98 protein-coding genes and 4 tRNA genes (2 of these 102 running past the window's edge) are annotated in these 115,027 nt (G+C 67.7%); 42 read left to right on the top strand and 60 right to left on the bottom strand.

Going from position 1 to position 115,027, the window contains the following annotated elements; translation table 11 throughout:
* The 9 genes from N4261_RS08605 to N4261_RS08565 form a co-directional block, all read right to left on the bottom strand.
* Window positions 1-27, bottom strand: partial view of a TetR/AcrR family transcriptional regulator gene (locus N4261_RS08605; RefSeq protein WP_261759744.1) — the 5' end (the start) only. The gene continues 624 nt to the left of window position 1, outside the view; only the first 27 of its 651 coding nucleotides appear in the window; it begins with the start codon at window positions 25-27; the stop codon falls past the left edge of the window.
* A gap of 135 nt (window positions 28-162) precedes the next feature.
* The gene (paaE, locus tag N4261_RS08600) at window positions 163-1,242 is read right to left on the bottom strand and encodes a 1,2-phenylacetyl-CoA epoxidase subunit PaaE (protein ID WP_261759743.1); all 1,080 of its coding nucleotides are present in this window, start codon (window positions 1,240-1,242) and stop codon (window positions 163-165) included.
* Between the two features lie 40 nt (window positions 1,243-1,282).
* Window positions 1,283-1,798: a 1,2-phenylacetyl-CoA epoxidase subunit PaaD gene (paaD, locus tag N4261_RS08595; RefSeq protein WP_261759742.1), complete on the bottom strand. Its 516-nt coding sequence runs from the start codon at window positions 1,796-1,798 to the stop codon at window positions 1,283-1,285.
* Between the two features lie 2 nt (window positions 1,799-1,800).
* A complete protein-coding gene (paaC, locus tag N4261_RS08590; protein WP_261759741.1) occupies window positions 1,801-2,574 on the bottom strand; it encodes a 1,2-phenylacetyl-CoA epoxidase subunit PaaC in 774 nt (257 codons plus the stop codon).
* A gap of 126 nt (window positions 2,575-2,700) precedes the next feature.
* Window positions 2,701-3,006: a 1,2-phenylacetyl-CoA epoxidase subunit PaaB gene (paaB, locus tag N4261_RS08585; protein WP_261759740.1), complete on the bottom strand. Its 306-nt coding sequence runs from the start codon at window positions 3,004-3,006 to the stop codon at window positions 2,701-2,703.
* Window positions 3,007-3,119: 113 nt separating this feature from the next.
* Window positions 3,120-4,121: a 1,2-phenylacetyl-CoA epoxidase subunit PaaA gene (gene paaA, locus N4261_RS08580; RefSeq protein WP_261759739.1), complete on the bottom strand. Its 1,002-nt coding sequence runs from the start codon at window positions 4,119-4,121 to the stop codon at window positions 3,120-3,122.
* Window positions 4,122-4,251: 130 nt separating this feature from the next.
* A complete protein-coding gene (gene paaK / locus N4261_RS08575) occupies window positions 4,252-5,559 on the bottom strand; it encodes a phenylacetate--CoA ligase PaaK (protein ID WP_261759738.1) in 1,308 nt (435 codons plus the stop codon).
* A gap of 12 nt (window positions 5,560-5,571) precedes the next feature.
* A complete protein-coding gene (gene paaI / locus N4261_RS08570) occupies window positions 5,572-6,018 on the bottom strand; it encodes a hydroxyphenylacetyl-CoA thioesterase PaaI (protein WP_261760656.1) in 447 nt (148 codons plus the stop codon).
* Between the two features lie 71 nt (window positions 6,019-6,089).
* A complete protein-coding gene (locus N4261_RS08565) occupies window positions 6,090-6,959 on the bottom strand; it encodes an enoyl-CoA hydratase-related protein (protein WP_261759737.1) in 870 nt (289 codons plus the stop codon).
* A gap of 151 nt (window positions 6,960-7,110) precedes the next feature.
* Here N4261_RS08565 and N4261_RS08560 point away from each other — a divergent pair, with 151 nt between their 5' ends.
* A complete protein-coding gene (locus N4261_RS08560) occupies window positions 7,111-7,713 on the top strand; it encodes a phenylacetic acid degradation protein PaaY (protein ID WP_261759736.1) in 603 nt (200 codons plus the stop codon).
* A gap of 142 nt (window positions 7,714-7,855) precedes the next feature.
* On the opposite strand, the gene N4261_RS08555 is transcribed toward N4261_RS08560, so the two are convergent.
* Window positions 7,856-8,818: a carbohydrate kinase family protein gene (locus N4261_RS08555; RefSeq protein WP_261759735.1), complete on the bottom strand. Its 963-nt coding sequence runs from the start codon at window positions 8,816-8,818 to the stop codon at window positions 7,856-7,858.
* 217 nt (window positions 8,819-9,035) lie between these two features.
* On the opposite strand from N4261_RS08555, the gene moaA reads away from it, so the two are divergent.
* The 3 genes from moaA (at window position 9,036) to N4261_RS08540 (ending at window position 11,648) form a co-directional block, all read left to right on the top strand.
* Entirely contained in the window at window positions 9,036-10,166 is a 1,131-nt protein-coding gene (gene moaA / locus N4261_RS08550; RefSeq protein ID WP_261759734.1) for a GTP 3',8-cyclase MoaA, read from the top strand.
* 62 nt (window positions 10,167-10,228) lie between these two features.
* Complete coding sequence (gene mobA, locus N4261_RS08545) at window positions 10,229-10,942, top strand: molybdenum cofactor guanylyltransferase MobA (RefSeq protein WP_261759733.1); 714 nt, start codon at window positions 10,229-10,231, stop codon at window positions 10,940-10,942.
* Window positions 10,911-11,648: a GNAT family N-acetyltransferase gene (locus N4261_RS08540; RefSeq protein WP_261759732.1), complete on the top strand. Its 738-nt coding sequence runs from the start codon at window positions 10,911-10,913 to the stop codon at window positions 11,646-11,648. Before mobA ends, N4261_RS08540 begins: the two co-directional genes overlap by 32 nt.
* A gap of 61 nt (window positions 11,649-11,709) precedes the next feature.
* Here the strand turns inward: N4261_RS08540 and N4261_RS08535 are convergent, their stop codons facing one another.
* A complete protein-coding gene (locus tag N4261_RS08535) occupies window positions 11,710-12,810 on the bottom strand; it encodes a hypothetical protein (RefSeq protein WP_261759731.1) in 1,101 nt (366 codons plus the stop codon).
* Window positions 12,811-12,909: 99 nt separating this feature from the next.
* Here N4261_RS08535 and N4261_RS08530 point away from each other — a divergent pair, with 99 nt between their 5' ends.
* Entirely contained in the window at window positions 12,910-13,440 is a 531-nt protein-coding gene (locus N4261_RS08530) for an Mpo1 family 2-hydroxy fatty acid dioxygenase (RefSeq protein ID WP_261759730.1), read from the top strand.
* 304 nt (window positions 13,441-13,744) lie between these two features.
* The gene (locus N4261_RS08525) at window positions 13,745-14,173 is read left to right on the top strand and encodes a CBS domain-containing protein (RefSeq protein ID WP_261759729.1); all 429 of its coding nucleotides are present in this window, start codon (window positions 13,745-13,747) and stop codon (window positions 14,171-14,173) included.
* Window positions 14,174-14,185: 12 nt separating this feature from the next.
* Here N4261_RS08525 and N4261_RS08520 read toward each other — a convergent pair whose 3' ends face one another.
* From N4261_RS08520 to apbC, 12 genes are all read right to left on the bottom strand, one after another.
* Window positions 14,186-14,755 (bottom strand): nitroreductase family protein, encoded by a 570-nt coding sequence (locus N4261_RS08520; RefSeq protein ID WP_261759728.1) that lies wholly within the window; start codon window positions 14,753-14,755, stop codon window positions 14,186-14,188.
* Window positions 14,756-14,774: 19 nt separating this feature from the next.
* Complete coding sequence (phnE, locus tag N4261_RS08515) at window positions 14,775-16,406, bottom strand: phosphonate ABC transporter, permease protein PhnE (protein WP_261759727.1); 1,632 nt, start codon at window positions 16,404-16,406, stop codon at window positions 14,775-14,777.
* Window positions 16,407-16,432: 26 nt separating this feature from the next.
* A complete protein-coding gene (locus tag N4261_RS08510; protein WP_261759726.1) occupies window positions 16,433-17,272 on the bottom strand; it encodes a phosphonate ABC transporter ATP-binding protein in 840 nt (279 codons plus the stop codon).
* Between the two features lie 7 nt (window positions 17,273-17,279).
* Window positions 17,280-18,161: a putative selenate ABC transporter substrate-binding protein gene (locus N4261_RS08505; RefSeq protein ID WP_261759725.1), complete on the bottom strand. Its 882-nt coding sequence runs from the start codon at window positions 18,159-18,161 to the stop codon at window positions 17,280-17,282.
* Between the two features lie 314 nt (window positions 18,162-18,475).
* Window positions 18,476-18,568 (bottom strand) — tRNA-Sec (locus tag N4261_RS08500).
* A 181-nt stretch (window positions 18,569-18,749) separates the two neighbouring features.
* Window positions 18,750-20,825 (bottom strand): selenocysteine-specific translation elongation factor, encoded by a 2,076-nt coding sequence (gene selB, locus N4261_RS08495; RefSeq protein ID WP_261759724.1) that lies wholly within the window; start codon window positions 20,823-20,825, stop codon window positions 18,750-18,752.
* A 16-nt stretch (window positions 20,826-20,841) separates the two neighbouring features.
* Window positions 20,842-22,296, bottom strand: coding sequence for an L-seryl-tRNA(Sec) selenium transferase (gene selA, locus N4261_RS08490; protein ID WP_261759723.1), 1,455 nt, complete (start codon window positions 22,294-22,296; stop codon window positions 20,842-20,844).
* 20 nt (window positions 22,297-22,316) lie between these two features.
* A complete protein-coding gene (gene fdhE / locus N4261_RS08485; RefSeq protein WP_261759722.1) occupies window positions 22,317-23,351 on the bottom strand; it encodes a formate dehydrogenase accessory protein FdhE in 1,035 nt (344 codons plus the stop codon).
* Window positions 23,348-23,971 carry a formate dehydrogenase subunit gamma gene (locus tag N4261_RS08480; protein ID WP_261759721.1) on the bottom strand — a complete coding sequence of 208 codons (624 nt, stop codon included), beginning with the start codon at window positions 23,969-23,971 and terminating at the stop codon, window positions 23,348-23,350. The genes fdhE and N4261_RS08480 overlap by 4 nt, the downstream gene beginning before the upstream one ends.
* Window positions 23,972-23,986: 15 nt before the next feature.
* On the bottom strand, window positions 23,987-24,955 hold the full coding sequence (fdxH, locus tag N4261_RS08475; RefSeq protein WP_261759720.1) for a formate dehydrogenase subunit beta: 969 nt from the start codon (window positions 24,953-24,955) through the stop codon (window positions 23,987-23,989).
* Window positions 24,956-24,958: 3 nt separating this feature from the next.
* Window positions 24,959-28,030, bottom strand: coding sequence for a formate dehydrogenase-N subunit alpha (gene fdnG / locus N4261_RS08470; RefSeq protein ID WP_261759719.1), 3,072 nt, complete (start codon window positions 28,028-28,030; stop codon window positions 24,959-24,961).
* Window positions 28,031-28,439: 409 nt separating this feature from the next.
* Window positions 28,440-29,534 (bottom strand): iron-sulfur cluster carrier protein ApbC, encoded by a 1,095-nt coding sequence (apbC, locus tag N4261_RS08465; RefSeq protein ID WP_261759718.1) that lies wholly within the window; start codon window positions 29,532-29,534, stop codon window positions 28,440-28,442.
* 280 nt (window positions 29,535-29,814) lie between these two features.
* Here apbC and N4261_RS08460 point away from each other — a divergent pair, with 280 nt between their 5' ends.
* Window positions 29,815-30,801, top strand: coding sequence for a glycosyltransferase family 32 protein (locus N4261_RS08460; protein WP_261759717.1), 987 nt, complete (start codon window positions 29,815-29,817; stop codon window positions 30,799-30,801).
* 177 nt (window positions 30,802-30,978) lie between these two features.
* Here the strand turns inward: N4261_RS08460 and N4261_RS08455 are convergent.
* The 16 genes from N4261_RS08455 to N4261_RS08380 all read right to left on the bottom strand — a co-directional run bounded on the left by N4261_RS08455 (window position 30,979) and on the right by N4261_RS08380 (window position 44,514).
* Window positions 30,979-31,054: transfer RNA gene (locus N4261_RS08455), tRNA-Lys, on the bottom strand.
* A 149-nt stretch (window positions 31,055-31,203) separates the two neighbouring features.
* Window positions 31,204-31,279 (bottom strand) — tRNA-Lys (locus tag N4261_RS08450).
* Between the two features lie 98 nt (window positions 31,280-31,377).
* Window positions 31,378-31,453 (bottom strand) — tRNA-Lys (locus N4261_RS08445).
* Between the two features lie 71 nt (window positions 31,454-31,524).
* The gene (locus tag N4261_RS08440) at window positions 31,525-32,319 is read right to left on the bottom strand and encodes a tRNA threonylcarbamoyladenosine dehydratase (protein ID WP_261760655.1); all 795 of its coding nucleotides are present in this window, start codon (window positions 32,317-32,319) and stop codon (window positions 31,525-31,527) included.
* A gap of 108 nt (window positions 32,320-32,427) precedes the next feature.
* Entirely contained in the window at window positions 32,428-33,210 is a 783-nt protein-coding gene (ybgF, locus tag N4261_RS08435; protein WP_261759716.1) for a tol-pal system protein YbgF, read from the bottom strand.
* A 1-nt stretch (window position 33,211) separates the two neighbouring features.
* Window positions 33,212-33,742, bottom strand: a complete 531-nt coding sequence (gene pal / locus N4261_RS08430; protein ID WP_261759715.1) for a peptidoglycan-associated lipoprotein Pal — start codon at window positions 33,740-33,742, stop codon at window positions 33,212-33,214.
* Window positions 33,743-33,970: 228 nt separating this feature from the next.
* On the bottom strand, window positions 33,971-35,266 hold the full coding sequence (tolB, locus tag N4261_RS08425) for a Tol-Pal system beta propeller repeat protein TolB (protein WP_261759714.1): 1,296 nt from the start codon (window positions 35,264-35,266) through the stop codon (window positions 33,971-33,973).
* A gap of 308 nt (window positions 35,267-35,574) precedes the next feature.
* The gene (gene rng, locus N4261_RS08420; protein WP_261759713.1) at window positions 35,575-37,059 is read right to left on the bottom strand and encodes a ribonuclease G; all 1,485 of its coding nucleotides are present in this window, start codon (window positions 37,057-37,059) and stop codon (window positions 35,575-35,577) included.
* A gap of 71 nt (window positions 37,060-37,130) precedes the next feature.
* A complete protein-coding gene (locus tag N4261_RS08415) occupies window positions 37,131-37,736 on the bottom strand; it encodes a Maf family protein (protein WP_261759712.1) in 606 nt (201 codons plus the stop codon).
* A gap of 178 nt (window positions 37,737-37,914) precedes the next feature.
* A complete protein-coding gene (gene rlmH / locus N4261_RS08410) occupies window positions 37,915-38,385 on the bottom strand; it encodes a 23S rRNA (pseudouridine(1915)-N(3))-methyltransferase RlmH (protein ID WP_261759711.1) in 471 nt (156 codons plus the stop codon).
* 4 nt (window positions 38,386-38,389) lie between these two features.
* The gene (gene rsfS / locus N4261_RS08405; RefSeq protein WP_261759710.1) at window positions 38,390-39,259 is read right to left on the bottom strand and encodes a ribosome silencing factor; all 870 of its coding nucleotides are present in this window, start codon (window positions 39,257-39,259) and stop codon (window positions 38,390-38,392) included.
* Entirely contained in the window at window positions 39,260-39,985 is a 726-nt protein-coding gene (gene nadD / locus N4261_RS08400; RefSeq protein ID WP_261759709.1) for a nicotinate-nucleotide adenylyltransferase, read from the bottom strand.
* A gap of 49 nt (window positions 39,986-40,034) precedes the next feature.
* Window positions 40,035-40,970 (bottom strand): oxygen-dependent coproporphyrinogen oxidase, encoded by a 936-nt coding sequence (gene hemF / locus N4261_RS08395; RefSeq protein WP_261759708.1) that lies wholly within the window; start codon window positions 40,968-40,970, stop codon window positions 40,035-40,037.
* A 450-nt stretch (window positions 40,971-41,420) separates the two neighbouring features.
* Window positions 41,421-42,197: a 1-acyl-sn-glycerol-3-phosphate acyltransferase gene (locus tag N4261_RS08390; protein ID WP_261759707.1), complete on the bottom strand. Its 777-nt coding sequence runs from the start codon at window positions 42,195-42,197 to the stop codon at window positions 41,421-41,423.
* A gap of 119 nt (window positions 42,198-42,316) precedes the next feature.
* Window positions 42,317-43,600, bottom strand: a complete 1,284-nt coding sequence (purD, locus tag N4261_RS08385; RefSeq protein ID WP_261759706.1) for a phosphoribosylamine--glycine ligase — start codon at window positions 43,598-43,600, stop codon at window positions 42,317-42,319.
* 188 nt (window positions 43,601-43,788) lie between these two features.
* A complete protein-coding gene (locus tag N4261_RS08380; RefSeq protein ID WP_261759705.1) occupies window positions 43,789-44,514 on the bottom strand; it encodes a YebC/PmpR family DNA-binding transcriptional regulator in 726 nt (241 codons plus the stop codon).
* 103 nt (window positions 44,515-44,617) lie between these two features.
* On the opposite strand from N4261_RS08380, the gene N4261_RS08375 reads away from it, so the two are divergent.
* From N4261_RS08375 to N4261_RS08355, 5 genes are all read left to right on the top strand, one after another.
* The gene (locus N4261_RS08375) at window positions 44,618-46,219 is read left to right on the top strand and encodes a helicase HerA-like C-terminal domain-containing protein (protein ID WP_261759704.1); all 1,602 of its coding nucleotides are present in this window, start codon (window positions 44,618-44,620) and stop codon (window positions 46,217-46,219) included.
* Between the two features lie 215 nt (window positions 46,220-46,434).
* On the top strand, window positions 46,435-46,962 hold the full coding sequence (locus N4261_RS08370) for a DUF6622 family protein (protein ID WP_261759703.1): 528 nt from the start codon (window positions 46,435-46,437) through the stop codon (window positions 46,960-46,962).
* Between the two features lie 181 nt (window positions 46,963-47,143).
* Window positions 47,144-48,304 (top strand): sensor histidine kinase, encoded by a 1,161-nt coding sequence (locus N4261_RS08365; RefSeq protein WP_261759702.1) that lies wholly within the window; start codon window positions 47,144-47,146, stop codon window positions 48,302-48,304.
* A 139-nt stretch (window positions 48,305-48,443) separates the two neighbouring features.
* Window positions 48,444-49,304 carry a LytR/AlgR family response regulator transcription factor gene (locus tag N4261_RS08360; protein ID WP_261759701.1) on the top strand — a complete coding sequence of 287 codons (861 nt, stop codon included), beginning with the start codon at window positions 48,444-48,446 and terminating at the stop codon, window positions 49,302-49,304.
* 99 nt (window positions 49,305-49,403) lie between these two features.
* Complete coding sequence (locus N4261_RS08355; protein WP_261759700.1) at window positions 49,404-51,254, top strand: glutamine--tRNA ligase/YqeY domain fusion protein; 1,851 nt, start codon at window positions 49,404-49,406, stop codon at window positions 51,252-51,254.
* Window positions 51,255-51,416: 162 nt separating this feature from the next.
* On the opposite strand, the gene N4261_RS08350 is transcribed toward N4261_RS08355, so the two are convergent.
* From N4261_RS08350 to N4261_RS08340, 3 genes are all read right to left on the bottom strand, one after another.
* The gene (locus N4261_RS08350; protein ID WP_261759699.1) at window positions 51,417-52,388 is read right to left on the bottom strand and encodes a nucleotidyl transferase AbiEii/AbiGii toxin family protein; all 972 of its coding nucleotides are present in this window, start codon (window positions 52,386-52,388) and stop codon (window positions 51,417-51,419) included.
* On the bottom strand, window positions 52,385-52,786 hold the full coding sequence (locus N4261_RS08345) for a DUF6088 family protein (RefSeq protein ID WP_261759698.1): 402 nt from the start codon (window positions 52,784-52,786) through the stop codon (window positions 52,385-52,387). Before N4261_RS08345 ends, N4261_RS08350 begins: the two co-directional genes overlap by 4 nt.
* Before the next feature lie 337 nt (window positions 52,787-53,123).
* Entirely contained in the window at window positions 53,124-55,505 is a 2,382-nt protein-coding gene (locus tag N4261_RS08340; protein WP_261759697.1) for an Ig-like domain-containing protein, read from the bottom strand.
* 408 nt (window positions 55,506-55,913) lie between these two features.
* Between N4261_RS08340 and N4261_RS08335 the strand changes: the two genes are divergently transcribed.
* The 7 genes from N4261_RS08335 (at window position 55,914) to N4261_RS08305 (ending at window position 64,665) form a co-directional block, all read left to right on the top strand.
* Window positions 55,914-57,197, top strand: a complete 1,284-nt coding sequence (locus N4261_RS08335) for an efflux RND transporter periplasmic adaptor subunit (RefSeq protein ID WP_261759696.1) — start codon at window positions 55,914-55,916, stop codon at window positions 57,195-57,197.
* A gap of 109 nt (window positions 57,198-57,306) precedes the next feature.
* Entirely contained in the window at window positions 57,307-58,023 is a 717-nt protein-coding gene (locus N4261_RS08330) for an ABC transporter ATP-binding protein (protein WP_261759695.1), read from the top strand.
* Window positions 58,024-58,085: 62 nt separating this feature from the next.
* The gene (locus N4261_RS08325; protein WP_261759694.1) at window positions 58,086-59,384 is read left to right on the top strand and encodes a TolC family outer membrane protein; all 1,299 of its coding nucleotides are present in this window, start codon (window positions 58,086-58,088) and stop codon (window positions 59,382-59,384) included.
* 1 nt (window position 59,385) lies between these two features.
* Entirely contained in the window at window positions 59,386-60,696 is a 1,311-nt protein-coding gene (locus tag N4261_RS08320; RefSeq protein WP_261759693.1) for an ABC transporter permease, read from the top strand.
* Window positions 60,697-60,705: 9 nt separating this feature from the next.
* A complete protein-coding gene (locus N4261_RS08315) occupies window positions 60,706-61,935 on the top strand; it encodes an ABC transporter permease (RefSeq protein WP_261759692.1) in 1,230 nt (409 codons plus the stop codon).
* A gap of 22 nt (window positions 61,936-61,957) precedes the next feature.
* Window positions 61,958-63,292, top strand: a complete 1,335-nt coding sequence (locus tag N4261_RS08310; RefSeq protein ID WP_261759691.1) for a sigma-54-dependent transcriptional regulator — start codon at window positions 61,958-61,960, stop codon at window positions 63,290-63,292.
* Complete coding sequence (locus N4261_RS08305; protein ID WP_261759690.1) at window positions 63,292-64,665, top strand: sensor histidine kinase; 1,374 nt, start codon at window positions 63,292-63,294, stop codon at window positions 64,663-64,665. Before N4261_RS08310 ends, N4261_RS08305 begins: the two co-directional genes overlap by 1 nt.
* 453 nt (window positions 64,666-65,118) lie before the next feature.
* On the opposite strand, the gene N4261_RS08300 is transcribed toward N4261_RS08305, so the two are convergent.
* Both N4261_RS08300 and N4261_RS08295 read right to left on the bottom strand, forming a co-directional pair.
* Entirely contained in the window at window positions 65,119-65,364 is a 246-nt protein-coding gene (locus tag N4261_RS08300; protein WP_261759689.1) for a DUF3297 family protein, read from the bottom strand.
* 117 nt (window positions 65,365-65,481) lie between these two features.
* Window positions 65,482-65,769 (bottom strand): hypothetical protein, encoded by a 288-nt coding sequence (locus N4261_RS08295; protein ID WP_435532024.1) that lies wholly within the window; start codon window positions 65,767-65,769, stop codon window positions 65,482-65,484.
* A 253-nt stretch (window positions 65,770-66,022) separates the two neighbouring features.
* On the opposite strand from N4261_RS08295, the gene N4261_RS08290 reads away from it, so the two are divergent.
* Entirely contained in the window at window positions 66,023-66,337 is a 315-nt protein-coding gene (locus N4261_RS08290) for a hypothetical protein (protein WP_261759688.1), read from the top strand.
* A 50-nt stretch (window positions 66,338-66,387) separates the two neighbouring features.
* Here the strand turns inward: N4261_RS08290 and N4261_RS08285 are convergent, their stop codons facing one another.
* The gene (locus N4261_RS08285) at window positions 66,388-69,363 is read right to left on the bottom strand and encodes an ATP-binding protein (RefSeq protein ID WP_261759687.1); all 2,976 of its coding nucleotides are present in this window, start codon (window positions 69,361-69,363) and stop codon (window positions 66,388-66,390) included.
* A 143-nt stretch (window positions 69,364-69,506) separates the two neighbouring features.
* Between N4261_RS08285 and N4261_RS08280 the strand changes: the two genes are divergently transcribed.
* Window positions 69,507-69,782 carry a DUF4242 domain-containing protein gene (locus N4261_RS08280; protein WP_261759686.1) on the top strand — a complete coding sequence of 92 codons (276 nt, stop codon included), beginning with the start codon at window positions 69,507-69,509 and terminating at the stop codon, window positions 69,780-69,782.
* A 24-nt stretch (window positions 69,783-69,806) separates the two neighbouring features.
* On the opposite strand, the gene N4261_RS08275 is transcribed toward N4261_RS08280, so the two are convergent.
* The 5 genes from N4261_RS08275 to N4261_RS08255 all read right to left on the bottom strand — a co-directional run bounded on the left by N4261_RS08275 (window position 69,807) and on the right by N4261_RS08255 (window position 82,865).
* Entirely contained in the window at window positions 69,807-70,151 is a 345-nt protein-coding gene (locus N4261_RS08275) for a translation initiation factor Sui1 (RefSeq protein WP_261759685.1), read from the bottom strand.
* A 168-nt stretch (window positions 70,152-70,319) separates the two neighbouring features.
* Entirely contained in the window at window positions 70,320-72,779 is a 2,460-nt protein-coding gene (locus N4261_RS08270; protein ID WP_261759684.1) for an alpha/beta fold hydrolase, read from the bottom strand.
* Window positions 72,776-73,879 (bottom strand): tRNA-dihydrouridine synthase, encoded by a 1,104-nt coding sequence (locus N4261_RS08265; RefSeq protein ID WP_261759683.1) that lies wholly within the window; start codon window positions 73,877-73,879, stop codon window positions 72,776-72,778. Before N4261_RS08265 ends, N4261_RS08270 begins: the two co-directional genes overlap by 4 nt.
* Before the next feature lie 286 nt (window positions 73,880-74,165).
* Complete coding sequence (locus N4261_RS08260) at window positions 74,166-81,008, bottom strand: YDG domain-containing protein (RefSeq protein ID WP_261759682.1); 6,843 nt, start codon at window positions 81,006-81,008, stop codon at window positions 74,166-74,168.
* 129 nt (window positions 81,009-81,137) lie between these two features.
* On the bottom strand, window positions 81,138-82,865 hold the full coding sequence (locus N4261_RS08255; protein ID WP_261759681.1) for a ShlB/FhaC/HecB family hemolysin secretion/activation protein: 1,728 nt from the start codon (window positions 82,863-82,865) through the stop codon (window positions 81,138-81,140).
* Window positions 82,866-83,089: 224 nt separating this feature from the next.
* Here N4261_RS08255 and N4261_RS08250 point away from each other — a divergent pair, with 224 nt between their 5' ends.
* A complete protein-coding gene (locus N4261_RS08250; protein WP_261759680.1) occupies window positions 83,090-83,959 on the top strand; it encodes a response regulator transcription factor in 870 nt (289 codons plus the stop codon).
* A 5-nt stretch (window positions 83,960-83,964) separates the two neighbouring features.
* The gene (locus N4261_RS08245; RefSeq protein WP_261760653.1) at window positions 83,965-86,613 is read left to right on the top strand and encodes a hybrid sensor histidine kinase/response regulator; all 2,649 of its coding nucleotides are present in this window, start codon (window positions 83,965-83,967) and stop codon (window positions 86,611-86,613) included.
* Here the strand turns inward: N4261_RS08245 and N4261_RS08240 are convergent.
* On the bottom strand, window positions 86,576-87,112 hold the full coding sequence (locus tag N4261_RS08240) for a M48 metallopeptidase family protein (protein WP_261760652.1): 537 nt from the start codon (window positions 87,110-87,112) through the stop codon (window positions 86,576-86,578). The two genes, N4261_RS08245 and N4261_RS08240, sit on opposite strands and share 38 nt — an antisense overlap.
* A gap of 272 nt (window positions 87,113-87,384) precedes the next feature.
* On the opposite strand from N4261_RS08240, the gene N4261_RS08235 reads away from it, so the two are divergent.
* A complete protein-coding gene (locus N4261_RS08235) occupies window positions 87,385-87,744 on the top strand; it encodes a 2Fe-2S iron-sulfur cluster-binding protein (RefSeq protein ID WP_261760651.1) in 360 nt (119 codons plus the stop codon).
* 334 nt (window positions 87,745-88,078) lie between these two features.
* Window positions 88,079-89,620, top strand: coding sequence for a methyl-accepting chemotaxis protein (locus N4261_RS26040; RefSeq protein WP_290428855.1), 1,542 nt, complete (start codon window positions 88,079-88,081; stop codon window positions 89,618-89,620).
* A 1,717-nt stretch (window positions 89,621-91,337) separates the two neighbouring features.
* Here the strand turns inward: N4261_RS26040 and minE are convergent.
* The 3 genes from minE to minC form a co-directional block, all read right to left on the bottom strand.
* Window positions 91,338-91,601 carry a cell division topological specificity factor MinE gene (gene minE, locus N4261_RS08220; protein WP_261759679.1) on the bottom strand — a complete coding sequence of 88 codons (264 nt, stop codon included), beginning with the start codon at window positions 91,599-91,601 and terminating at the stop codon, window positions 91,338-91,340.
* 18 nt (window positions 91,602-91,619) lie between these two features.
* Window positions 91,620-92,432: a septum site-determining protein MinD gene (minD, locus tag N4261_RS08215; protein WP_261759678.1), complete on the bottom strand. Its 813-nt coding sequence runs from the start codon at window positions 92,430-92,432 to the stop codon at window positions 91,620-91,622.
* A 106-nt stretch (window positions 92,433-92,538) separates the two neighbouring features.
* On the bottom strand, window positions 92,539-93,450 hold the full coding sequence (minC, locus tag N4261_RS08210; protein ID WP_261759677.1) for a septum site-determining protein MinC: 912 nt from the start codon (window positions 93,448-93,450) through the stop codon (window positions 92,539-92,541).
* A gap of 908 nt (window positions 93,451-94,358) precedes the next feature.
* Between minC and N4261_RS08205 the strand changes: the two genes are divergently transcribed.
* The 4 genes from N4261_RS08205 (at window position 94,359) to N4261_RS08190 (ending at window position 99,104) form a co-directional block, all read left to right on the top strand.
* Entirely contained in the window at window positions 94,359-95,393 is a 1,035-nt protein-coding gene (locus N4261_RS08205) for a bile acid:sodium symporter family protein (RefSeq protein ID WP_261759676.1), read from the top strand.
* Window positions 95,394-95,478: 85 nt separating this feature from the next.
* Complete coding sequence (gene metG, locus N4261_RS08200) at window positions 95,479-97,524, top strand: methionine--tRNA ligase (protein WP_261759675.1); 2,046 nt, start codon at window positions 95,479-95,481, stop codon at window positions 97,522-97,524.
* Window positions 97,525-97,975: 451 nt separating this feature from the next.
* Complete coding sequence (locus tag N4261_RS08195; RefSeq protein WP_261759674.1) at window positions 97,976-98,179, top strand: DUF3460 family protein; 204 nt, start codon at window positions 97,976-97,978, stop codon at window positions 98,177-98,179.
* An 82-nt stretch (window positions 98,180-98,261) separates the two neighbouring features.
* Window positions 98,262-99,104: a segregation and condensation protein A gene (locus tag N4261_RS08190; protein ID WP_261760650.1), complete on the top strand. Its 843-nt coding sequence runs from the start codon at window positions 98,262-98,264 to the stop codon at window positions 99,102-99,104.
* Window positions 99,105-99,308: 204 nt separating this feature from the next.
* On the opposite strand, the gene N4261_RS08185 is transcribed toward N4261_RS08190, so the two are convergent.
* From N4261_RS08185 to N4261_RS08175, 3 genes are all read right to left on the bottom strand, one after another.
* Window positions 99,309-100,052: a response regulator gene (locus N4261_RS08185; protein ID WP_261759673.1), complete on the bottom strand. Its 744-nt coding sequence runs from the start codon at window positions 100,050-100,052 to the stop codon at window positions 99,309-99,311.
* A gap of 201 nt (window positions 100,053-100,253) precedes the next feature.
* Window positions 100,254-100,718: a MaoC family dehydratase gene (locus tag N4261_RS08180; RefSeq protein WP_261759672.1), complete on the bottom strand. Its 465-nt coding sequence runs from the start codon at window positions 100,716-100,718 to the stop codon at window positions 100,254-100,256.
* A 46-nt stretch (window positions 100,719-100,764) separates the two neighbouring features.
* Window positions 100,765-101,403 carry a ParA family protein gene (locus tag N4261_RS08175; protein ID WP_261759671.1) on the bottom strand — a complete coding sequence of 213 codons (639 nt, stop codon included), beginning with the start codon at window positions 101,401-101,403 and terminating at the stop codon, window positions 100,765-100,767.
* A gap of 288 nt (window positions 101,404-101,691) precedes the next feature.
* On the opposite strand from N4261_RS08175, the gene kefF reads away from it, so the two are divergent.
* The 3 genes from kefF to N4261_RS08160 are packed head-to-tail and all read left to right on the top strand — an operon-like array spanning window position 101,692 to window position 104,645.
* Window positions 101,692-102,357, top strand: coding sequence for a glutathione-regulated potassium-efflux system oxidoreductase KefF (gene kefF, locus N4261_RS08170; protein ID WP_261760649.1), 666 nt, complete (start codon window positions 101,692-101,694; stop codon window positions 102,355-102,357).
* Window positions 102,357-104,189 carry a glutathione-regulated potassium-efflux system protein KefC gene (gene kefC, locus N4261_RS08165; protein WP_261759670.1) on the top strand — a complete coding sequence of 611 codons (1,833 nt, stop codon included), beginning with the start codon at window positions 102,357-102,359 and terminating at the stop codon, window positions 104,187-104,189. Before kefF ends, kefC begins: the two co-directional genes overlap by 1 nt.
* A gap of 24 nt (window positions 104,190-104,213) precedes the next feature.
* Complete coding sequence (locus tag N4261_RS08160; protein ID WP_261759669.1) at window positions 104,214-104,645, top strand: DUF1841 family protein; 432 nt, start codon at window positions 104,214-104,216, stop codon at window positions 104,643-104,645.
* Window positions 104,646-104,855: 210 nt separating this feature from the next.
* Here the strand turns inward: N4261_RS08160 and N4261_RS08155 are convergent, their stop codons facing one another.
* The 3 genes from N4261_RS08155 to flgA all read right to left on the bottom strand — a co-directional run bounded on the left by N4261_RS08155 (window position 104,856) and on the right by flgA (window position 106,713).
* Entirely contained in the window at window positions 104,856-105,254 is a 399-nt protein-coding gene (locus N4261_RS08155; protein WP_261759668.1) for a hypothetical protein, read from the bottom strand.
* A 60-nt stretch (window positions 105,255-105,314) separates the two neighbouring features.
* Window positions 105,315-105,626, bottom strand: a complete 312-nt coding sequence (gene flgM / locus N4261_RS08150) for a flagellar biosynthesis anti-sigma factor FlgM (protein ID WP_261759667.1) — start codon at window positions 105,624-105,626, stop codon at window positions 105,315-105,317.
* A 166-nt stretch (window positions 105,627-105,792) separates the two neighbouring features.
* The gene (gene flgA, locus N4261_RS08145) at window positions 105,793-106,713 is read right to left on the bottom strand and encodes a flagellar basal body P-ring formation chaperone FlgA (RefSeq protein ID WP_261759666.1); all 921 of its coding nucleotides are present in this window, start codon (window positions 106,711-106,713) and stop codon (window positions 105,793-105,795) included.
* Window positions 106,714-106,891: 178 nt separating this feature from the next.
* Between flgA and flgB the strand changes: the two genes are divergently transcribed.
* From flgB to flgK, 10 genes are all read left to right on the top strand, one after another.
* A complete protein-coding gene (flgB, locus tag N4261_RS08140; RefSeq protein ID WP_261759665.1) occupies window positions 106,892-107,284 on the top strand; it encodes a flagellar basal body rod protein FlgB in 393 nt (130 codons plus the stop codon).
* 31 nt (window positions 107,285-107,315) lie between these two features.
* Window positions 107,316-107,732: a flagellar basal body rod protein FlgC gene (gene flgC / locus N4261_RS08135; protein WP_261759664.1), complete on the top strand. Its 417-nt coding sequence runs from the start codon at window positions 107,316-107,318 to the stop codon at window positions 107,730-107,732.
* Between the two features lie 38 nt (window positions 107,733-107,770).
* A complete protein-coding gene (locus N4261_RS08130; protein WP_261759663.1) occupies window positions 107,771-108,421 on the top strand; it encodes a flagellar hook assembly protein FlgD in 651 nt (216 codons plus the stop codon).
* A 55-nt stretch (window positions 108,422-108,476) separates the two neighbouring features.
* Window positions 108,477-109,880, top strand: coding sequence for a flagellar hook protein FlgE (gene flgE, locus N4261_RS08125; protein WP_261759662.1), 1,404 nt, complete (start codon window positions 108,477-108,479; stop codon window positions 109,878-109,880).
* A gap of 25 nt (window positions 109,881-109,905) precedes the next feature.
* Window positions 109,906-110,634 carry a flagellar basal-body rod protein FlgF gene (gene flgF / locus N4261_RS08120; RefSeq protein WP_261759661.1) on the top strand — a complete coding sequence of 243 codons (729 nt, stop codon included), beginning with the start codon at window positions 109,906-109,908 and terminating at the stop codon, window positions 110,632-110,634.
* A gap of 31 nt (window positions 110,635-110,665) precedes the next feature.
* Window positions 110,666-111,448 carry a flagellar basal-body rod protein FlgG gene (flgG, locus tag N4261_RS08115; protein WP_261759660.1) on the top strand — a complete coding sequence of 261 codons (783 nt, stop codon included), beginning with the start codon at window positions 110,666-110,668 and terminating at the stop codon, window positions 111,446-111,448.
* Window positions 111,449-111,605: 157 nt separating this feature from the next.
* A complete protein-coding gene (locus N4261_RS08110; RefSeq protein ID WP_261759659.1) occupies window positions 111,606-112,427 on the top strand; it encodes a flagellar basal body L-ring protein FlgH in 822 nt (273 codons plus the stop codon).
* Between the two features lie 46 nt (window positions 112,428-112,473).
* Window positions 112,474-113,628 carry a flagellar basal body P-ring protein FlgI gene (locus tag N4261_RS08105; RefSeq protein ID WP_261760648.1) on the top strand — a complete coding sequence of 385 codons (1,155 nt, stop codon included), beginning with the start codon at window positions 112,474-112,476 and terminating at the stop codon, window positions 113,626-113,628.
* Between the two features lies 1 nt (window position 113,629).
* Window positions 113,630-114,511 (top strand): flagellar assembly peptidoglycan hydrolase FlgJ, encoded by an 882-nt coding sequence (gene flgJ, locus N4261_RS08100; protein WP_261759658.1) that lies wholly within the window; start codon window positions 113,630-113,632, stop codon window positions 114,509-114,511.
* Window positions 114,512-114,546: 35 nt separating this feature from the next.
* Window positions 114,547-115,027, top strand: the start of a protein-coding gene (flgK, locus tag N4261_RS08095; RefSeq protein ID WP_261759657.1) for a flagellar hook-associated protein FlgK. 1,499 nt of this gene lie beyond the right edge of the window; only the first 481 of its 1,980 coding nucleotides appear in the window; its start codon is at window positions 114,547-114,549; the stop codon falls past the right edge of the window.

Here is a 115,027-nt window from a genome sequence, read left to right as displayed (position 1 = left end):
GAATCCGGGGGCTCTGCCTCTGGCCATGGGGTCGGTAGGGTCTCGTGAAAGGGAAAAGGAGAACGGAAGACGGAAAGCGCGCTCGGGGTCAGGCTCGGGCTCGGGCTCGGGCTCGGGTCACACAGGCTCCGTTGGCGCGGATGACCTGCTCGATCCGTGCGCTCAGCGCTCGTCGAACGAGATCACCAGGCGCGGGGTCAGCGCATGTGCCTGGCAGCTGAGGATAAAGCCCGCCGCGACCTCATGTTTCTCCAGCGCGAAATTCTTGTCCATGCGGACCTCCCCTTCCAGCAACTTGCAGCGGCAGGTGGAACAGACGCCGGACTTGCAGGAAAACGGCACATCCATGCCGGCCCGCGCGGCGGCGTCCAGCAGGCTCGGATCGCTTTTGCGGAACTCGATCTCGCGCGAGACGCCGTCGCGGATCACCAGCACCTTGGCGGCCTCCGCATCCTCGTCATGGACCTCGTGAGGCGCCGGGCGACCGGTCTGCATTTCCGGCGTGCCGAATCGCTCGATGTGGATCCGGTCTTCCGGCACGCCCGCCTGGCGCAGCGCCGCCTCGGCGTGCTCATTCATCTCGAACGGACCGCACACGAAGACCTGATCGATCCCCGCCGCCGGCACCGGACCCGCCAGGAACGTCGCCAGCTTGGCCTGGTCCAGCCGGCCGGCCATCAGCGGCGAATCGACCTGCTCGCGGGAGAACACGTGATGCAGCGACAGGCGCGTCAGATAGCGGTTCTTCAGATCTTCCAGCTCTTCCTTGAACATCGTCGTCGCAGGACGGCGATTCCCGTAGATCAGGGTGAAGCGGCTCAGCGGTTCGCGGGCGAGCACCGTCTTCATGATCGACAGGATGGGCGTGATGCCCGACCCGGCCGCGATGCCCAGGTAATGCCGGGCGGCCGACGGGTCCAGCGGCACATGGAAGCGGCCTTGCGGCGGAAAGACCTGGATCTCGTCGCCCGGACGCAGGCGCTCATGCACCCAGCTGGAGAACGCGCCACCGGTGACGTGGCGCACACCGACCCGCAGTTCGTTGTCGTCAACGCCGGCGCAGATGGAATAGGACCGGCGCAGGTCCTGGCCGTCGACCTCGCCGCGCAGCGTCAGGTACTGGCCCTGGGTGAAGCGGAAGGTGTCGCGCAGGCCTTCGGGCACGTCGAAGCAGAGCACGACCGCATCGTCGGTGTCCTGGTGCTTGGCGCGCAGGCGCAGCGGGTGAAAGTGCAGGCTCATGGCTGGACTCGGGTTGGGACCGTCGGCCCGGTGGTGCCGGTCAGATCGGTTTGAAATGTTCGAAGGGTTCGCGGCAGTCCAGGCACCGATGCAGCGCCTTGCAGGCGGTCGAGCCGAAGGCGGACAGCCGCTCGGTGTGGGTGCTGCCGCAGCGCGGACAGGCCAGCGGCGGCGCGCGTCGCACCAGCCGGATCGGCACGCCCTGCCCCGGATCGACCGGTCCGGGCGGCGCGATGCCGTAGCGGCGCAGCTTCTCGCGGCCTTCCTCGGTGATCCAGTCGGTGGTCCAGGCCGGCGCACGTCGCATCGTGACGGTGACAGTGCCGAACCGCGCCAGCGCCTCGCGCACCTGCTGCTCGATCACCTCGGTGGCGGGGCAGCCGGAATAGGTGGGCGTGAGCACGACCTCGAAGCCCTCCGCCGTCTCGATCAGGTCGCGCACGATGCCCAACTCCACCAGCGACACCGCCGGCACTTCGGGATCGGGCACCTGCGCGAGCACCTCCCAGGCGGCGGCGCGTCGTCCGCAGCCGTGGTCGAGGGCGACCGGGCTCATGCTCACCACACCCCGCCCGGATAGGCGCGCGGCAGCGACTGCATCGTGGCCAGCAGGTGGCCCATGTGCTCGCTGTGTACGCCGAGCCGGCCAGCGTAGACATGCGGCGTGTCGGCGGGTCGGGCCAGCCGGGCCTCGGCCAGGACCTCGTCCATCGCCGCATCCCATTCCGGTTTCAGCGTGGACCAGGCCGGGCCGAGGCCGCTGCGTTCGGCGGCGGCATCGGTCTCGTCGGTCGCGAACAGCTCGTTCACATAAGGCCAGAGCTGCGCCAGCGCGGTCGTCATCCGACGGGTGGATTCCTCCGAGCCATCGCCCAGCCGCACCACCCATTCCGCGGCGTGCTGCTGGTGATAGCGCACCTCCTTGACCGCCTTGGCCGCAATCGCCGCCACCTCGGCATCGGACGAAGCCTGCAGACGGGTCCACAGCGGCAGCAGCCAGCAGGCGGCCATCAGGTTGCGCGCCTGGGTGAAGGCGAAATCGCCGCGGGGCAACTCCATCATCACCGGGTTGAGGTAGTGGCGCTCGTCGCGCAGGAAGGCGAGCTGGTCTTCGTCGAAGGACTGGCCATCGAGCTGACCGGCGCGGGTGAGCACCGCGCGCGCCTGGCCCAGCAGGTCCAGCGCGATGTTGCCCAGCGCCAGATCCTCTTCCAGGATCGGCGAATGGCCGCACCATTCGGACAGCCGATGCGACAGCACCAGGCAGGCGTCGCCGAGCGGGAGCAGATAGCGCACGTCGTCGCGTGTGCTGGGTTGGATGGAGGCAGTCATGGGGCAGGTCCCGTCAATGTCGCAAGGTCGTGGGCGTCGCCTGGGGCGCGCATCGGCGCATCGGCGCATTGATGCAGCAGCACATCAGCGCATCAGCGCATCAGCCGCGACATCGGCGCGCAGGGCTCACATGTGATCGACCGACGCGGGCAGTTCGTAGAAGGTCGGATGGCGGTAGACCTTGTCCTCCATCGGATCGAAATACATCGACTTCTCGCCGGGGTCGGAGGCCACGATGGCGGACGACGGCACCACCCAGATGCTCACGCCTTCCTGGCGCCGGGTGTAGACATCGCGCGCCATCTGCAGCGCCATCTTCGGGTCGGGCGCATGCAGGCTGCCGCAATGCTTGTGGTCCAGGCCCGCCTTGCTGCGGACAAAGACTTCCCACAAGGGCCATTCATGGCCGCCAGTTTGTTGATTGATGCTCATGGTGCGAGGGCTCGGTAATCGGGTCGATGGGAGGCAGGTCGTGGGGAGAGCGGATCGACGACAAGCCGGCGGATGGAACACCCCGCCGCTGTCGGACCACGCCTGCCAGGGTCTCAGGCGGCCTTGGCCTCGGTGGCGCGTTTGCGGGCATGGGACAGTGCGGCCTCGCGCACCCAGGCGCCGTCGTCCCAGGCCTTGACCCGGGTCTGCAGCCGCTCGGTGTTGCACGGGCCGTTGCCGCCCACGACGCGCCAGAATTCGTTCCAGTCGATGGCGCCGAAGTCGTAGTGATCGCGCTCGGCGTTCCACTTCAGGTCCGCATCGGGCAGCGAAATCCCCAGCAGTTCCGCCTGCGGCACCGTGGCATCGACGAACTTCTGGCGCAGCTCGTCGTTGGTCAGCCGCTTGATGCCCCAGCGCATCGACTGCTCGGAGTTCGGCGAATCCTTGTCCGCCGGGCCGAACATCATCAGCGAGGGCCACCACCAGCGGTTCACCGCGTCCTGCACCAGGGCCTTCTGGGCCTCGGTGCCGTCGCGCATCATCGTCAGCAGGCTCTCGTAGCCCTGGCGTTGATGGAAGCTCTCCTCGCGGCAGATGCGGATCATCGCGCGGGCATACGGCCCGTAGGAGCAGCGGCACAGCGGCACCTGGTTCATGATGGCCGCGCCGTCCACCAGCCAGCCGATCACGCCGATGTCCGCCCAGGTCAGGGTCGGGTAGTTGAAGATGGAGCTGTACTTGGCCCGGCCGCTGTGCAGCGCGTCCAGCATCTGGTCGCGGCTGGTGCCCAGGGTTTCGGCGGCGGAGTAGAGGTACAGGCCGTGGCCGCCCTCGTCCTGCACCTTGGCCAGCAGGATGGCCTTGCGCTTGAGCGACGGGGCGCGGGTGATCCAGTTGCCCTCGGGCAACATGCCGACGATCTCGGAATGCGCATGCTGGCTGATCTGCCGCACCAGCGTCTTGCGGTAGTGCTCCGGCATCCAGTCCTTGGCCTCGATGAAGTCGCCCGCCTCGATGCGGGCCTCGAAGGCGTCATTGCGCTGCTGCTCTTCGGCGGTCTGCAGCTTGGCCGCCTGGTCCTGGGGACCGACGCTCATGGCTTGGGTGTACATCACTTCTCCTTGAAGCGGGTCCTTGTGAGACCCGACCTGTCCTCGGTGGGACGCCATGGCCGGAGGCTGTCCGACCATCGGTCCCGCTCCCCGCCGCTCATCGCCTGAGGGGACGCTTCATTTCAGGCCCTCATTTCGGGCGCTTGTCCACCACGCGGCGGGCCTTGCCCACCAACGTGCGTTCGATCGAATCCGGCGCGCCGACGGTGACGCGTGTCGAGACGCCGATCAAGGTCTTGATGCGATGCTGCAGCGAGGTCGACACGCTCGCCGCGTCCACGCCCTGCCCCACCGCCGACAGCTCGCAGCGCACCTCGACCTCATCCAGATGGCGGTCGCGGCTGACCACGATCTGGTACTGGCCCGACAGTCCCGGCTCCGCCAGCACCAGTTCTTCGATCTGGGTCGGAAAGAGATTCACGCCGCGGATGATCAGCATGTCGTCGCTGCGGCCGACGATCTTGCCCATGCGCCGCATGCTGCGCGCCGTGGGCGGCAGCAACCGGGTGAGGTCGCGGGTGCGGTAGCGGATCACCGGCAGCGCCTGCTTGGTCAGCGAGGTGAATACCAGCTCGCCCTCAGCGCCCTCCGGCAGCACCTCGCCGGTGTCGGGGTCGACGATCTCGGGATAGAAATGGTCCTCCCAGATCACCGGACCATCCTTGGTCTCGATGCATTCGCTGGCCACGCCGGGGCCCATCACCTCGGACAGGCCATAGATGTCGACCGCATCGATGCCGGCCTTGTGTTCGATCTCGCGGCGCATCGCCTCGGTCCAGGGCTCCGCACCAAAGACGCCGACCTTCAGCGAGCTGTCCCGCGCATCCAGGCCCTGGCGTGCGAATTCCTCGACGATCACCTGCATGTAGCTGGGCGTGACCATGATCACGTCGGGACGGAAGTCCTGGATCAGCTGGACCTGCTTTTCGGTCTGACCGCCCGACACCGGAATCACGGTGCAGCCCAGCCGTTCCGCGCCGTAATGCGCGCCCAGGCCGCCAGTGAACAGGCCGTAGCCGTAGGCCACATGGACGATGTCCCCGGGCCGCGTGCCCGCCGCGCGCAGCGAGCGGGCGACCAGGTCGGCCCAGTGGTCGATGTCCTGCCGGGTGTAGCCCACCACCGTCGGCTTGCCGGTCGTGCCCGAAGAGGCATGCACCCGCACCACCTGCTCGCGAGGCACGGCGAACATGCCGAAGGGATAGTGCTCCCGCAGATGCTGCTTGGTGGTGAAGGGAAACAGGCGCAGGTCGCTCAGGTCCTTGAGATCGGACGGATGAACCCCCTTCGCATCGAAGGCGGCCCGATAGTGCGGCACATGGTCGTAGGCCTGCTGGAGCGTGTGGCGCAGGCGCTGCAGCTGCAGCGAGCGGAGTTCGTCCTGGCTCGCACGTTCGATGGGTTCCAGGTCGCCTGGGGCGGGGCGCTTCACCGGCATGGGATCGGTCTCCTAGGTCTTGGCGATCGGTTCCGACACCACGGGCTTGCCCTTGAGGCGATAGGAACGGCCGCGAAAGACAGCGATCAGCTCGTCGCGTTGATTGGTGACAGTGATGTCGTAGACACCGGTGCGACCGGCCAGCGACACCTCGGTCGCCACTGCGGTCAGCACATCGCCTTCCCGGGATGGCGCGACGATGTCGATCGCGAATCCGGAAGCCACCGTCATCTCGTTGTGCGAGTTGCAGGCGAAAGCAAAACAGGAATCCGCCAGCGTGGTCACGATGCCGCCGTGGCAGATGTCGAAGCCGTTGAGCATGTCCGGGCGCACCGTCATGCGCAAGGTGGCCGTGCCGGGGGCAATCGCCAGGACGCCGATGCCCAGGCCCTTGGACGCACGGTCATTGGCGAACATCGTGTCGCGTACCTGCTCGGCGATGCGTTGAGGCGATGTCATCGCCGTCGACGCGACAGACGGCTCATCCACAGGGATCGGGCAGGAGGCGCTGGCGTCGGGCTGCGCGGACATCAGCGGTCCTTGAACTGCGGTGGGCGCTTGGTCAGGAAGGCGGCGGCGCCCTCGAGATAGTCGTGCGCATAACCGAGCTGGCTTTGCAGACGGGCTTCCAGCCGCAGCGATTCCTCGAACTCCAGCTCCATCGACGCATCCAGCGCCTCGCGGGTCTGGACCAGCGCCCGGGTGGGCATCTTCGCCAGCCGCTGGGCCAGGGCCATCGCTTCGGAAGCCAGCTCGGCATCCGGGACGCAGCGGGCGATCAGGCCCCATTGCTGCGCCTCGGCTGCGGGGAGCTTGTCGCCCAGCAGGGTGAGCTGCAGCGCGCGGGCGCGGCCCACCAGACGGGTCAGCAGCCAGGTGCCGCCGCAGTCGGGCACCAGGCCGATCTTCGAGAAGGCCTGGATGAACGAGGCCGACTGGGCCGCGATCACCAGGTCGCAGCCCAGCGCGAAGTTGGCCCCAGCGCCAGCCGCCACGCCATTGACCGCGCAGACGGTCGGTACCGGCATGCTGCGCAGGCGCAGCGCGAGCGGAATGTAGTAGTGATCGAGCAGATTGCCGATGTCCTTGGCCTTGGGCCGGCGATGGGGATCGACCTCACCGCTGGTGGCTTCGAACTCGGGCTTGATATGAGGGTCCGACAGGTCCTGGCCGGCGCAGAACGCGCGACCGGAACCGGTGATGAGCACCGCCCGCACCCCCGCGTCCTTGGCGGCATCGTCCAGGGCGATGCGCACCTGACCGAGCAGTCCGGTCGTGAACGCATTCAAGGCCTGCGGCCGGTTCAGTGTCAGGACGCGCACGGCGCCTTCCTGACTGACCAACAACGGGCTGTCCGGACTGTCCGACCGCGTAGCAGGTTCGTGCGGGGCGGTGCTCATTCGGCTTGTCTCCTCAGCCTTCGTGGATTCAGCTTTTTCAGCTTTTTTGGATCGATATTCAATTTACCGACCGGTCGGTAGATACTACGAGGCCTCAGGCCGCAAAACAAGATCGAAAACATAGGGTTACCACCTACCAAGGAGCGATTTCATGCCCTGCTACGCCATTGACGGCCTGTCGCCGGTTGTTCATCCGCAGGCCTATGTGCATCCGACCGCGGTGCTGATCGGCGATGTCATCGTCGGGCCGGGCTGCTATGTCGGCCCCTGTGCGTCACTGCGGGGTGACTTCGGGCGGATTCGGTTGATGGCGGGCGCCAATCTGCAGGACACCTGCGTGATCCACGGCTTTCCGGACTCCGACACCGTGGTCGAGACCAACGGCCACATCGGCCACGGCGCCGTGCTGCATGGCTGCGTGGTGCGGCACGATGCGCTGGTCGGCATGAATGCGGTGGTGATGGATGAAGCGGAGGTGGGCGCGTTCAGCATCGTGGCGGCCTGCGCCTTCGTGCGGGCCGGCTTGAAGCTGCCGGAGAAGTCGCTCATCGCCGGACTGCCCGCGAAGGTCCTGCGGCCGCTGACCGAGGACGAGATCCGCTGGAAGCGAGAAGGCACCGAGGCCTATCACGCCCTGGCGCAGCGCAGCCGTGCGAGCTTGGTGGAAGTCGAGCCCTTGACCGAAGAGGAACCGGACCGCGCTCGTCTGCAGGTCGGCGCGCTCAAATCCCTCGTGGCCACTAAACGGGACTGAGCCCCGCCGCTGCCGAAGCACCACGGCATCGGCACGGCATCGGCACGGCATCAGAACGGCATCAGAAGGGCATCAGCACGACATCGCCCCGACATCGCCCCGGAAGCGGCATCGACGCCCGCCGAGGTCACGGCGATGGCCCTCAGACCACCTCGACCGGCTGCACCCGCACCAGACCCAGGAACGCCGACACCCGACCGGACGACAGCCCATGCACCCCCGCGCCGGTGCAGGCCGCGGCGGCGGCGGCCACGGCCCAGCGCAGGTGCTCTTCCGGATCCTCCTGCGGGTCCTGCATCAGGCTGAACAGGAGTCCGCCCATCGCGGCATCGCCGGCACCGACGGTGTCGAGCGCACCTTCGAGCACCGGCGGGCTGGCGCTCAGGTCCCCCTTGGGATGGAACAGCTGCGCGCCGCGCTCGCCCAGCGTCAGCATCACGATTGCCCGAGGATTCCAGGCCGCGATCTGGGCCAGGCCCAGGTGATGGTCGCGGCTGCGGAACAGGCCGCGCAGGTCGTCGTCGGAGACCTTGATCACATCGGCGATGCGGCACATGCGCTCCAGCGTGCGGTCATAGCGCGAGTCCATCGTGATGCGGTAGTTGGGGTCGTAGCTGATCCGCACGCCGTCATCCTTGAGCGACTCGGCCAGCGCCACCAGCCGCGCGGCCAGCGGCTCGCGCGTCAGGCTGATCGATCCGAAATGCGCCCACCGCAACGCACGCCGCCATCCGGCGGGCAAGGCATGCGGGCGGAAGTGCAGATCCGCGCTGTCGTCGCCGACGAAGCAATACTCCGGCGGATCGACCTCATGCACATAGGCCATCAACGGTGACTTGGCGAACTGCTGGATGAAACGCAGGTCCAGGCTGGCATCCGCACTGGCCTGCCACAGCGCCTGGCCGAAGCGGTCCTTGCTGATGCCGCCGGCAAAGGCGCTCAGCTGACCCAGCCGCGACATCGCAATCGCCACATTCCACGGCGAGCCGCCGGTGCGGCTGCGCCAGAGATCAGGGCCCTCACGCACCATGTCGGTCAGCGCTTCGCCAAACGACACGAAACTCGCCAGATCGGCATGGAGGACAGTGCTGGGGGTCAAAGTCATGGACCGCATTCAATCGATTGCAGGCCCGTCGCGCAAGTGACAAGTCCTACAGGGTAGCGACACGGCCGACCCGGTCGGCCCCGCCCCACCTCGCCCCCAACGCGCCACCGTACGGCGCATGAAGGCCCGCCGCCGGCGGCCGTTCTGCACAAGGGACGGGATTCGCATCAGACCTTTGCCCGGCGCGGACATCGACGCGGCGGCACAATCGCGCCCTATGACCGATGGCGTGATTCCCCTGTTCGACCTTCGCCAGGTCGGGCGCATTCCCCCCGTCCCCGCCCCGTTGCCGGACCTTTCAGGCCCCTGGCTGGATGCGCGCGGGCGGCCGCTGCGCGACCTGCGCATCTCGGTCACCGATCGCTGCAACTTCCGCTGCAGCTATTGCATGCCCAAGGAAGTCTTCGACAAGGACTACCAATTCCTGCCGCATCGCGACCTGTTGAGCTTCGAGGAGATCACCCGGCTGGCCGGCGTGTTCGCCGGGCTCGGCGTGCAGAAGCTGCGGCTCACCGGTGGCGAACCGCTGCTGCGCCGCAACATTGAAGCACTGATCGCCCAGTTGGCCGAACTGCGCACGCCCGACGATCAGCCGCTGGATCTCACGCTGACCACCAACGGCTCGCTGCTCGCCCGCAAGGCGCAGGCGCTCAAGGACGCCGGCCTGAAGCGGGTGACCGTCAGCCTCGATGCACTGGACGACGCGGTGTTCCGCCGCATGAACGATGTGGACTTCCCGGTGGCCGAGGTGCTGCACGGCATCGAGACCGCGCAGTCGGTCGGGCTGGCGCCGATCAAGGTCAACATGGTGGTCAAGCGGGGCACCAACGACCATCAGATCCTGCCGATGGCGCGTCACTTCCGCGGGACCGGCGTGGTGCTGCGCTTCATCGAGTACATGGACGTCGGCATGAGCAACGGCTGGCGGATGGACGAGGTGCTTCCATCGGCGCAGGTGCTCGCCCGGCTGCGCGAGCACATGGATCTGGTGCCCCTGGCCCCGACCACCGAAGGCGAAACCGCCACCCGCTGGGGCTATGCCGACGGCTCGGGCGAGATCGGGCTGATCTCCAGCGTCACCCAGGCCTTCTGCGGCGACTGCAACCGCGCCCGGCTCTCCACCGAAGGACGGCTTTACACCTGCCTGTTCGCCTCCGATGGCCACGACCTGCGCGCCCTGCTGCGCGGCCAGGGCGACCTGCCGGCCCGCAGCGATGCGGAAATCGCCGGCGCCCTGGGCACGCTGTGGCAACGTCGTGCGGACCGCTATTCCGAGCTGCGCGCCTCGCTGCCGCCCTCCGAGGCGGGCGGTGCGCGACGGGTCGAGATGCACTACATCGGCGGCTGATGACGGGCATCGAGCCGCACGCCATGCTGCCCTCGCACCCTCACGCACACGCGCACGCGCCTTTGCCCCCGCCCGCTCCCGCCCCCGCGGCACGGGCCATCACCGCGGTGCTGCTGTGCGGCGGCCGCGGCAGCCGGATGGGCGGCGTCGACAAACCGCTTCAAGCCTTTCAGGGCCGCCCGCTGGTCGAGCATGTGCTGGCCCGCATCGCACCGCAGGTGAACGGCCGGGTGGTCCTCAGCGCCAACCGGCATCTGGACGACTACCGACGCTACGGCCATCCGGTGGTCACCGACAGCTGGCCGGACTATCCCGGCCCCTTGGCCGGCCTGCTGGCCGGCATGGACGCGGTGCAGGCCCTGCAGGCCGCGGCGATGGCGGCCCAGGCCCCCCACACGCCGAGCGACACCGCCGCCGGCGCGCCCCCGAGCGATCACTGGCTGCTGTGCGTCAGCGGCGACAGTCCCTGGCTGCCGGAGGACCTGGCGTCCCGCCTGCAGGCCGCCCTGACCGACGGCCACGACAGCGCCATGGCGCTGGGTCGCGAGGCGCCCGACACACCGCTGCGCAGCCAGCCGCTGGCCAGCCTGGTGCATCTGCGCCATCGCGACGCGCTGCAGGCGGCCTTGCAGGCCGGCGAGCGCCGCGTCGAAGCCTGGCTGCGGTCGCTGCCCTTGGTGCTGGTACCGTTCGACCGTCCGAGCGACGATCGGGCCTTTGCCAACATCAACGACAGGAGCGAGCTTGAGCGACTTGAACCGCGGCCCCATCCCTGAAGCCGATCCGGCGCCGGTGACCGTCCGCCCCGCCCTGAAGGCCCCTGCCGCCGACGGCGGCTCCGACGCGGTCGCCCAGGCGGCCTCGCACCTGCATCCCGGTCTGCGTCCGACGTCGCTGGAAGGGTCCGAGCTCCGGCTGCTGACCGAGCCCGATCTGCCCGCCTACAAGGCGCTGCGCGACGGGATGCTGGCGCGCCATGAGCATGCCTTTACCTCCGACGCCGCCACCGAACAGACGCGCCAGGCCGCCAGCTACCGCCATCGACTTCATCCCGAGGCGGGCGGCCGCGCCCTGTTCACGCTCGGTGCCTGGTCGGGCGATCGCTTGGTGGGGGCGCTCACCTGTGAGGCGGAAGGTCGGCAGAAGGTGCAGCACATCGCCCACCTGGTGGGCATGATGGTGGATGACGCGCAGCAGGGCCGGGGCATCGGTCGCGCGCTGCTGCAGGAGGCGCTGTCCCGGCTTCGGCATGAGCCCTGGCTGGAGCTGGTCACGCTCAGCGTCACCGCGAGCAACGCGCCGGCGGTGGCGCTCTACCGCAGCATGGGCTTCGTCTGCTATGGCCACCTGCCGCGCGCCGTGCGGCTGGCCGACGGGCGCTACCTGGCCAAGGAACTGATGTGCCTCACCCTGCGCTCCGGCGACGACGGCCCCAATGAGTCCCTGGCCGAACGCCAGGCCGGCGGCACCTCGGCGTTGTAAGCACGGCATCCGCGCGATCTACGCGATCCACGGGCCGTGAGGGACGACGTCGGACCTCGCCTCACGCCCCCCGACATTGCGCCACCGGCTGCGCGACGAGATCCAGGTCCACCACCAGCGCATCCTGTACCGCCAGCAGCCCGCCCAGGACCGCGAAGGGCTTGAGGCCGAACTCGCTCTGTCGAATCACCAGCCGACCTTTCGCGCGCAACGGTGCGGCCTCTGCGCCGGCGCCCGAATCTCCCGGACCGCCCGGACCGCCGGTCGCCCCGCGTTCATCGACTGGGACGACCGCCGCCGACACGCCGGGACGCGCGACGTCCAACGCCACCTCCAGGGTCCTCACCTGGCCATGCAGTTGCACGGCCATGGTCAACACCAGCCGGGGCCAGGCGCCTTCCACCGCGCGGCTGCGCAGCAGCACCTCCGGATGGTCCGACGCCTCCAGCGCCCGCAGCAGGTTGGTCCGCGTGCCGGCGATGTCGTCGGCCGAGGGCTGGCTCGCGAACTCCGCACCGAGGGCCTGGCGCCATTCGGCTCGGTCGATGATCAGGTCCTCCAGACGGAAGGCCAGCTCGACGCCCGCGTCGCCCAAGCCCTGCTGGGGTACATACACATGCCCCACCAAGCGGTCCACGCCCAGCACATGGTTGTGGCCGAGCGACGCCAGCCGGCCGGCCCGAAAGACATGAATGTGGATCTGCGACGCCTGGCCATCGACCGCATACAGACGCCCTTGGTCCCGGCGCTGCGCCGTCAGCCACTCCGGGCAACGCAGGGCGGGCAAGGTGGATGCGTCTGCGGTGGCGACCTTCGCTGCCGTCGATGGCGCCGCTGCGGTGGCGCCGGACGGCCGCATGGGCAGGTTGGGCAGGTTGGGCGGGTGAGTCGCCTCCGTCGGTGCGCGCGGCGAGCTCGTCAGAGGCGCTGGGGACGCCGCGCCCATGTCGGGAGCGCGGGTGCCGCAGGCGGCCAATCCGCTCGCCAGCACCACGCCGACCGCCACCTGAGCCACGAAACTGATGACGCGGGGCGACCCCGTCTTGCGGCGCCATGGCGGCCCGGGACGGCCGGTGCGCAGGCCAGGCGTCGCGGGGTGGTCGCCGCTTCCGGTGGCACCGACCGGGGCGTTTGCGGCGAAGGTGTTGTCGTCCGAGGTCATAAGGGGAAAACCAGGAGCCGCAAAAACGGCATTTTGACCGCCACGACGGCGGCGAGCACACTAGCATTACCGCACAACGAGACAGATCCGGAGACCGCCATGAACCGCCAAGCGACCGATCTGATGGCGCAATACGCCGCCTATCACCGCGACCGCCGCAACATCGCCACCCACTTCGTGGGCATCCCCTTGATCGTGTTTGCCGTCGGCGTGCTGTTAGCGCGGGCCCAGATCCACATCGACCAGTGGACGCTCAGCGCCGCCTGGCTGGTGTGGGCCGGCGCGGCCGCCTGGTACCTCACCCGCGGCAACCTGGTGCTGGGACTGGCCACCGCGCTGGTCAATGCGGTGCTGATGGCCCTGGCCCACCCGCTGGCAGCGGGCTCCACCGGCGGCTGGCTGGCCTGGGGCCTGGGCAGCTTCATCGTGGGTTGGATCATCCAGTTCGTCGGCCATTACTACGAGGGCCGCAAACCGGCGTTCGTCGACGATCTGGTCGGCTTGCTGGTCGGCCCGATGTTCGTGGTCGGCGAGGCCCTGTTCGCCCTGGGCTGGGGCCGTGAACTGCTCGCCGAGATTGAGCGCCGCGTCGGCCCCACCCACCTGCGCGACCTCACCCATCCGGCCTGATCCGACCGAGCCGTCGGGCTTGGGCCTGAGATGGCCCGATGCCGATGGATGAGGCGTGATCCGGCTTGCCGAGGGTCCGCGCCGCGTCGGCCGCACGAGGCCTGAAACAGCGCCTGAGCGGCCGAGCGGTCCCCCTCGTCCCCTGCTTCCCCAAAGGGCCGCCACCGACCCACTGTCCCCGTGCCCCTTGGGGCCGGGTCTTGCGCCGCGTCGCCAAGCGGCTTATCTTGATGACTCGACGGGCGGGCAGCGGCTTCGTCCGATCGATCCGATCCGCCGCGTCGACGACACGCCAGGAGGCTCCATGAAACCGGTGTCCGAACTGCTGAAGAACCGTGGTCCCAACGTCTGGCGCATCACGCCCGATGCAACGGTGTTCGATGCCCTGCATCTGCTGGCCGAGCATGATGTGGGCGCCCTGCTCGTCATGACCGACGACCGCCTGCTGGGCATCTTTTCCGAGCGCGACTACACCCGCAAGATCGCGCTGCAGGGACGGGATTCACGCCACACCCTGGTCAAGGATGTCATGACGCCCAATGTCCTGGTGGTCAAACCCAGCACCGACATGCGGGACTGCATGAGCCTGATGAGCCAACGCAAGATCCGGCACCTGCCGGTGATGCAGGGCGAGGAGGTGATCGGCATGCTGTCGATCCGCGATCTGATGAACGACATCATTGCCGATGACGAACTGACGATCGCGCAGCTGCAGTCCTACATTCACGGGTGACGGGCACAGCGCTCACTCGCCCCAGAACTGCAGCGCGGCGTCGGCGTTGGCCTTGGCTGCGCGCGGCTTGGGCGAGCGCACCGGCGTGCCCAGCGCGATCCAGCCGAGCAGCGTTTCGCCGGGCGCGCAAAAGGCCGCTACCAGACCGGGATCGCGGGCCTTGGCGCCGGACAGCATCTTGCCGCCGAAGCCCAAGGCCTGCGCCGCATTCAGGAAGTTGGTCAGCGCGCCGCCCACGCAGGCCCATTGCTCATGAGCAGGAACTTGCGGATGACCCATGTCCAGCGCCGCCACCACCGCCACGGTGATCGGCGGCAGCAGCGCGCGTTCCTCGTCCATCGCGATGCCTGCGTCGTCCTTGCCCGCGCGCCGTGCGGCGTCACCAAACAGGCGCGACATCGTCGCCCGGGCCTCGCCGCGCACCACCTTGAACCGGAACGGCACCAGTTCGCCGTGGTCCGGCGCATGCAGGGCGGCCTCGACCATCACCCGCAGTTGCTCGTCGCTCGGGCCCGGCACGCCGAGATGCTTCGGTCCCACCGACGCCCGCGCCATCAACAGCGCCAATCCTTCTTGATTCATCGCTCAGGCCTCCCGTGCCTCATCGATTGAGCTTGCGTCGCGCCGCATAGGAACAGGCATCCACCAGCATCACCAGCACCAGCATCGCGAGGACCACGGTGCTGGTTTCGCGCATCTGGAACAGGCCCAGGTGCACGCTCAACATCTGCCCCAGTCCGCCCGCCCCCACCACGCCCAGCACCGCGGCCGCGCGGATGTTGTTCTCCCAGCGGTACAGCGTGTAGCTGAGCAACTGCGGCGCGGCCTGCGGCAAGGTGGCATAGGCAAATACCTGCCAGCGCGAAGCCCCGGCCCAACGCAAGGCCTGGGCCGTCTGCGCCGGTGCATTTTCCAGCGCCTCCGCCATCAGCCGACCCAGCACACCCGTGGTGTGCAGCGCCAGGGCCAGGGTGCCCGGCATCGGCCCGAGTCCCGCTGACACCAGCAGGATCGACGCCCACACCAGCTCGGGCACGCTGCGCAAGGCATTCAGCAGCAGCCAGGTCGCGCCACGCAGCAGACCCGACGGTCGACTGGCCAGCAGCGCCAACGCCAGGCCCGCCACGGCCGCCAAGCCACTGCCCAGGGCCGACATGGCCAGGGTCTCCAATGCGCCCTGCCCCACCCGCATCAGGAAGGCCGGCGCGAGTTGCGGCGGGAAGAATTCAGAGAGGAAGGCGCCCATCTGCGACAGCGCCGACGCGCTCAGCAGATCGCCCCAACGCACCGGCAGCGACACGAAGCTGGCCACCACCAGGACGGCCAACGCCGCCAGCAGCAGCCACAGGCTCGTGCGACGCGGCGGTCGATCGGTGCCGTGCTCGGTCGCACCCATCCGGCTGGGGCGCAGCCAGGCACTGAGACGATCGGCCAAGGCCACCAATGCCATGAAGATCAGCAGGATGGTCGAGACCTCAGCACCCGCGAACATCTTGGTCGCGTTGTCCAGCTGCTGGCCCAGCCCGCCGGCGCCCACGAAGCCCAGGACCACCGAGGTCCGGATCGCGCATTCCCAGCGGTAGACGGTGTAGCTCACGAGCTCGTCGGCACAGCCCGGCAGCGTGCCGAAGAAGAAGGCCTGCAGCCGACCGGCGCCCCCGCGCAGCAGCGCCTGGGTCGGGGTGGCGTCGGCACTCTCCAGGATTTCGGCGTAGACCTTGCCCAGCATGCCGCCGTAGGACAGCGCAATGGCCAGCACCCCGGCCCCCGGCCCCAGGCCCAGCACCCGCACCAGCATCAGCGCCCACACCAGCTCGGGCACCGACCGCAGCACCACCAGCAGCGTGCGCAACGTCCAGCGCAAGGACGCCGGCAGCGCGGCCATGCGCCCGGTGAGCGAGGAGACCGACAACCGCGCCGTCGCCAGCAAGGCCAGCGGCACGGCGATCACCCAGGCCAGCGCCAGTCCCACCGTGGCCATCGCCACCGTGCGCCAGGTGTCGGCCAGCGCCATCCACAGGAATTCCGCATCGACACGCGGCGTCAGGAACTGGACGCCGAATCGGAGAGCCGCCCGCAGGCTGCGGGGCTCCAGCAGTTCCCAGGGCCGGAACTCGCACCAGACCAGCAGCGGCCACAGCAGCACCAGCACCGCGACGCCCAGACCGATCCGCCGCGTGAGGGCCGGATCGCGGCGCCACGGCTCGGCGCCCATCGCGCTCATGGGGCTCATGGGGCTCATGGGGCTTAGACCCAGGTTCATCGACACATCGCCTGCGGCACGGCGCGCGACAGGGTCGCATCGCCAGGACCGCCCTGGGCATCGTCATCGGCGGCGGATGGGGGTCGATCGTCCAGCCCGGCATAGAGTGCTTCGAGCAGCGCGTCGTCCAGACCGTGGGACGGGCCGTCGTAGACCAGGCGGCCTTCGCGCAAGGCAACCACCCGGGGAAAAAGCGAGCGGGCCAATTCCACCTGATGCAGGCTACAGACGAGCGTGCGCTGCTGCGCGCGGGCGGCCTCCTGCAACACGGCCAGACTGCGCTGCGCGCGCTGGGGATCCAGCGCGGAGAGCGGCTCATCGACCAACCACAGGGCGGCGCGGGACACCAGCAACCGCGCCAGTGCGACCCGCTGGCGCTCGCCGCCGGAGAGTTGGTCCACACGGGACCAGAGGCGGTTGCCCAGCTCGAGGCGGTCCAGCGCATCGAATGCCACGCGGGCTTGATCGGCGGACGGGCTGAACAGCATGCGCAGCGACGTACCCAGACCGGCACCGGGCAGCAGGCCGGCCAGCACGGCGGTGACCACCCGCTGACGGGGTGGCAACGGTGGGTGCTGCGGCGCGAGCATCAACTGGCGGCGCAGCCGATGGCGGGCGGCATGCGACAGGGCCCAGGCGTCCTGGCCGCCGAGGCGCAGATGGCCATCGGCGGGTGCCAGGGCGAGTGCGAGGGCATGCAGCAGCGAGGTTTTTCCGGCGCCGGACGCGCCGATCAGCGCGACCTGCTCGCCGGCCTCGATGCGCAGGGACAGCGGCTGGATCAGGCAGCGCGCACCGGCCTGCAGACGCAGGCCGTCCAACTCCAGCAGCGACATCAGGCGATCACTTCAGCAGGCCGGCGTTTTCGGCGGCGGCCTTGATGCCGGTGTAGTTCTCCGGCTTGGTCGGCACGAACTTGGTGGCGCGCTGCAGGCCGAGGATCTCCTTGCCTTCGGGCGTGGCATCGCTGAGCTTCAGGAAGGCTTGCTTGAGCTTTTCCTTCATGGCGGCGGGCATGTCGGCATGCACGCTCCAGTTGTAGTCGTAGTAGGTGGGCGTGGTGAAGAACACCTTCACCTCGGCCGGATCGACCTTCTTCTCGCTGAGCAGCTTTTCCCACACCGAGATGTTGAGGGCGCCGGCGTCCACCTTGCCGCTGGCCACGGCGGCGACGGTGGCGTCATGCGCGCCGGAGAAGCTGATGCGCTTGAGGTCGGATTCCGGATTGATCTTGGCGGCGAGCAGGAAGCTGCGGGGCATCAGATGGCCGGAGGTGCTGGAGGCCGAGCCGAAGCTCAGCGTCTTGCCTTTGAGGTCGTCGAGCTTGGTGATGCCGCTCTTCGCATCGGTGATGAACACCGATCGGAATTTTTCGTCTTCCTCGCGCTGGACCAGCGGCACGACCTTGCCGCCGGAGCGCACATTGGCCTGGACGAAGGTGAAGCCGCCGAACCAGGCCAGGTCGATCTTCTTGTTGACCACGGCTTCCACGGCGGCGGCGTAGTCGGTGACTGGGGTCCACTCGACCTTCACGCCGAGTTCTTTTTCCAGGTACTTGCCCAGCGGTGCGAACTTGCGGGCGAGCTCGGTCGGCGACTCATCCGGAATCGCGGTCACGCGCAGGACGGTCTGCGCATGGGCAGCGCCGACGGTGGACAGGGCGACCAGGGCGGCCACGGAGAAGCCCCGCACGGCGCGGTGAAGGTGGTGGAACAGGTTGGACATCAGAGTCTCCCGATGGAGTGGATGGAACTGCGGTGGGCGGAAGCGACGGGTCGAGCGACCCGGGCATCCTCGAACGACCTCGCGGCCGAGGCCAGCGAGGTGAAATGAGGGAAAAAAGGAGGAATGAGACATCGCCGAACGTCCTGGCACGTCCCCGCCCCCGAGGGCGGGTGCCGGAAGTCAGCGGTTCGGCGAGCGTCAGATTGCCGTGCGAGCGGCTCGAGGTTGCGACGAGGAGCGCAGCCGTACTCCCGTACGGCGAGCACCGCAGTCGCAAGATCGAGTCGCGCAGCCGGCAAGCTGGCGCTTGCCGGCGGAGGGGGGAGGGGGTCGAACCCTCCCGGCAACGCATGGCGCCACCCACCAGGTTTGAAGCCTGGCCGATCCACCGGGATCGTTCCCCCTCCCACAGCCCTGCGGGGCTGGCGTGAGGGCGGGGTGAAAGTCCCCTGCCCTGTGGCCAGCCCGGTCTGTCCTTGTCCTACGCCTGCTGCGCCTGCTGCGCGTGCTGCGCCTGCTGCGCCTGCTGCGCCTGCTGCGCGGACGCTGCGTGTGTCCTGACGTCCTTCGCCCTCGCTCCCCATGATCTCAAGCGGCCTTCACCGGCTCGCCCTCATCCAGGAACAACTGGCAATCCGCTCTCAGCTTATGCGCATCCCCCACCCGTCGGAGCAACCCGACGCGATCAAAGAACTCCAGCACCTGAATCGCCCGCTTGCGGCCCAGCCCGCTGCGGTCCCGAAACAGCGCCGCGCGCACATCACCATCTTCCTGCGCCGCACCACGTGCCAATTGCGCCAGCGCGTGAATCGCTGCCGGCGCATAGTACAAGTCCTTCACCACCTGGAACAACTCCCCCCGCTGCGCCAATCGCGCAAGCGTGGTGCGCATCAGCGCCTCGGACTCCTGCGCCAAGCCGGCCAGATCCCGCACCCAGGACCCTTCGAAGCCCGATTCCACCAGGCGCGGCAGCACCTTCTGCGCCAGCCGTTCATCCAGCGCCGACAGCGCCACCCCGTGCGCCGGCAGATGCACCGCGGCGCCGGCCAATCGCACCTGGCCGCGTTCGGCCATGCGCTGCACCAAGGCGCGCCACAGCGGCTCCGCCAGGCGCGGCGCGCTCAGGCGCCGCCAGCGCGCCAGATCCGGCCCGAGCTCGTCCGGTTGATCCCGGTGGTATTGCGCGAGCCGCTCCAACGCCAGCGCCTCCCAGACACCGGCCTGCATCGGCCCCAGCGCCCAGGCTGACGCCATGGCCGCATCGGCCGTTCCTTCAATTCGACCGGTACTGAGGGCCTCAGCGCTACCGCCGACCAGGCCATCGCCGGCGTCAGCGTCGGAAGCGGCCTCCGCCACCTTCGCCTCCTTCGGGCCCGGAGCCACGGCAGCGGACCACCAGGGCGCTCGCGCGTCGCGGGCCAGCCCTTGTGCCGCCGCCAGCCGGGACAGATCCACGCCCGCCGGCGCCTGAGCCAACAGCCCGCGCAATCGCTCGATCGGGTCCGGTTGCGACAGGGCGATCAATTCCGCCAAACGTTGCGGCGTACGTCGGTACCGCGCCGGCGCCTGCGGATCCAGCACCCGACCGCCCGCCAGGGCTCGCGTGGCGGACGCATCCCGCAGCACCACCCGATCGCCGGCCCAGCCGCACATCGGTTGATGCAGCACGATCTGCACCAGCGCCTCGGCGCCGGGCTGGACCAGTTCCAGCACCTGACCATCCAGACCGCCCAGGATCGCCACCGATCCGGTCGCCTCCGCCGCGCCCAGATGCACATGCACCGGCGTGCCGCTGCGCAGCGGCTTGGCCTCGTCCGACCACAACCGCAGTCGGACATCGATGCGGTCGCTCCATTGCGCCACCTCCGGCGCCGCCAGCCACTGGCCGCGGGCGACCTCATCCTTGTCCAGGCCGGCCAGCCCGATGGCCACCCGCTGACCCACCTGGGCATGCTCGACCGATTCGTTCTGCGCATGCAGGCTGCGCACCCGCGCGACCTGCGGCACCTGGCCCGCAGCGGGCGGCAGCAGCCACAGCTCATCGCCGATGCGCACTTCTCCCGCATACGCGGTCCCGGTGCACACCGTGCCGACGCCCGACAGGCTGAACACCCGATCGATCGCCAGCCGGAAACCCTGCCCGGCCACGTCGCGCGCCGGCATCTGCCGCGACTGCGCCAGCAAGTGCTGCCGAAGCGCGACCACGCCCTCCCCCGTGGTGGCGGCCACCTCGAAGATCGGCGCACCGGCCAGGCTGGTGTGGGCCAGCAGTTCGTCGATCTCGGCGCGGCGCGCGGCGCGCAAGGCCGCATCAGCACGATCGCATTTGGTCAGGGCGACAGTGCCGCGCTCGATGCCCAGCAGGGACAGCAGTGCCAGATGCTCACGCGTCTGCGGCATCACGCCGTCATCGGCCGCGACCAGCAACAGCGCATGATCGATGCCGGTGGCGCCGGAGAGCATGGTGTGCACCAGCCGCTCGTGACCCGGGACATCGACAAACCCGAGGCGCTGGCCCTCGCCCGCGTCCAGGTAGGCATAGCCCAGCGCAATGCTGATGCCGCGACGCTTCTCTTCCGGCAGACGGTCGGTGTCCACGCCGGTGAGCGCTTTGACCAGCGTGGTCTTGCCGTGGTCGATGTGACCCGCGGTGCCGATGATCATGGCGTCGCCCGTCCGTTCACGACAGCGCCGCCTTCAGCTGCGGCAGCTGCGCCAGCAACTCGGCCTCGGCGCCGGACACGTCCAGGCAGCGGAGGTCCAGCCAGAGTTCGTCGGCCTGCACTCGCGCCACCACCGGCAGCGGCAGGTCGCGCAGCGCCGTCATCAATTCCTCGAGCGCCCGGCCCATGCCACGCTTGCCGGGCAGTTGCGGCGCGATCGCCAGTCCGGCCGACGGCAGCGTCTCCACCGGCAGCGAGCCGGAGCCGATCTGACCGCGCATCGCCGCCACCCGCACCGCATAGCGCGGCGCCAGGGCCGATTGCAGCGGCGCGAGCAGGCGCGCCGCCTGCGCTTCGATGTCGGCCACCGGGCGGGTCAGCAGGCGCAGCGTGGGCAGGTCGCGGGTGAGTCGATCCGGTTGCAGATAGAGCCGCAGCGTCGCCTCCAGCGCCGCCAGCGGCAACTTGGACAGACGCAGGGCCCGCTTCATCGGAAACTTGCGGATGCGCTGGATGTATTCGCGACGGCCGACGATCAAGCCCGCCTGCGGCCCGCCCAGCAGCTTGTCGCCGCTGAAGGTCACCACATCGCAGCCATCGGCCAGCATCTGCTGCGGCAAGGGCTCGGCCGGCAGCCCCCACTGCGCCAGATCGACCAGCGAGCCGCTGCCCAGGTCGGTCAGCAGCGGCAGGCCGCGGGCGTGCGCGATGGGCGCCAGTTCGGCCTCGCTCACCGAGGCGGTGAAGCCTTGAATCGCGTAGTTGCTGGTGTGGACCTTCATCAGCAAGGCGGTGCGGGGCGTGATCGCGGCTTCATAGTCGCGCGCATGGGTGCGGTTGGTGGTGCCCACCTCGACCAGCGTGGCGCCGGCCGCCGCCATCACATCCGGCATGCGGAAGGCGCCGCCGATCTCCACCAGCTCACCGCGCGAGACGATCGCCTCGCGCCCGCCTGCCAAGGCCGCAATGCCCAGCAGCACCGCCGCCGCATTGTTGTTGACCACCGTCGCCGCTTCGGCGCCGGTGATCTCGCACAGCAGGTCCTCGACCAGGCTGTCGCGGTCACCGCGGGCACCGAGTGCGAGGTCGAACTCCAGGTTGTTCGGCGAGCCCATGCAGGCCAGCACCTGCTGCACCGCCTCGTCGGCCAGCACCGCGCGTCCGAGGTTGGTGTGCAGCACGGTACCGGTGAGGTTGAGCACCCGGCGCATGCGCGGCGCCAGGCGCGCGGCGCACTGGCTTTCGAGTGCCTGCGGCAGGCGGGCCAGCCGCGCGGCGGGCAGCGCACCGTCCAGCGCGAGCCGGCGCCAGTTGTCGAGCAGCCGGCGGGCCTGCACGGCGACGAAATGATGGCCGTGCGCAGCCACGAGCGGCGCGATGGCGACATCGCGCAGCAGTCGATCGACGGAGGGAAGATCCTTGGGCGCCGCGGAGGGTGGAACCGGGGAGCCTGCCGTCGGACCATGAACCATGGATGCCTCGGGCTTCATGCTCAGTGGCCTCCGGGATCGGGTGGCGGGTCCAGCGCCGGCGCACTGTCGTGGCCGACATCGGGCTCGCCCAGGATCAGCAGCGGATTGAAGCCCTGCCGCACCAGGCCCAGCTCGCCGACCAGCAGGTCCAGCGTCAGCGTGGCGAGGTCATCGGCCAGCGGCTCGACCTGCAGGTCTTTTTCCATGTGGACCTGCTTCAGATAGTGGCCGCAGGTCTCGCAGCATTCGGCCTGCACCGCTTCGGCCTTCTTGCCGTCCTCGTCGACCAGTTGCTGGAAGCTGATGCCCTTGGTGCCCTGGCAGTGGGTGCACTTGATGCGCACGTAATGCCATTGCGTGCCGCACAGCGAGCAGGCGAGGAAGCGCTGGCCCGAAGTCTCGCCGGAGATCCGGGTCATCGACGCCACCGGGCGCGATCCGCAGCAGGGGCAGACCGTGGGGTCGTCGATGTAGCTGAAGGGCGGGAGCGATTCGGTCTTGTCGCTGCGCTCGTAGCGGGCCTGCAGTTGCTGGACCAGGCGCACCCAGTGCAATTGCAGCGCGGCGCCGATCAGCGGCGCAGTGGCGGGATCGAGCGCCGGAGCGCCGCCGGCCAGCAGTGCCTGCGCCTGCTGCTCCAGGAAGTCGTCGTCCGCCGTGGCCAGGGACTGGACCAGCAAGCGGGCCGGCTCGGGAAGCGGCGCCTGCGCCATGGCCTGGACCAGCTCGCGCAATTCCTCGCGCCAGACCGGGTCACGCGCATGGCGCAGGGCGTCCAGTGGCGCGAGGCCGCCAGCGGCGGCCTCGCCCACGGCCAGCTCGTTGGGCAGCACCAGGGTGCGCGGCTGCTTGAGCTGCTCGTGCTGACGCTGGGCGAGTTCGGCCGCGAAGAGCAGGTAATCCCGCATCGCATGGCCCTCGGCCAGGTGACGCAGGCGCAGGGCGCGCTCGGCGAAGAGGCCGGGTTCGGGCAGGCGCAGGGGCGCGGCGCGCGCGCCAGCGCCCACCGCGATCTCCTCCGGGGTCATCAAGCGAATGGTGCTGCTGGCGGTCATGCGCGCGGACGCTCCTTCATTTCCTTGTGCCACAGCGGATGGTGGTGCGCGGCCCAGGTTTCCGTGACCGTACCACGCGTCATGGCCCGCATCGAGCCCTTCACCCAGATGGCCGCGTAGACATGGATGATGATCGTCAAGATCAGCATCGCCGCCGAGGCCGAGTGCAGCACCACCGCGATGCGACGCATCAGGATGTTGCCTTCAGGGAACCAGGCGTGCCAGAACATGAAACCGGTGACGAGCAACACCAGCAGCGACACCACCATGACCCAGAACACCACCTTTTGCCCGCCGTTGTATTTGTAGGCTTGGTGGGAGGCGGTTTTGTCGGTGCCGGCGATCAGCTCGGTGCTTTGCCGGATCCATTCGGTGTCGACTGGGGTCCAGAGGTTGTCCCGCCACATCTTCAACGCCAGGAACACGAAGGCCAGCACCATCCCCAGTCCCATGTAGGGATGGAGGATGCGGGTCCACGGGCCGCCGCCGAACAGGCTGGACAGGAAGAACAGGCTGGGATGGAAGAACGCCAGGCCCGAGAGCCCGGCACAGAAGAACAGCAGCACCACGATCCAGTGGTTGATCCGCTGGCTGTCGCGATAGCGTTGCAGCATGGCCATGATGATCTCCCGGTGTCAGAGGCCGCCGTCCGGCGGTGAGTGGGGCGAGCGGGTCGGTGCCACGCCGTCGCGACCCGCCTGGCGGGCGCGCTCGTCGGCGAGTTCCTCCTCGTCGTCCGGCTCGTCATGGCCGGAGGTCAGCGGGCCGACCTTCATGTAGTGGAAGAAGCCTGCCACCGCGGCGCCCACCATGGCGGCCACCGCGAGCGGCTTGGCCGCGCCCTTCCACAGCGAGACCAGCGGGCTGATCTTCGGATCCTTCTTCAGGCCGTGATAGAGCTCCGGCTGATCGGCATGCTGCAGCACATACATGACGTGGGTGCCGCCGACGCCTTGCGGGTCGTAGACACCAGCGTTGTCATAGCCGCGCTCCTTGAGGTCGACGATCCGTTCGGCCGCGAACTCATGCATGTCCTCCTTGGAACCGAAGCGGATCGCACCGGTCGGGCAGGCCTTGACGCAGGCCGGCTCCAGGCCGACGCCGACGCGGTCCGAACACAGACTGCACTTGTAGGCCTTGTTGTCGGCCTTGGAAATGCGCGGGACATCGAACGGACAGCCGGTGACGCAGTTGCCGCAGCCGACGCAGTGCTCGGAGATGAAGTCGACGATGCCGTTCTGGTACTTGACGATGGCGCCGGGCGACGGACAGCTCTTCAGACAGCCCGGATCCTCGCAGTGCATGCAGCCATCCTTGCGGATCAGCCATTCGAGCTTGTTCTCGACGACCTCCACTTCGGAAAAGCGCATGACCGTCCAGGACTGGGGCGTCAGGTCGCGCGGGTTGTCGTAGGTGCCGTGGTTCTCGCCGACCTCATCGCGCAGGTCGTTCCACTGCATGCAGGCCACCTGACAGGCCTTGCAGCCAATGCAGGAGGAGACGTCGATCAGCTTGGCGACTTCGACGGTATGCCGGCGGGCGTCGGGGCTGGGCGTGGTCGTGGCGGAACGCTTGGCAATGTCGAGGGATTGCAATGAAGACATGGCTCAGGCCTTCTCGATGTTGACGGTGAAGCTCTTGAATTCCGGCGTCTGGGTGTTCGCGTCGCCGACGAACGGCGTGAGCGTGTTGACCAGATAGCCGGGCTTGGCCACACCGACAAAGCCCCAATGATTCGGCAAGCCGACGGTATGCACCCGCTTGCCGCCCACGTCCAGCGACGCGACCCGCTTGGTCACCACCGCCACGGTCTTGATGAAGCCGCGTTTGGAACTGACCTTGACCTGGTCGCCGTTGGCGATCCCCTTCTCCTTCGCAAGTTCCTCGCCGATCTCCACAAACTGCTGCGGCTGGATGATGGCGTTGGTGAGCACGTTCTTCGTCCAGTAGTGGAAGTGCTCGGTCAACCGGTAGCTGGTGGCGACATAGGGGAACTTGTCCGGCTTGCCGAACTGTTCGAAGTCGCCCTTGAACACCCGGCCCACCGGGTTGTTCATGGCCTTCGGATTGTTCGGATGCAGCGGGTTGTTCTCCAGCGGCGATTCGAACGGCTCGTAATGCTCGGGCAGCGGACCGTCCACCATGCCGGTGGGCGCGAACAGACGGGCCACGCCCTCGGCGGTCATGATGAACGGACGCACCGCATCCGGGTCGTTCGGATTGGCATCCGGACGGATATCCGGAATGTCGGAGCCGCCCCATTTCTCACCCGTCCAGCTGATGAGCCGGCGCTTGCCGTTCCACGGCTTGCCGCTCGGATCGCAGGAAGCCGCGTTGTAGAGCACACGCCGGTTCGCCGGCCAGGCCCAGGCCCAGCCCAGCGTCTGGCCGATGCCCCACGGATCGCTGTTGTCGCGACGGGCCATCTGGTTGCCGGCCTGAGTCCAGGCGCCGGCATAGATCCAGCAACCGCTCGAGGTGGAGCCGTCATCGCGCAGCAGGCCGAAGCCGGCGAGCTGCTCGCCCGCCTTGGCCAGGACCTTGGTCGGATCCTTCGGATCCGTCACATCGGCCAGCGCCTTGCCGTTGAATTCCATCGCCAGTTCCTCGGCCGAGGGACTGTTCGGAATCTTGTACGGCCAGCTCAGGTTGACGATCGGATCCGGGAAGGCACCACCGTCCTTCTGGTAGAGCGCCCGCATGCGCAGGAAGAGCTCGGCGATGATTTCCGCATCGCCCTTGGCCTCGCCCGGGGGCTCGGCGCCCTTCCAGTGCCACTGCAGCCAACGGCCGGAGTTGGTCAGCGAACCGTCCTCTTCCGCGAAGCAGGTGCTCGGGAAGCGGAAGACGGTGGTCTGGATGTCCTCCGACTTCACATCGTTGTGCTCGCCGTAGTTCTTCCAGAACTCCGCCGTCTCGGTGTTCAGCGGATCGATGATGGCCAGGAACTTGAGCTTGGACAGGCTCTCGACGATCTTCTTCTTGTTGGGGAACGAGCCCACCGGGTTGAAGCCCTGGCAGATGTAGCCGTTCACCTTGCCCTGGTGCATCAGCTCGAAGGTCTGCAGGACGTCGTAACCCTTGTCGTACTTGGGCAGGTAGTGATAGGCCCAGTCGTTTTCCTTGGTCGCAGCCTTGCCCCACCACGCCTTTTGCTGGCTGACGAAGAACTTGGGATAGTTCTGCCAGAAGCTCATCTGGTTGGGACGCAGCGGCTTGATCGCACGGGTCTTGAAGTACGTCTCCAGGTCCTGCTCGCTTTCCCGGGCCAGGCTCATGTAGCCGGTCAGGGAGGTCGAGAGCAGGCCCAGGTCGGTCAGGCCCTGGATGTTGCTGTGGCCGCGCAAGGCGTTCATGCCGCCACCGGGCAGACCGATGTTGCCCAGCAGCAGCTGCATCAGCGCACCCGTGCGGATGATCTGCGAGCCCTGGCTGTGTTGGGTCCAGCCCAGCGCATACATGATGGTCATCACCTTGCCCGGCGCCGAGGTCTCGGCAATGGACTCGCACACCTTCAGGAACTTGTCCTGCGGCGTGCCGGTGATCCGGCTGACCATCTCCGGCGTGTAGCGCGCGTAATGCGCCTTCATGAGCTGCAGCACCGAGCGCGGGTGCTGCATCGTCGGATCGACCTTGGCGAAGCCCTTCTCGTCCAGCTCATAGCCCCAGGAGGCATTGTTGTAGCTGCGCTTGGCCGCGTCATAGCCCGAGAACAGACCGTCCTCGAACTTGTAGGCCTCACCCACGATGAAGGTGGCGTTGGTGTAGTGCTTGACGTACTCGTGCTGGATCTTGTCGTGGCTGAGCAGGTAATTGATCACCCCGCCCAGGAAGGCGATGTCAGACCCCGCGCGGATCGGCGCGTAGTAGTCGCTCATCGCGGCCGAGCGCGTGAAGCGCGGGTCGACCACGATCAGCCGGGCCTTGTTGTGATGCTTGGCCTCGATCACCCACTTGAAACCGCAGGGGTGTGCCTCGGCGGCATTGCCGCCCATGATCAGCACCAGATCGGCGTTCTTGATGTCCACCCAATGGTTGGTCATCGCGCCGCGTCCGAACGTCGGGGCCAGACTGGCCACCGTCGGTCCGTGTCAAACGCGGGCTTGGTTGTCGAACGCCAGCATCCCCATCGACCGCATCGCCTTGTGGGTGATGTAGCCGGATTCGTTGGAGGATGCGGAGGCGCAGAGCATGCCGGTCGAGAGCCAACGGTTGACGGTCTTGCCGTCGCCGTTGGTGGCGATGAAGTTGGCGTCGCGGTCAGCTTTCATCAGCTTGACCAGGCGATTCATCGCCTCGTCCCAGCTGACGCGCTTCCATTCGGTGGCGCCGGGTTCGCGGATCTGCGGGTACTTCAGGCGGTTGGGGCTGTGGACGAAGTCCAGCAGGCCCGCGCCCTTGGGGCACAGGGTGCCGCGGTTGACCGGATGGTCCGGATCGCCCTCGATGTGGATGATCTCGCTGGTGACGTTCTTGGCCTTGTCACCCAGCGAATACATGATCAGTCCGCAACCCACCGAGCAATACGGGCAGGTGTTGCGGGTTTCGGTCGCCCGAGCGAGCTTGAATTGGCGGGTTTCCGCCAGTGCGGCGGTTGGGGAAAATCCCAACGCCACGAGGCTGGAGCCCATGACGGCCGCCCCGCTCACCCGGAAGAAATGTCTCCGGTTCATGTCCATGTTGGCTGTGCCTCCTGCCCGGGGCCGACGTCGTGATCGTGTGTCGCCCAGGGTAATTCGCGGCCGGCACGCGGCCCGCCCCGCTATTTCGTCATAAAGCCCGTGCTTTGTCCAATGAACGGAGACCTCGAAAGGCGAGCCCGGACCACAGGACGCACAGTACTTCACACCTGACAGCCGTTGTGCAGTGCAGCGACTTTTGCTTCAACCTTGACGCACCGCGTTTTGCACTTCACCGTCGGGCATGCGCACATGACAGCGCCACCCGAGGCGCACCATCGGCACCCGCGATCGGCGTCGGGCCGCGAGACCCGGAACCGACGCGAATCCCAATGATGACCCGCCTCTGACGCGCTGGGGATCACGCGGCCCATCGTCCCACCCCACCGACTCAGGGGGGGCCGGATGATCAGGTGGTCTTGGAGATGGTGATGGTCGGGAACTTGGACGAATAGTCCTTCGCCTGACCGGCGAGCTTCACCGCGATCTTGCGCGCGATGGCCTTGTAGGCCTGGGCGTGCGGTCCGTCCGGATCGGCAACGACCGTGGGGCGACCGCTGTCGGCCTGCTCCCGGATCGAGAGCGCCAAGGGCAGCGAACCGAGCATCTCCTGCCCGTATTGATCCGCCATGCGCTGACCGCCGCCGCTGCCGAAGATGTGCTCGGCATGGCCGCACTGGCTGCAGATGTGGATGGCCATGTTCTCGACCACGCCCAGGATCGGCACGCCCACCTTCTCGAACATCTTCAGGCCCTTCTTCGCATCGATCAGGGCGATGTCCTGCGGCGTCGTGACGATCACCGCGCCGCTGACGGGCACCCGCTGCGACAGGGTCAACTGGATGTCGCCGGTGCCGGGCGGCATGTCGATGACCAGATAGTCGAGGTCCTTCCAGCGCGTCTGGCGCAGCAGTTGCTCGAGGGCCTGGGTGGCCATCGGGCCGCGCCACACCATGGCCTGGTCATCCTCGACCAGGAAGCCAATCGACATCAGTTGCAGACCGTGCGAGACCAGCGGTTCCATCGTCTGGCCATCGGTGCTCTCGGGCCGACCCTGGATGCCCAGCATCAGCGGCAGGCTGGGGCCGTAGATGTCCGCATCCAGCAAGCCCACCTGCGCACCCTCGGCCGCCAGGGCGAGCGCCAGGTTCGCCGCGGTGGTGCTCTTGCCCACGCCGCCCTTGCCGGACGCCACCGCCACGATGTTCTTCACGCCGGGCAACAGTTGCACACCGCGCTGCACCGCATGGGCGACGATCTTGCTGGTGATGCTGACGCTGACATTGCCCACGCCAGTTACCGTGCGGGCCGCGGTCACCAGGGCCGCGCGCAAGCCATCGATCTGGCTGGCGGCGGGATAGCCCAGCTCCACATCGAAGCTCACCGAATCGCCCTGCACACGCAGGTTGCGCAACTGCTTCGTCGAGACGAGGTCGCGGCCGGTGTTGATGTCGACAACCTGCTGCAGGGCCTGCAGCAGCGTGGCTTCTTGGATCTGGGACATGGAACGGAGCGCCTTGCGGGCGGCAAAGAAATCGGAGCGGTCGGCGTGCGATCGCAGTGGACGGCAGTCTAGCCCAGCGACCCAATCCCCTGCCACACGGAGGCGACAACCACGCTCTGCCGCAGCCATTGGGGCGCCACTGCAGGATCGGCCATCCCGAAGGCAATGGCGGCAATGGCGGCAATGACTGATCCACCTCACTCATTGAGATGGGCCACCCAGAGCGCTTCACCCTTGCAAGCCATGGCGTCCTCATGGACCGGCCCGAATACTGCCGGGCATGCGAACGTCGATCATCCACTTCCAGCTCTGGCTGATGCGCCCATTCCGCGACTGGATTCGGCACCTGTTGCTCCGAGCGCGTCCCACGACGCACCCGATCATCCACACCCGCCGACACCCGACCAGCGACGTCGTCGCTCCCACCGCACCCACGACCCGCGTGCCAGCCATCATCTGGAGCTACTGGCACGACACTGAGTTGCCGCCCATCGTGCGAGGCTGCTTCCGCAGTTGGCAGCGGCACGCACCAGATCATGTGATTCACTTATTGAGTCGAGACACGCTGACGCGTTTCATTCCCGAAGAGCAACTGCCTGAGGGCTTCGATCGATGGCCGCCCTATCGGCAGTCCGACTGGCTGCGCGTCGCGCTGGTGGGGCAGCATGGCGGGATATGGATGGATGCCAGCATCCTCCTGACGCGTCCACCTGACTGGCTGCCGGCGCTGGTGGACCGGCATCATGGTGGATTCGCAGGCTTTCACCTGCAGCGCTCGGCACCGCGCCTCAAGGGCGGACTGCCGTTCCTGGAGAACTGGTGCTTCGCCGCGCCACCGGGAGATCCCTTCGTACTGGCCTGGAAGGCAGAGTTGTCGCATGCCATGCGCCTGGGCGAAGTCGTCTATCTGGCCGGACTGGGGCCGCATCAAGCCCTCATCCTGGAGCACCTCGACAACCCAATCTATCTGGTCATGCACGCGGCGGCACGCGTGGTACTGCTCCGAGACGGGCCCTTCGACATGACCTTGCTGCCCGCGGAAGACTCTGCCTATTTCCTGCTCAATCACAGCGGCTGGCGACGTTCGCGGCTTCTGCTCGCCCTGCTCGGCTGGGCCGAGCGAGGAGACACCGCCATGGTCAAGCTGCGAGGCACCGACCGGGCCAGGCTGACGCGGCAACTCCAGCGCACTGCGCCGATGGCACAGAGCATCGTCGCCACCGAATTGCTTTGCGACATCACGAGGCTGGACTCACCTCTCCGCTGACGCCCGTCTCACGACGATCGACAACAAGGCGCTGTTGAACGCCCGACCCGCAAGCGTGCCCTCATGCTGAGTGGACAAGCTGAGGGCACAGGCTGGGCGCAAAAGCAAAAAGGCCGCAGCGTTCGCTGCGGCCTTGTCTGCCGGATTCACTGCGACCCAAGTCGCATGATCCAAAGTTGGTGGGCCCTGAGTGACTCGAACACTCGACCAACGGATTAAGAGTCCGCTGCTCTACCAACTGAGCTAAGAGCCCGTATTCATTCACAGTGCCGAGACACTGTCGCGAAGCTTTTCAAAGCTTCATTGCATCAGACGCCAAATGGCTTGCCACCGAAGTGATTCGCCGCCGCCCAAGATCTTTTGATCTTTCTACGATCTTTCCGATGCCGCGGAAAGAAAGGTTGGTGGGCCCTGAGTGACTCGAACACTCGACCAACGGATTAAGAGTCCGCTGCTCTACCAACTGAGCTAAGAGCCCCCGTGAATCATTCAATCAAACAAACATCCAGTCGACCCTCACAAACTCAATCACCAACCATTCAACATCAATGATGTGAATGATCAATGCCAAGTCAGTGGTGGGTTGTGCAGGATTCGAACCTGCGACCAACGGATTAAAAGTCCGCTGCTCTACCGACTGAGCTAACAACCCCCAAGCCCTGTGATCATCAACTGATCTGCTTGTATCTCTTTGAGGTATTTGCCCCTCAGCAGAGCCACAGATTATAGGACGGTTTTTTGCTTGTGCGCAAGCACCTTCAGATATTGTGCAATCAGTTCCGCAGCAGCCACCATGCCGAAGCCGGCGGTGACCGCCACGCTCGAGCCATACCCATGGCAATTCAGGCTGCCATCCAGGTCGCAGGACTCGGGCGGACGCCCCACCGGCTCGCGGGAGAACACGCAGCTCACCGCCATCGAGCCCTGCCGCGGTGCGCCGTGTTCCTTGCGCAGGCGCTGCCGCAGACTGGCCAGCAATGGGTCATGGGTGGTGGCCGACAGGTCCAGCACTTCCACCAACTGCGGCTTGTGCTTGGCGCCGGCCGCGCCCACGCACACCTGCGGCAACATCAACGACCGCGCCCAGGCGGCGATCTGCGCCTTCGCCCGCACCTGGTCACACGCGTCAACGATGCCGTCGACTTCCACGTCGCCCAGCAGCGAGGGCCAGTTCTTGTCATCCACGAACTCTTCGATGGTGACCACCTCGCAGCCGGGGTGGATGTCCAGCACCCGCTGCTTCAATGCCTCGGCCTTGGCCATGCCCACGGTGCTGCCAAGCGCCTGGACCTGACGGTTGATGTTGGACTCCGCCACATGATCCAGGTCGATCAGCACCAGCCGCGCCACGCCCATGCGCGCCAGGGCTTCGACCACCCAGGATCCGACACCACCCAGCCCCACCACCGCGAAGCGTCCGGCGCGCAACCGCGCATAGTCGCGCTCGCCGTGAAGTCGGCGCAGTCCGCCGAAACGTCGTTCGGCATCGGCCTGAAGGGTGTCGTCCATCATGGTCATCAAAAGCGACAAAGCCCCGCGATCCACCCGCGGGGCTTGAACATCGACGCTACAGCATCAGCAGCGAGATCCGGTGTTTGACCCGGGACCTCGCCGTCCTCGCGGAGCTCAACGCAGCGTGGCTGCGCGCTCCTTGGCGGCCTTGGCCGCTTCACTGTTCGGATACGCCTTGATCAGATCGTCCAGCGTGCGCCGGGCGGTCTTGGTGTCCTTCAGCTCGATCTGGCAGTTGGCGATCGCCAGCAGGCTTTCCGCCGCCCGAGGATGCTCGGGATTGGACGCCACGAAGCCTTTGAAGGTCGCGATCGCAGCCTTGTAGTCCCGCTTGCCATACTGCGCATTGCCCAGCCAGAAGCGGACCGAATCGGCATAACCGCTGGCGGGGAAGCGTTGCAGGAAGGCGGTGTAGGCCGAGACGGCTTCATTGAAGTCGCCGTTGCGGATCAAGCCCATCGCGGCATCGAACTGCCGCTTCTCTTCCGGATCGACCTGGAATTCCTTGCCATCCAGCGCGACCTTCTGCGGCTCCAGCGGACGCAGTCGCGAGTCCAGCGTGGCGGACTGGTCCGACACCTTGCGCTGGGTTTCCGACAGGTCACGGGCGAGCTGCTCGTTCTGGCCGCGCAGTTTGGCGATTTCACTGCGAAGCGCCTCGATCTGGCCGGACAGATCCAGCAGGCCACGCTGTGCGGTGGCGAGCTGGCTCTGCAGCTGCTCGATGCGCGCACGCTGCGCTTCCTCGTTCTGGGTTTGTTTCGCACGCAGGTCCAGGATGGCCTTGCGGGCCTCGTCATCCTCGAACAACGCGGCGCGCGCGGGCGAGCTCATGCCCATCGCGAGCACCGAGGCCAGGGCCAGTGCGGACAGTCGGGGGAAGCGCAGCATGCTCATCTCACTTGTCCCGCAGTTCGACGCGGCGGTTCTTCGCCCATGCGTCTTCGTTGTGGCCATTGTCAGCCGGACGCTCCTTGCCGAAGCTCACCGGCTCGACCTGGTTGGTCGCCACGCCCAGCAGGGTCAGCGACTTGGCCACGGCTTCCGCACGCTTTTGGCCCAGGGCCAGGTTGTACTCACGGCCACCGCGCTCGTCGGTGTGACCTTCCAGGCTCAGCACCAGCGACTTCTTGTTGTTCAGACGCTTCGAGTGGTTTTCGATCAGGCTGCGGTAGTCGTCCTTGACCACGAAGCTGTCGAAGTCGAAGTACACCACGCGCTGGTTGGACACGGCAGCGTCGTACTGGGCGCCCAGGTCCACGGTCGTGACCGGACGCTCGCCGGTGGTGTTGGTCTGGGGTTGCTGCGGTTGCACGACCGGGGTGGCCGGCTTGGTTTCCACCGGCGCCGGCTCATCCAGCTTGGTCGAGCTGCAAGCCGCCAGGGCCGCCACGGCCACCAGACTCAGCATCAGTTTTTCGAGTTTCATTTGCATACGCTCCTATCGATCAAAGGGCAGGCGGAGTTACGGCTGTTCGCCGGGGAGGAAGAAAACGAGGATTGTGTAGCAATCGCCAGCACGACCGCGATAGGCAAACATCGCCTTCAGCACTCAACCCTCTTGATCGCGTACGCGGCTCGCACAGGGCGAAGCCGGACGCGACGGCAAGGTGAGCAAACCGCGTGCCTGGAGGCAGGGTCGGACGGCCGGGAGGGATTATTGACTGAACGGGCCCCATGCGGGTTCGCGGATGTCAGCCACGGTCGGGGTGGCCAGCTTGGCCTTGACCTTGCCGTCCAGGGTGCTGGTCATCAACACGTCGCGACCACCGGAGCGGGTAGCGAAGACGATCAGCTTGCCGTTGGGCGCGAAGCTCGGGCTCTCGTCGTCATTGGTGTCGGTGACTTGCTGCACCTGGCCGCTGCCCAGGTCCATCACGCACAGCTTGAAGCTGCCGCCGCCGACCCGGGTGATGTAGGCCATGGTGCGGCCATCCGGACTGATCGAAGGGCTGATGTTGTAGTTGCCGCTGAAGGTGATGCGCTCCGCACCGCCGCCAGCCACCGGCATCTTGTAGATCTGCGGCGCACCGCCGCGGTCGCTGACGAAGTAGAGCGACGCACCGTCCGGCGCGAACACCGGCTCGGTGTCGATCGCCGAGCTCTGGGTCAGGCGCCGCACGCCGCTGCCGTCACGGTTCATCATGAACAGCTGGGAGCCGCCGTCGCGCGACAGAGTGACCGCCAGTTGCTGGCCGTTGGGCGAGAACGCCGGGGCGCTGTTGCTGCCACGGAAGTCCGCCACCTTGCGACGCTTGCCGGTGCGCAGATCCTGGATCCAGACCACCGCCTTGCGGGTTTCGAAGGAGACATACGCCAGTTCGTTGCCATCGGGCGACCAGGCGGGCGAGATGATCGGCTCCGGGCTGGCCAGCACGGTCTGCTCGCCTTCACCGTCCGCATCGGACACCCGCAGGCTGTAGCGCGGGCCGGCCTTGTTCACATAGACCAGGCGGGTGGCGAAGACACCGCGGTCGCCGGTGAGCTTCTGATAGATCGCATCCGCGATCTTGTGGGCCGCCAGACGCAGGTCGGCGGCGACGACCGGCAGGCTTTCGCTGCCGATGTCCTGCCCCTTCACCACATCCCACAGCCGGTAGCGCACATCGAACCGACCATCGGCCAGCCGGGTGGCCGAGCCCGCCACCAGCGCATCCGCAGCGCGGGAGCGCCATTCGGCGAAGGCCGGTGTGGAGGTTTCCGACAGGCCGGACTGGCCGGGCACCAGGCTGAATTGCCCGCTGCGCTCCAGGTCGGCGCGGATGATGGCCGCCAGCGGCTGGCCGGTGGCCGGCTCATCCCGGAAGTCGCTGATCGAGATCGGCAGGCGTGTGGCGCCGACACCGGCGATCTCCACACGGAACTGCGACCAGGCCGGCAATGCGAGACCGGCGGCTGCGCCGCCCAGCAGGGCCCGGCGCGTCAGAGGCAAAGCAGTCGTCTTGGTGCTCATGACTTTCGCAACGAATGGAGGCCCGCATTGTGCCCGAGCGCCGAACTTCGGTTGGGGACCGGTCGAGTTACAAGGCGCTACGAAAACTTCGCGGCGTTCATCGATTTTCCGATGCCGCCACGACTGCGGGCGAAGTGATGGAAATCCTGGATCGGCAATCGCCCTGCCCAGGCCACCCACTCATTTGGGTGGAGGGAACGCGGGAAGTGCCGCGCGACCGCTTCAGGGTTCGACCGACCACCGCCCACCACGCAGGGTCCGACGCGCAGCGGCGCGCCGTTACGGGTGCGACGCGCAGCAACGCACCGCTACATCAGCACGATGTCGTAATGCTCGGTCTGATTCGCCGGCTCGGCAGTGAGCGAGATCGGCTTGCCGATGAAGTCGGACAGGCCGGCCAGATGCTGGCTCTCCTCGTCCAGCAGCATCTCGACCACATTGGCGGCCGCCACCACGCGGAACTCGCGCGGATTGAACTGCCGAGACTCCCGCAGGATCTCGCGCATGATTTCATAGCAGATGCTGCGGGCGGTCTTGACCTGACCCCGGGCCTCGCAGGTCGGGCACGGCTCGCACAGCATGCGGGAAAGAGACTCGCGCGTGCGCTTGCGCGTCAGCTCGACCAGGCCCAGTTGGGTGAACCCGCCGATGGTGACCTTGGTCCGGTCGCGGCTGAGCTGCTTGCGGAACTCCTGCAGCACTGCGGTCTTGTGCTCCTCGCGGGTCATGTCGATGAAGTCGACGATGATGATCCCGCCCAGGTTGCGCAGCCGCAGCTGCCGTGCAATGGCGCCGGCCGCCTCCAGGTTGGTCTTGAAGATGGTGTCGTCGAAGTTGCGCGCGCCGACGAAGCCACCGGTGTTGACGTCGACCGTGGTCATCGCCTCGGTCTGGTCGATGATCAGATAACCGCCGGATTTCAGGTCCACCCGTCGGGCCAGCGCCCGGGCGACTTCCGCATCGATGTTGTGCAGGTCGAAGATCGGCCGCTCGCCCCGATAGAGATCCAGCTTGGCAGTCGCCGCCGGCATGTAGGTCTCGCCGAAGCCGCGCAGCACCTCGTACTGCAGCTTGGAGTCGATCCGGATCGAGTTGGTGCGCTCGCTGGCCAGGTCGCGCAGCACCCGCTCCACCAGGCTCAGGTCCTGGAACAGCAGGCTGCCCGGCGGCAGGCGCAGGCTCTTCTCGCGGATGGAGGTCCAGGTCTTGCGCAGGTAGGCGATGTCGGCGCCGAGCTCGTCATCGCTGGCTTCCTCCGCATTGGTGCGCAGGATGAAGCCACCGGTGTTGCCGTCGGTCACGCCGGCGGTGACCAGGCTCTGCATGCGACCGCGCAGCGCATCGCGCGCTTCGGGCGAGCCGATCTTCTGCGAGATGCCGATGTGGTTGTCCTGCGGCAGATGGACCAGCAGCCGGCCGGCAATCGAAATCTGCGTCGACAGCCGGGCGCCCTTGGTGCCGATCGGGTCCTTGATCACCTGGACCGTCAAGGCCTGGCCCTCGTAGACCTGGCGCTCGATCGGGATCGCATGGGCGCCGTCGGCATGATGGCTTCGCGGCGAGACGCCGTTCAGGTGCAGGTCGGCCACATGCAGGAAGGCGGCCCGCTCCAGGCCGATGTCGATGAAGGCGGACTGCATGCCGGGCAACACCCGCGCCACCCGGCCCAGATAGACGTTGCCGACCAGGCCCCGTTCGAGCGTCCGCTCGATGTGCAGCTCCTGCAACGCTCCGTTCTCGACCACGGCCACCCGCGTTTCCTGCGGTGACCAGTTGATCAGGATGTCTTCCATGTTCTTGTGCTCCAGCGCTCCCGTCAGCCTCGGGGCTGACGGCAACGCTCAAGTGCGTCGGGTCTTGATCATCACACCTCGAAGCCGGCCTGCCGCAGCAGTTGGGCGGTCTCATGCAACGGCAGGCCCATGATGCCCGAATAACTGCCAGCGATGTGGGCGATCCAGGCGGCCGCCTGGCTTTGTATGGCATAGGCCCCGGCTTTTCCCATCGGCTCGCCAGAGTCGACATAAGCCTGCAGGCGGGACTCGGGCACCTCGTCAAAGCGCACCTGCGAGACATTCACCGCGCTGAGCACCCGACCCTCGGGCAGCCCCAGCGCCAAGGCGGTGAGCACCCGGTGCTCGCGTCCGCTGAGCCGGCGCAGCATCGCCAGCGCATGGGCTGCATCGTCGGGCTTGCCGAAGATCTCCCCACCCAGGGCCACGGTCGTGTCGGAACACAGCACCGGCGCCATCGGCAGGCCGCGGCGCGCGACCCGCGGCAGAGCGGCATCCAGCTTGGCGCGGGTGACGCGGCTCACATAGTCGTCCGGCGATTCGCCGGGATACACCGCTTCCAAGGCCTCCGCGTCTTCTTCCGGCCCCGGCAGCAGCAGCTCATGCCGAATGCCGAGCTGCTCCAGCAACTGGCGACGGCGCGGACTCTGGGAGGCGAGGTAGATGAAACGATTCATGGCTCGGGACGTGGCAAGCAGTCAGGGGATCCGCCGACGGATTGATCAGAGAGGTCGTCCAACCAACGACGCCGGGAGGGACGACCTGCCGATGACCGCCAGCAGAGGTGCGGGTACAGATGCAGATGCAGATGCAGACGCGGGCTCGACCCATGGCCGCCCCCCGCGCGCAGCCGCCTCATTCGCGGTGATACGGATGACCTTCCATCACCGACCAGGCCCGATAGAGACCCTCCGCCAGCAGCACCCGCACGAAGGCATGCGGCAGCGTGAGGTCGGACAGGCGCAGCTTCTCGTCGGCACGCGACTTGAGGCTGTCGTCCAGGCCATCGGGGCCGCCGATGAAGATCGCCACATCGCGGCCGTCGCCGCGCCAGGTCTCCATCCGCTGCGCCAACTGCTTGGAGGTGACCCGATCGCCGCGCTCGTCCAGCACGACCCGCCGCGCACCCTTCGGGCAAGCCGCCTCGAGCCGCTGGGCCTCGGCGGCCATCAACTGCTCGGTGCTCTTGCCGGTGGTGCGGGGCTCGGCCTTCACCGCCTTGAGTTCCAGGCGCATTTCCGGCGGAAAGCGCTTGGCGAAGTCCTCATAGGCCGCGTCAGCCCAGGCCGGCATCTTCTGGCCGACCGCGCACAGAACCAGCCGCACGGACTCAGGCCTTCGCCTTGGACTTGGTGCCGGTCTGGACGGTGGTCTTCTTGGCAGCCGGACGGGCTGCCGACTTGGCTGCCTTCACTGCAGGCCGCTTCACCGCTGGCTTGGCGGCCGGCTTCGCTGCGGCCTTGGCGGCCGGCTTGGCCGTCACGGTCTTGGCGGCTGGCTTGGCTACCGGCTTTTTGGCATTGACCTTCACCGTCTGCGCCACCGGTGCGCGATCGATCACGCGCTTGGCGGCGGCCTTCTTGGCAGCAGGCTTGGCAGCAGGCTTGGCTGCGGTCTTGCCGGCGGACTTGGCCGCCGGCTTGGCTGCGCCCGCCTTGGCGGCGGTTTTCGCCGGCGCCTTGGCGGCGTCGGACTTGGTGCCGGTGGCCCGAGTGGGCGCGCGCTTGGCCGCGGGCGCGGCGGCGGTGCCGGCGGCCTTGGCGACGGCCTTCTTGGCGGCGGACTTCTTGGCCGGCTTGGCCGGTGCGTCGTCCTCGTCCATCGGCTCGGAGGCCTTGACCAGGCGCGTCTCGCCGCTGCCGACCTTCACCTTCACCGGCTTGCCACCCCAGAGTTCTTCCAGGTGGTAGTACTGGCGGATGGCGGGCTGCATCACATGCACCACGGCCGCGCCGCAGTCCACGATGATCCATTCACCGTTGTCCTCGCCCTCGGTGCGCATGACCTGCATGCCGCGCTTCTTGACCGTCTCCCGCACGCTGGAGGCCAGCGCCTTGGTCTGGCGGTTGCTCGTGCCGGACGCGATGATCACGCGCTCGAACAGCGGCGACAGATGTTCGGTGTTGTAGACCTGGATGTCCTGGGCCTTCACATCTTCCAGACCATCGACGATGGCACGTTGCAGTTTCTTGATGTCCATTCAGTTCTCACTGTAGAGACGGTGCCGGGCAATATAACCGGTCACCTCTTCGCCCACCACGGGCCTCACGTCCCCGCCCGTGGCCGCCAGTCGGCGGACCTCGGTGGATGACCATTGCAGCGCCGGCATCGCCAGCCGGTGCAGCCGATGCGGCCGCGCCAGCAGCGCCTGCGGCGCCTGAATCTCGTCCTGTGCGCGGGCGGCCACCGCCAGCCCCATGCGCACGATCAATTCCTCCCACCCCCGCCAGCTCGGCAAGCCGGCCAACTGATCCTGCCCGAGGATCAGCCAGAGCCGATCGTCGGGACATGCCTCTTGATACCCCCGCACCGAGTCCAGCGTATAGCTCGGCCCGCTGCGACGCAATTCCCGGTCGTCCGGCACGAAACGCGGCTCGTCCGCCGTCATCAGCCGCACCATCGCCCACCGATCTTCAGCCGGTGCCAACTGCCGGCCCGCCTTTTGCCAGGGCTGGCCCGCCACCACCCAGCGCACCTCGTCCAACCCGAGCTGATCAAGTGCCGCCTGCGCCAACGCGCGATGGGCCAGATGCACCGGATCAAAGGAGCCTCCGAACCAGCCCACCTGCCGCGCGCGCGCAGCCGGGCCCGCATCCGCCTGATTGCCTGCCGCCCCAGCGCCTGCCGCCTCACTGTCTGCCGCATCGGCCAGCCCGCGGCGCTTGGCCTGCGCCGCCTCCATGGCCGCCCGCGCGACATTTTTCAAGGGGCTGGTCACCGTCTGGCGGCCCGCTCAGGCCGTGCTGCGGATTGAATCAGAACCACAGATGGCTGGCCGTTTCATCCGCCCAATCGCGCGGACGGAGAAAGTCACTGTACAGCCGCGCCTCCGGACTGCCCTCCTCCGGCGCCCAGTCGTAGCGCCAGTGCGCCACCGGCGGCATGGACATCAGGATGGATTCGGTGCGCCCGCCCGACTGCAGGCCAAACAGCGTGCCGCGGTCGAACACCAGGTTGAACTCGACATACCGGCCTCGTCGATAGGCCTGGAAGGCGCGTTCCCGTTCGCCATAGGCCAGCCCGTGCCGACGTTCGACGATCGGCTCGTACGCTGGAATGAAGGCGTCACCCACCGATTGGAGCATGCCGAAGGCCTGATCGAAGCCGCCCTCCGCATAGTCGTCGAAGAAGACCCCACCGATGCCGCGCGGCTCGTTGCGGTGTTTCAGATAGAAATACTCGTCGCACCAAGTCTTGAAACGCGGATAGAGCTCGGCGCCGTGCGGCTCCAAGGCGCTGCGGCAGGTGCGGTGGAAATGCTGTGCATCGCGCTCGAAACCGTAATACGGCGTCAGGTCCATGCCGCCGCCAAACCACACCACCGGCTCGCCGTTGACCGGCAGCGCCGCAAACATGCGGACATTCATGTGGACCGTCGGCACGAACGGATTGTGGGGATGCAGGACCAGCGACACGCCCATCGCCTCGAACGGCGCCCCGGCCAGCTCCGGCCGATGCGCCGTGGCCGACGGCGGCAACACCCGCCCCCGCACATGGGAGAAGTTCACCCCGCCTCGCTCGAAGACCGAGCCGTTCTCGATCAGCCGCACCCGGCCGTCGCCTTCCAGCCGGCCGCCGGGTTCGCGCTCCCAGGCGTCGGTGAGGAAGGATTGACCATCCAGCCGCTCGAGCGTCGTCACGATCCGCTGCTGCAGGCCGAGCAGGTAGTCGCGCACCAACTGCGTGTTCATCGCATGCACCTCGTCTTGTCTTTCAGGCTGTGTTGGGGGGGTTGGGAAGTCGCTGGCAATGGCATCCTGGATCGGACTCATCGTACCGACAACCCGCGATTGTCTCTTCACCGCGCCGTCCACCGGAATCGGGGAAGAAACCGGTCGTGGGCGGGCACTGCGTGGCGCGTGGATGGGAGCGTTCGACGCACGTGGGAAGGACATCATCCCCCGCCGTTGTGGGCGAGCGATCGCCGATCGCCGATCGCCCTCACCGCGCCATCGCCCGTAGCATCGGGCTGCGCATGGCCCTCGGCATCGGCTTGGGGGACGCGCAGATCGCCGGCGAGCCGGCCGCCGCCTGGACGCGCCGCACCACGGAAGCCCTGTCTGCGCGGTGGAATCGGCCACCACCTGGCCGCCTCGCACGCCGGACAGCCGATGGATCCCGGGCCGATCCGACGATCGTCCTCAGCGCCGCAACCGGATCGCGCCGGCCTGGTCCTGATGCTTGCCCCGACGGCCCTGCAGCACCTCGGCGAACAGCGCAAAGTCCCGGTCCGCATCGCCGCTGACCTCGACAAAGTCGGTGAACACGACGGTCCTGGTCGCATAGTCGAACGACGCCAGCCCCACCGGCACGCCGGACTGCACGGCCACGTGATAGGCGCCGGACTTCCAGCTGTCCACATACCCGCGGGTGCCTTCCGGCGCGACGATCAGCCAATACCAGTCGTCACGCGCGCGGGCCTGGCGGATCTGCTCGACCGTCTGGCCCACCAGGCCGGTGGCCTCGCGGCGGTTCACCGCCACGCCGCCGATGCCTCGCATCCAGTGGCCGACGATCGGCAGCTTGAACAGGCTGTCCTTGGCCCAGAAGCGCAGGCGAAAGCCCAGGCTCCATTTGGTGAACACCCCGATCGGAAAATCCCAATTCGAGGTGTGTGGATAGACCATCACCACACCCTGACGCCCGGGCAGCCCGTTGAACGCGATCTTCCAACCGGCCAGCCGCATCAGCCAGCGCGCGATCGCACTGCCACCGGTCAGGGTGACGAGCGGGCCGGTCCACCGCCGCGGCCCCGCCGCAGCGGCGCAGGCCGGGGCAGCGGCTTTTGCAGCCGAGGCCACCGCACGCACGGCGGCGGTCCCAGGATCGGGCGGTGACCTCTCGGCCAGGGCCACCGCATCATTGGCCGCGGATGGACGCTGGTCTGCGTCGCGCTCGGAGGTCTGGCGAGGATTCACTGCTTCACCGCTTGATCGATGGATCGCTGTATCGATGGATCACTTTGCCGATGGGCTGAATGGCCGCATGGCGGATTGATGCCTAAGTCGGTTGGCCGGTTGTTGGCCGATGGGCCGACTTACCGCTTCACCGCCCGATGGCCGATGTCCTGGCGGTACTGCTTGCCGTCGAACTGGATCGACGTCAGCGCACCGTAGGCCCGTTGCTGCGCATGGCGCACCGCTTCGCCCAATGCCGTCACGCACAGCACGCGGCCGCCGCTGGTCACCAGGTGGCCGTCCGGCTGCAGCGTGGTGCCGGCATGGAAGACCATCGCATCCTCAGCGTCCTCGGGCAGGCCGGTGATCGCATCGCCCTTGCGGGGCGACAGCGGATAGCCGCTGGCGGCCATCACCACGCCCAGCGCGGCACGGCGGTCCCATTGCAGCTCGGCCTGGTCCAGCGTGCCATCGGTGGCGTGCATCAGCACCTCGAACAGGTCGCTCTTGAGCCGCATCATGATGGGCTGCGTCTCGGGGTCGCCCATGCGGGTGTTGAACTCCACCGTGCGCGGTTGGCCCTGGGCATCGATCATCAGGCCGGCATAGAGGAAGCCGGTGAAGGGCGAACCGTCGCGGGCCATGCCCTGGATGGTCGGCATGATGATTTCATGCATGACCTTCGCATGCACATTGGGCGTCACCACCGGCGCCGGCGAGTAAGCGCCCATGCCGCCGGTGTTAGGACCCTGGTCACCGTCCTGCAGGCGTTTGTGGTCCTGGCTGGTGGCCAGCGGCAGCACGTTCTTGCCGTCACACAGCACGATGAAGCTGGCTTCCTCGCCTTCGAGGAACTGCTCGATGACCACGCGGGCGCCGCCCTCGTTGTGGACCACGCCCAGCTTGTTGTCCGCCAGGATCCAGTCGATGGCCTCATGCGCTTCGGCCAGCGTCATTGCCACCACCACGCCCTTGCCGGCGGCCAGGCCGTCGGCCTTGATGACGATGGGCGCGCCCTGGGCATCCACATAGGCATGGGCCTGGGCGGCGTCGGTGAAGGTGTCGTAGGCCGCCGTCGGAATGTGGTGGCGCTTCATGAACGCCTTGGCGAACGCCTTGGACGACTCCAGTTGAGCCGCCGCCTTGGTGGGGCCGAAGATGCGCAGCCCGCGTGCGCGGAACTCGTCCACCACGCCGGCGGCCAGGTAGGCCTCGGGGCCGACCACCGTCAGCGCGATCTTCTGCTCCTGCGCGAAGTCGGCCAGCGCCTTCACGTCGGTGATCGGGACATTCTTGAGCTTGGAATCGCGGGCGGTGCCGCCATTGCCAGGCGCCACGAACACTTGACTGACGCGCTCCCCCTGCGCCAGCCGCCAGGCCAGCGCATGTTCGCGCCCGCCGTTGCCCAGAACCAGGACCTTCATTGTGTTTCCTTGTCGTCCTCACGGCCGTCATCGGGCCGCTCGTCCTCAGCGCCCCTTGCGGGGCGCACATGGTGGGCCGCACTCGCGGGCCGGCGTCGGTCGGTCGGTCGATCAATCAATCAAACGATCAATCGATCCATCAATGGACCCGACCGGACCGGTCGCCTCGCGGGCGCGGTCAGGCCCGTTTACTGATCCAGGCTGGCGTTGTGATAGACCTCCTGGACATCGTCCAGGTCTTCAATCACGTCCAGCAGCTTCTGCATACGGGCCGCATCATCGCCGGCCAGATCGATCGTGTTCTCGGCGCGCATGGTGACTTCGGCAATTTCCGCCTTCAAACCGGCGGCTTCGAGCGCATTTTTGACGGTCTCGAAGTCGCCAGGGGCGGTCAGCACCTCGATGGCACCATCGTCATCCGTCACCACATCCTCCGCGCCGGCTTCCAGGGCCACTTCCATGACCTTGTCTTCGGACGTGCCGGGCGCGAACACCAGTTGGCCGCAATGCTTGAACTGGAAGGCCACCGATCCTTCGGTGCCCAGGTTGCCGCCGTACTTGGAGAAGGCGTGACGCACTTCGGCCACGGTGCGGACCCGGTTGTCGGTCATGCAGTCCACGATGATGGCCGCGCCGCCGATGCCGTAGCCTTCGTAGCGAATTTCCTCATAGGTCACGCCGTCGAGGTTGCCGGTGGCCTTGTCGACATTGCGCTTGATGTTGTCGGCCGGCATGTTGGCGGCCTTGGCCTTCTCAATCGCCAGGCGCAGGCGCGGGTTCATGTTGATGTCGCCGCCGCCGGCGCGGGCCGACACGATGATTTCACGCGTCAGACGGGTCCAGACCTTGCCGCGCTTTTCGTCCTGGCGGCCCTTGCGGTGCTGGATATTGGCCCATTTGGAATGCCCTGCCATGTCCTGGTTCTCCTATGACGACGGCCCGGGAAAAACTCCGGGCCGGCGTTGTTGATGCTTCGTTAGACTGCGATTTTAGCTTTTTGCCTCTGGAGGCTCCCGCATGGCCGACCCCATTTTGCTGGCCCGCCACGGCGACACCGAATGCCAGCTGTTGCCGGCACTGGCCAATCGGCATGGTTTGATCACCGGCGCGACCGGCACCGGCAAGACCATCAGTCTCCAAAAACTGGCCGAATCCTTCAGTCAGTTGGGGGTTCCGGTGTTCATGGCGGACGTCAAGGGCGACCTGACCGGCATCTCCCAGGCCGGCCACGCCTCGACCAAACTGCTGGCGGTCCTGAAGGACCGGGGCATTGAGGCGCCCCCGCCGCTGGCCTGCCCCACCACGCTGTGGGATGTCTTCGGCGAGCAGGGCCATCCGGTGCGCGCCACCGTCTCCGACATGGGCCCGTTGCTGCTGTCGCGCATGCTGGCTCTCAATGAGACCCAGGCCGGCGTGCTGCAGATGGTCTTCAAGATCGCCGACGACCACGGCCTGGCGCTGCTGGACCTGAAGGACCTCCGGGCGATGCTGCAGCACGTGGGCGACCACGCCAGCGAGTTCACCACCCAGTATGGGAACGTGTCGGCCGCCAGCGTGGGCGCGATCCAGCGCGGGCTGCTGCAGATCGAGACTCAGGGCGGCGACAAGTTCTTCGGTGAGCCGATGCTCAACATCCAGGACTTCATGCAGACGGTCGACGGGCGGGGCGTCATCAACATCCTCGCCGCCGACAAGCTGATGGCGGCGCCTCGGCTGTATGCGACCTTCCTCCTGTGGATGCTGTCCGAGCTGTTCGAGACCTTGCCGGAAGTGGGCGATCTGGACCAGCCCAAGCTGGTGTTCTTCTTCGACGAAGCCCATCTGCTGTTCAAGGACGCCCCGGCGGCGCTGGTGGAACGCATCGAGCTGGTGGTGCGGCTGGTGCGGTCCAAGGGCGTGGGCGTGTATTTCGTGACCCAGAACCCGTTGGACATTCCGGACACCGTGCTCGGACAGTTGGGCAACCGGGTGCAGCATGCGCTGCGGGCCTTCACCCCGCGCGACCAGAAGGCGGTCAAGTCCGCCGCCGACACCATGCGGCCCAAGCCCGGCCTGGACATCGCGATGGCCATCACCGAGCTGGGCGTGGGTGAAGCGCTGGTCAGCCTGCTGGATGAAAAAGGCCGGCCCTGCATCACCGAGCGGGTGTTCGTGCTGCCACCCGGCAGCCAGATCGGCCCGATCACGCCGGAACAGCGCCGGGCCTTGATCGATGGATCGCTGGTGGCGGGCGTCTATGAAAAGACGATCGATCGGGAATCCGCCTATGAGCGACTGACCGGTCGCGCTGCCGCCACGCCGTCGGCGCCCGGCGCCAAGGCATCTGGCCCGGCTGGCGGCTCGATGGCGGACGAGGCCGATGCCGCCTTTCGTACCGGTCGTCCCACGTCGACGGCCGACGCACCCGCGCCCCAGGAAGCTGGCGGCGGCATGCTGGACGGCCTCAAGGATGTCCTGTTCGGCAGCACCGGACCGCGCGGCGGCCGGCGCGAAGGCCTGGCGGAGACGGCCGCCAAATCGGCGCTGCGGTCGATCGGCTCGTCGGTCGGCCGGGAAATCGTTCGCGGCGTCCTGGGCAGCCTGCTGGGCGGCGGCGGTTCGCGGTCCAAGCGACGCTGAGACGCCGGGCGACATGCGTCCCGGCCGTTCGGTCGACCTGCCGCCCTGCCCCGGGCGTCGGCGACCGCATCGGTCGGGCGGATCCACATCCGTTCGCGCTCACCGGCCACCGCTGGCGCCGGTCGGGTGCATCTCGTCGCGCCTCGCTGGGCGGCGGTGGCGGGGGCACGCACAGTCGGCTCCATTCCACAGCCGACCGACCACCGGAGCCCGACATGCACACCACCCCCGACCTGCTCACCCTCCTGCGCCACATCCCGACCTTCGTCTGGATCATCCTGATCTTCATCCTGGTCATGGGCCGTCGCCAGAGCCGCCCGCAGGCCATGAGCCGCACCCGACTGTGGATGCTGCCGGCGGCTTGGCTGTGCTTCGGCGCCTGGGGCGTGAGCAGCAGCTTCGGCGGCTCCGGGGCGGCCTTGCTGGCCTGGGCGGCGGGTGTGGCGATCGGCGCGGTGCTGGTGCGTGCCACCGGCTGGCCGCGGGGCGCCCGGTTCGACAGCGCCGCCGGCCACTTCCTCGTGCCGGGAAGCTGGTGGCCGCTGGCGGTGATGCTGGGCATCTTCTGCAGCCGCTTCGCGGTCGGCATGAGCCTGTCGCTGCATCCTGCGCTGGCGCAGCAGACGCTCTTTGCCGACGGCTTCAGCCTGCTGTTCGGCGTCTTCGGCGGCCTGTTCCTGGGACGTGCCTTGACGGTGCTGCGCAGCGGCTCGTCCCGCGAAGCGTCCGCCGCCCTGGCCTGAACCGCCGTCGTAAAGCGGCCAGCGCGGGCGTTCATTGCGTTCACAAGGCGCGCCAGAACGGCCCAGCGGCTGGCGCTTCGAGGGCACCACAGCTTCCCCTGGAACCGACTGGCCGGCACGGGGGCGTCAACCCCACCGCCACGCGTCGCATGGTCGCACCCTGGACATCGCCTTCCACATCATGACCCCGCTTCCACGCCCCACCCCAGTGCCGCCCAGCGCCACACCCACCCACGGCGGCCTCCGCCTGCCCACCATGGCCGACGCCGGCCGTTGGGCACTCGTGCAGTTCGGGCTGATCGTCCTGATTGCCACCATCATCACGCTCTTCCTGGTGACGGTGTTTGGACAACGGTGGAAGCCCACGTTCATCTACTGCTTCTTCATCTCACTGGCCTGCTCGTTCTGCTGCCAGTCCCTTCGCCATGTCGTGGGCTGGATTCGCTGGCGGGTGCGGCGCTACTTCGGCTGGCCGGTTGATGGTCCATATGACTGGCCGGGCTGGCCGCTGATGCTGGGCTGTCTGTTGCTCGGATCTCTGGTCGGCTACAGCCTGGGCGTGGAGATGGCTAACTTCGTGACGGGCTTCCAGGAGCGCGGCCTGTTGAACAGCAACTGGCGACGCGCCCTCGGCGGCATGCTGTTCTCGCTGTTCCCTGGGGTGGCGCTGACTTTGTTCTTCCTCGGCCGCAGCCGCCTCGCCGCGGCCGAAGCGAAGGCCGAGCTCGCCCGGCGCCAGGCGGCCGAAACCCAGCTCCGCCTGCTGGAATCCCAGTTGGAACCGCACATGCTGTTCAACACGCTGGCCAACCTGCGGGTGTTGATCGGCATGGATGCCGAGCGGGCCCAGGCGATGCTGGACCATCTGATTGCGTTCCTGCGGGCCACGCTGTCGGCATCCCGGTCCGAGCGCCATGCCCTTGGCGATGAGTTCGCCCGGCTGGGCGACTACCTGGCGCTGATGCAGGTGCGCATGGGCTCGCGGCTGCGATTCGAGTTCGACCTGCCCGAGGCGCTGAGCGACATCCCGGTGCCGCCGCTGCTGCTGCAGCCCTTGGCTGAAAACGCCATCAAGCACGGCCTGGAACCGCATGTGGGCGGGGGCTTGCTGCGCATCGGCGCACGCGTGGAGGCGGCGGAGTTGATCCTGGAGGTCGATGACGATGGTCGCGGCCTGGATCCGCAAGCGAGCCCGTCGCCGGGCGGCGGGTTCGGCACCCAGCAGGTGCGCGAGCGCTTGGCCGTCGCCTTCGGCGCGGCTGCCACGCTGGAACTCAGCGCCCGGCCGGAGGGCGGGACCCGCGCCCGGATTCGCATTCCGCGCCAGGCGTTGGCCGCTTGATCGCGGGAGATGCACCGGCGTGCGCCCTCAGGCTTGCTTCGCGTGCTTCGCTTGGGTCGATTCCTCCGTGTGACCCAGCTCGTTTCGCTGACACCGCTCCCTTTCTCCACCCCCTCAATGCCCATTCCAGGACCGCGCCATGCCCACTGCCCTGATCGCTGAAGACGAAGAGCTGCTCGCCGCCCATCTGCGGCAGGAACTGACGACCCTGTGGCCGGCGCTGCAGATCTCCGCGATGGCCAGCCACGGTCAGGAAGCGGTCGATCTGGCGCTGAAGCACCAGCCCGACATCTGCTTCTTCGACATCCGCATGCCCGGGCTGACCGGATTGGAGGCGGCAGCCGTGCTGGCCGACGAATGGCCGCAGAACAAACCCTTCCCCTTGCTGGTCTTCGTCACCGCCTATGACCAGTACGCGCTGCAGGCGTTCGAACGGGCGGCGGTGGACTATGTGCTCAAGCCGGTGCAGCGGGAGCGGCTGTCGCAGACCGTCGGCCGACTGCAGACCGCCTTGTCGCAGCGCCAGCCCGCCCCCCAGGCGCTGGACGCCGCGCTGGCGCAATTGCGCGGCCTGCTGGCGTCGGCCGGCGGTGCGGATCGGGCGACGGCGCTGGCGAACGAGCCGTCCGGTGCGGTCGGGGCGAACGCCGGGTCGGCAACGTCCGCCTCGGGCCCGCTGCTGCGACATCTCCAGGTGGGCGTGGGCGACAGCATCGTGATGCTGCCGGTGGACCAGATCGTTTACCTCGAGGCCGCCGACAAATATGTGCGCGTGCTGACGGCCGAGCAGGAGTACCTGGTCCGGATCTCCCTGCGCGAATTGCTGCCGCAGTTGGACACTGCCCGCTTCTGGCAGGTGCACCGCGGTCACATCGTGCAGGTGGATGCCATTGATCGGGTGGTCCGGGATGAATCCGGGCGCCTGACGCTGAAGTTTCGGCAGCGGCCGGAGAAGCTGGCGGTCAGCCGGATGTACGCCCACCTGTTCAAGGCCCTCTGAGCTCGACCAGTCAGGCGTCCGCGCCCCGGCAATGGCCCTGCGGTGCACGAGGAGGCGAGACACGTAGAATCGCCCGCCTCTTCCGCACACTTTCCACCGATGTCCGCCAGCCACGACAAGACCGAAGGCGCCGCCGCGCATGACAAGACGGACGGAACCGTCAAGCCCAGCAACTTCCTGCGCGCCATCATCGAGCGCGACCTGGAGCAGGGTTTCCAGCCGGCGCGCCATTTCGCCGGCTCGCCGGGCGACGCGGCCCACCATGCCGCCGGGCCGCTGGACCCGGCGAAGATCCGCACCCGCTTCCCGCCAGAGCCCAACGGCTACCTGCACATCGGGCATGCCAAGAGCATCTGCCTGAACTTCGGCCTGGCGCGCGACTACGGCGGCATCTGCCACCTGCGCTTCGACGACACCAATCCTGAAAAGGAAGAGCAGGAGTATGTGGACGCCATCAAGGAGATGGTGGCCTGGCTGGGCTGGAACTGGGAGTCGGCCGCGCCCAGCGCCGATGGCAGCGCTGGCGGTGCCACCGCCAACCATCTCTTCTACGCCAGCGACTACTTCGACCTGATGTACCGCAGCGCGGAATATCTGGTGACGCAAGGTCTGGCCTATGTGGACGAGCAGACGCCCGACGAGATGCGGGCCAACCGCGGCGATTTCTCGACGCCCGGCAAGAACAGCCCGTTCCGCGACCGCTCGCCCGACGAGAACCTGGCCCGGCTGCGCGAAATGCGCGACGGCCAGCATCCGGACGGGGCGATGGTGTTGCGCGCCAAGATCGACATGGCGTCGCCCAACATCAACCTGCGGGATCCGGCGCTCTATCGCATCCGCCGCGCGACCCATCACAACACCGGAGACCAGTGGTGCATCTACCCGATGTACACCTTTGCGCATCCGATCGAGGACGCGCTGGAGTGCATCACCCACAGCATCTGCACGCTGGAGTTCGAAGACCAGCGGCCGTTCTACGACTGGCTGGTGGAGCATCTGGCCCAGGGCGGCCTGCTCGCCCGGCCGCTGCCGCATCAGTATGAGTTCGGCCGCCTGAACCTGACCTATGTCGTGACCTCCAAGCGCAAGCTGCGCCAGTTGGTCGAGGACGGTCATGTCAGCGGCTGGGACGATCCCCGCATGCCGACGCTGGTGGGCATGCGCCGCCGCGGCTACACGCCGGAGTCGATCCGCGCGATGGTCGAGAGCACCGGCGCTTCCAAGACCACGGCCTGGATCGAGTATTCGGTGCTGGACGGCTACCTGCGCGCCGACCTGGAGGGCAAGGCCGCTCGCGCCATGGCGGTGCTGGACCCGGTGCGGCTGAAGCTGGAGAACTATGCCGAGATCTTCGGCTCGCTGGACCACCGTGAGCCCTGCCAGGCGCCGGCGCATCCGCATGTGCCCGAACTGGGAACGCGCCAGTTCAGCCTGGGCCCGGAACTCTGGATCGAGCGCGAGGACTTCCTGGAAGTCCCGACCAAGGGCTACCACCGGCTCTATCCGGGCAACAAGGCGCGGCTGAAGTACGGCTACATCATCGAATGCACCGGCTGCGAGAAGGATGCCGACGGTCGCATCACCGCGGTGCTGGCCAAGCTGGTGCCCGACACCAAGAGCGGCACGCCGGGGGCGGATGCGGTCAAGGTCAAGGGCGTGATCACCTGGGTCGGCAGCCACGAGGGCATTGCCACCGAGTTGCGCCTGTACGACCGCCTGTTCACCGAAGCCCAACCGGATGCCGGCGAACGCAACTTCCTGGATCTGCTGAATCCGGACGCCAAGCGCGTGGTGCAAGGCTACCTGGAGCCGTCGCTGGCCCAGGCGCAGCCGGACCAGAAGTTCCAGTTCGAACGCCACGGCTACTTTGTGGCCGACCGCGTCGACCATCGCAGCGACCAACCGGTGTTCAACAAGATCACCGGCCTGCGGGACAGCTTTGCGAAGTAAGCCAAGGGGGACGGTCTGACGTCCTGGCCATGACCCCGTCGACGGGGCCCTGTGGGGCCCCGTTGTCGTTTCTGGGGAGCGTTCAAACCTTGTGATGCGAAGCATGACCGGAGGGAGTCGCCGTGGCCGCCAGCTCCCCTAGGCCGCCAACCGGATGTCGACTCAGCCGGCGGCGCTGAGCAGTGATCGAGCCACCCTATCGAACGATGCGAACGCCGCCTCGAAATGAGGTCGGTAGTCGCCATACACCAAAGGCAAGAGGTTGTGCGCGTATTCGGCTCGCGTCTGCTTGTCGTCGGCCACCTGTACGAGGGCACGCGTGAGCACCTGCAGCGGCCGTGCCGCAAAGTCCGGCTGCTGCTGACCGAAGTCGGCAACCTCGCGTTGCATGAGGGCGTTGAAGGCGGAGGCGCTCACGGCCACAAGCTCTGGACTGCGCACGAAAATGCAATGTACATCGTAGATGTGGCGCACGAGCGCCGTGTCCCAAGGCCGCTGCATCTGCCCCGAACGATGCTGAGCAAAGCGACGCAAGAAGGAGAGCACCTTCTCGGATTGCGTCTCTGCCACCGACATCGCGGCCACCTCGAATGAAGCGTCAACCTGGCCAGCAAAGCGATCCGCCAACGCATGAATGGAGGCCGTCTCGACCGGCAGCGCGGGCGCGCTCAAGACCAACTCAAGCTGCAGGTTTGGTCGAAGACCAGTGGCCACTTGGTGATTGCGTTCGTACATCCACTGGCTATGCAAATAGCGGTGCTCGTTGAAGGTGACAGCTTTGTCAGTCTCCTCGACCAAGCCGATGTCAGAGAGCGCCCGGACGACCCGCGGACGCATGTGGTGGCCGAGATAGCGGCGAAGCTGCGTGCGGCTCAACTGGCGACCTGCCGGCGTGAGCACGACCTTGATGTCCGCGTCTTCAGACATGCGCTCTATCAGCCGGTGCGCCTTGGACAGGCTGGTGCCGCCGCAAAAAACAAGCTGCACGCAGTCAAACTCCAGCGCAAACACAGCGCGGAGCGCATCCGTCAAATGCTCGTCTTTTTCCAAGAGACCGGCAGTGACTCTGCCCAGATCGGCTTCGGCCACCAACGCCTCGATCAGCTCGGCACGTTCTTTGGCCAGCCGCCTCATGTGCGCTCATAGTCGACCAGCTTGCCGTTGAACCCCAATTTGCGCTGGATGCGTTGTTTGCCCACGCTGACAACGATCCCCGCCGGGACCTGGGTGCTGCCTCCCGCGTTGTACTCGCGAGTCTGACGAGACGCCCCCACCTCCACACCCAGCTTCTTGAGCACTTCGGGTGCCAGGACTTCAAGCGGCTTGACGGGAATGGGTTTGCCCGACAACACGCTTCGTTTGGCCTTGGCGTACACGCCCAACCCCAGCTTCACCAACGCGCCCTCTCTTTGCAGGTCAGCAAGGGCTCGACTCACTTGGGCTGGACTGCCAAAGGGCTTGAAATCGGCGCGCACGAACACATCAGCGTTCCGATTCGCTACCGAGCGTTTGATACGGTCAACCATGTTCACGCCTCCATTTTATGCTCATTTACCAATCCACTAAAAAGCATATAACCTATTGACTTTAAACGAGTTTTACAATCAATTTATGCTCATTGACCTGCCTGGATCAGACGAATCTCACATGACTTTGCCAACGCTCCATCACACCTGCGCAACTTGACCGAGGTCCAGGCCCCTCACCGGCCCGTGGCCCGCAGCCCCGGGCAGCGACCGACCTCCCTTGCGGAACAAGCAGCAGCGTTTGAAGCGCCTGTGATAAGCCCGGGCCGCAGGCATCCGCGCCGCGCGGCCCGGGCGCGGCGAGATCCACACCGGTGCTCCGGGGGATCCCACCGCGACACGCTCAGACCAGCAGCGGGGCCTGATCCGGCACCCAGCGCAACGTCGACGCGTCCGGCAACCCCCCGCTGTCCGCCAGCAGCATCCGAACGAGGGCGTCGACACCGGCCAACGCGGCCGCATCAGTCAGCGCAGCCGCATCAGTCAGCGCAGCCGGAACAGCCTGCGCGGTCGGCTCAGACCATGCCCTCAGCGCAGGCTGCGCAGCAGGGTCGGCCATCGCCACCACCGCTTTGCCCACTTCCAGACTCGGCACTTCAGGAGACTTCGTGTCCAAGGTGAAAGCCAAGGTGACTTCGGTGCGGTTGCCCGCTGCATCCACCCGCGCCACCGTCACCTTGTGCTCACCGTCGCCGACGAAGGCGCTGTATGGGATGACATTGCTGTCGGCGTAGCTGCGCCAGGTGAGCTCGTTGTCGATGCGGCAGACCCAGGACTCGCCCTCCTCCAGCCCGTCGATCACCACCGTGCCCACGCGGGTGATGCGGTCGGTGGCATCCACACCGGTGTCCTCCTTCAATCGAAGGGTGAATGCAGGCGGTGGCGTGCGATCCAGTGTGAACCGGAACACCGACCCCGGCTGCCCGGCATTGCCCGCCACATCGATCTGCCGGGCCATCACCTCCCACTCGCCGTCACGGTCAAAGACGCTGCCGTCTGAGAACAGGGTGGTGCCAGGCGTCGGGCTGTCGATCCAGCTGCTGCCGTTGTCCAGGCTGATCGACCAGCGCGCGCCGGCCTCCAGGCCGGAGAAGCTGAGCGTCGGGAGGTTGGTCAACAGGTCACCGTCCTCGCCGCTGTCGAACCAGAGGGCCACCGTCGGTGCGGTCGTAGGCGGCGTGGTGTCGCGGGTGACCCGGATCGAGGAGGCCGCGCTCTCGTTGCCCACCGCATCCCGCACCACGATCCGGACGTTGTAGGTGCCATCGGTGCCCAGGACCGAATCCGGCAATTCATCGCCCTGACCTTGCACGAAGTCCGCCCCGTCCACGCTGTAGTACCAACGGTCATCGGCACCGACGCCCGCGATCACCAGCGTCGCATCCCGGGTGATCCGATCTCCCGCCGCGCCGGTATCGTCCTTCAGGCTCACCGTCGCCTGGTCCGGCGGGACCGTGTCCAGCTCAAACGTCAGTGTCGCAATCGAACTTTCGTTGCCGGCCACGTCCATCTGATAGACCTTGACCGTGTGCTGCCCCTGGGCGACGAACAGGTCCTTGGGAATCTCCGAGCCCTCGCCACGGGTCCACTCGGTGTTGCCATCCAGGCGGTACCACCACCACGCCCCTTCCTCGAGGTTGCCGACGGTGATGGTGGCATCCCGGGTGGCCGGTGTGGCATCGGGGGCGGTGAGTACGTAGGAGCGCAGCATCAGCGTCGGGGTGCCACGATCGGGAACCAGCGGCGGTTGGCCGGTGTCGGATGGCCCCGAGGGCAGCTCCGACGGTTGCAGAGGAGGCAAGCCCGGACTCACCGGATCCCACGGAGGCTGGGGATCCGCGCCCACGATCGGACCTGACGAGCCTCCCCCATCAGACCCCGGTGGAGGCCCCTCGCCCGCGATCGGTGGGGGCGACCCGCCCGGGTCGCCTGACGGCTCACCTCCGCCCGTCCCCGTGCCGGGGTTCGGGCGCGGCTGGTCAACGTCCTCGGGCGGTCCGTCCTTGGGGGCGCCCGCCGACGGGGGCGGATGCTGAGGTGCACGGTCGTCAGTGGCCTCGTCAATCGGCGCCACGCCAAGGCCAGGACGCTTGACCGCCGCACCCGCAGTGCCCGAGCCGCCGCCGGCAGCGGCCAGCAGCCCGCCCCCCAAGGCCAGGGCCAGCCCCCAGCCCCCGCTGCCTCCGCCCGTGCCACCACTGGCGAGCGAGGCCGAGCCCTTGCCGGGCGCCTGAAAGAGCGCTGCACCGCCGTCGCGATCGTCATCGGCCGCGTCATCAGCAGCGGATGAGTTGTCGGTCGGCCATGCAGCGCTCTCGAGGGAATTGGAGAGGGCAGCAGGTGGCTCGGCAGCGTCCGATTGGGCATCGGCGCCAGCGCCGGCATCGTCGTTCGCGGCATCGCGAGCACGCCGGAAGGACATCGGCCGTCGGGCGTATGGCCGATCCTCGTCCAGCGCCTGGGGTGGCGCGTCGGACGCGCGATGGTGAGGCGCATGCGGCGATGGCCCTGCGCGTCGAGGCGCTGGCAGATCGCTCACGATGCCGGTGCCGGTGCCGTTGCCGCTGCCAGTGACGGTGCCGTTGCCGAGGCCCTTGCTGTCGGTCGGGCGGTTGCTCGGGCGGTTGCTCGGACCGTTGACGCCGACGGAAGCAAGCAGTTGCATGCCGGATGACGCAATGCCGGGCGCGAAGGACGCTGCGGTGGTCGATGAAATGGGGGTCATGGATAGATCGCTTCTCTGTGGAAGCGGTAGGAAGTGAAGGAGCCACCAGTATTCGGAGGTGCTGGCCGCCACGCATCTGCTTAGTTCAGTGAGACCACGGCGCTTCCCCACGACAACCAGTCGATTCGGTGACTTGGTCAAGTGAAACAGGCCGACATGGACGTGGCCGGCTGCAGGTCAACGGCGGCCTGCGTGCCGCGGTCGGTGGTCGGTGGTCGGTGGTCCGTAGTCCGCGTGTCCGGTGTCCGGTGTCCGGTGTCCGGTGTCCGGTGTCCGCGAGGGTGTCCGCGGACACAGGGAAGGGTCTCGGAAGCGCTCCCAAGCCATTGATTTCAATGAGTTTTCCAAATCCTCCTGGGATGGCACAGGCCTTGCACTCCTGTGTCGCAGCAACCCTCGGACACCACCATGATTCGCGATACTTCTGCCCAGGATCGACCGCTCAGCGACGCGCCCGGCTTCTTCTCCGGCCGTCGGCGCCGGCTTGTGCCCGTGTTGATCGGCCTGGCATTGCTGGCGGTCGGCGCGGTGGCGCTGCCGTCGGTGCAACGCATGATGCGCAGCGGCACTTCGGTCAGCCTGCAGCGGCTGGGCATTGCCACCGTCGAGCTCGGCCCGCTGGTGCGCGATGTGGCCGGCGAAGGCAAGGTGGTGGCCGCCATGAGCCCGACGGTCTATGCCCTGCATGGCGGCAACCTGGTGCTGAAGGTCAAGGCGGGCGACAAGGTCGCCAAGAACCAGTTGCTCGGCGAGATCGACAGCCCGGACCTGCGCGCCAAGCTCGCCCAGGAGCAAAGCAACGCCGACGCGCTGCGGACCGAGCTGCTGCGGGCCGAGGTCGATGGCCGCGAGCAACGCTCCGCACTCAAGAGCAATTGGGAAAGCGCCGCCATCGATCTGCAGACGGCCCGCAACGACCTGGAGCGTCAGACCAAGGCCTTCGAGGCCGGTGCCGTGGCCGGCATGCAGGTCGAGAAGGCCCGTGATGCGTTGGAGAAGGCCCGCATCACGCTCGCCCATGCCCAGGCCGGTGTCGGCCTCAAGGACGACAGCCTGAAGTTCGAGCTTCAAGCCAAGCAGCAGGCGCTGCAACGCCAGCAGCTGCTGGTGCAGGACCTGCGACGCCAGCTCGATGAACTGCAGCTGCGCTCACCGGTGAACGGCCAGGTCGGCCAGTTGCTGGTGGCCGAGCGGGCCAATGTGGCAGCCGGCACCGGCTTGCTGACGGTGGTCGATCTCACGGCGCTGGAAGTCCAGATGCAGGTCGCTGAAAGCTTTGCCCGCGACCTCGCGATCGGCATGCCCGGCGAGATCGGCGGCAACGGCCAGCACTGGCGCGGGCTGGTGAGCTCGGTGTCGCCCGAGGTCGTCAACGGCGAGGTCGCGGCGCGGCTGCGCTTCGAAGGCACGGTGCCGGACCAGCTGCGTCAGAACCAGCGCCTGTCGGTGCGGGTGCTGCTGGATCAGCGCGACAAGGTGCTCACCGTCAGCCGCGGCAGCTTTGTCGAGGAAGGCGGCGGTCGCTTCGCCTATGTGCTGCAGGACGGACAGGCGATCAAGCGTCCGATCCGCATCGGCGCGCAAAGCCTGTCCAAGGTCGAGGTGCTCGAAGGCCTGAAGGCCGGCGAACAGGTGGTCGTCTCCGGTGCCCAGGCCTTCGATGGCGCGGCGCAGGTGACGGTCAGCCAGTGAGCGGCCTCGGCCGTCCCGCATCGCCGACCCCGACCCCCATGCCGACGCAGACGCAGACGTCATCGCCCTCCCCCTCCATCCCCTTCCCAACGAACGCGAGAGAACTCCCATGCTGAAGATGCAATCGCTCTCCAAGGTCTATCGCACCGAGATGATCGAGACCTACGCCCTGCGCGACTTCAACTTGCTGGTGCGCGAAGGCGAATTCGTCGCGGTGACCGGGCCGTCCGGCTCGGGCAAGACCACCTTCCTGACGATCGCCGGTCTGCTGGAAGCCTTCACCGGCGGCCGCTATGAACTGGACGGTGTCGATGTCAGCGGCATGAACGACACCCAGCGATCGAAGATGCGCAACGAGAAGATCGGCTTCATCTTCCAGGCCTTCAACCTGATTCCCGATCTGAATGTGCTGGACAACATCGAGGTGCCGCTGCGCTATCGCGGCATGAAGGCGGATGAGCGCCACCGCCGCGCCCGCGAGGCGCTGGCCCGGGTCGGCCTGTCGGCGCGCGAGCGGCACTATCCGGCGGAGCTGTCCGGCGGCCAGCAGCAGCGGGTGGCGATTGCGCGCGCACTGGCCGGCCAGCCGCGCCTGCTGCTGGCCGATGAGCCGACCGGCAACCTGGACAGCGCGATGGCCCGCAGCGTGATGGACCTGCTGGAAGAGCTGCACCGCGAGGGCGCGACCATCGTGATGGTCACCCACGATCCGCAACTGGCGGCACGGGCGCAGCGCAATGTGCATGTCATCGATGGCCAGGTGGTGGACATCGCCGCCGAGTTGCACATGGACCCCGCGCAACTGCGCGCGGCGGCAGTGGAATGAAGCCTCGTCACGCCCCAGCGGAAGGCGCCGTGGCCGCTGGCCGGTCCGACGCCAGGCGCCTCGTGAGCCGGGTCAGCGCGCTGGCGTTGGTGCTCGTCTGCGCGGGCTGCTGCCTGCCGGCGGCGGCGCAGGCCGAGGATCTGCTGGCGGTCTATGACCAGGCCCGTGCCGCCGATCCGGTGCTGGCCAGCGCCCGCGCGGTGCGCGGCGAGCAGGCCGAGCTGGCCGCTCAGGCCCGTGCGGCGCTGCTGCCGCAATGGTCGGCGCAGCTGTCGGAGCGCCGCTATCAAGCCGACGGCCAGCGCGAGCATCAGCTCACCCACAGCCTGAGCCAGGTGCTGGTCGACCTCAGTCGCCTGCGCAGTCTGGACGCGGCCAACACCTTGGTCAGCGCCGAAGATGCGCGGGTGCGTGCGGCCGAGGCCGCGCTGTGCGCCCGTGTGGCGACGGCGTACTTCACCGTGCTCACGGCGCAGGCCAGCCTCGACACCGCCCTGGCCATCGAAAACGCCTACGGACAGCAGGTGGACCAGGCACAGGCCCGCTTCGATGCGAGGCTCTCTGCCTCGCTCGATGTCGAGCAGGCGCGCGCCTATTACGAGCTCTCGCGCGGTTCGACCGCCTCCGCCCGCGAGGCCCTGGCCGACGCCCGCCAGGCGCTGGCCCAGATCACCGGCCGCATGCCGGGTGCGCTGTCGCCGCTGGCTCCGGAGCTGGCGATGCTGATGCCGGACCCGGCCGATCCCGAGGCCTGGGTGGCGCAATCCCTGCGCGACAACCCCAGCCTGCGCGCCGGCGCCCTGGGACTGGAAGCGAGCGAGCAACGGATTGCTGCCGCGCGGGCCGCGCACCTGCCCACGCTCAGCGTCGGACTCGACGGCGAGCGGCTGGCCGGATCGGCCGTGGCGCCGCAGGATGCGGGTCGCTACACCAGCACCGTCGGACTGCGGCTGACCATTCCGCTGTTCGCCGGCGGTGCGGTCGAGTCGCAGAAGCGCCAGGCCATCTACCAGCGCGAGCAGCAGCGGGAGGACCTGGAAGCCGCCCGACGGACGCTGACCCGCGAGACGCAGGCGCAGTACCAGGCGGTGCTGTCGGCCCTGAGCCAGATGCGCACGGCCGGTGCGGCGGTGCAGGCCGCCGACAAGGCGCTGGCGTCTACCCGCAGCGGGTTGGACCTGGGCGCCCGCACCATGACCGACCTGCTGCTGTCGATTCAAACCCAAAGCAATGCGCGCAATGCCTGGGAGCAGGCGCGCCACCGCTATGTGCTGGCGAAACTGCTGCTGCAGCAGGCCGCTGGCGCCCTGGGCGAGCCGCAGCTCGCCGCCGTCAATCAGCTACTCACCGCGAGGCCCTGACATGCTGACCTACTACTTCGAACTCGGCTTGCGCAGCTTCCGTCGACACCGCGGACTGACCCTGCTGATGCTGCTGTCGATCGCCATGGGCGTTGCCGCCTGCATGACGACGCTGACGGTGTTCCATGTGCTGTCCGGCGACCCGATTCCGGGCAAGAGCGATCGGCTGTTCAACGTGCAGTTGGATGCCGAGCCGATGCGCGACTATCAACCCGGCGGCGAGCCCACCCTGCAGCTGACCCGCTTCGATGCGGAGGCGCTGCTGCGCGAGAAGCGTGGGGTGAAGCAGGTCATCATGACCGGCGCCAACATCGCGGTCGATCCGGCGGGCTCGGGCGATGCGTCGCAATCGCCCTTCTTCAGCCGGGCCCGGTATGCCACGGCCGATTTCTTCACCATGTTCGAAGCCCCGTTCCGCTACGGCAACGGCTGGAGTGCCGCCGACGACACCGCCGAGGCGCGCGTGGCGGTGATTTCCGAGGAGCTGAATGAACGGCTCTTCGGCGGCATCGACAGCCGCGGCAAGACCCTGCGCCTGCGCGACAAGGACCTCACCATCGTCGGCGTGCTGCGGGCCTGGCGCCCGGCGCCGCATTACTTCGATCTGACGCTGGGCGCCTATGCCAAGGCGGCCGATGTCTACCTGCCGCTGGCGACCTCCTATGCGCTGCGCCTCGGCGCCTCCGGCAGCATGAGCTGCTGGGGCAGCTCCTCCACCGACCAGCGCTCGCTGAATGCGCCCTGCGCCTGGCTGCAGTACTGGGTGCAGCTGGACACGCCGCAACAGCAGCGCGACTACCGGACCTACCTGACGCAGTATTCCGATCAGCAGCGCCAGGCGGGCCGGTTCGAGCGGCCGTCCAATCCGAAGCTGTGGTCGGTGATGGACTGGCTCTCGGTGCGCAAGGTCGTGCCCAGCGACATCCGGCTGCAGGTGTGGCTGGCCTTCGGCTTCCTGCTGGTGTGTTTGACCAACACCGTGGGTCTGTTGCTGGCCAAGTGCCTGCGCCGCAGCGGCGAGATCGGGGTGCGCCGGGCGCTGGGGGCACCGCGCCGCGAGATCTTCCTGCAGTTCCTGGTGGAGGCCGGCAGCCTGGGTCTGGCCGGCGGCCTGCTCGGGCTGGTGCTGACTTGCATCGGACTGTGGGTGGTGCGCATGAATCCGGCGCCGTATGCCCAGTTGGCGCAGCTGGATTGGCAGATGCTGGCCACCACGCTGTTGCTGTCGCTGCTGGCCAGTCTGCTGGCCGGCCTGCTGCCCGCGTGGCGCGCCTGCCAGATCACGCCCGCCCTGCAATTGAAGTCGCAATGAGGTGACCTGATGGACATCCTGCCTATCCTCTCGACGCTCAAGCGTCACAAGACCGCCGCGGGCCTGATCGTGCTGCAGATCGCGTTGACCTGCGCGATTGTCTGCAACGCGCTGTTCCTCATCAGCGAGCGGATCGACCGCATCAGCGAGCCCTCCGGTCTGGCCGAGGACGAGCTCATCGTCATGCAGGTCTCCGGCATGACCCGCGTCGACAACGACGGACCGCAGACCCAATCGGACCTGCAGGCCCTGCGCCAGATTCCGGGCGTGAAGCAGGTCTCGATCGCCAACCAGATCCCGTACGGGCAGCAGTCCAGCTACTCTGGCGTGCGGCTGCGGCCCGGCGACAACGAGAATGCCAACTTGACCGCGGCCAACTATCTGGCCGGGGAAAACTTCCTGGAGACGTCCGGCCTCCGGCTGACCGAGGGACGGGATTTCCTGCCGTCGGAGTTCGTGGAGATGTCGCGTCTGGAAGGCGCCAATCCGCCGCAGGTGCCCGCCATCATCATCAACCGCGAGATGGCGCGCCGGCTGTTTCCCAACGGGTCGGCGCTGGGGCAAGGCCTGTATGTGTTCAGCGACGAGCCGCATCGCATCGTCGGCGTGGTGGACCGGCTGGTCGCGCCGAATCCGGGCAGCGGCGAGGAATCGAGCGCGAACACGATGATCCTGCCGCTGCGACCGGGTTATCGGTCCGGCAGCTACCTGCTTCGGGTGGATCCGGCGCAACGCGAGGCTGCGCTCAAGGCCGCCGCTGAGAAGCTGCTGCACAACAGCCCCGGCATGAAGCGCCTGGTGCGCGAGCAAAAGCTGCTGAGTGATCAGCGCGATGCGTACTACCGTCAGGACCGGTCGATGATCCAGTTGCTGGCCGGCGTGTGCGTCGGCTTGCTCGTGGTGACCGCGTTCGGCATTGTCGGACTGGCCAGCTTCTGGGTGCAACAGCGCACCCGGATGATCGGCACCCGGCGGGCGCTGGGCGCGACCCGCGGCCAGATCCTGCGCTACTTCCAGACCGAGAACCTGCTGCTGAGCACGGTGGGCATCGTCATCGGCATGGTGGGTGCCTACGGCATCAGCCTGCTGCTGATGCGTTATTACGAGCTGCCACGGCTGCCGGCCCTCTACCTGCCGATCGGGGCGCTGGTGCTGTGGACGCTGGGGCAGATTGCGGTGTTCGGTCCGGCGCGCCGGGCGGCTGCGCTGCCGCCGGTGGTGGCGCTGCGCGGCGGTTGAGTGTTGATATGCTGCGCCGTCCATGCGAACCGTCCTGATCATCGATGACCACCCTGCCGTCGGCGAAGCGCTGACGCTGCTGCTGTCGCTGCACGACATCGAGCCGCTCTATGCCGCCGATCCGGAGGCCGGGCTGGCGGTGCTGTCGCAGCAGCGGGTGGACCTGGTGATCCAGGACATGAACTTCAGCGCCGACACCACCTCGGGTGAGGAAGGCCGCGGCCTGTTCCAGCGGATCCGGGCGGCGCATCCGGATCTGCCGGTGATCCTGCTGACGGCCTGGACCCAACTGGAGCAGGCGGTAGCGCTGGTCAAGGCGGGCGCGGCCGACTACCTGGCCAAGCCCTGGGACGATGCGAAGCTGCTGGCCACCGTCGAGAACCTGCTGGAGCTGGGCGAGAACAACCGCGAGCTGCGCCAGAACCGACAGGCGCTGCGACAGCGCAAGGAGGCCTTGCTCCAACGCCATCGGCTCAACGGATTGGTGGTGGAGTCGCCGGCGCTGCTGCATTGCCTGGAGCTGGCATGCCAGGTGGCGCGGGCTGCGGCACCCGTGCTGATCACCGGGCCCAACGGCAGCGGCAAGGAACGAATCGCGGCGATCGTGCATGAGAACTCGTCAGTGCGGGACGGCCCGTTTGTCGCCATCAACTGCGGCGCACTGCCAGGCGAGCTGATCGAGGCCGAGCTGTTCGGTGCCGACAGCGGTGCCTTCACCGGTGCGGCGCGGGCGCGCGAGGGTCGCTTCGAGCGGGCCGATGGCGGCACCCTCTTTCTGGACGAGATCGGCAACCTGCCGCTCGCCGGTCAGGTCAAGCTGCTGCGGGTCCTGGAGACCGGCCAGTTCGAGCGACTGGGCTCCAGCCGCACGCGGCAGACCACGGTGCGGGTGCTGTCCGCCACGAATGCGGATTTGCGGGCGATGGTGCGGGCGGGCAGCTTCCGTGAGGATCTGTACTACCGCCTCAATGTGATCGAGATCGCCCTGCCCGGGCTGGCCGAACGGCCGCAGGACATCCTGCCGCTGGCCGATCACTTCCTCGCGGGTCGGGCGCAGCTCAGCGATGGCGCCCGCGAAGCCCTGATGGCGCATGCTTGGCCGGGGAATGTGCGGGAGCTGAAGAACGTGATCGAACGGGCGGCGCTGCTGGCGCCGAATCAGCTGATCACCGAGCAAGACCTGGCCCTTCCAGCCGCCGTGCCGGCGGCCACGCGCAACCTCGACGAGCCCAGCCGGGAGACCGTCATCGCGGCGCTGGAAGCGGCTTCGGGCGTGGTGAGCCGGGCGGCGCAAAGCCTGGGGCTGTCGCGCCAGGCCTTGTACCGGCGGATGGAACGTTACGGTCTGGACGCCTGATGCGCGGGGGTTGGCGCCATTCGCTGCGGCTGCGCCTGACGCTCTACCTGTTGTCGGCGGGCGGCGCCGGCTTGCTCATCCATGCCGGATTGACGATCTGGCCCCTGCCCGCGATCGCGGCGTGGGCCGGTCATGCCGCGTTGACGCCGTGGAGCGGCGCCGCTTTGCTGATCACGCTCGCGCTGCTGGTGCCGCTGGCGTGGGCCTTGGCCAGCGCATTGCTGGCGCCGCTGACCCGCTTGCTGCGCGCGCTTGAAAGCACGGTGCTGAGTTACCGCGACGGTGAATTCGGCAGTGCCATTGCGGCGGATCCACCGGGCGGGCTGTCCGAGCTGGCCAGCCTGATGCAGCTGCACAGCGAGCTGGGGCAGGCGCTGCGGGAGCAGCGGCGGCATCTGGCGCAGCGCGAACTCTTGTTGGACACGGTGGTGCAGAACACCCCGGTCGCCCTGCTGCTGACCGATGCGCAGGAACGGGTGGCCTACGCCAACATCGCGGCGCGCCAGTTGCTGGACCAGGGTCGAGGCCTCGCTGGGCGGCCACTGGACGAGGTGCTGTCCCAGGCACCGCAGGACTGGCGATCGGCGCTCACGGGCGTGCAGGATGGCTTGTTCAGCGTGATGCTGGACGGTCAGGAAGAGCGCTTCCATCTGTCGCTGCGGGACTTTCGCCTGCAAGGGCAACCGCATCGACTGCGGCTGCTGCGACGCATGACGCGGGAGCTGTCGCGCCAGGAGGTGGCGAGCTGGAAGCGGGTGATCCGGGTGATCAGCCATGAGCTGAACAACTCACTGGCGCCGATCTCCTCCCTGGCCCACAGCGGCGCGGAGCTGGCACGACGCGGGCAGTTCGAGCGGGTGCCGGGTGTCTTTGCCAGCATCGGCGAGCGGGCGGCCCATCTGCATGCGTTTCTCTCCGGCTATGCGGCCTTCGCCAAGCTGCCGGCGCCGGTCCTTGCCGCGATCGACTGGCCGCAGTTCCTGGACCGACTCTCCGATCACTACCGCTTCCGAATCGTGGGCGAGCTGCCCACTGCGCCTGCACGGGCCGATGCGGCGCAACTGGAACAGGCCCTCATCAACCTGCTGAAGAATGCCCACGAGGCCGGGGGCCAGGAGGACGAGGTCACCTTGAGCGTCAGCCTGAGCACCCCACGCACGGAATGGCGCATCGAAGTGCAGGACCGAGGCCCTGGCATGAACGAGGCGCAGCTCTCACAGGCGCTGCTGCCGTTCTACTCCACCAAACGCAGCGGCAGCGGCCTGGGCCTGGCGCTGGCGCGCGAGATTGCCGAGGCGCACGGCGGCCGTATTGCGATGGGCAACCGCAACGGCGGCGGCCTCTGGGTCGCGATCAGTTGGCCAAGAAGTTGACGGCGACGAGCGCAAGCGAAGCAGTGAGCGACTGTGCAGCCGGCGCCTGAAAAATGCACGACGGCAACTGCGGCAAGCGCGCACCTCACAACGAACAGACGCGAGGCGCAGCCTAGGCACACGGCCAAAGTGTTGCGGTACGGGATGGGGGTATTCGTGCTCGGCGCGAATGCCTCCGTCCCGTGCCGGCGCTTGACGACAGCACGACAGCAGCGGCGGCAAACGCGCACCTCACAACGAACAGACGTGGTGCACAGCCTAGGCACACAGCCAAAGTGTTGCGGTATGGGATGGGGGTATTCGTGCTTGGCGCGAATGCCTCCATCCCGTGCCGGCGCTCAACCTGAGCAGGAAGGCCCGGTCTGGCCAGGGCGCATCTAACGAACGAAAGAACGAAAGAACGATCCAACGACGGAGAGCAGTCGGCGGGCTCAACCCCCGACCAGCCTCATGTCACTTGTAGAACGCTTCCACCTGCCCCTTGAGCTTGATCATCATCGGTTGACCTTTGCGATCCAGGGTGCGTCCGGCGGGGACCTTGATCCAGCCTTCGCTGATGCAGTATTCCTCGACGTCCGCGCGTTCCTTGCCGTTGAAGCGGATGCCGATGTTGTGTTCGAAGATGGCGGCCACGTAATGCGGGCTGCGCGGGTCCACGGACAGATGATCGGGGAGTTCGGGTTTCTGGTTGTCGCTCATGAAACGTCATGCGGGGTGAATCGGATGGGGCGCATTGTCCAGGACTTCGGACCTTGCGGCATCCCCGTCGCACCCCGCAGGGATCGCAACGGCGCTCACCCTCACCCGGAAGGCACGCTACACGTCGCAGCGCTGCACCACCGGCGTCGCGTACTCATGGCCGACGACCGCGCGCGCGAACAGGTAGTTTTCCCGGGCTTGCTCGCTGAGGTGGTCCAGCACCACCTGCCCGTGGGCATCGCAGGGGAAGGACAAACCACGACCGCTGTGGAACAACGATTCGAAGCGCAGCAGATAGCGACCGGCGCCGGAGGCGCGAGAACGGTCCATCCCCTCGCAGGGCGAGGCGGACGGCGTGGCCAGGAGGAGGCCGGTCTGCAAATGACCGGACGAGGACAAACTCATGACAGGTCTCCGAAGGCCCCGGGGAGGCGAGGCCCGACACCCCAACCTTAGGACGATGACGACGTCCGTGCGCGTGCAAAGGTCGCGCGCGACCCGCCTGTTTCGGGGGCTGGACCCGCGTTCGAGGGGTTCGGGAACTTTTGCATGATTCGACGTTGGCACGGGGTCCGGCACCGCCCTGCCGACATCAGAAAGAGGTCGCCCTGTGCGTGAGAAACCCGCATGCTGGCATCCCGATTGCCACCGTCAGCCCATGCGTCCCGACCGCGATCCCCCACCCCATGAGCAGATCTATGGATTGGATCTCACCGAAGCCGATCTGCAGATCCTTGGCGGACTGCCGTTCGATCCGGCCCGGGTCAGCCCGTTGACGCTGGCCACGATGGATCGGTTGCTGCGGCTCGGCTATGTAGAGCGCGCACCCGACTCGCAGGCCTGGCGACTCACCGCCAAGGGGACGATGACGATGACGCTGGTGTCGCGCCCCGGGACGGAGGACCGTGCGCCGGTCGATGACGGGGGACGTCCGGATCCGTCGCCCCGCGACGCCCGCGGCCGCGCGTCCTGACCGTCGGGCGGCGTGCAGACGGGCCGGCGGGACGAAGCCGCGAGGCCCGTTCACACTGCCCGAGCGACCTTGGCCGACAGCCCGAAGGCCAGGCACAGCGCGCGGACATCGTCCATCCGCTCACCTTCCTCCCGAAGTTGTTGCCGACGCTCATCACCAAGCGCCGCCTTGAGCCCGGCGTCCAACAGCTGTTGATCGACGGCCTCATTGGGCTGTCTGGCGTCCTGACCATGGGCGCGGAAGGCGCGATCCGCCGCACCTGCGAGCCGCGCTGCGTTCTCGACCTGTCCCCGCTTCAGGTGGAGCAGCCCCAGCGTGTCCAGCGAGGTCCACACGCAGGCATCGAACAGCAGCGGCCCCATTCGCCGCGCGCATTCCTCGCTGACCGCCTGCGCCCGCTCGGTCTGATCCATGGCCAGCAGCGCGCCCACCAGGTTGGTGAGGGCCGTGCCCAGCAGGCCGGTGGCGGGCGCGGACGCCAGCCGCGTCCGCAATGCCTCACCCTGGGCCACGGCTTGCGCCAGCTGACCTTCGACGCGCGCCAGATCGGCGAGATTCACCAGGCCCCGCAGGATGCCGACCTCATGGCCGTCCCGTCGGCAGACCTCCACCGCGGCCTCGAAGGCATGCCGCGCAGCCTCATGCTCGCCGGCAGTGGTGTGCACCATGGCGACGGTGGTCCAGCCGCGCTCCAGCACCAGGGCGGGCCAATCCGGATCCTCCAGCGCCTTGGCCCGCTCGAGCGCCTCACGGGCCTGCGGCCCGTCCACCCGCCAGTTGAAGGCCAGCTCGACCTCCGCCAGGTACTCGCCGCGCGCATCACCCAGGGCGCGATAAAGCGCGGCTGCGCGCCGGGACGCGTCTCGCGCCACGGACGGATGATCCAGCGCGTGCCCTCTCGACATGGCTTCCCAGAACCGGGCCCGCACCTGGGGATCCCCATGCGCCTCCACCAAGGGCACCAGACGCGGCGCGATCGCTCGCGCGCGGTCCTGCGCTTCGGCCATCATCCACACCGGCCATGACGACGCGAACAGCGCCACGGCCTCATCCGGGCAGGCCTGGATCGCCGTCTCCAGCGCGGGCCACAGCGTGGTGAGCTCGGGCTCGTAGCGGGCACGCCAGGTGGCCTGGGGCGCCCGCCAGTGTTCCTCGTAGGCTTCATCGAACAACCACCGGACACCGGCACACCACCGCACCCGCATGGCGGCGGTCTCTCCCGCAACGGCCATCTGCTCCAGCGCGAACAGGCGCATCGTCTCCATCAGCCGCAAGCGCCGCGGCACCACCGGCTCGACCGCGATGAGCGAGCGGTCGACCAAGGCGAGGATGGCGTCGATGACCCGGCCTGCGGGCAAGAGATCGTCCGCGAGCGCCAGCGCCGCACCCTGCAGCGAGAAGCTGGCCGGAAACACGCCCAGTCGGCGAAGCACGGCACGCTCGCGGTCCGACAGCAACTCGCAGGACCAGCTCAGCGCCGCCGCGAGCGCATTGCGGCGGGTGGCGCGGGCTGGCTCGCCCGGCGCCAGCAGGGTCAGCCGCTGCGGCAGGCGGGCTTCAAGCCCGTCCAGGCCCAGGGCATGCACACGGGCCGCCGCCAACTGGATCGCCAGCGGATTGCCATCCAGGCGTTGGCAGATGCGAGCGGCCGTCCGGGCGTGGGTGGCATCCCACACGGTGAGCCCCTCGTCCACGTGACGCCGCTCCACGGCGCCGTGTTGATTGGCCGCGCTTTCAGCCTCGCCGCCAGACTCACCAGCGTCATCAGTCGGGCCCATGCCCATGGACTCGGCCGCGCCCTCTGCGCCTGTTCTCTGCACGCCGGCGCGTTGAGCCAGCAGGGCCACGGCATCGTCAACAGGCAAAGGCCCCAGACGCACCAGATGCTCCCCCTCCAGCCCGAGCGGCTGCTGGCTGGTGACCAACACCGCAATGGCCGGTGTGGATTGCACCAACCGCTGCGCGACCCGGCCGGTCTCATCGATCAGATGCTCGGCGTTGTCCAGCACCAGCAGCATCGACACCGTCGACAGCCGCGCCGCCAGCGTGCCCACCCGATCGCCGCCCGCCGGCAGGTTGATGCCCAGCGTGCGGGCGATGGCGGCGGCCACGTCGGTCCCGGCCGGCAGCGCGGCCAGGTCCACCCACCAAGCGCCGTCGGCATGGCGTCCGCGCAGCGACATGGCCACCGCCTGCGCCAAACGCGTCTTGCCGACGCCCGCCTCGCCGCACAGCGTCAGCAGCGGCGCCTCGGCCTGCAGGCGCATCACGTTGGCCAGTTCCTGGGTGCGGCCGATCAGCGGCGGCAGGCGCACGGGCAGGTTGCCGGCGCGGCCACTGGCGGGCGCGTCTTCCGCATCGACGGCGGTGGCCTCCATCGCGAAGCGGTAGCCGCAGCCGGCAATGGTCACGATGGCCTGCGGACCCAGCACCTTGCGCAGCGTGGCAATCTGCACCGCCAGGTTGTTCTCCTCCACCACCACGCCCGGCCAGACCCGCCGCATCAGCTCATCCTTGGACAGCAGCCGTCCCGCATGCTCGACCAGTTCCACCAGCAGGCGGAAGGCACGCGCTGTCAGCGCCACGGCCGTGCCGCGCCGAAAGAGCAGTCGCTCGCCGGGCAGGAGCTTGAACTCGCCGAAACGGTATTGACGCGTCGCCGGGACCGGCGTGCCGGGCGCAGCGGCCACATCGACGTGCTCGCCCTGTGCGGCCTCCCCGAGCGCGGTTTGGACCTCGACGCCTGCGGCAGGACCCGCCCCGGCGCCCGCCAAGCGGCGCCAACGGCCAGCATCGTCGCCCGTGACGTCCGACCCCTGCGCCATGGCGATGGATGCGGCCGCCTTCACGCCGGCGCCTGGGCCGGCCTGGATCCCACCGGTGGAGACCGAAGTGGCATCGCCTTCACCGGCGTGGCGGCGGTCGATGGTGTGATCGGTGGTGCGATGGGAGCGGCGATCGGTCAGGCGATCGGCCGGTGTCGGCGCATCGGTGGCCGAGGTGGCGGCAGTCTTGGCGGCGGACATGACGACGGGCTCCCCGGCTCCCGGGCGATCACGGGATTTCAGGCCGATTTCATGGCGATTAAAGGACGGTGGCGACCACCGTGGCGAGCATGACGCCAGGCCCGCCATCGGGGCGCGGCCGACTCACATCACAGGAACCCATCATGCCGAAATACGTCATCGAACGCGACATCCCCGGCGCAGGCGCGCTGTCTCCCGCCGATTTGCAGGCCGTCTCGCAGAAGTCCTGCGCGGTGCTGCAGGACCTGGGACCGTCGATCCAATGGCAGCACAGCTATGTCACCGACGACAAGCTCTACTGCGTCTACATCGCACCCAACGAGGCACTGATCCGGGAGCATGCCCGCATCGGCGGCTTCCCGGCGGAGCGGGTGTCCCGGGTGCGGCGGATCATCGATCCGACCACGGCCGAGGGCTGAGGCCTCAGGGCCAAGGGCCGAGCCTCAGCCGCCGGCCTTCTTGGGCGCATAGCCCGCCTGCGTCAGCCACTGCATCACCTTCTCCAGGTGATCGCCCTGGATCTCCACGGTGCCGTCCTTCACGGTGCCGCCGGAGCCGCAGGCGGCCTTCAGCTTCTTGGCGGTCTCGGCCAGCCCGTCCGCATTCAGCGGCAGGCCCAGCACCACCGTCACGCCCTTGCCCTTGCGGCCGGCGGTCTCACGGCGCACCCGCACCTTGCCGTCGCCCAGCACCGCATCCTTGGCCAGCGCCTTGCAGCGGCAGTCCGCCTGCGCCTGACGGCAGGTGGGACAGGTGCGGCCGCCGTTGGTGGAATAGACCAATGCCATGGTGGGGTGACTCCTCTCGAACTGGATCGTGGGCCATGCGCGGCGGTCGCGCTGCCGTTGCGCGGCAGTTGTGCAGCGATGGCGTGGCCGTTGCGTGGACGTGGCGTGAACGTTGCGGGGCGGTGCGCAGGCGATGCCTGGACGGTGCGGACGGGTCCGTGCGCCGGCTCAGGGCGCCAGCTGACGGACAAAGAAGGCATCGATCATTCGATACAGATGCAGACGCGGACCGCGACCGGTAATGCCGTGGGCCTTGCCGGGATAGATCATCATGTCAAACGGCTTGGACTGCTGCTGCAAGGCCTCGGTGAGACGCAAGGTATGTTCGAAGAGCACGTTGTCGTCGGCGGTGCCGTGAATCAGCAGCAGCGGTCGGGTCAGCTGGTCCACGCGCGAGACGAGGTTGGCCTGCCGGTAGGCCGCCGCGCGGCCCTGGTCGGGCAGACCCAGGTAGCGCTCGGTGTAGGCGGTGTCGTAGAGGGTCCAATCGGTCGGCGGCGCGCCGGCAACCCCCGCGGCGAACGGGGTGTCCGCATCCAGCATCGCCCGCACCGCCAGGAAGCCGCCGTAGGACCAGCCGAAGAAGCCGATCCGGCGCGGGTCCACGCCCGCCACGCGCTGCGGCAACTGGCGCACCGCCGCGAACAGGTCCTGCACATCGACCACGCCGAAGGCATTCAGATGCGCGCGGGTGAAATCACGGTCGCGGTTCTGCATGCCGCGGGTATCGACGGCGAACACACCGAAGCCGCGCCGCTGCCAGTAGGCGATCAGGGCGGTGTCGCGGTGCCAGTTCCAGTTGACGGTCGCGATGCCGGGGCCGCCGTAGGCCAGCGTGATCACGGCATGCGGACCGGGTTGACCATCCAGCGGCGCGAAATACAGCGCATTGAGCGCGGTGCGGCCATCGGCGGCAGTGACCTCCACGACCTGCGGTTGCGGCGCAATCCGCGCCAGCAGGGGATCGGGCGCATCGCCCGGCAAGTCGATCGGTGCGGCTCCCGCCTTGACATCCTGCAGCAGCAGACGCGGCGGCTGGGCCCAGGCGGCCCGGGTGACCAGCAGGCGGGCGCATTCGCGGTCCCCACGGGCATCGCGCCACTGGCGATCCGCCGCGCCGTCCAGGGCACGGCTGCGGCCCTGCAGATCGATGGCGAACAGCTCACGGCTGCGGCCTCGGTCGCGGGCGGCCGCATAGACGACGGTGTCGCCGTTGCTGCAGACCCGGTGGGCCACTGCTTCCGGTTCATTCGTCAGCGCCTGGCGGCGGCCGGTCTTGCGGTCGACCAGCACCAGTTGCCGGCGTCCGGACGCTTCGCTCGACCACAGCAGCGCGGGCCGGCCGGAGAGCGTCAAACCGCCGATCTCCTGCAGATCGTCGTGCACATCGACCCAGGCAGGGTCGCGCTCGTCAATGACGATGCGGCCCTTGGCCACGGCCGCGACCAGCGCGGGTGCGGGTGCGGGTGCGGGTGCGGGTGCGGGTGCGGGTGCGGGTGCGGACTCGAATTCGAACTCGGTCAGGGCGAGGCGTTTCTGATCGCGGGTGAGCCACTGCAGCCACGGTGCGCCGTCGCCGAACCAGCCGGCGCGGGCGATGTATTCCGCCTCAGCGGGCAGCGGCAGGGCCACCGGCCTGGGCACGGTGCCGGCGGGCGCATCGACCGCCAGCATCCACGCGGTGACCCGCGCATTTCGCTCGCCGGCGCCGGGGTAGCGCTGCTGGGTCATGTTGGTGCGGTCGGCGAAGATCTGCGCACGGGTCTTGACGGGCACTTCGGCCTCGTCGACCTGCAATGCCAGCAGCCGGCGGCCATCCGGTGCCCACCAGTAGCCGCGCTGACGGCCCAGTTCCTCCGCCGCGATGAATTCCGCCAGGCCCCAGAAGCGGGTCTCAGTGGCGTCCTGCGTCAGGGAGCGCGCCGCGCTGCCATCCAGCGCCTGCACCCAGAGGTTGCCGCCCTTCACATAGGCCAATTGCCGGCCGTCGGGTGAGCAGCTCGGGTCCTGCTCCGGCACCTGCTCGTCGTGGGCGAGCCGCTGGGCGCGCGGGCCCTCGGCGGTCAGGCGGACCAGGTACAGATCGCCGGAGAGCGGGAACAGCAGGGTGCGGCCGTCCGGCCCGCACCATTGGTAGCTGGTGATGCCCCCTTGGGTGATGCGCTTGCGCTCCAGCGCCATGCGCTCCGCTTCGGTGAGCTGCTGGCTGCGGCCGCCCAGCACCTCGGAGGCGGACACCAGCCGGTGCGGCGCACCGCCCGCCGTGGGCTGGGCCCAGAGCTCGAGCTGTTCGCTGTCGGTGGCCGACGGACGCAGGTAGCTGACCCAGGCGCCGTCCGGCGAGATCTCGGCCTGCCGCGTGAGGCGACCTTGCAGCGGGGGATCGCCGAAGACGCGTTCCAGGGTCAGCGGAGTGACGCCGGAGGCGGCGGTGGCGGTGGCGGCTTCGGCGACCGTGCGGGTCGAGGCCATCGGCCGATCCTTGGCCGTGCGCGCGGCGTCGGGCTTGGCACCTGCACTCGTGCGGGCCGGCTCGATGACGCGCTCGGCGGTGAAGGCGCACATCGGCGCGGCGACCAGCGCACACGCCAGCGCGACACGGCGCGCAGCAATCAAGGTGAAGTTCATGCGACGAGAAGCGTGGGAGCGTCGGACGACGCGGTCGTGACAAGAGCAGACGCCGCACCGGGCGCATCGACAGGATCTTTCGGCCGCACGTCGCCGAACAAGGCGAGCGACAGGGCGTCGGACTCGTTGATGGTGCGGACCTGCTGGTAGGCGGCTTCGGCCTCCGGATAGCGGCGGCGCAGGTAATGCAGCCATTGCTTGAGTCGGCCCGCCTGGTGTCGCGCGGCGACCTGCCCACGCACCTGCGTGAAGAAGCCGTGCATCAGCGGCAGCAACTCGGCCCAGGGCAGCGCGGGCGGTCCGGCGGATGTTTCGAAGGATGTTCCGGCGGGATCCTGCGGACCGCGCGTCGCGCCGGAGCGCGCCGAAGCGCCCTGCCCCGCCAGCGAGGCACGCAGCGCCAGCGCCAGGCCGGGATCGGCCACCATGCCGCGGCCGAGCATCACCGCGTCGCAACCGGATTCGGCCAGACAGCGATGGGCGTCCTCGACGGTCCAGACCTCGCCATTGGCCACCACCGAGATGCCGATCGCCTCGCGGATCACGGCGATCTGGTCCCAATAGGCAGGCGGCTTGTAGCCGTCGCGCTTGGTGCGGCCGTGGACCACCAGTTCCGAGGCACCGGCCGAGGCAATCGCCTGGGCGCATTCGAGCATGCGACCGCGGTCTTCGTTGCCCAGGCGCATCTTGGCCGAGACCGGCATGGCCGCCGGCACGGCGCGCCGGACGGCGGCGACGATCTCATGCACCAGCTCGGGCTCGTCCAGCAGCACCGCGCCGCCGCGATGGCGGTTGACGGTCTTGGCCGGGCAGCCGAAGTTCAGGTCGATGCCAGCGGGATCCAGCGTGGCGAGCCGCGCGGCGTTCTCGGCCAGGCAAACCGGATCGGACCCCAGCAACTGGGCCCGCACCGGCACGCCGGCCGCCGTCCGGCCACCGTTGAGCAGCTCCGGCACGATGCGGGTGAACACGCGGCGCGGCAGCAACTGGTCGGTGACGCGGATGAACTCGGAGACACAGCGGTCCACGCCGCCGACGCGGGTGAGCGTGTCGCGCAGCATGTGGTCCAGCAAGCCCTCCATGGGCGCCAGAAGAATCATGGGGATCGAAGCCTGGCCGCCTTGGCGGACCCGTGACCTGCGGGGGAAAAGGCCAGAAGCATAGCGGATGCGAGGTCGCGCCACCGCCGCGGGGCGCCCCTGCGCCAAGCGTGGGCCACGCCCCCGCGGCCACCATGAAAAAGGGCCGACCTGGGTCGACCCTTTTCGTTGAGCGGTACCGGGTGGGCGGACGCCAGCGACAGCCCCCCTTCACCCCCCGGCACGGCGTCAGCGCCTGCTCAGCGGGGCCACATCATGTCGCCACCACCGAGCGGACGCCGCCGCCTCAAGCGCGCCAGCGCAGCACCACCGCGCGGACGCTGGTCGGCGCGACGCCGGTCTGACGCTTCAGCGCGGTGAGCGCCAGCGCGGAGACCAGGTCCTCGCCGAGACCGGCGGCCTCGGACGAGGCGCTGACCCGCAGCGTGCCATCGGCCAGCAGTTCCAGGTCCAGCGTCGCGGTGACGCCTTCCCGGATCGTCACCGGCGTGCTGAGGCGACGCGTCACCGAAACCGACGAACGGTCGGTGGACGGCACCGCCTGCTGCAGCGACTTCAGCGCCAGGCTGTCGCCCAGGTCGTCCACGCGGAACGCGCCCAGGGCCTTCAGCGACGGCTCACCCGCATCGAGGTAGACCGTCAGCTGGCTTTGCAGCGGCTGCTGATAAGGCGCCGATTCCACAGCCAGGCTGATCTGGCCGCCGTCGCGCAAGGTCTGCTCCAGACCCAGCGGCGTGACCGGCGACCCCGTGCGATCCTGGCCTTGTGCACCGTCGCCGGAGCCGGAGCCCGTGCCGCTGCCCGAACCGTTGGAGGCGCCGGAGCCATTGCTGGAACCGTTGCCGTTGCCATTGCCGTTGCCGTTGCTGCCATTGCCCTCGCCGGTGCCTGCGGCATTGGATCCGCCGTTGCCACCATTGCTGCCGTTGCTGCCATTGCTGCCATTGCCGGCGTTACCACCGTTGGCGCCATTGCCACCGTTGCTGCTGCCGTCGGCCAATGCTGCGCCGCCCGTGCCGGTGCCGTTGCCGACAGACCCCGAGCCGCCGTTCGTGCCGCCGTTCGTGCCACCATTGGCAGCGCCATTGGCGCCACCATCAGCCGTGCCAGTGGTCAGCCCGCCGTTGCCGGAGCCGCCGTTGCCTCCGTTGCCACCATTGGAGCCGCCGCCGTTGGCACCGTTGCCAGCACCGCCGTTGCCCGTGCCGCCATTGCTGGCCGACGCGTCCGAGCCGCCGTTCGAGCCGCCGGTGTTGATCGCAACATTGGCCGCCGAGTTGCCGGACGGCCCCGCCGCGACCGTGGCCACCGTCGTGCCTTGGCCGCCACCCGTACCGCCGTTGCCATTGCCGCCATTGCCGCCGTTCTGCGTGCTGTTGCCGCCGATCGGCTGCACCACCAGCGCGTCCACGGCAGACAGCGATGCCTGCTGGGCGACGCTGCCGGTGGTCGTCACCGTGGCGGGATCCAGGCGGTAATTGCCCGCATCCGCGCCTTGCAAGGTCAGGCCGACCGTCACCGGTTTGTTGGTCCCGACGAAGGGCGTGGCATAGGTGGCCGTGCCGCTGGCACCGACCTGATCACCGGCCAGCACGCCCGGGACCGCGCCCACGCTCACGATGGCCACGTTGCTGCCGTCGAAGCGCTTTTCGATGATCGTCACCGCCGGAGCGGCCACGGTGCGCTGCGAGATGTCGCCGGTGGACAGGACCGAGTTGGCCGACAGGGTGTAGTTGCCCGCATCGGCGCCCTGCAGCGACAGGCCCACCGTCACCGCCTTGCCGGTGCCGGCATTGCGGTTGTCATAGCTGCCGGTGACACCGGTGCCGACCTGATCGCCGGCGACCAGACCTTGCAGCGCACCCACAGCCACATTGGCCACGGTGTTGCCGTCGTAGGTCTTGCCGATCACCGACACCGTCGGCGTCTGCACCGTCTTGGGCGTGATGTTACCGGTGGTCTGGACGGTGCTGTTGGCCAAGGTGTAGTTGGCCGCTTCCGCACCTTCCAGGGTAAGACCCACGGTCACCGCCTTGCCGGTGCCGGCATTGCGGTTGTCGTAGCTGCCGGTGCTGCTGGCGCCGACCTGGTCGCCGGCATAGATGCCTTGCAGCGCGCCGAGCGACACCGTGGCCACGGTGTTGCCGTCGTAGGTCTTGGTGACGACCGTCACCGTGGGCGACTGCACCGTCTTGGGCGTAATGTCGCCGGTGGTCAGCACGGTGCTGGCGGCCAGCTGATAGTTGCCCGCATCGGTGCCCTGCAGGTTCAGGCCCACGGTCACCGCTTTGCCGGTGCCGGCGAAGCGGGTGTCGTAGGTGCCCGAGCCGGTGGCGTCGAGTTGGTCACCCGCCAGCACCCCCTGCACCGGGCCGACCGTCACCACCGCCTGGTTGTTGGCGTCGTAGGTCTTGGTGACCACCGAGACCGTCGGCGCCTGGACGGTGCGTACGGTGACATCGCCGGTGGACTGCACGGTGCTGGAGGCCAGCGTGTAGTTGGCTGCATCGCCGCCTTGCAGACCCAGTTGCACCTCCACGCCCTTGCCGGTGCCGACGTTCTTGGTGTCGAACAACGCGGCGGTCGTCAGGCTCAGGTCGTCGCCGTTCACCGCGTTGGCGATGTGGGTGGCGCTGACCTGCGCGGTGCGGGTGGCGTCATACACCTTGGTCGCGATGTCGGCGGTCACCGTCAGTTCGCGCGGGGTGATGGTCGCAGTGGCCTGCGTCGGCAGGACATAGTTGCCTGCATCGGCGCCGGTCAGACCCAGCTGGGTCAGATCGACGGTCTTGTTGACGCCGGCGTTGCGGTCCAGGAAGTTCAGCGTGCCGCCGACCTGCACCGTGTCGCCGTTGACCACACCGTTGACACCGGTGCCGGACAACTGCGCTGCCGTGTTGCCGTCATAGACCTTGTCCAGCACCGCGCCGCTGACCACGGTCAGCGTCTTGGGCGTGACCTGGCCGATGGCGCCGCTGGCACTGGTCGACGCGAGTTGATAGCCGTACACCTGCATGCCGCCTTGCGAGGCGCCGGTGATGCTCACGCCGTCCACCGTGACCGTCTTGCCGGATGCCACGTTCTTGGTGTCGTAGTTCGCCGCGCCGTTGTAGGCCAGGTTCACCGTGTCGCCGTCGATGGCGCCGCCGGCCGCCAGCTGGGAGCCGGCGACGGTCGCGGTGGTGTTGCCGTCATAGACCTTCACCGCAGCGCCGGTCAGGGTGCCGGTGATGGTCGGGGCCACGGTGTAGAGGAAACCGTTGCCGGTGCCCAGCACCGTGCTGGCGGTGGTGGCGTTGTACTGCTTGAAGTTGGCGACCAGGCCACCGCGGGTGTCGTTCAGCGGCGTGGTCGAGTAGACGCGCCAGTCGCCAGTCGTCGCCTGCAGCGCATTGGCGCCGGCCTGGTTGATGAAGTTGCGGCCGGCGGCCAGTAGCAGCGGCGTCGCCGCGCTGCCGGCATTGCCCACCACCACCGCTTGCTGCAGGGTGATGTCCGAGGTCGCGCCCTGGGCACGCAGATCGACGGTGCGATCCGCGGTGATGCCCTGCAAGCCATCAGCGGTGCCGACGGTGACCGAGCGGCCGTTGACCATCGTCAGCGAGCCCACATCCGCCGCCAGCACGCCGACCTGATGCGTGCCTTGCAGCGTGGCATCGCCGTCGGTGCGCAGGGCCAGGCTGCCGGCGGTGACGGTGCCGGCGCTGGTGGTGATGCCCACGGCCGCACGCTCATCCAGCGACACGGTGCCCCCCGCGGTGAGGGACTGGGCCACATCCAGGCCGCCATGCTGGGTGCGCACCAGCACGCCGCCGGTGGTCACGCCCACGGTGCCCTGCTGCTGCCAGGTGTCGGTCAGCAGCTCCAGGCGGCCGGCCAAGGTCATCGCGATGGTGTCGCTGACCAATTGACGGTCGGAGGCTTCGACGCGGACGGTGTGGGTGCCATTGAAGGCGGCCAGCGTCGTCTGCAGCAGCGAACCGGTCGCGCCGCCCACGGTCGAGCTGGTGGCGGCGTCGTTGAAGTCGAACACCGTCGTGGCCAGCGCGCCGTTGGTGACCACCAGGTTGGCGGTGCTGGTCCAGGACGGCGCCTGCAGCGTCAGCGTCGAGGCGCCGCCGTTGTAGTTGATCGGACCATCCAGGGCCAGCACACCTGCGCCGGCATCCACCGTCGCGACGGCGCCGTTGCGCAGGCTCACGCCGGCGATGCCGTCGACCGTGCCGATGGTGTAGCCTGCTGCGCTGACCGGACGGATCACCGTCGTGCCGCCGCCCAGGTTCAGGGCCAGCGTGCTGAAGTTGAAGGTGTCATCGGTCAGGGTCGCACCCTGGCCGGCGGTCACCGCCACATTCGCCGCCGCCACGCCGCCGTTCACGCCCAGCACCTGCTGGCCGCTCTTGAGGCTGACGGTGGTCGCGCCGGTGGTGATGTCGTTGTCGAACACCAGGTTGCCACCGTCGCTGCGGCCGACTTCCAGCGTCGCCGCATTGATCTGGCCGATGGACGAATTGCTCAGGCCCGAGCCCAGGTGCAGTTCGTTGGCGGCGGTCATCTGACGCACGGTCACCTTGCCCGTACCGCCGTTGGCGGTCACCGCCTGGCCGATGTTGACAGTGTCACCGGTCAGGATCACGTTGCCGCTGGTGTTGGTGACGCTGCCGGCGGTGATGTCGACCGTCCGGTTGACCATCTCGAAGCTGCCGGACGCATTGAAGCTGAAGTTGCCCGGCACGCTGATGGTGCCGGTGCCGTCTTCGCGGCCGATGGTCAGGTTCTTGATGCCAGGCAGCTTGTTCAGCGTGGTGGCCGAGGCGAAGCCGTTGGCATCACCCAGGACCATGTTGGTGGCCGGATCGAAGGGCTCCAGGCGCAGCGAGGCGGTGCTCAGGTTGGTGAGCAGGGAACTGCCCCAATCGATGCGGGCCGCACGCAGGGTCAGGACGCCGGTGCCGGTGTCCATGTTGACGTTGACGTTGCCGAAGTTGATGGCGCTGTCGGTGAAGATGCTGGCGCCGCCCTTGAAGATGAAGGGGGTGTCGATGGTGACGTCGCCGCTGACGCTCAGCAGGCCGGCCAGGATCTTGTTGCCGCTGGTGTAGCTGCCGTCGGCCCGGAAGGAAATGCGACCGGCGCCCAGGATCATGCTGGAGTTCAGGGTCACATCGCCGCTGCCGGTCGACACATACAGGTTGCCGCCGCCGGTGCTGACCGGGGCATTGAGTGTGAAGAAGCCCGCGCCGCCGTTGTCGGAATCGGCCCAGATCCGCACATAGCCGCCGTTGGTGGTCAGCGAACCGCCCACGGTCGCGCCGTCGGCGCCGTAGATGGTGATCGAGGCGGGCGCGGGCGTGCCGCTGCCCGGCGACGAGACATTGTGGGTCGGCAGCGTGCCGACGTTGGCGCCCGCGCCGTGGGCGATCATGATCGGCGAATTCAGGACACGGCCCGAGTTCGTCGCGCCCGCCACCAGCATCAGGCTGCCGGTGCCGAAGACTTCCAGCGTGTTGCTGGCGTTGGCGAACATCAGGTCGGTGTAGGCCGCGAAGCTGCCGTCGGTCAGGTTCGACGGCGGGGTCAGGTGACCGCCGTTGGCGGTGCCGGCCTCGATGCGCAGACTGATGTTGTTCAGCATCGTGATCTTGCCGTCACCGCCGCTCAGGTTCAGGTCCTGCACCAGGATGTCGCCGGTGGCCTGCAGCAGCACATTGGCTTGCTGGGCCTCGATGTCCTTCTCATAGACGACCGAGTCGGTCAGCGAGCCGGAGCCGCTGCCGCCGCCGCGGATCTCCAGGGTGGACGGATCCAGCAGCAGATCGCCGGTGGTGCCCTTGGCGGCGCGCGCATCGGTGCGACCGCTGTAGGCCAGTTCCTGCTTGCCCGAGACTTCGGCGCGACCGCCGTTGCCGCCGTTGTCACCGCCGCGCACTTCGATGCGGCCGGCGAATTCGGTGCGGCCGTCCGACCAGGTCACCACCTCGCCGCCTTGGCCGGCTTGGGTGGCGTTGGCGAGCAGCGTGGTGCCCGCATCGGCCGTGACCGATTGGGCATTGGTCAGCGTGGCGTCTTTGCCTTGCCAGCCGCCACCGATGTGGATCTGGCCGCCGGCGGTGGCGCCGCTGGCATTCAGCTGCGCGCCCTGCAGGCGGATGGTCCCGCCGGTGACGCGGATGTCACCACCGGCCGCCTGGGCGGAGCTGGCGTCCATCTGGCCGGAGACCGTCACCTGGCCTTGCGAACCGCCGTCCAGCACGATGCGGCCGCCCTGCTGCGACAGGCCCTTGGCCTCGATCACGCCGTCCATGTTGATCACGCTGGCCCGCAGCGCGCTGGCGCTGGGGGCGCTCAGCACGACCTGCTGGCCCTGGATCAGGCCGTCCTGGTTCAGGGCCGCCTCTAGCGCCTCCTTCTCGACCTGCACCTGCAGCAGGCCATCGCCGCTGAAGTCCAGCGAGACCTGCTGGCCGGCCACCAGCGCCACTTGCTGGGCGCTGATGGTGCCGGTGTTGGTGACCGAGGCGCCGAGCAGCGCCACCACGCCACCGGCGTTGATCGTGCCCTCGTTGCGCACCTGCGCCAGGCTGCTGCCGCTGAAGCGGGCACGGCCGGCGAGGAAGTCGTTGTCGCTGATGTCCAGCGTGCTGGCCACCAGGCCGCCCACGTTGACCGTGGCGCCCTTGCCGAACACCACACCGCTGTTGTTGATCAGCCAGACCTGGCCGTTGGCGGACAGGTCACCGAAGATCTGGCTGGGCGTGCCGCCGATGACCCGGTTCAGCGCAACCGCATTGGCGCTGGGCTGGCTGAAGCGCACCGAGGCGCCGCTGCCGATGTCGAACCGGTCCCAGTTCACGATCAGCTTCTGGGTCTGCTGATCAATGCGCAGCTGCGAGCCCTGCTGGGTGAAGTTGGCCTGCCCGGCGCCGATCTGCGCACCCGCCGGCAAGGCGCCGGCATCCAGCGCGAAGGCGGACGAGGCCGAAGCGGCCCCCACCACCGCGGCCAGCACGGTGCGACGCACCGCGCGGCTGACGCGCTTGCCGCGACCGCGCGCATGCTCGGGCACGGCCACGAAGGCGCCGCACAGTTCGTTCCAGACCAGACGGTAGGTGTGATTCATCGATCCCATGAATTTCTTCTCTTGTGTGATGCGGTTGTCTCTAGCCGTGCGCGGCGGCCGGTCTCAGACAGGGCCCCGGCGGCACGGGCGCGCGGTCGCGCGCAACGGAGGTCCGGGCCTTTGGCCCGGCGGCGTCGATCAGTAGCGGTAGCTGGCCTGCACCCACAGGCGCTGGCGGTCGCTGCGGCCGTCGGCATCGCGGCCGGCGGCGTTGCGTCCCGGGTTGCTGCCGATCGCATGGGCCCAGCTGGCGCGCACCGTCCACCGGTCACCGGCCAGATTGGCACCCAGGCCCGCACCCGACAGGGAATAGCGGTTGGGCTGGTTGCCCAGCGCGCCGCTCCAGGGCTGCTCATGCTGCTCGACGCGACCGTGGTCCACGAAGGCAATCAGTTGGGCGGACAGTCCACCCACGGTGCGCAGCTCGCGGCGCACTTCGGCCGTGCTCACCCACCCGTTGTCGCCACTGGCCTCGCCCACCGGATAGGCGCGCACGCCCGACGGTCCGCCCAGCAGGAACTTCTCCGAAGAGTCCAGATTGCGCGCGGACACCTGACCGTAGGCGCCGACATACAGGCCCCAGCCTGGCAGCGCCTGCGCGGTCTGCAGGCGGGAAACGCGCCAGGTCAGCTTCTGATAGCTGCCGGCGGTGCGGGCGGTCACCGAGTCGGCGAACTGGTCGTTCGCCTCGCGCAGGGCGACGGTGCCGGAGGTGACACCCAGGCCGGCATCGGTCTGCGCACCGCCCAGCCACTGGTCCCAGCCGTTGCCGAACAGATTGACCGTCAGACGGTTCAGGCGGCGATCGCGCAGGGTCTGGCCCAGCGCTTGGTCCACCAGCGTGCGGCGCTCGACATCGGTCGACACCCACAGGTTGCGCTCACGGCTGCGGATCAGCGGATAGCTCAGGCCGGCGGACACGGTGCCGGCGCGGCCCCGCAGGTCCAGCACGTCCAGCTCCTGGCCGACGTGGTAGTCCATGTAGGTGGCGCCCAACTGCGCGCGCAGACCCGACGGACCGACGCCCCAGCCATAGGCCAGCGCGGCCTGGCGGCTGCCTTCGGTGCGCGACACCGTGGCCTGCAGCAGGTCTTCACGGTTGAGCGGACGGTACAGGCTGGCCGCGGCACTGGCGCGCCAGGCGCCGGTGTAGCGGTTGTTGAAGTCGTCGATCGAGCCGTCCAGCGCCCAGTTGCGGCCGGTGTCGGCCCGCACCACCAGGCGGCTGGTGCCGGCCTCTTCACCGCGCTCCAGCGACGCGCGGGCCTGCACGCCGGGCACGTCATTGATCAGCAGCATGGCGCGCTCGAGCTGTTCATAACGCACCGGGCCCTGTTGCAGGGCGGCGTCGGCAATCGCGCTCAGGCGCGGGGCGAGCGAGCCGTCCACGCTGACCACCTGCACCCGCTGCAGACCGCTTTGCAGACGACCGGACAGCAGCGCGATCTCCAGTTCACCCTGGGTCAGGTCCTGGCGCGGCAGATAGGCACGGGCCAGCACGAAGCCGCGGGCCTGCAGCGCTGCGGTGACGCGGGCCGCCAGGGCCTGCAGCTGACCGTGAGAAAGTTGGCGTCCCTTGATGTCAGCGACCAGCGCCTGCAGTTCCGACTCGGGCAGCAGGTCCTCGGCACCGGTGAATCGAACCCGATCGATGCGGGCGCGCAGGCCGGGGCCGTTGTCGTCGGCCAGGGGCGAGGCGTTGGCAGCGCCGGGGGGCAGGTCGCCTCGCTGGGCGGGCGTGCCCAGGCGGCGTTGTTCATTCAACAGTTGACCGGCATCCGGTGCGGCGGCCCAGGCCAGGTTCATCGCCACGCTCAGCATGCTCAATCCGAGACCTGCCGCGCTCAAGCGCGTGCTGTAGTTCATCCCCAACTCCTGTTGTATTGCAGTGAGCCGGGGTTATCCCTTCAACGCGGATCTCGCGGTTCTTTCAATTCACCCTGTCCTTTTGCGAATCCGACCCTGATCGCTTGCGCAAGCGTGACGCTTGAGATTTCCGGTATTTTTGCCACCCCCTCAGGTGGGCGTTTTGCACGCATGGCGCCCGGCGAGCTGCGCAAGGCCCGGTCACGGGTCTGACAATTCGATGCATGAGTTTCCCCGTCGTTGCCCAAGAGAATCGGCGCCCGCTGCTGTTGCTGGTGGACGATCAGCCGGAGGAGTTGAAGTGGCTCACCGAGCTGCTGCAACCCCGCTATCGGCTGGCCTTCGCCGACGGCGGGCGCGCGGGCCTGCACAAGGCGCAAGCGCTGCGGCCCGACCTGATCCTGCTCGACATCAATCTCCCGGACATGGATGGCTTCGCGGTCTGCCGGCTGCTCAAGTCGGACCCAGCCACCGTGGCCGCGCCGGTGCTGTTCCTGAGCGCGCAAGGCGACGTCAACAGCCGCGTGGACGGGCTGACCGTGGGCGGCGTGGACTTCATCACGAAGCCGTTTCATCCCGAGGAAGTGCTGGCCCGCGTGCGCGTGCATCTGCAGCTGGCGGCCGGGCGGGCTGCCACGGCGCGCGAGGGCGAGGCGCCGACCGAGGGGTCAGGTCTCGCCCCAGGTGGGACGGGTGCGATGGGCAGCGCCGCGGCGGGCGTGCTGACGATGCCCACCACTTCGCCCGAGCAGCGGCTGGCCGCGGCGGCACAACGCTACATCCAGGACCATCTGGCGGAGACGCTCACGGTGAGCCTGGTGGCCCGGCAGGTGGGACTGTCCGAGCGGCGTTTGCTGGCGCTGTTTCGTGAACAACTCGGACACACGGTGTCGGGCTTCATCAGTGAGGAGCGGGTGCGCACCGGCCAGCGGCTGCTGGCCGAGACCGACATGAGCGTGCAGGACGTGGCCGCGCATGTCGGCTTTTCCAATCCCGGCAATTTCGCCACCGCCTTCCGCGAGCGTCACGGCATCAGTCCGCAGGCGTATCGGCAAGCGTTGCGCGCGGGCCGTCGCGGCAACGAGGCCGCGTGAACACCATGGGCGCCATGGGCGCCATGGGCGCGGTGTGCGCCGAGGGCGCCTCGTTGTCGGCTCGCGGGTCGGCTTGCGGGAGGCACCGGCGGTCCGCGCCGGGCCGGTTCGATCGCATCTCTGGCGATGCACGATGGCACGCCGTCCTGCTGTGGGTGCTGCTGATCGTCGCGATGCTGACGTCGCCCACGGCATCGGCGCAGTTCATCGATGCGCCGCCGGCAGCCATTGCGGCGGCGTCCGCCGCGTCAGCCTCTGCGGCGGCGGCCGCCACCTATCTGTCCACGCAACGGTCCCCTCAGCCCCATGCGCCGCCGTCGACGGCCATGATCCAGCTGCGGGAGAACCTGCCTGATCGGCTGGATCTGGCCACCACGGGGCAGATGTGGATTGAACGCGGCGCTGGTGCCGCAGCCATCGGCCCGCATGCGGCGCCGTTGCCTCCCCAGATCCCCGACAGCGCTTGGGAGCCCCTGGCGCGCGCGCGACTGACGCCGGGCTACACCCGCGATGCCTACTGGCTGCGCTGGACGCTGCATGAAACCCGCGACACGCCGCAGCGCCATGTGCTGATGCTGGATCCGGCGCGGATCGAATCGGTCACGCTCTACCAGCGGCGCCTGTGGCCGGGTGGCGGCGCGGAGGCGTGGCGGATCTCGCAGGCCGGCACCGACCTGCCCTTTACCGACCGCCCACTGCCTCTGCGCGAGAGCGCATTTGCGATGACCTTGGAGACCGGCGAGACCCGGGAGCTCTGGCTGCGGGTGGCCAGCCGCAGCTCGCTGGCGGTCTCGCCCAGTTTGTGGGTGTCCGAAGCCCTTGTCGACGAGCAGCAGTGGCGGGTGATGCGGGATGGGATGCTCTCCGCGGCGGGCTTGACGCTGGCGCTGCTGGCGGCGGGGCTGGCGGTGTCGCTGCGGGACCGCGGCTATGGCTGGATCGCCGCGTTCCTCTTCGGCGCGATGGTCTATGAAATGACGATGCGGGGCACCGCCTTCGCGCGGTTCTGGCCTGACGGCACCGATTGGGCCCAGCGCGCCTTGGGCACGACGGGTGCGCTCACCACGATGTTCCAGATCATGGCGCTGTCCGCCGTGCTGCGACTGGCGCAGACGCAGCCGCGCGTGTACCGGGCGATCCAGGTCGTGATCGCCTTGGGCCTGGTGGCGGTGGCGGTCTGCATCTGGGGGGATTACCAGCTGGGCACACGCCTGGCCGGTCCGGTGAATCTGGGATTGAGCCTTTTGGGGCTGGCGGCCAGCATCCGGGCTGCACGACGGCGCGATCCGGTGGCCGGGGTCTGGCTGTGCGCGCTGGTGGGCGTGATGCTGGGGATGGCGCCGCGTTATGCCAGCCTGTTGGGCTTTTTGCCGCATGCGTCGTGGGTGGACCTGGCGCCTTCAGTGGTTGGCACGGCCGGCGCGCTGGCGGTGATCGTGGCCATGTTGCGTCTGCTGATGCAGGAACGCCGCCGGCACGCCGAAGCCCTCGAGGCCGCCGTGGCCGAACGCACCGCCGAGCTGGCGCGGGCCAGCGCCCATGCGCAGGCCAGCGATGCGGCCAAGGGCCGGCTGCTCGGCCACATGGGCCACGATCTGCGTGCGCCCCTGGCCTCGATGGTGCAGCTGACTCGTCGCCTGCGCCCGGGCCGGGATTTCGAATCGCACCGGCAGGCGATCGAGCACGGCGGCCTGATGCTGCTGGACACCATCGACGAGTTGCAGCGCTTTGCACGCAGCCCGAATGCCGAAGCGGACACCGAGATCGTCACCGCGCCGGTCTATCTCTACGGCTTGCTGCATGAGCTGGCGCTGCAATCGCAGTCGCTGATGCTGGCCAGCACCAACCGCCTGAACCTCCAGATGGATCCGAACCTGCCACCGGTGGTGGAGGTGGATGCGCGGCGCCTGCGACAGGTGATGCTGAACCTGCTGTCCAACGCCGCGAAATACAGCCGTGCCGGCGAGATTGCGGTGCGGGCCCGCGCGACGCCGGACGGACTGACACTGTCGGTCATCGACCACGGCCCGGGCATGACGGCCGAAGAACTGGCGCGGGTGTTCGAGCCCTTCATGCGCGGACGCGCCGCCCACGGCGTGCCCGGGCTGGGTCTGGGATTGAGCATCGCGCAGCAGACGGTGCGGGCGATGGGCGGCGATCTGAGCGCCTCCAGCGCCCCCGGGCGCGGGGCCTGCTTCACGGTGGCGCTGCCACTGGTGGCGGCCGAAGAACCCCAGGTCCAGTGGCCCAGGCTCACGACGCAGGGGCTGGAATCCCTGGGGGAAGGCTGGGCCGCGGTGGTCTGGGATGAGACACCCGGGGTGCGGGACGTCTTGCTGGAGCGACTGCTCCAGTGCGGCTTCGAGGCGAGCGCGGCCGAGCAGGCTGATGAGGTGGTCGACCAACTGCAGGCCGCGTCCGATGAGGGACTGGGCCTGCTGCTGGTGAGTTCGCCGGAGGCGCTACCGTCGCCGCAATGGCTGGGGCTGCTGCGTGCGCGGTGGCCGCGGATGCGCACCCTGCTCTGCACGGCCCATGCGCGCAGCAACTGGCCCAGTGACGACCGGCTGGCGGTGATGCCGAAGCCGGCGCCTCAGGAGCTGTGGGTGCCGGTGCTCAAGCGGCTGTGTCCGCCGGTGGATGTGCCGGCTTGAGCGCGGACGCCTCGCCGGCTGCGGCATCTTGGCAGCACAGCCACAGGCGCAGATCGAACTCCAGTTGGGCGTAGTCTGGCGCCATGTGATGGCAGAGCTGATAGAAGGCCTTGTCGTGATCGGGCTGCTTGATGTGGGCCAGCTCGTGCACCACGATCATCTTCAGGAACTCGGCAGGCGCCTCGCGGAACAAGGTGGCCACCCGGATCTCGCGCCGCGCCTTGAGCCGGCTGCCCTGCACCGTGTAGGCGCGGGTGTGGGTGCCCAGGGCATGCTGGATCACCTTCAGCTTGGCGTCATAGCACACGCGTGCCAGCGGATCGGCATTGCGCATGAAGCGCTGCTTGAGGGCCTGGGTGTAGTCGAACAGGGCCTTGTCGCTGCGGATCTCATGCGGATCCGGATACTTGCGGGCCAGCATCGGCGCCAGCTCGCCACTGTCCATCAGGGTGCGGGCCTGCGCCACCAGCGCCACCGGATAGCCCTGCAGATACTTCATGCTCATGGCGGGGATTGTCGATGATCGCCTCGGACGCGTATCGGCGCACCGGCGCACCGGCGCACCGGCATATCGACTGATCGACATCGCCGGATCACCAGGTCGCCACATTTGCACCTCTGCACACCTCGACGCATTGGCGTGTCGGTGCATCGATGTCTCGGCAGATGGCGCGCAGGCATGATGGCGGGATGAACGACCCCACGTCCATCGACACCGTCGCAGGCCAGTCCCCCACCGACGCACGCGAAGGCAGCGCGGACAGCCAGACCCTGCCTGACGCAGCGTCCTTCAGCGTCGAACTCCGACCCCAAGGCTGGCGCTTTGAGGCGCCGCCCGACCAGACACTGCTGCTGGCGGCGCTGGACATGGGCCTGCGGCTGCCCCACTCCTGCCGCAACGGCACCTGCCGGGCCTGCATCGCCAAGCTGGCGGCGGGAACGATCGATTACCGCATCGAATGGCCGGGTCTGTCGCGCGAGGAGAAGGCGGAGGGCTGGATCCTGCCGTGCGTGGCCTGCGCGCGGTCCGACCTGGTGCTGGAAGCGCCGGCCGCCATCAACCTGTTCGACCTGCCGCCCCCGCCGGCCCCACCGGTGATCGTGGCGCCGCGCCCGCCCGGGTCGACCTGAACCTCGGCATCACCTCGGCATGAGCTCGGCATGTTGCCGCCAGACCTGGCCTCTTGCGCGTGGTCCGGTCGAAATCAGGCCCACTGGAACCACCATCCGTCACCGCGGTTCGCGCGATGCCAATCGCCCTCGCCCCCGTCGAAATCGCCCAGGTCCGGTGACGACGGCGTGACAGCGGGCTGGGTTCGCGTCGCAATTCACAAAGGCCCCTCTTTTCGATGCATCAGGAGCAACCCTGAGGATGCAGCATGTCGGTTTGCTGAAATCGCTGGCGCACCCGCCGGCAAGAAGCCAAGAAAACAAGCAAACCAATCGGGAAAAAAAGGATGTGGAGATGATGAAGCTCAACCAATGGCGACTGCGCAGTCGCGTGCTGGCCGGATTCGCCCTGGTGATCGTGCTGATGGCCGTGGCCTCGACCGTGGGCATCCTGCGGGTGTCGATGCTGCATCAGCGCATCGAGCGCCTGGTGGAAGTCGACATGCATGTGCTGGAGATCTCCCGTCAATGGGCGGGGCTGACCGAGGGCAACATCCAGCGCCGCATCGTGGCGCTGGTGATGGACGACGAGGCCTTCGTGAAGGCCTTCACCGCGCGCTCCAAGGAGCTCTCCGCCCGGATCGACAAGATCCAGAAGGAGCTCGACGAAAACGTCAAGGAAGCCGAAGGCGCCAAGCTCATCGACCAGATCGGTGAAGCGCGCAAGAAGTACCAGGACGCGCGAGACGCGCTGGTGAAGGTCAAGGCGGGTGGCGAGGACATCAAGGCCCGTGCCGCCACGGAACTGATCCCGGCGATGAATGCGTATCTGGAAAGCATCGAGCGCTTCGCCGACCACACCCGCGACCTGCTCCAGGCGGCGCGCGTGGAGGCGCAAGCGGAGGCGCAGAGCACGCGGGTGCTGGTGATGTCGCTGATGGCCGTGGCCATCCTGCTGGGCGTGGGCATTGCGCTGGTGATCACTCGTTCCGTCACCGAGCCGCTGGAGCAGGCCCAGACGCTGAGCCAGGCCATCGCCGACGGCGACCTGAGCCGCAGCGGCAACGCCGAAGGCCAGGACGAAGTGGCTGCGCTCAATCGTTCGCTGCTGGAGATGCAGGCCCGTCTGGCGACCACCATCTCCGGCGTGCGCAGCGCGGCCGATCAGGTGCGCAATGCCTCCAGTGAAATTGCCACGGGCAATGCCGATCTCTCCAACCGCACCGAGCAGGCGGCCAGCAGCCTGGAAGAAACCGGCGCCGCCATGGCCCAACTGAGCGAAGGCGTGAAGCTGAACGCCGAGGCGGCGCGAGAGGCCGACACCCTGGCGCAGACCGCGTCGGAGGTGGCGGGTCGCGGCGGTGCGATGGTGGAGCAGGTCATCAGCACGATGAACGACATCCAGCAGTCGTCCAACAAGATCTCCGACATCATCGGCGTGATTGACGGCATCGCCTTCCAGACCAACATCCTGGCGCTGAACGCGGCGGTGGAAGCGGCCCGCGCGGGCGAGCAAGGCCGCGGCTTTGCGGTGGTGGCGAGCGAAGTGCGCTCGCTGGCGCAACGCAGCGCGGAGGCGGCCAAGGAAATCAAGTCGCTGATCTCTGCCTCGGTGGAGCGTGTGGATGGCGGCAGTCGGCTGGTGGGAGACACCGGCGCGACGATGCGTGAGGTGGTGGAAAGCGTGCAGCGCGTGACGCGCATCATTGGGGAGATCTCCTCCTCCAGTGCGGCCCAGTCGCTGACCCTGGGCGAGATTGGCCAGGCGGTGCATCAGCTGGACCAGATGACCCAGCAGAATGCCGCGCTGGTCGAGGAATCCGCCGCCGCCGCAGAAAGCCTCCGGGATCAGTCGGCGCAGCTCGTCGACGCGGTCGCCAGCTTCAAGCTGCGGTAAGCACCTCACAGCACCGCCCGGCCTCGCACCGAGCGCTCGCGACAGCCAACCTGTTCGGCCGTGGCGCTCGGGCGAGGCGCTCGGTGTTGGTCTCCTCGGGCTACTCGCTCGAGATTGAGCTGCTGGGACGATGTCCTCGGTGCCGATCTCGATCAGTCCTCGGTGGTTCGAGTGACGGGAGGGCTTGGGGTTTTGGCCCTGCCAATTCCCCATGCCCTCGCGGCCCAACGCGCCGGACCGAGCAGGTCGGCGGTCTCCATTCCCTTGCGAAAGACCCCCAACGAGCGCAGCCGGAGAGACCGTCGGCCACGCTGGCTCAGACGCTTCGCATTCGCCCTCGTGGCCGACGGTCTCTCCGGCTCGGCGGATCACCGAGGTTTGCCCCAAGCGCACGGCGCCCTTCGACAGACAGGCCCACGCCACCCACCGACGCGATGCCTCGGTCCCAAATCGTCTCAGTCCTCTGTGGTTCGAGGACGGGAGGGCTTGGGGTTTTGGCCCTGCCAAGGCCCCATGCCCTCGCGGCCCAACGCACTGAACTGAGCAGGTCGGCGGTCTCTGTTCCCTTGCGAAAGACCCCCAACGAGCGCAGCCGCAGAGACCGTCGACCACGCTGGCTCAGACGCTCCGCATTCGCCCTCGTGGCCGACGGTCTCTCCGGCTCAGCGGATCACCGAGGTTTGCCCCAAGCGCACGGCGCCCTTCGACAGGCAGGCCCACGCCACCCACCGACGCGATGCCTCGGTCCCAAATCGTCTCAGTCCTGGGTGGTTCGAGGACGGGAGGGCTTGGGGTTTTGGCCCTGCCAAGGCCCCATGCCCTCGCGGCCCAACGCACTGAACTGAGCAGGTCGGCGGTCTCTGTTCCCTTGCGAAAGACCCCCAACGAGCGCAGCCGCAGAGACCGTCGACCACGCTGGCTCAGACGCTCCGCATTCGCCCTCGTGGCCGACGGTCTCTCCGGCTCAGCGGATCACCGAGGTTTGCCCCAAGCGCACGGCGCCCTTCGACAGGCAGGCCCACGCCACCCACCGACGCGATGCCTCGGTCCCAAATCGTCTCAGTCCTGGGTGGTTCGAGGACGGGAGGGCTTGGGGTTTTGGCCCTGCCAAGGCCCCATGCCCTCGCGGCCCAACGCACTGAACTGAGCAGGTCGGCGGTCTCTGTTCCCTTGCGAAAGACCCCCAACGAGCGCAGCCGCAGAGACCGTCGACCACGCTGGCTCAGACGCTCCGCATTCGCCCTCGTGGCCGACGGTCTCTCCGGCTCAGCGGATCACCGAGGTTTGCCCCAAGCGCACGGCGCCCTTCGACAGGCAGGCCCACGCCACCCACCGACGCGATGCCTCGGTCCCAAATCGTCTCAGTCCTGGGTGGTTCGAGGACGGGAGGGCTTGGGGTTTTGGCCCTGCCAAGGCCCCATGCCCTCGCGGCCCAACGCACTGAACTGAGCAGGTCGGCGGTCTCTGTTCCCTTGCGAAAGACCCCCAACGAGCGCAGCCGCAGAGACCGTCGACCACGCTGGCTCAGACGCTCCGCATTCGCCCTCGTGGCCGACGGTCTCTCCGGCTCTCGAACCACCGATCACGTCAAAGAATCCCACTGCATCGACCCGCGCGCTGAAATGCGCAGGCCGATCGGTGGAGGTCAGTGGTCAGTGTTCAGTGGTCAGTGGTCAGTGGACGGAGAGAAGTCCGTGGCCAAGGGACCTTGCCGGGGTCAGGGCTTGCGCCCCTCCGGCAGTTCGATCTTGACCTCGAGCACTTCGAGGTCGTCCTGACGTTCCATGTGCACCTTGATGTCGTCCGGATTGATGGCGACGTACTTGGAAATGACCGCCAGCAGCTCACGCTGCAGTTGCGGCAGGTAGTCGGGGCTGGCGCCGCGACCGTTGCGTTCGTGGGCGAGGATCAGCTGCAGGCGCTCCTTGGCAACGCTGGCGGTGCTTTTCTTTTCGCCCAGGAAGAAGGACATGAATCCCATGGTCTCTCCCGGTGAAGGTCAGCGACTGAACAGACGCTTGAAGAAGCCCGGCTTGACCGCCTCGATGAATCGCATCGGCTTGTCTTCGCCCAGGAAACGCGCCACGACATCAGCATAAGCCTCGGCCACGTCGGAGCCCTTCATGTGGATCGCCGGCAGGCCCTGGTTGGAGGCCTGCAGCACGATCTCGCTTTCAGGGACAACGCCGATGAGCGGCGTGCGCAAAATCTCGTGGATGTCCTCCAGAGAGAGCATCTGGCCGCCTTCGACCCGGTTGGGGTTGTAGCGGGTGATGAGCAGATGCTCCTTGACCGGCTCCTTGCCTTCGATCGCGCGCTTGGTCTTGCTGTTGAGCATGCCCAGGATGCGATCGGAATCGCGCACCGAGGACACCTCGGGGTTGGTGACCACCAGCGCCTCATCCGCATAGTGCATGGCCATCAAGGCGCCGGTTTCGATGCCGGCCGGCGAGTCGCAGACGATGTAGTCGAACTCCATCGCCTTGAGCTCTTCCAGCACACGCTCCACGCCCTCTTGCTTGAGCGCATCCTTGTCCCGGGTTTGCGAGGCCGCCAGGATGAAGAGCTTGTCGAGCTGCTTGTCCTTGATCAGCGCCTGGCCCAGTTTGACCTCGTCGTTGATGACGTTGATCAGGTCATACACGACACGACGCTCGCAACCCATGATCAGGTCGAGGTTGCGCAAGCCGACGTCGAAATCGATCACGGCCGTCTTGTAGCCGCGCATCGCCAGTCCGGTGGCAAAACTGGCACTGGTGGTGGTCTTGCCCACACCACCTTTGCCGGAAGTCACCACAACGATCTTGGTCATGGGTCGAGGTCCTTTCAGTGTTTCGGTCGCTGTCGTTGCAGCTCAATCAAATTCGTTGGGGCCGTTCGCGCTGGCCAGATGCCGGTCGACGATCACCGCCTGCCGCTCAGGTGCCCAGCGGCTCCATCAGCAGCTTTTCACCGTCCAGCCGCACCTGCGCGGGCTTGCCCAGCACCGCCTCGGGCAGCGGGTTTTCAGTGGTGCGGTAGATCCCGGCGATGGCGATCAGTTCGGCTTCCAGGCTCGTGGCGAAGATGCGGGCGTTGGTGTTGCCGCGTGCTCCGGCAATTGCCTTGCCACGCAAGGGCGCATAGACATGGATGTTGCCGTCGGCAATGACTTCCGCCCCATGGCTGACCAGCGCTAGCACCACCAGATCGGCGCCCTTGGCATAGACCTGTTGCCCGGATCGCAGCGGCTTGTCGACGAAGACCGTGCGCGACTCTGTCGGCACCGCAACCTCCACCTGACGCTCCACCACCACTTCCTTGATGACCTGCTGCACCACGGTTTTGACACGCGGCTCGGCACGCACTGCGGGCTGGCCCAGGTCCGGCGCTTCGGCCAGCCCGAGTTCGGTGGCCTGCGCCAGCTCGGCCGCATTCGCCCCCATCACGCCGACAGGCTGAAGCCGATACCGGCGCAGCAGCGGCAGCAGCACCGCCAGGTCGATGCGCGCCGCATCGCTGGTCGGGCTGCTGACCGATTCCGGTTGGCGCTCGGGCTCCGGCGCGGGCTCGGGCTCGGGCTCGGGATGCAGGCTGAGTTGCCCATCGTCACCCACCGCAGGAATCGACGGCGGCTTGTCATCGCCGACAGGTTCGTTCGGCAGCTGGCTCAGGTCCAACAACAGCGGGTCATGGTGGAAGGCGTCCGGCGTCTCGCCGAGACGGCTGTCCAGCGCCTGCGTCAAGGCGTGAACGTCGGACGACTTCAGCACCAAGGCGAGCAGGCTCAGCGAGGCGCTCTTCAGTTCAAACAGATCCGGCGATTTACCCGCCGGGCTACGTCCGCTCATCGATCCCGACAAAACCTGCGCCATGTAGTGGGGTGGGTGCGATTGCAAAACGCGGAGTTTAGCGGTGCGCCACGCCCTCGCTTTCAGGGTCGATCCCATGGCTTCGGGATTAAACGGCCGCACAGCCCCCATGTTTGGGGGTGGGCACACCTCCGCAGGCGGTCGAGCCGTCCCGTCATCACGATGACAAATAAAACGGATGAACTGACTGCCACTTGCAGGTGAGCCGGTCCGCCCACCAGCGGCCCCGGGCCCCGATGGGGACGGAATCGGGACCCAGACGGGTCGCTGCTTCGGGGGTCAGGAACGGCCTGTCAAGCCGAAAATCATCGATCGGGGGCTTGACTTATCCCCACATGCGCGTTCCTGACGCCAGCGAACAGAAGGTGGGGCACGCCGCTTTCGTGTTGTCCCGCCAGATCGCTAAGTGGTTGATTTATATAGCGCAATGTCCAATGCCTGGAAATGAGGCACGGAACCTCGCAGCACGGTCAATCAAGGGTTTAGGAAGTTAGTCGGCAGGTTTCCCACACAGTTATCCACAGGCACAGTGGATAGCTTTACGGTTCCTTGCAAATCAAGCATTTAGCGCCGGACGTTGAACTGCAGATCGAAGTCATTCCTCTGCCAAAGGAAGGAACGCTGCCCCGGCAGCCGGTCGATGCGCCCCCTCAATCGGGTGAAATTCGAACCGAAATCGCGCGACGGGCGCACAGCTGACCCTCCATCGTTCGGTCGCGCGACGATGTCCCTCGGTTGTGCGGACGGCCGGCGCGTCAACGTTCGATGAATGGTGTGAACCATCGATGGGCGACCCTCGGGCGGCCAGGTCGGCCGGACCGATTCGCCCGTTCGCTCTGCGCGGACAAAGATGAGGGCGCCCGCCGTGATCCCGCTAGAGTCGCCGCATGAGCAAATCGGTCGATCTTTGGGGACGGCTCCGCAAGGAGTGGTTTTTGTTGGCGCTGGTCGGCGCAGTGGCCTTGGCCAGCGTCTGGCCGGACCTGGGCCGCAGCGGCGGACTGCTTCGGCTGGATGTGGTCAGCAACTGGGGCGTGGCGCTGGTGTTCTTCCTGACCGGCCTGGGCCTGTCCACCGCCGCCTTGCGCGACGGCGCGCTGAAATGGCGCATCCACCTCCTGGTCCAGCTCTGCACCTATGCGCTGTTTCCGCTGCTGTGGTGGGGCTTCACGGCGCTCTTCGGACGCTGGTTGCCGCCCGACCTCGCCCTGGGATTCGCCTATCTGTGTGCGCTGCCGTCAACGATCTCCTCCTCCGTCGCCATGACCGTGCTGGCACGGGGGAACGTGCCGGCCGCGATCTTCAATGCCAGCGCCTCCAGCCTGCTCGGGATCGTGCTGACACCGGCGCTGGTGGCGCTGATGGCCGGCACCAGCGGCGCCACGCTGCCGTTTGGCGAAGCAGTCTGGAAACTGACTCAATTGCTGCTGCTGCCGCTGGTCGCCGGGCAATTGCTGCGACCGTTGCTGCTGAGCTTCCATCAGCGTCACAAGGCCAGGATCTCCTTGGTGGACCGCTGGGTGATCATCTTGCTGGTGCTGTCGGCCTTCAGTGACTCGGTGGCCTCCGGGCTGTGGCGGGACCACGGCGCGGAGCTGCTGGTCAAAGCCGCGCTGGGCAGTGCCGTGTTCCTGCTGGTGGTGGTGATGCTGAGCCGATGGGCCGCCCGGGCGATGGGACTGTCGGTGGAGGACGAGATCACCGCCGTGTTCTGCGGCTCCAAGAAGACGCTGGCCTCCGGCGTGCCGATGGCCAAACTGCTGTTCGGCGCCCATCCGGCGGTCGGCGTGATCGTCCTGCCCATCATGTTCTATCACCAGTTGCAGCTGATCCTGTGCTCCTGGCTGGCGCAGCGCTATGCGGCCCGTCCGACACAGGTCGCGCAGGCTGACGGACAGAAGCGCGCCGGTGCGCCCGTCTGACGCCTAAAATCCTCGGTTCTTCCGCAAGCGCCGGCCGTTCACCGAGTCCGCGCGCCGCGCTCTCCCCGCACGCCCACTCCGCGCCATGACACGCAAGCTCTTCGTCACCACCGCCCTGCCCTACGCCAATGCGAATTTCCACATTGGCCACATCATGGAGTACACCCAGGCCGACATCTGGGTGCGCTTCCAGCGCATGTTGGGCAACGAGGTGCACTTCGTCTGCGCCGACGACGCCCATGGCGCGCCGATCATGATCGCCGCGGAAAAGGCCGGCAAGACACCGCAACAGTTCGTGGCGGACATCGCCGCCGGCCGCAAGCAGTACCTGGATGGTTTCCACATCAGCTTCGACAACTGGCACTCGACCGACGGCGCCGAGAACCACGAGCTGTCCAAGGAGATCTACAAGTCGCTGCGAGCGAATGAGCTGATCTCGGTCAAGACGATCGAACAGTTCTTCGACCCGCAGAAGTCGATGTTCCTGCCCGACCGCTTCATCAAGGGCGAATGCCCCAAGTGCGGCGCGAAGGACCAGTACGGCGATTCCTGCGAGGTCTGCGGTGCGGTCTACACACCCACCGAGCTCAAGCATCCGTTCTCGGTGCTGACCGGCGCCACGCCGGTGCTGAAGAGCTCCGAGCACTACTTCTTCAAGCTGTCCGATCCGCGCTGCGTCGAGTTCCTGGAGCAATGGACCCAGACCCCGGGCCGGCTGCAGCAGGAAGTGCTCAACAAGATCAAGGAATGGTTCACCAAGGACGATGACGGCAACGGCGGCCTGGGCGACTGGGACATCAGCCGCGATGCCCCCTACTTCGGCATCGAGATCCCGGACGCGCCGGGCAAGTACTTCTATGTCTGGTTGGACGCGCCCATCGGCTATCTGGCGTCGCTGAAGAACTACTTCGGCAAGACCGGCCGTGACTTCGACGCGTTCTTCAAGGATCCGGCGGCCGAGCAGGTGCACTTCATCGGCAAGGACATCACCTACTTCCACACGCTGTTCTGGCCGGCGATGCTGCACTTCAGCGGCCGCAAGACGCCCAACCATGTGTTCGTGCATGGCTTCCTGACCGTCAACGGCGGCGAGAAGATGAGCAAGAGCCGCGGCACCGGGCTGGATCCGCTGAAGTACCTGTCGCTGGGCATGAACCCGGAATGGCTGCGTTACTACCTCGCCGCCAAGCTCAACAGCAAGGTCGAGGACGTCGACTTCAATCCGGAAGACTTCGTCGCCCGCGTCAACTCGGACCTGGTCGGCAAGTACATCAACATCGCCAGCCGGGCGGCCGGCTTCCTGACCAAGCGCTTCGACGGACAGCTGTCTGCCGATGTGGGCGTCGAGGGCCGGGTGCTGCTGGACGGTCTGCGCGCGCACAAGGCGACGATCCTGGAGCTGTACGAGACCCGCGAGTTCGGCAAGGCGCTGCGCGAGATCATGCTGCTGGCCGATCGGGTCAACGAATATGTGGACCAGAACAAGCCTTGGGACATTGCCAAGCAGGCCGGCCAGGATCAGGTGCTGCAGGACGTCTGCACCGTGTGCATCGAGGCCTTCCGGGTGCTGTCGATCTATCTGAAGCCGGTGCTGCCCGCGCTGGTGGGCAGCGTCGAGTCCTTCCTGCAGGTCGCGCCGATGGACTTCGATGATGCGGACCGCTCGCTGGGCGGCCACCGCATCGGCGGCTATCAGCATCTGATGCAGCGTGTGGATCCGAAGTTGCTCGAAGCCCTGTTCGAGCCGCCCGCGCCGCCCAAGGTGATTCCCGGCGGCGAGGAGCTGGCTCCGGAGATCAAGATCGACGACTTCGCGAAGGTGGACCTGCGGGTGGCCAAGATCGTGAAGGCGGAGCTGGTCGAGGGCTCGGACAAGCTGCTGCGTCTGACGTTGGATGTCGGCGAGGGCCGGCTGCGCAATGTGTTCAGCGGCATCCGGAGCGCCTATCAGCCCGAGCAGCTCGAAGGCAAGCTGACGGTGATGGTGGCCAACCTGGCACCGCGCAAGATGAAGTTCGGCGTGTCCGAAGGCATGGTGCTGGCCGCCAGCCATGCGGACCAGAAAGCCAACCCCGGCATCTACGTGCTCGAGCCCTTCCCCGGCGCCCAGCCCGGCATGCGGATTGGGTGAAGGGCTCCCCCCCTACCGGCTGACGCCGGCCCCCTCAGGGGGCGAGCCCGGTGACCTGGCGGAGCCAGGGCACGGGCTCTGCTGGTGGATGGGCTCCCCCCAGACCGGCGACGCCGGCCTCCTCAGGGGGCGAGCCCAGTGACCTGGTGGATGGATGGCCCCCCCTACCGGCTAACGCCGGCCCCCTCAGGGGGCGAGCCCAGTGACCTGGCAAAGCCAGGGCACGGGCTCTGCTGGGCTGGGGTGGTGGGGTGGGTACGCTGCCTCGCTATTCACTGTTCGCTGTTCGCTGTTCGCTGCTGACGCCTTGGGAGTGCGCCGAGCGGGCTGGAAATGCCGACGCTCGGGCTCTGCGGGTAGGGTCGGCCGGCGACGCTGACGGATCACGATGCCCGCGCAATGAAGCGGGCCACTAGAATCGCTTTCTAATTTCCTCCTAGACGATTTCGCCATGCCGCTGTTCTGGAAGCCCTACAAGTCCGAAATCACCAACTTCATCGACGAGCTGAAGGCCAAGAAGCCGACGCTCGAAGCTGAACAGCGCGCCGGCCGCGGCCTGCTGTGGGATCGCGAACTGAACCGCGAAGACCAGGCCAACTATCGCGCGTCACGCGTGGAGCAACAGCCCTACGTCTACCAGACCAAGTCGGACTAAGCGCCGGCCCGGAGCTGCCCCCTCCGGCCCGCCCCTCCCCGCACGCCTGGTGAGCGATTCCACCGATCTCCCCGATCCCGCCCTGTCCTTGCCGGACCCTCCGGCCAGCCAGGGCGGCGATTCGTCCACGCCCGACACCGTCGACGGCGTGGCCGTCGCCCGCCTGTACGGCGAGCCGCTGTTCGCGATGCCGCAGGACCTCTACATCCCGCCGGATGCCCTGGAAGTCTTCCTCGAAGCCTTCCAAGGCCCGCTGGACCTGCTGCTCTACCTGATCCGCAAACAGAACTTCAACATCCTCGACATCCCGCTGGCCGAGGTCACCCGCCAGTACCTCAGCTACGTCGAACAGCTCCGCCGCCACAACCTGGAACTCGCCAGCGAGTACCTGCTGATGGCCGCCATGCTGATCGAGATCAAATCCCGGATGCTGCTTCCGCCCAAGAAGTCGGAAGACGGCGCAGAACCCGAAGATCCCCGCGCCGAACTGGTCCGCCGGCTGCTGGAATATGAGCAGATGAAGCAGGCCGCCCTGCGGCTCGACCAGTTGCCGGTGCTCGGCCGCGACTTCCTGCGCGCCCAGATCCACATCGAGCAATCGCTCGCACCCCGTCTACCCGAGGTGCATGTGGACGACCTGCGCGCCGCCTGGGCCGACCTGATGCGTCGGGCCAAGCTCAATCAGCATCACAAGATCACCCGCGAGCAGCTGTCCGTGCGCGAGTACATGAGCCATCTGCTCAGGAAGTTGCAGGGCCAGCGCTTCGTCGAGTTCGAAGATCTGTTCGAGCTCGATCGCGGCCCCCAGGTGCTGGTGGTGAGCTTCATCGCGATGCTCGAGCTGTCTCGCGAACGGCTGATCGAGATCACCCAGGCCGAAGCCTTCGCGCCCATCTACGTGCGGCTGGGCTACTCGCCCACCTGATCGGGAACCGAGCGGGGGCCGAGCGGGCGCCGATCAAAAATCGATCGCCGGCCCATCGGAAATGGATCGACTGCAGATCGGAAGAGGATCGGCACAGACATGTGCAGGTCCGAGGAGGTCTGAGCACGCCTGAACAGATCCGAGCTGGCCCGCGCAGACGCACGGCGCCGTGGCGCCGAGCAGTCCTTCCCCGCTATGAATCGCTCAGCGGAAGGTCGTGAAGGCCGCGTTGGGCTGACGCTGGACCATCTGCCCCACCGCCAGCACCGCCTGGGTGCGGGAGCTCACCCCCAGCGCCTTCAGCACCGCGGCCACGTGGTCCTTGATGGTCTCCACCGAAACGCCGAGCTCACGCGCAATGATCTTGTTCGGCTTGCCCTGCAGCAGCAGCGCCAGCACATCGGTCTGGCGCGGCGTCAGTTGCAGGCCCTCCAGCCCGGTGGCGGTCTGGTAGCCGGCCTGGCTGGCCAGGGCATGCACCTGCTGCAACTTGTCGGCCATGCTGGGCGACGGGCCGTCGTCCAGCGGCGCGGGTTCGGAGTCTCGGACCTCGGAGCCGAGCGACATCGGCGGCACATAGATCCCGCCCGACATCACCAGCTTCAGCGCCTGCGCCAGCACGTCGTTGCTGGTGCGCTTCGGAATGAAGCCCATTGCGCCCTGGTCGATCGCCCGGATGACGTCGCTGGCCCGGTCGGACGCCGAGATCACCACCACCGGCAAGGACGGATATTGCGCGCGGAATTCCTCCAGCACGTCGAAACCGCTGGCATCGCCCAAATTCAGGTCCAGCAACACCAGATCAAAGTCCTGGCGTGCCTGCAAGGTCTCCCTGGCCTGTGCCGCGCTGTCGGCGCCCAACACCTGGACGTCTTCGCCCAGACCTTGGATCACGGTCTGCAACGCGGCAAGGATCAGGGGATGGTCATCGATCAGCAAAACCCTCACGCGGTTGTCTCCATGCGCCGTTTCAACGGCTTGACTTCGAAAGGCGCGATCATAGGCGCGCCCCTTCCCGCAGGCACTCCCCCTTACGGTGGCATGCGTCAGGCGTACATGTTCGCTTATCGATCCAAATCAGCCATCAGGTTTCGCCCTGTTACGGGTTGGACGTCGTGTTGCAGGTTTCGGTGACTTGGGGTGGAGAGGTCAGCGGTATTGACGGGTGATTGACTCCGCCACGCAGACCGGCTTGCCGCCGGTTTCCACCGCGGCCTCGCGCTCGACCGAGACGTCCATGCACAGTTGAGCGCCGCCCTCGATGGTCTCGAATTGCCGAAGGACGAAGCGCCCGCGCAGCCGACTGCCGACCGGCACCGGCGCCGGAAAGCGCACCCGGTTCAAGCCGTAGTTCAGGCCCATCCGGACGTCGGCCACCCGAAAGGCGGTTTCGTAGAAGCGCGGCAGCAGGCTGAGGGTAAGGAAGCCGTGCGCAATGGGGGTGCCATAGGGCCCCGCGGCCGCGCGTGACGGATCGGTATGGATCCACTGCCGGTCCTCGGTGGCCTCGGCGAAGGCCTGGATCCGGGCCTGGTCGACCTCGATCCAGTCGGACACGCCGATCTCCTGCCCCACCAGGGCTTCCAGTTCATCCAGTCTGTCGAACACACGCATGCAGATGCTCCTGAGGTTCAGGCGCCCGGCGGTTTGCGCGCTCGAATCAAGGGATCGAGGGACGCTCCAGCCAGGCACACAACTCGTGCCATTGCGCCAGATCACGGGCCACACGGCCCGGTGCGATGTCCCACAGCGTCAGACCGCGCGCGGCCAGTTGCACATAGTTCTGCGTGTCACGCAACTCGGCCAGCAACGGCAGGCCGAGCTGGTCGATGAACTGCTGCAGTTGCTGCCGGGACAGCGTGCCCTCGCGCACCCGCATGGCCACCAGGCCGACGGCGGGTGCGGTCGCTCCGCGATCCGACCACGCATCTTGCAGCTCGCGCACGAAGTCGTATGTCGCCTGGATGTCAAACAGGCTCGGTTGCAGCGGCACCACCACGCGGGTCGCGACCTTGAGCGCCTGCGCCAGCTTCTTGCCGTGCAGGCCGGCGGGGGTGTCGAGCACCGCATGCGTCACCTCCTTGGGGGTGCGCAACTGCTCGGTGGATTCGAGCGCCCAGCCGCGGACCAGCGGCAGCGTGGCCGGCCGCTGGGCCAGCCAGCGGGCCGATGACTGCTGGCGATCGATGTCGCCCAGCATGACCGCATGACCGCGATGCGCGAGATATCCCGCGATGTTGCTGGCCAGCGTGCTCTTGCCAACCCCGCCTTTGGGGTTGGCGACCAGGATGACGGGCATGGAGCCTCCTCGCCTCGATGGGTGCGTCGGGATGTTAGGCGATACCGCATACTGCGGGCCCATGACGTTCAACCGCGACATGCCCCGACGGCGCCCCGGCGCCGCAGGCAACCCTGATGTCGCCGCCTTGCCCCGCCGATGACCGACGCCGACGCTCCCTTTTCCTCCGCCGCCGGGCCCCATGGCCAGCCGGGCCGGCCCGGCCGATCCAGCCAGTCCGGACCGTCCCGCCAACCCGACTCGCCAGCCCCGACCGCCTCGCCCCCTGGCGGCCGCGCCAGTGCGCCGCTGGCACCCGCTGGCGGGCCCGGGACTCCCGCCTCGGGGCCCAGCCCTTCTGCCCAGGCACCGATCCTGATCCTGGCGGCTCATCCCGACCTGGCGCATTCCCATGTAACCCGCGCCATGCTGTCCGCCGTCCACGGCCTGCCGAATGTGCGGGTGCGGGATCTGTATGCGCTCTATCCGGACTACTCGATCGACGTGCACGCCGAACAGGAAGCCTTGCGCGACGCGGAGCTGCTGGTCTGGCTGCACCCGATGCATTGGTACGGCATGCCGGCGCTGATGAAGCTGTGGGTGGACGAGGTGCTGAGCGTGGGCTTTGCCTACGGCAGCGAAGGCCATGCGCTGCATGGCAAGGACCTGTGGCTGGTCATGTCGACCGGCGGCAGCGCCCATTCCTACAGCGCCGAGGGCTACAACCGCCATCCGGTCGACGACTTCCTGCTCCCCTACGCCCAGACCGCTGCCCTGTGCGGCATGCGCTTCCTGCCGCCACTGATGGTGCACGGCGCGCAGCGCGCCAATGAGGCGGAGATCCGCGCCCATGCGCAGCGCTTCGTCGAGGGCCTGCGAGAACTGCCGCAGTGGTGCGAGATGCAGCCCGAGCCCGCCCAGGAGGAAGTCCCCAACGAGGACCGCCCCGCCAGTCAGGAAGGAGTGCCGGTCTGATGGAAGCGCATGGCAATTGGTTGATGACGCCCCTGGTGCTGCTGGCCGCCGCCGTGCTGGCCGTGCCCCTGGCGCGTGGGTTGAAGCTGGGCGCGATCCTGGGCTATCTGGTCGCCGGCGTCCTGCTGGGACCGCAGGTGCTGGGACTGATCAGTCATCCGGCCACCGTGCTGGAGATTGGCGAGTTCGGCGTGGTGCTGATGATGTTCCTGGTCGGACTGGAGCTGGAGCCCAAGCGACTGTGGGCGATGCGCCGCCCGATCTTCGGCTGGGGATCGGCCCAGATGCTGGGCTGTGCGGCCCTGCTGCTGGCGCCGGCCTTCTGGCTGGACGCCGACTGGCACGCCGCGGTGATCGCGGCGTTGGGCCTTGCCATGTCGTCCACCGCCGTGGCGCTGTCGACCTTGAATGAGAAAAACCTGGGCGGCACCCGCGCCGGCCAGAGCGTCATCAGCGTGGCGCTGCTGCAGGACATCGCCGCCATCCCGGTGCTGGCGCTGGTGCCGCTGCTGGCCTCGCAAGGACGCCCCGCAGCAGGTCAGTCCAGCGCGAAGCTCTGGCTGGCGCTGGGCGCGCTGGTGGCGATCGTGCTGGGCGGGCGGCTGCTGATGCGCCCCCTGCTGCGGTGGATCGCCCGCAGCGGCACGCCGGAGATTTTCACCGCCGCTTCGCTGCTGCTGGTGCTGAGCACCGCGATGTTGATGCAGAAGGTGGGCCTGTCGATGGCGCTGGGCGCCTTTGCCGCCGGGGTGCTGCTCGCCGAAAGCGAATATCGCCGTGCGCTGGAGGCCGACCTGGAGCCGTTCAAGGGCCTGCTGCTGGGCATGTTCTTCATCGCCGTCGGCATGGGCCTGGATCTGGCTGTGATCTGGCAGCGTCCCATGGCGGTGCTGGGCTTGCTGGCCGCGCTGTGGATCTGCAAGGGACTGGTGCTGTGGATGCTGTCCCGATGGATGGACCTGCCCCGGATGGAACGGCCGGTCTTCGTGATCCTGCTGGCGCAGGGCGGGGAATTCGGCTTCGTCGTCTTCCAATTGGCCGAGCAGGCCACGCTGCTGGATGCGGCGCAGCGCTCGGTGCTGGTGGCGGCGGTGGCGCTGTCGCTGGCCCTGACGCCGGCCCTGCTGGCCTGGGCACAGCGGCGCGCCGGCAAGGAGACCCGCAGCTCGCCGCATGCGTTGAACGAGCAGCAGGACTCGCCGGTGATCATTGCGGGCTTCGGCCGCTACGGTCAGATCATCGGCCGGATGCTGAACGCCAGCGGCGTCTCGGCCACGGTGCTGGACCATGACGCGGACACGGTGGAATCGCTGCGTCGCTTCGGCTGGCGGGTGTTCTGGGGCGATGCCACGCGGCTGGAGCTGCTGCGCATCGCCGGTGCCGACACCGCCCATGTGCTGGTCATCGCGGTGGACGATGTGAACCACAGCCTCAAGATCGCCGAGATCGCCCGGCAGCATTTCCCCCATCTGACGCTCGTCGCCCGCGCCCGCAATGTGCAGCATTACTACGCGCTGCGGGACCTGGGCGTGAGCTTGATCGAGCGCGAGACGCTGGACTCCGCGCTGATGAGCGCCCGCAGCGTGATGGAGAAGATCGGCTGGACGCCGCATGCGGCGCGCCAGCTGGCGTGGCGTTTCCGTCGGCACAGCGTCGAGCAGATGGAACAGATGCGTCCGCACCGGGGCGATCTGGACACGCTGATCGCCATGTCCAAGCAAGGGCGCCAGCAGTTGGAGGATCGGCTGGCGCAGGAGCGGCGCGCGCTGGCGGATGGCCAGGGGGGACGGCCCTGGCAGGAACCGGAACATCCCCAGTCCGACACCCGTTGAGCCGGGCAGCGACAATCCCCACCCATGTTTGCACCTTCCCAACTCGAGGTCCGGCGCTTCTTCTGCGAGACCTATCGCAAGCGCCGCGACAGCATGCCGCTGACGCCGATGGAGGCCATCGCGGCCGACTGGATCGACCAGCACCCGGAGTATCACGACGACCTGTCCGACACCGAAGCCGCGCTGGCGGCGGTCTATACCGTCGAAGAAGGCCGGACCAATCCCTTCCTGCATCTGTCGATGCACCTGAGCCTGATCGAGCAGCACCAGATCGACCAGCCGCGCGGCGTGCGCCAAGCGCTGGACCTGCTGGCGGCGCGTCGGCAATCGCTGCATGAGGCCCATCATGAAGCGATGGAATGCCTGGGCGAGATGATCTGGACCTCGCAGCGCAGCGGCCTGCCGCCGGACGGGCATGCCTACCTCGATTGCCTGCGGCGCAAGGCGACGCGTTGACCCGTGGGCCCCTTGACCCGCTGACCCGGACGGGCCGGATCACGGCGAGGATCGCGCTGCGGATCGTCGTCACCGATTGATCGCCCCCCGGCCGGACGACCCAGCGGGGCATCCGCCACCCGGAGACGTCGCCGCCAATGCAAAAAAGCCACGCAATGCGTGGCTTTTTGCTGGGTTGAACCGAGGGCTCGGGCGGTCGCCCGTTGTCGCTCAGGCCTGGATGGATCCACCCAGTGCGGACTTGCGCTCGTTCTTGCCCGAAGCGCCGTACAGGCCGGTCGGCTCGCCGGGCATCAGCACGTCGATGGCGCGGTCCAGCGCCGCCGTGGCGCGCGCCAGCGACTCGCGCTGCGCGGCCACACGGCCACCCGCCTGCATCAACCGGGTGCGCAGCACCGCCGGCACATCACCGGTCCGCGCGGCGGCGGCGAATTGCTCGATCGCCCGCGCCAGCGCCAGATGCAGCGAGGCGGCATGCAACTCGATCGCCTGGCTGTCGCGCCGATGCAGCGCGTCACCCAGCAGGTTCAAGCAGCTTTCCACATCCTGCAGCGGCTGCTCCAGGTCGGCGGGGGGCTGGGAAATCGCATTCAGAGGCGTGACTGACATGACGGCACCAGAACGTTGGAGCTCAGGACAAAAGAGACGGCGACGTGAGGAACGGCGCGGTCAATGCGGCGTCGCACGAGCGACCATCTCGCTCGCGTTGGCGATCAGCTTGTCGGCGATCGCCTCGGAATTGATGGTGAACTGACCCTTGGAGATGGCGTCGGCGATGCGCTGCACCTTCTCGGTGTCAAAGCTGCCGTCATCACCCGCCGCACCCGCAATCAGGCTGCTGGCCGCGCTGGACAGTTCCACCTGCGAGCCGGCCTCCGCCTTCGCGGTCTTGGCGGGCGCACGTCCGGCGTCCGAAGCGCCGGTGCGCTCGTTGCCTACCTTGGTGTAGGCCTGTAGTTCAGGGCTGTTACCGATCTTCATGGCAAGTCTCCGAGGGTCCGGAACAGGGCCGGACCACATCCAATATTCGGTATATCGGCCCGCTGAAGGCGAACTTTAGGGGCTCGGTCTGGAAAATGGCCAGCAAAGTGAGGCGATTTTCCCCGCCTTTTCACGTTTAGGGTGACATCAGGGGCTTTCCCGCGGTTCACAGCGGCACCTCCACCCGACGTTCTCCCACCGTACGGCCGGTGACCATGCGCCCATTGTCGAAGCGCACCCTCACATCCTGTCCTTCGAGACCCACACCGATGGCCTGGCCTTCGCCGGCCACGGCATAGCCCTGTCCGGTGGCCAGCACCTGCACCCGGTCGCCCGGCTGCACCCACTGGCGAAGCTTCAGATCGGACGACCGCAAGGCCTCACCGGCCGCCAAGGGCTTGGCCAGCCGACGTCCCTGCCAGGCGTCCGGCTGGGTGTAGATCGCGCCGGCATCACCGGCAATGTCTATTTCGGCCAAACGCAGATGGTCTGAAGTCAATTCGGTGCCCACCGGCAGATCGGCCACCGAGACATAGGCCTGGCCGTACACCTTGATGGTCAGCGGCAGGCTGACATTCCATTTGGTCGGGCCCGACAGGCAGCGCAGCCCGATCCGGGTGCGGCCCCACATGCGCAGGCCGGGCGGCAGATAGGGCTGGATCTGCTCGCACGGCGCCAGGCGCAGGCGGGGATCGAGCCGCCCCAATTCGACTTCCACCCGGGCCTGGGTCGGCGCCACCTGACGGGCGCCGGCCATGGCGAGCATCTGCAGGCGCTGCTGCAGGGCGTCGTCGACCGCGCCGTGGCCGCCGGCTGCTACCGCGGAGAGGGCGGTCGGGCTGCCTGCGGCGCCCGCGACCGGCGATTGGGCCTGGGCCTGGGCCTGGGTCTGGGTCTGGGTCTGGGCCTGGGCCTGGGCCTGCGTCTGGTACTGGTTCTGGGTCGGGCTCTGCGCCTGAGCGCGCGCCGCTGGGATCCCGCCAACCATGAGCAGCGCAGTCAGCAACACGGCCGCCATCCGACCTGGAACGGCTGGCGCGTGGGTGTGCCCCTGGACGGGCGCGTAGGCGTGCGGGCGTGTCGACATGGACCCAATGTAGGACGCGACCGGACCGCCGATGGCATCGAAATGCGCCGCAAACCCCCGTCTTATCCCGCTCATGTTTTCGGACCGGCCCAACACAATGACCGAACCTGATGAACCGCCGTCAGCCGAGCCGTCCCGACCGGGGCGGCGGCGACACCGGTTCGAGAGGAGCCCCAGCATGATGAATCGACTCACCGACGCGATGGATTTCCAGTCCCAGGCCCTGACCCTGCGGGCGGAGCGTCAGCGCCTGCTGGCCAGCAACATCGCCAATGCGGACACCCCGGGCTATCAGTCCCGCGACATGAACTTCGCCCAGGCCCTGCGCCAGGCCACGTCGGATGTGCAGCCCGCCGGCACCCTGAGCAACCAGACACTGACCCAGCGCACCGCCAACGCGCTGCAAAGCTCGCTCAGCGCGATGACCAGCATGGACAGCAACACGGTGGACATGGACCGGGAGCGCGCCAGCTTCGCCGACAACACCGTCAAGTACGAGGCGTCGCTGCGATTCCTGAACGGCAGCATCCGCACCATGATGGATGCGATGAAGTCGCCCAACGCGGCCTGAGGCCCCGGCCTGACACGAGGAGGACCCGCCCATGTCGATGTTCAACATCTTCCACATCTCCGGCAGCGCCGTCAGCGCCCAGAGCCAGCGGCTGAATGCGGTGGCCAGCAACATGGCCAATGCCGACACCGTCGCCGGTACCGACGGCCAGGCCTACAAGGCCCGCCAGGTGGTGTTCCAGAGCGTGATGGCCCAGAACGGCACCGATCCGACCGATGTCGGCGTGCAGGTGGTCTCCGTCCAGGAAAACCAGCAGCCCGGCCGCCGCATCCACGACCCCAGCCATCAGCTCGCCGACGCCGACGGCTATGTCACCTACAGCAATGTGAATTCGGTGGAGGAGATGGTCAACATGATCTCGGCCTCCCGCTCCTACCAGAACAACCTGGAAGTGATGGGCACCGCCAAGTCGCTGCTGCTCAAGACCCTGCAGATGGGCCAGGGCTGATCCCCGCGCCGCACCCCTAGCGAATCAGGAAGCCCGCCATGGACTACTCGACCCTCAACGTCAATTCCAGCACCAGCAAGACGACCCCCACCGCGGCCCAGAGCAGCGGTGCGGCCGACACGCAGGACCGCTTCCTGAAGCTGCTGGTGGCGCAGATGCAGAACCAGGATCCGATGAATCCGATGGACAACGCCGCGGTCACGACCCAGCTCGCGCAGATCCAGACGGTCACCGGCGTGGGCACGCTCAACAACAGCATCCAGAACCTGGCCGGCCAGTTCACCCAGATGCAGGCGCTGCAGAGCGTCAGCCTGGTGGGCCGCACCGTGACCCTGCCGGGCAACCAGCTCTCGGTGGAGAACGGCAAGGCCAATCTCAGCTTCGACCTCGCCGGCAATGCCGACGCCGTCAAGCTGGAAGTGCTCAACGGCGCCGGCAACGTGATCGCCACCGAAGACCTCGGCAAGCTCAAGGGCGGCAACCAGACCTACACCTGGGACGCCAGCAAGAGCCCCGAAACCACCAACCTGCGCTACCGCATCACCGCCTCGAACGGCGGGGTGGCGGTCGGCGCCACCACCCTGACCCGCGACGTGGTGCGCGCGGTCAACACCAGCGGCAGCACGCTGCAGCTGGAGCTGAAGAACTCGGGCATCGTCGATTACGACCAGGTCCGCTCCCTCGGCTGACCCGCCAGACCCCGCCCCCACCGTCTCACCCGCCTGAACTGCCCAAGGACCCGACATGAGCTTTCAACAAGGCCTCTCCGGACTGAACGCCTCCAGCAAGAGCCTGGAAGTGATCGGACACAACATCGCCAATGCCCAGACCTACGGCGCGAAATCCTCGCGTGCGGAGTTCGCGGACATGTATGCCACCGCGCTCAACGGCGCCGGCACCAACCAGATCGGCATCGGTGTGCAGATCCAGGCGGTGGCCCAGCAGTTCACGCAGGGCAGCATCACCGTCACCGAGAACCCGATGGATCTGGCCATCAACGGCAGCGGCTTCTTCCAGGTCAGCGACGGCAAGAGCCCCACGCTCTACACCCGCAACGGCCAGTTCAAGGTCGACAAGGACGGCTTCATCGTCAACAACGACCAGCTCAAGCTGATGGGTTACCCGGCTGACGCCAACGGCGTGATCCAGCCCGGCCTGGCCCAGGCGCTGAAGCTGCCCACCGGCGGCATCGACCCCAAGCAGACCGGCGACATCACGATGGAGTTCAACCTGGACTCCCGCGCGCCGGCCACCGCCGCGTATGACCTGACCGATCCGGCGGATCCGAACTCGGCCAAGATCGACAAGCTGGGCATCACGCTCAAGGATCCGAAGACCTACAACAACGCCACCTCGATGACGGTGTATGACGCCAAGGGTCAGCCGGTCGCGGTGACGATGTACTACCAACGCGCCAACAACGACGACGCCAACGGCAACACCGTCTGGAACGTCTACGTCACCGCCAACGGCAGCGCGGTGCAGTACGACGCCCAGGGCAATCCGATCGAGACCAGCGACGGCACACCCGGCGGCGACCCGCTGACCCCGTTCACCCAGGTCACCTTCCTGCCCACCGGCGGCAAGCCGGTGTCGCCCGGCCCGAGCGAATTCCTGAACCTGAAGATTCCCGCCGGCGTGAACTCTCAGGGCGCGCCCACGCTGTCCATCCCGCCTCCGCCGGCCGACCTGTCGGACCCGTCGGTCCAGGGCGTGTCGCTGGACATCCGCAACGCCACGGAAAACGGCTCCAACTTCGCGGTCACCGACCTGACCCAGGACGGCTACGCCCCCGGCCAGTTGGTCGGCATCAAGCTGGAGAACAACGGCATCGTCACCGCCAGCTATTCCAACGGCGAGTCCAAGCCAGCCGGCCAGGTGGAACTGGCGAACTTCCGCAATCCGCAAGGACTGCAGCCGCTGGGCGGCAACATGTGGTCGCGCAGCAATGCGTCGGGCTCGCCGGTGGTCGGCGTGCCGGGCGACGGCAACCTGGGCTCGCTCAATCCCGGATCGCTGGAAGAGTCCAATGTGGACCTGACCTCCGAGCTGGTGAACATGGTCACGACGCAGCGCGTCTACCAGGCCAATGCCCAGACCATCAAGACCCAGGACCAGGTGCTCCAGACCCTGGTCAACCTGCGCTGATCGCACACGCTGAGGAGGCCCGGCCATGGACCGCATGATCTATCTGTCGATGAGCGGCGCGCAGGCGGCGATGTCACGTCAGGACGTGCTGGCCAACAACCTGGCCAATGCGTCGACCAACGGCTTCCGGGCCGAGCTGCAGGCCTTCCGCTCGGTGCCGATCCGCGGCGACGGCGCCTCCACCCGCGCCTTCTCGCTGGAGACCACCACCGGGCACGACCTCGCGCCCGGCCCGATGCAGACCACCGACCGCAACCTGGATGTGGCGATGAAGGGCCGCTCCTGGATGGCCGTGCAGGCGCTGGACGGCACCGAGGCCTACACCCGGGCCGGTTCGCTGGATGTCGACCAGGACGGCGTGCTGCGCATGCGCAACGGCCTGCAGGTGCTGGGCGACGGCGGCGCGATCACCGTGCCGCCGAATTCCACGGTCGAGATCGGCGACGACGGCACCGTGGTCGCCAAGAGCGGCAACCAGCGTCCGGTGAACATCGGCCGCATCAAGCTGGTGACCGAGGACGGCCGCTTCACCCGCCGCGACGACGGTCTCTTCACCGCGGCCGGCGGCGACCCGTTGCCCGCCGACCCGGCCGCCCGGCTCAAGTCTGGCGCGCTGGAAGGCTCCAACGTGAGCCCGGTGGAAACCATGGTCAGCATGATCGCCGCCGCCCGACAGTTCGAGCAGCAGATGAAGATGCTGTCGATCGCCCAGACCCACGGACAGGCCGCTTCCAAGCTGCTGTCCGACAACTGACGCCCCGCCCGGCCTCAATCAGGAGTTCCCGATGCTTCGTTCCCTGTGGACCGCCAAGACCGGCATGGAGACCCAGCAGACCCAGCTGGACGTCATCTCCCACAACCTGGCCAACGTCTCGACCAACGGCTACAAGAAGTCGCATGCGGTGTTCGAGGATCTGATGTATCAGACCCTGCGCCAGCCCGGCGCCAACAACACCGAGCAGACCACCCTGCCCACCGGCTTGCAGATCGGCCTGGGCGCGCGGGCGGTGGCGACCTCGCGCAGCCATTCCCAGGGCAGCCTGCAGCAGACCTCCAACTACCTGGACGTGGCGGTGAAGGGCAACGGCTTCTTCCAGATCCAGATGACCGACGGCACCACCGCCTACACCCGCGATGGCAGCTTCCAGCTCGATGCCAACGGTCAGCTGGTCACCAACAACGGCCTGACGGTGCTGCCCGGCATCATCGTGCCGGCGGATGCGAAGTCCCTGACCATCGGCGCCGACGGCACAGTGAGCGTGACCACCGCGGGCAACGCCGCACCCACCACCCTGGGCCAACTGCAACTGGCCAACTTCATCAACCCGCCGGGACTGGAGTCGCTGGGCGGCAACCTGTATGCGGAAAGCGTGGCCTCGGGCACGCCGCAGACCGGCGCGCCCGGCACCAACAGCCTGGGCACGGTGCAGCAGGGCTTCGTGGAAACCTCCAACGTCAATGTGGTGGAGGAGCTGGTGCAGATGATCCAGACCCAGCGCGCCTATGAAATGAACTCCAAGGCCATCCAGACCACCGACCAGATGCTGCAGAAGCTGTCGCAGATCTGAGGTGCCGTCCGGCGCATTCTGCGACTGACCGGCGCCTCTGCTGGCCCGACTGCTTGCGCACCGAACCTCGCTCATCCTCCCATCGACCGGCCCCGCGCGGCGCACCCCCGTGGTGCCGCGGCCGGCGCAAGATCCGCCGCGATTCAAGGAGTCTTCAATGCCATCGCATCGTTCGCTGTTCCGTCTGGTGGCCGGTCGTGCCGCCCTCGATGCCGCAGGTCGCACGCTCCACCCGGACGACACCGCACCCAATGCGGCCTCCCACGCCGCTTCCAACGCGGTCAGCCGCGTCGCCCGCCTTTCCTTGCGCCTGGGCCTGGTGCCCGCAGCCGCCGTGCTGCTGAGCGCCTGCGCGCCGCTCTACCCGCAGCCGCATGTGGACATGCAGCCCGCGCCGGTGGTGAAGATGCCGGAACCGATCCCGGCCTCCGCCAACAACGGCGCCATCTACCAGAACGCCAACTACCGACCCTTGTTCGAGGATCACCGCGCCCGGCTGGTGGGTGACATCGTCACGGTGCAGATCACCGAAAAGGTCAGCGCCACCCAGAAGTCCAGCTCGGAGCTGAACAAGACCGGCGCCGTCGGGGCTTCGGTGACCGCGATTCCGGGCATTGCCGCCAACTCCTTTGCCAACGGGCGCGCTGAATTGACCGGTTCGTCGTCCAACAAGAACACCGGCAAGGGCACCAACGAGAACAGCAACGACTTCTCCGGCACGATCACCGCGGTGGTGACCGGGGTGCTGCCCAACGGGCACCTGCTGATCTCCGGCGAGAAACAGGTCGGCGTGAACCAGAACGTGGACGTGCTGCGCTTCTACGGGCAAGTGGACCCGCAGTCCATCCGCAACGGCAACACCGTGCCGTCGACCTCCATCGCCAATGTGCGGGTGGAACAGCGCGGTCGTGGCGCCACCGCCGATGCCCATGGAATTGGCTGGCTATCCCGCTTCTTCTTGAACCTTTCGCCGATTTAAGTTTCCCCACAATCGGTCACACGAGTCTGCCAACCGTGTGACCGAGATGTACCCCAACACCTATCCCCTCTTCTTCAGCCGCTCCCTCCGCTCTGCCCGCCAACTGGCGGCCGGCCTCCTGAGCCTGATCGCGCTGTTGTCCGTGGCCACCCCGGCCGAGGCGACGCGCATCAAGGAAGTCGCGGCGGTTCAGGGCGTGCGTTCCAACCCGTTGACCGGCTACGGCCTGGTCGTGGGTCTGGACGGCACCGGCGACCAGACCACCCAGGCGCCCTTCACCGGTCAGAGCATGACCGCGATGCTGCAGCAGTTCGGCGTGCTGCTGCCGCCCGGCGTGACCATGCAGCCCCGCAATGTCGCGGCGGTGATGATCACCACCTCCCTGCCCCCGTTCGCCCAGCCCGGCCAGCCGCTGGACATCGTCGTGTCCTCGATGGGCAATGCCAAGAGCCTGCGCGGCGGCACCCTGATCGCCACCCCGCTGCGCGGCGCGGACGGCCAGGTCTACGCCATCGCCCAGGGCAATGTGGTGGTCGGCGGCGCGGGCGCCTCGCAAGGTGGCTCCAAGGTGCAGATCAACCACCTGAGTGCCGGCCGCATTCCCGGCGGCGCCCTGGTCGAGCGCAGCGTCCCCACCCCGCTGCAGCAAAACGAATACCTCCAGCTGGACCTGAACGCCTCGGACTTCGGCACCGCCCGCGCAGTGGCCAAGGCCATCAACAAGGCCAAGGGCGAAGGCACCGCCATTCCGCTGGACGGCCGCGTGGTCAAGGTGCGTGCCCCGCTGGCGCCGGAGGCCCGGGTCGCTTTCCTGGCCGACATGGAGAACCTGAACATCGACCTGGAGACGCCGGCCGCCCGCATCGTCATCAATGCGCGCACCGGCTCGATCGTGATGAACCAGGCGGTCACGCTGCTGCCCTGTGCCGTGGCCCACGGCAACCTGGCGGTGACCATCTCCAGCACGCCGCAGGTCAGCCAGCCCAATGCGCTGTCCGGCGGCCAGACCACCGTCACCGAAAAGACCGACATCTCGATCAAGCAGGAGCCCGGCTCGCTGATCCAGATGCCGGCGGGTACCAAGCTCAATGATGTCGTCAAGGCGCTCAACACTCTGGGCGCCACCCCGCAGGATCTGCTGGCCATTCTTCAGGCCATGAAAAGTGCCGGCGCCTTGAACGCCGAGCTGGAGGTGATCTGACATGGCACTCTCAACGCCCCTGAGCACCGCCCTGGGCACCGGCGGTCTGAGCAGCGATTCGCGCTCCATCGACCAGCTGAAGTCCGTCGCCAACCGCGACCCCAAAGCCGCGGTCAAGGAAACCGCCAAGCAGTTCGAGGCCCTCTTCATGCAGGAGGTGATGAAGAGCATGCGCCAGGCCACGATGAGCTCGGGCATGATGGAAAACTCCGCCACCCAGATGGGCGGCGAGATGCTGGACCAGCAGTACGCCAGCAAGATGACCGGCCTGCCCGGCGGCCTGTCGCAGGCCATCGAGCGCCATCTGCAGCGCCAGCTCGGCGTCAAGGACGGTGAGCTGCCCAGCGCCAAGAGCGCCACCGCCACGCAGCAGATTCCGCAGCTGGCGACCCGGAATGTGCAGCCGCATGTGCAGAGCTTCATCCTGAAGCACGACAGCGCGGCCAAGGCGGCGGAAGCCTCCACCGGCATCCCGGCCAGCTTCATGATCGCCCAGGCCGCACACGAGTCCGGCTGGGGCAAGCGGGAAATCATGAACAAGGACGGCACCAGCAGCAACAACATCTTCGGCATCAAGGCCGGCGCCAACTGGACCGGCAAGGTCGCCGAAGTGCAGACCACCGAATATGTGGACGGCAAGGCGGTCAAGGTCACCGCCAAGTTCCGCGCCTATGCCAACCATGAAGAAGCCTTCAAGGACTATGCCAAGCTGATCAGCGGCAACGACCGCTATCGCGATGTGGTGGCCAAGGCCAACACCGGCAGCGCGGAAGGTTTTGCCAAGGGCCTGCAGAAGGCCGGCTATGCCACCGACCCCGACTACGCCACCAAGCTGGCCCGCACCATCAACACGACCATGCGCGTTCAACGCGCCATGGCGTGAGCGGCACCCGCTGAGAAAGGATCGAGGACGAGATCATGGGAACCTCTGCCCTGCTGTCACTCGGCATGCGCGCGATGTTCGCCAACCAGGCGGCATTGCAGACGGTCGGCCAGAACATCGCCAATGCGAATGTCGCGGGCTACTCGCGTCAGCAGGTGGTGCTGACGACGCCCGAAGGCCAGTTCACCGGCGCCGGCTACTTCGGCAAGGGCGTGAATGTGCAGACCGTCACCCGGTCGCACAACGAGTTCCTCACCCGCGAAGCCGCCGCCGCCAAGTCGCAGGCCTTCATGGACACGTCCATGCAGGCCCAGCTGACCCAACTGGAGAAGGTCTTCCCCACCGGTGAGGACGGCCTGGGCCAGGCGACCAACGATTTCCTGAATGCGATGGTCGACGTGACCAGCCGCCCCTCCGATCCCTCCGCCCGGCAAGTGGTGCTGGGCAAGGCGCAGGAGCTCGCCGCGCGCTTCCAGAATGCCGGCCAGCAACTGGCGGACCTGCAGGCCGGCGTGG

Source organism: Roseateles amylovorans, assembly GCF_025398155.2.
Lineage (GTDB): Bacteria > Pseudomonadota > Gammaproteobacteria > Burkholderiales > Burkholderiaceae_C > Roseateles > Roseateles amylovorans.
This window is presented reverse-complemented; position numbering and strand designations above follow the sequence as displayed.

Bases quoted from the DNA above. Each gene is read 5' to 3' on its own strand.
- N4261_RS08300 (WP_261759689.1), bottom strand. From the start codon at position 65,364: ATGAGCGACAACCAGAAACCCGAACTCCCCGATCATCTGTCCGTGGAC.
- pal (WP_261759715.1), bottom strand. From the start codon at position 33,742: ATGAAACTCGAAAAACTGATGCTGAGTCTGGTGGCCGTGGCGGCCCTG.
- N4261_RS08520 (WP_261759728.1), bottom strand. From the start codon at position 14,755: ATGAATCAAGAAGGATTGGCGCTGTTGATGGCGCGGGCGTCGGTGGGA.
- N4261_RS08195 (WP_261759674.1), top strand. From the start codon at position 97,976: ATGCCGCTGTTCTGGAAGCCCTACAAGTCCGAAATCACCAACTTCATC.
- N4261_RS08285 (WP_261759687.1), bottom strand. From the start codon at position 69,363: ATGTCCGCCGCCAAGACTGCCGCCACCTCGGCCACCGATGCGCCGACA.
- N4261_RS26040 (WP_290428855.1), top strand. From the start codon at position 88,079: ATGATGAAGCTCAACCAATGGCGACTGCGCAGTCGCGTGCTGGCCGGA.
- N4261_RS08370 (WP_261759703.1), top strand. From the start codon at position 46,435: ATGCACACCACCCCCGACCTGCTCACCCTCCTGCGCCACATCCCGACC.
- moaA (WP_261759734.1), top strand. From the start codon at position 9,036: ATGACCGATGGCGTGATTCCCCTGTTCGACCTTCGCCAGGTCGGGCGC.
- N4261_RS08510 (WP_261759726.1), bottom strand. From the start codon at position 17,272: ATGTCGCTGCTGGAGTTGGACGGCCTGCGTCTGCAGGCCGGTGCGCGC.
- N4261_RS08155 (WP_261759668.1), bottom strand. From the start codon at position 105,254: ATGTCAGTCACGCCTCTGAATGCGATTTCCCAGCCCCCCGCCGACCTG.
- N4261_RS08535 (WP_261759731.1), bottom strand. From the start codon at position 12,810: ATGACCTCGGACGACAACACCTTCGCCGCAAACGCCCCGGTCGGTGCC.
- flgF (WP_261759661.1), top strand. From the start codon at position 109,906: ATGGACCGCATGATCTATCTGTCGATGAGCGGCGCGCAGGCGGCGATG.
- paaA (WP_261759739.1), bottom strand. From the start codon at position 4,121: ATGTACACCCAAGCCATGAGCGTCGGTCCCCAGGACCAGGCGGCCAAG.
- minE (WP_261759679.1), bottom strand. From the start codon at position 91,601: ATGGGATTCATGTCCTTCTTCCTGGGCGAAAAGAAAAGCACCGCCAGC.
- N4261_RS08415 (WP_261759712.1), bottom strand. From the start codon at position 37,736: ATGAATCGTTTCATCTACCTCGCCTCCCAGAGTCCGCGCCGTCGCCAG.
- N4261_RS08460 (WP_261759717.1), top strand. From the start codon at position 29,815: ATGCGAACGTCGATCATCCACTTCCAGCTCTGGCTGATGCGCCCATTC.
- paaK (WP_261759738.1), bottom strand. From the start codon at position 5,559: ATGCCGGTGAAGCGCCCCGCCCCAGGCGACCTGGAACCCATCGAACGT.
- N4261_RS08205 (WP_261759676.1), top strand. From the start codon at position 94,359: ATGAGCAAATCGGTCGATCTTTGGGGACGGCTCCGCAAGGAGTGGTTT.
- fdxH (WP_261759720.1), bottom strand. From the start codon at position 24,955: ATGTCTTCATTGCAATCCCTCGACATTGCCAAGCGTTCCGCCACGACC.
- N4261_RS08350 (WP_261759699.1), bottom strand. From the start codon at position 52,388: ATGAGGCGGCTGGCCAAAGAACGTGCCGAGCTGATCGAGGCGTTGGTG.
- fdhE (WP_261759722.1), bottom strand. From the start codon at position 23,351: ATGACCGCCAGCAGCACCATTCGCTTGATGACCCCGGAGGAGATCGCG.
- N4261_RS08265 (WP_261759683.1), bottom strand. From the start codon at position 73,879: ATGATTCTTCTGGCGCCCATGGAGGGCTTGCTGGACCACATGCTGCGC.
- paaC (WP_261759741.1), bottom strand. From the start codon at position 2,574: ATGACTGCCTCCATCCAACCCAGCACACGCGACGACGTGCGCTATCTG.
- N4261_RS08555 (WP_261759735.1), bottom strand. From the start codon at position 8,818: ATGACTTTGACCCCCAGCACTGTCCTCCATGCCGATCTGGCGAGTTTC.
- N4261_RS08305 (WP_261759690.1), top strand. From the start codon at position 63,292: ATGCGCGGGGGTTGGCGCCATTCGCTGCGGCTGCGCCTGACGCTCTAC.
- flgJ (WP_261759658.1), top strand. From the start codon at position 113,630: ATGGCACTCTCAACGCCCCTGAGCACCGCCCTGGGCACCGGCGGTCTG.
- kefC (WP_261759670.1), top strand. From the start codon at position 102,357: ATGGAAGCGCATGGCAATTGGTTGATGACGCCCCTGGTGCTGCTGGCC.
- purD (WP_261759706.1), bottom strand. From the start codon at position 43,600: ATGAAGGTCCTGGTTCTGGGCAACGGCGGGCGCGAACATGCGCTGGCC.
- rng (WP_261759713.1), bottom strand. From the start codon at position 37,059: ATGGAAGACATCCTGATCAACTGGTCACCGCAGGAAACGCGGGTGGCC.
- minC (WP_261759677.1), bottom strand. From the start codon at position 93,450: ATGAGCGGACGTAGCCCGGCGGGTAAATCGCCGGATCTGTTTGAACTG.
- N4261_RS08175 (WP_261759671.1), bottom strand. From the start codon at position 101,403: ATGCCCGTCATCCTGGTCGCCAACCCCAAAGGCGGGGTTGGCAAGAGC.
- ybgF (WP_261759716.1), bottom strand. From the start codon at position 33,210: ATGAGCATGCTGCGCTTCCCCCGACTGTCCGCACTGGCCCTGGCCTCG.
- N4261_RS08110 (WP_261759659.1), top strand. From the start codon at position 111,606: ATGCCATCGCATCGTTCGCTGTTCCGTCTGGTGGCCGGTCGTGCCGCC.
- N4261_RS08250 (WP_261759680.1), top strand. From the start codon at position 83,090: ATGAGTTTCCCCGTCGTTGCCCAAGAGAATCGGCGCCCGCTGCTGTTG.
- paaD (WP_261759742.1), bottom strand. From the start codon at position 1,798: ATGAGCCCGGTCGCCCTCGACCACGGCTGCGGACGACGCGCCGCCGCC.
- N4261_RS08275 (WP_261759685.1), bottom strand. From the start codon at position 70,151: ATGGCATTGGTCTATTCCACCAACGGCGGCCGCACCTGTCCCACCTGC.
- flgM (WP_261759667.1), bottom strand. From the start codon at position 105,626: ATGAAGATCGGTAACAGCCCTGAACTACAGGCCTACACCAAGGTAGGC.
- apbC (WP_261759718.1), bottom strand. From the start codon at position 29,534: ATGTCCCAGATCCAAGAAGCCACGCTGCTGCAGGCCCTGCAGCAGGTT.
- N4261_RS08335 (WP_261759696.1), top strand. From the start codon at position 55,914: ATGATTCGCGATACTTCTGCCCAGGATCGACCGCTCAGCGACGCGCCC.
- flgC (WP_261759664.1), top strand. From the start codon at position 107,316: ATGTCGATGTTCAACATCTTCCACATCTCCGGCAGCGCCGTCAGCGCC.
- paaE (WP_261759743.1), bottom strand. From the start codon at position 1,242: ATGAGCCTGCACTTTCACCCGCTGCGCCTGCGCGCCAAGCACCAGGAC.
- flgE (WP_261759662.1), top strand. From the start codon at position 108,477: ATGAGCTTTCAACAAGGCCTCTCCGGACTGAACGCCTCCAGCAAGAGC.
- N4261_RS08295 (WP_435532024.1), bottom strand. From the start codon at position 65,769: ATGAGTTTGTCCTCGTCCGGTCATTTGCAGACCGGCCTCCTCCTGGCC.
- N4261_RS08480 (WP_261759721.1), bottom strand. From the start codon at position 23,971: ATGGCCATGCTGCAACGCTATCGCGACAGCCAGCGGATCAACCACTGG.
- tolB (WP_261759714.1), bottom strand. From the start codon at position 35,266: ATGAGCACCAAGACGACTGCTTTGCCTCTGACGCGCCGGGCCCTGCTG.
- N4261_RS08360 (WP_261759701.1), top strand. From the start codon at position 48,444: ATGCCCACTGCCCTGATCGCTGAAGACGAAGAGCTGCTCGCCGCCCAT.
- N4261_RS08525 (WP_261759729.1), top strand. From the start codon at position 13,745: ATGAAACCGGTGTCCGAACTGCTGAAGAACCGTGGTCCCAACGTCTGG.
- N4261_RS08355 (WP_261759700.1), top strand. From the start codon at position 49,404: ATGTCCGCCAGCCACGACAAGACCGAAGGCGCCGCCGCGCATGACAAG.
- N4261_RS08240 (WP_261760652.1), bottom strand. From the start codon at position 87,112: ATGAAGTATCTGCAGGGCTATCCGGTGGCGCTGGTGGCGCAGGCCCGC.
- N4261_RS08130 (WP_261759663.1), top strand. From the start codon at position 107,771: ATGGACTACTCGACCCTCAACGTCAATTCCAGCACCAGCAAGACGACC.
- N4261_RS08365 (WP_261759702.1), top strand. From the start codon at position 47,144: ATGACCCCGCTTCCACGCCCCACCCCAGTGCCGCCCAGCGCCACACCC.
- N4261_RS08255 (WP_261759681.1), bottom strand. From the start codon at position 82,865: ATGAACTACAGCACGCGCTTGAGCGCGGCAGGTCTCGGATTGAGCATG.
- phnE (WP_261759727.1), bottom strand. From the start codon at position 16,406: ATGAGCCCCATGAGCGCGATGGGCGCCGAGCCGTGGCGCCGCGATCCG.
- hemF (WP_261759708.1), bottom strand. From the start codon at position 40,970: ATGAACACGCAGTTGGTGCGCGACTACCTGCTCGGCCTGCAGCAGCGG.
- N4261_RS08375 (WP_261759704.1), top strand. From the start codon at position 44,618: ATGGCCGACCCCATTTTGCTGGCCCGCCACGGCGACACCGAATGCCAG.
- N4261_RS08180 (WP_261759672.1), bottom strand. From the start codon at position 100,718: ATGCGTGTGTTCGACAGACTGGATGAACTGGAAGCCCTGGTGGGGCAG.
- N4261_RS08560 (WP_261759736.1), top strand. From the start codon at position 7,111: ATGCCCTGCTACGCCATTGACGGCCTGTCGCCGGTTGTTCATCCGCAG.
- N4261_RS08330 (WP_261759695.1), top strand. From the start codon at position 57,307: ATGCTGAAGATGCAATCGCTCTCCAAGGTCTATCGCACCGAGATGATC.
- N4261_RS08340 (WP_261759697.1), bottom strand. From the start codon at position 55,505: ATGACCCCCATTTCATCGACCACCGCAGCGTCCTTCGCGCCCGGCATT.
- N4261_RS08290 (WP_261759688.1), top strand. From the start codon at position 66,023: ATGCGTCCCGACCGCGATCCCCCACCCCATGAGCAGATCTATGGATTG.
- minD (WP_261759678.1), bottom strand. From the start codon at position 92,432: ATGACCAAGATCGTTGTGGTGACTTCCGGCAAAGGTGGTGTGGGCAAG.
- N4261_RS08105 (WP_261760648.1), top strand. From the start codon at position 112,474: ATGTACCCCAACACCTATCCCCTCTTCTTCAGCCGCTCCCTCCGCTCT.
- N4261_RS08530 (WP_261759730.1), top strand. From the start codon at position 12,910: ATGAACCGCCAAGCGACCGATCTGATGGCGCAATACGCCGCCTATCAC.
- N4261_RS08280 (WP_261759686.1), top strand. From the start codon at position 69,507: ATGCCGAAATACGTCATCGAACGCGACATCCCCGGCGCAGGCGCGCTG.
- rsfS (WP_261759710.1), bottom strand. From the start codon at position 39,259: ATGGACATCAAGAAACTGCAACGTGCCATCGTCGATGGTCTGGAAGAT.
- N4261_RS08160 (WP_261759669.1), top strand. From the start codon at position 104,214: ATGTTTGCACCTTCCCAACTCGAGGTCCGGCGCTTCTTCTGCGAGACC.
- N4261_RS08260 (WP_261759682.1), bottom strand. From the start codon at position 81,008: ATGGGATCGATGAATCACACCTACCGTCTGGTCTGGAACGAACTGTGC.
- paaB (WP_261759740.1), bottom strand. From the start codon at position 3,006: ATGAGCATCAATCAACAAACTGGCGGCCATGAATGGCCCTTGTGGGAA.
- N4261_RS08505 (WP_261759725.1), bottom strand. From the start codon at position 18,161: ATGTCCAACCTGTTCCACCACCTTCACCGCGCCGTGCGGGGCTTCTCC.
- N4261_RS08320 (WP_261759693.1), top strand. From the start codon at position 59,386: ATGCTGACCTACTACTTCGAACTCGGCTTGCGCAGCTTCCGTCGACAC.
- N4261_RS08310 (WP_261759691.1), top strand. From the start codon at position 61,958: ATGCGAACCGTCCTGATCATCGATGACCACCCTGCCGTCGGCGAAGCG.
- selB (WP_261759724.1), bottom strand. From the start codon at position 20,825: ATGATCATCGGCACCGCGGGTCACATCGACCACGGCAAGACCACGCTG.
- selA (WP_261759723.1), bottom strand. From the start codon at position 22,296: ATGGTTCATGGTCCGACGGCAGGCTCCCCGGTTCCACCCTCCGCGGCG.
- N4261_RS08565 (WP_261759737.1), bottom strand. From the start codon at position 6,959: ATGAGCACCGCCCCGCACGAACCTGCTACGCGGTCGGACAGTCCGGAC.
- paaI (WP_261760656.1), bottom strand. From the start codon at position 6,018: ATGACATCGCCTCAACGCATCGCCGAGCAGGTACGCGACACGATGTTC.
- flgA (WP_261759666.1), bottom strand. From the start codon at position 106,713: ATGTCGACACGCCCGCACGCCTACGCGCCCGTCCAGGGGCACACCCAC.
- metG (WP_261759675.1), top strand. From the start codon at position 95,479: ATGACACGCAAGCTCTTCGTCACCACCGCCCTGCCCTACGCCAATGCG.
- N4261_RS08245 (WP_261760653.1), top strand. From the start codon at position 83,965: ATGGGCGCCATGGGCGCCATGGGCGCGGTGTGCGCCGAGGGCGCCTCG.
- N4261_RS08440 (WP_261760655.1), bottom strand. From the start codon at position 32,319: ATGACCATGATGGACGACACCCTTCAGGCCGATGCCGAACGACGTTTC.
- flgG (WP_261759660.1), top strand. From the start codon at position 110,666: ATGCTTCGTTCCCTGTGGACCGCCAAGACCGGCATGGAGACCCAGCAG.
- N4261_RS08270 (WP_261759684.1), bottom strand. From the start codon at position 72,779: ATGAACTTCACCTTGATTGCTGCGCGCCGTGTCGCGCTGGCGTGTGCG.
- N4261_RS08315 (WP_261759692.1), top strand. From the start codon at position 60,706: ATGGACATCCTGCCTATCCTCTCGACGCTCAAGCGTCACAAGACCGCC.
- flgB (WP_261759665.1), top strand. From the start codon at position 106,892: ATGATGAATCGACTCACCGACGCGATGGATTTCCAGTCCCAGGCCCTG.
- N4261_RS08380 (WP_261759705.1), bottom strand. From the start codon at position 44,514: ATGGCAGGGCATTCCAAATGGGCCAATATCCAGCACCGCAAGGGCCGC.